The sequence below is a fragment of the Janibacter sp. HTCC2649 genome (assembly GCF_000152705.1).
Classification (GTDB): Bacteria; Actinomycetota; Actinomycetes; order Actinomycetales; family Dermatophilaceae; genus Knoellia.
The window spans coordinates 3228815-3314761 of sequence record NZ_CH672413.1; the positions used below are offsets into that span (position 1 = coordinate 3228815).

Genomic DNA, 85947 nt, shown 5'->3' on the forward strand with positions numbered 1-85947 from the left:
GCACGCGGCGTTCGGCTCCGAGGACGACCCGGGACTGCACGTGTCGACGTCGTTCGACCCGACCGATGACATTGCTGCGCCGTTCCTCAACATCGGTGCGCGTCCTCGCGTCGCTGTGTTGCGCGAGCAGGGCGTCAACTCCCACATCGAGACGGCCTACGCGTTCCACCGCGCCGGGTTCGAGACGCTCGACGTCCACATGACCGACCTCCAGACGGGTCGGGCCTCCCTGTCCGACGTCGTCGGTTTGGTGGCGTGCGGCGGGTTCTCCTATGGCGACACGTTGGGCGCCGGCGAGGGCTGGGCGCGCTCGGTGCTCTTCAACGAAGGGCTCACCGAGGAGTTCTCGACCTTCTTCTCGCGCGGCGACACGTTCGGGCTCGGTATCTGCAACGGCGCCCAGATGTTCGCTGCGCTCGCGGACCTCATCCCCGGCGCCGACGCGTGGCCGCGGTTCACCCGCAACCGGTCCGAGCAGTACGAAGCCCGGCTCTCGCTCGTCGAGGTCCTCGAGTCACCGTCGATCTTCACGTCAGGCATGGCTGGCTCACGCATCCCGATCGCCGTGGCCCACGGTGAGGGCTTCGCGAACTTCTCGACCCGGGGCGACCAGGCCTCAGTCCAGCGGGTGGCCCGGTTCGTCAACAACGATGGTGGCGCCGCGACGGCATACCCGTTCAATCCCAACGGTTCCCCGGACGGGCTCACCTCGGTGACCACGACGGACGGAAGGTTCACCGCGATGATGCCGCACCCCGAGCGGGTCCAGCGCAACGCGCAGATGTCGTGGACCAGCGGTCGCGTCGAAGAGGTCTCCCCGTGGATGCGCATGTTCCGCAACGCCCGCACCTACACCGGCTGATCCGAACTCCCCACCGCCCACCGAATGCGCGCCTAGCCTGTGACACATAGGTTGAGCAGAGATTCCGGACTCGATGCAGGGGGTGCCAGTGCGGGCAATGTCGGAGGCGCGTCTCTCCACCCTGACCACCCGGCTGCTGGCTGGCGCGTCGGTGCTGAGTCTGGTCGGGGTCGGGCTGGTCATGCGGTTCGCGTGGGACTCCGCCGCTGTGGTCTACGGACCGCAGGGGGAGACCTCCACTGGCTCCCCTGCGCTCGAGCAACGGCTCCAGATGGTCCTACAGGATCTCTCCTATCGGCAGGTGGGCATTCCGCTCGTGGTGTCGTCCGCGCTGGCCGCTGCGGCCGTCGCGACCCTGCACAGGCACCCGTCGCCGGCGCAGGTCCGACGGCTTCGGTGGGAGGTCCTGGGCGCCGGCCTCCTCACGCTGGTCGTCGTTGTCCTGTTCGCCCTCGCCAACCTCTATGTCCTTGCTGGCCCCGCCCCGATGAGCGACCAGCCGTTCGGCCCTCCGTCACCATTCGAGTTGACCGCTGGCAACCTGACGGCCCTCGCGGCCTCGCTCCTGATCCTCACCGCCGCGACCCTCTGGTGGCTGCGCCTCGAGCCAGCCGCTGACGGCACAGACGACGCCGCCAATGACGCCACCAATGACGAGCCCGGCGACGACGTGCGCGACGATCGCGAGGTGTCGGTTGAGCAGGAGGCCGTGAGCGTCCCGGCTCCCGTGCAGGCATCACCTGGCTCGTCGGACAGCACGGGTCACGAGGGCGCCAAGGACTACTCGCGAGACTGGTCGCCGGAGGACTTCCGGCGACCGAGCTGACCGCCCGGAAGGATGGGAGCGGGTGCCCGGGTGCGGCCCGGGTCAGGACCGCGCCGCGGCGATGAGGCGGGTGAGCCCGGCACGCAGCTCCTCGAGGTCCCCGATCTCCCAGCCGAGGCGCTTGATGATCGCGGGTGGCACCTGCTCGGCGCGGCTCCTGAGCCGAGTGCCGCTGGGGGTGAGCGAGACGGCCAGCGCGCGCTCGTCGCGAGGATCGCGCCCGCGGGTGATGAGCCCGCTGGACTCGAGGCGCTTGAGGAGCGGTGACAGGGTGCCCGGCTCGAGGCTGACGCGGCGCCCGAGCTCGCTCACCTTGAGGGGCGTCTCCTCCCAGAGAGCGAGCATGACGAGGTACTGCGGGTGGGTCAGCCCCATCGGCTCGAGTAGTGGTTTGTAGAGCGCGATGACGTTGCGGGACGCCACGGACAGGGCGTAGCAAACCTGGCGGTCGAGAGCCAGCAGATCGGTTCCCGCAGACACGGGGCTGGTCTTCGACGTCGTCATGGGGGCGATCCTACGTGGCTTGGCTGATATTGTGAGTGCACAAACTATGAGTGCACAAAGAAAGGTCGCTGATGGGGAAGCCGGAGAACGAGGGACTGTCGCTGGGCTACCGGCTCGGCTACCGCATCCAGATGGCGATGTGGGAGGTCTTCGGTCCGGCGCAGCTCGGAGCGGGTGACGACCCCCAGATGCGACTGGAGCGCCGTCGTCAGGCCAAGGTCGCCGCAGCCCGTGAGGCCAGGGCCGCCCGCGAGGCCGAGGCGGCCTGACGCACGCGAGGAGCGCGCAGTGTCAGGTGGGTGGGGCGGGGGAGTCGGCGGTGTCGCCCGCGGCGGCGCTGAACGGAGCGGCGTTGGCGCCACGTGAGATCACGTCGTTCGGGGGGACCACGCCGGTGGGAAGCGCGAGCCGCGCGGTCGCCCGGCGCATGTCGAACAGCGGCAACGGGTCGCGCGTCGCCGCCAGCACCACGTTGCCGAAACCCTTGCTCTTCAGGACCTGGTGCAACCCGACGTAGGCCGTCTGCGCACCCGGGCCCAACGCGGCCCGGGCACCCGAGGCGACGCGCGCGGCATACCGGAGCCCTGGACGATCGCCAAGGTTCGCGAGGAACAGACCTCCCGGCGCGAGAACTCGCGCAACCTCGCCCAGCCACTCCACGGTGGTGAGTCCGCTGGGGACCTGCCCGTCGACATACGCATCAAGAATGACGAGATCCGCACTGGCAGAGGCCAGTCCGGCAACACCCTCTTCGCCGCGCAACGGCCGCACCCGGATCCGGTGACCACGCGGCAGGGGCAGCTCGCGGCGCACCGACTCGGTCAGGGCGACGTCCGGCTCGAGCACGATCTGTGGTGACCCCGGCCGAGTCGCATGCACCCACCGCGCCAACGTCAGCCCGGCCCCACCGACATGCGTGACGCGCAACGGCGCCGGCCGCGCAAAGACGGCGTCGATGCAGAGCGCGAGGTGCTGGACGTACTCGAAGACGAGCAGTTCGGGGTCGCTGAGCGACACCGCCGACTGGGGGTGCTCACCGATGCGAATCCACGTGACGTCGCCGTCCTGCTCGAACTCCGCCGCGTCGCTCACCCGCAAAGCCAAGCACCCCCTGCGCCGCAACGGCGCAGGGGGTGCTTGAGAGTGCGAACTGGGTGGAGCGTCAGCCCTTGACCTGCACGGGGACCCACGCGGTCGTGCCCGACGGCGCTGCGACGATCTTGATGTAGACCGTGCGCGGCGAGTCATCCGGGAGGATCTTGCCGATGAGCTTGAAGGCCACGTCGGCGACACCGTCACGCGACGGCACACCCTCGACGCGGACCGAGCTGACCTTGGCGGTCGTGGCGGTGCGACCGTCGATCGAGACGAGCACCGAGGTGTTCTTCACCTTCCCGTTGGACGAGAGGTCGACGCCCTCGACGCGGAACGTCGTCGTCTTGCCGTAGTTGATCGCCGTCGGAGCGTTGAGGATGGCGACACCGTGCTGGACCGGGCTCGGCGTGACCGGGCTGTTGGCCTTGAACCAGTCGACGAACGCGTTCTGGTCGACCAGACCCGAGTCGCGGTAGTTCGTGCCCTTGAGGAACGTGCCGAAGTTGTCCGGCGCGACACCCGTGTTGGTGATGAGGAACGACGCCGAGGCGATCGTGTAGACCTTCGCCGGGTCGATCGGAGCACCGCCCACGAAGATTCCCGTGATCCGTGAGCCCTGGGCCCGGGTCGGGTCATAGGTGTAGGTCACGTTCTTCGAGAGCCCCATGGCGAGGAACGGACGGGACACGCCAGCCGGCTGCCACTGCTCCTCGAGGATCTGCTTGAACTGTGCGCCGGTGTAGTCAGCCGTCTTGACGGTGTTGCCGAACGGCAGGACCGTGGCGGCCTGCGCGAAGGTCACGGTGCCGTCGGTGCCGTAGAGCAGGTCGGCGCGGACGCCACCCGGGTTCATGACACCGATGTCGGCGCCCATGTCGCGGCCCGGAGCGTTGACGACGTCGACGTACTGCTGGGCGACGAGGTTGGACAGGGCCGACTCGCGCTTGCGGTCATCGGCACCGTCTCGCAGGATGTCGGCCGTGATCTTGCCGACCGGCTGGGCGGCGATCGGGGCGGCAAACGCGATGGCGTCGTCGATGACCTTGGCCGCCGACTGGTAGGTCGCGTTGGTGAGGCACGCGGGCGACGGGGCGACGGCCGGGACGTTGGCCGCGTTGTAGCCGGTGACCTTCTTGGTCGCCGGGTCGTAGCCGAGCTGGACCTTGCCGACGGCTGCGGCGTAGTTGCCGGTCTGGAGCACCGGACGGGTCGAACCAGCCGCTTCGCCCGGGATCTGCACGTCATAGACATAGGCCTGGTGCGTGTGACCCTGGAGGATCGCGGCGACCTTGGCCGAGGTGTCGTTGACGAGGTGCGCGAAGACCGGAACGGCCAGCTGGTCGGCGAGCGTGCCCGTCGTCGAGGAGTAGGGGCCGCCCTCGTGGTACTCAGCGATGAGGACGTCGGCCTCACCGTTGGCCTCGTTGCCGTCGGTGAGCTCGTTGGCCACGCGGTTGACGCCGTCGACCGGGTCGATGAAGTCGAGGTTCGCGACGCCGGTGCCGGCGACCAGGCTCGGGGTGTCCTTGGTGACGGCACCGATGACGCCGACGCGAACGCCCGCGACGTCGTAGATCTCGTGCGTCTTGAGGGCTGGGGTCTGCGTGCCCTTGATCAGGACGTTGGCACCGAGGTACTCGTAGTCGGCACGGGGCTCGACGCGCTGCGTGAGGTCGTCGTAGCCGGCGTCGAACTCGTGGTTGCCCACGGAGGAGGCATTCATGCCGAGCGCGTTGAGGTAGTCGATCGTCGGCGCATCGTCCTGCACGGCGGACGTGAACGGCGAGGCGCCGATGAGGTCGCCCGCACCGAGGGTGAGGGTGTTGGCCGCGCCGAGCTGCTCACGCTGCGTGAGGATCGTGCAGGCGAAGTTCTTGCCCAACGTGCCCTTGCCATCGGTGTCGATGCGACCGTGGAAGTCGTTGAGGTTGAGGATGTTGATGGCGGTGGTGCCCGCAGGGAGCGGTCCGCCCTTCATGTTGGTCGCTGCCGACGCCGGGGTGCCGGTCATCGCTGCCGAACCAGCCAGAATCAGGCCGGTCGTGGCTGCGGCGAGCTTTCTGCCGTGCTTCATGTGTCCTCCGGGGGAACCATCCACGCCGGGCAGGGTCCCGGCAACTCGACCATGCTGCCCCAAGAACCGAAGCGAGTCACCGCGTCTGCATAACTATTTGTGAAATCGCCATGACGAGCGGTCGGCCCTGAGCACGATCGGCAACAGAACTACGATGACGGGTATGCCGCCCCGTCGCCGAATTCTTGTCGCCGACGGTCGCGCCGCCCTCACCTCGTGGGCCACGGCAGAGCGGGCGGGCGAGGCTGTCGACCGGCCCACGACTGCCCTCGCCGTGCGCTTCACGCTCGAGGAGTTGGGCGTGCGAGCCCCGGGCCGGAGCGTCGAGGTGCGCGTCCCACCCTTCGGTGTCGTGCAGTGCGTCGAGGGGCTCCAGCACCGTCGGGGCACCCCGCCCAACGTCATCGAGACGGACGCGGCCACGTGGCTCGCCCTCGCCGTCGGCCACGAGAGCCTGACCGACGCGGCCGGTGACGGGCGCCTGCGGGTGAGCGGCACGCGAGCCGACCTCACGGCATACCTGCCGCTCTTTCCCGACACCGAAGGCTGAAACCTCATGCGACACGGAATCTCGATCCTGCCCGACCTGCCCTGGCGTGAGGCCGGACCGCGCTGGCAGGCGGCCGAGGAGATGGGCTTCGCGCACGCCTGGGTCTATGACCACCTCGTGTGGGGCGGGCTCCCCGACAGTGCGTGGTTCCCGGCGGTGCCGACGCTGGCGGCTGCCGCGGGCGTGACGTCGACGATCCGGCTGGGGACGTTCGTGACCTCGCCGAACTTCCGCCACCCCTACGTCTTTGCGCGTGACGTCCTGGCGCTCGACGACCTGTCGGGCGGGCGGTTCATTGCGGGGCTCGGGACCGGTGGCGACCTCGACTCGTCGGTGCTGGGGGAGTCGCATGCGCTCAAGGCTCGGGTCGACCGCTTCCATGAGTACGTCCCGTTGCTGGATCGGCTGCTGCGCGAGGACCACGTCGACCACGACGGACAGTGGTATGCCGTCCGCGACGCCCGGACGCTGCCGGGTCCCGTTCGCGATCGCGTGCCTTTCGTGGTGGCTGCCAACGGGCCGCGCTCGCTGCGGCTGGCTGCCGCCCACGGGCAGGGCTGGGTCACGACGGGGGTCAAGGCAGAGACGCTCGACGATTGGTGGACGGGTGTCGCCGGGCTCGCGGAGAAGTTCACCGCGACCGCAGGCTCCGAGGGGATCGACCGCTATCTCCTGCTCGACGCGTCACCGCAGTTCTCGCTGGAATCCGTGGGGGTCTACGAGGAGATGACCGGGCGCGCGGCCGAGCTGGGCTTCACTGACACCATCACGCACTGGCCTCGATCCGACTCCCCGTATGCCGGGTCGCTCGCAACGCTCGAGGCCGTCGCCTCCGGTGTCGTCGCGGCGGCGAACGGCAAGTAGCGTGGAGGCCGTGAGCAGTCAGGTTCGTCGCCCCAACCACCTCCGCATCCTCATCACCGGAGCGGTGGTGGGCTTTGCGATCGGTGGCTTCTTCGGTCTCTACCGCGGTCTCGAGTCCTCGAGCCAGGTGTCGCAGGGTCAGTACGCCACGTCATCGGCTGTCGGCTACATGGGCTTGTTGGGCGCGCTGGTCGTCGGTCTGCTCGCGGCGGGGGTCTCAGTCTTCCTGGAAGCCCTGTCGGAGCGCCGCAACCGCTGACCGCCCGACCATCAGTCGACCCTGGCGAGTGGCCCTGACCGGCGTGTCGTGACCCAGGCGACCACCGGTTGGTAGTTCTCCGGCAGGCAGCACAGGTCCTGCCCGAGCCGGAGTGTGACAGCAGCCTTGACCTGGTCGCGAACCCAATCGGGTTGATGCATGACCTGTTCCCACGTGAAGCGCAACACGAGCCACCCACTCGTGGTGAGTCGGGTGTAGCGCGCACAGTCGCGATCCTGCGCAGACCGCTCTCCGTGGTACTCCATGCTGTCCGCCTCGAGGACGAGCCGAAGGTGGAGGTCGGCCAGATCGACGCGGCCGATCCATCCGGCGGAGTCGTCGATGCGCACTTGGGCCTCCACCCTGAGCCCCGCAACGTCGAGCGCAATCGCACGAAGTACCGACTCGAAGGGCCCGGCGGCCTCAGCGTTGGCTTGGTCGAGAACGCCGAGAACGCGTGGGCGCAGTTGCGGGTCGAGATTCGCGGCGAGCTGACGCAACTCCGAGCGGCGCACCTTGCGGGACCGCAGGGCGGAGTCAGCGATGGCCAGGGCCTCGTCGAAGGGCAGCAGCACCGCGCAGTCGATGACTGTCCTGTGGGGTGACGTCACCCAACCGTCGACGATGTCGTCAACTGAGATGTCGCGCCAGCGCACGTCCCGGCGGGACTGGTCCGGCGCGACCTTGCGACCCCGCGGCACAGCGACCTGCGGCAGTCGCGGTGACCACTTGCGCTGCCAGCCCCAGTGAGCTGCCGCGGAAAGCAGGATGGCGGTGCCCTTGAGCTCATGGGCGGCAGCCTTGGCCTCGATGTCCGTCGGGATGGCGTACCGCCCTCGGCCCACTCGGCAAATCTCGCCGCGCGACACGGCGGCTTCGATCTGGGCGCGCGTGGCAACCCCGAGGAGGGCCTTGCGCGAGCTGATCCCGCCCAAGACCTCCAGCTCGCGCACCAGATCCACCACTTCAGTCTGGGTGAAACGCGAGACTCGGCCGCTGAGTTATCCACACCGACCGCGTGACGATCAGCCGATACCGACACCGTCACGACACGCCGCGGCACACCACTCCTGAACCGGTGGCTGGTAGTCAGCCGGTCGACGAGTAGCGTGCGGATGTGGATCACTCCCAGAAGGCAGCCCTGAACGAACCGCGCCACACCGACCTCGAGCGGCAGTCATGAGTCCCCGGGTGCGAGTGATTCTCGGCGTCGTGCTCATGGTCATCGGCGCCATCTGGGGACTTCAGGGTTTGGGCGTCATCGGCGGTAGCGCCATGTCGGGCGTCACGCTCTGGGCCGTGATCGGACCGCTGGTCGTCGTGGGCGGGCTGACCCTCGCACTGAGCGGTCGCCGCAAACCCTGACCCGAGCCCTCGGTCAGGCGAAGGAGAAGAGGGCGACGGGGGCGGTCGTCGGGTGCTCGGACCCGCTGGCCGGCTCCAGGGTGATCCCGGCACCGGTCGCAATGGTCGCGTCACCCTGCATCGGGATCGTCACGGCGCCACTGCCCCGGATGAGGCCTGCGCTGACCATTCCCTGGCCGGGCACATCGAACCAGAGCTGGTAGGCCTTGCCGAAGGGTGCCTCAGGCATCGCGTCGGCGAGGAAGACGGCCTTCTTGTGCGAGGGACTGCGCACGATCGTGATCTCGGAGGTCCCCATCGGCTGTTCGACGCGCTGTGCATCGCTGGCGCTCAGGACCTGCTCGGTCGCGGTCAGTCGCGGTGCGTCGTCGTTCCAGGGCTGCCACACGGCTCCGCCAACGGCGAAGACGGCTGCGGCGGCGGCGGCCGCCAGCCAGGGCTGCACCCGGAACCGGCGGCGGCGGGCGGCGAGCTCGTCGACAGGAGCCGATGCCGGCGCTGCCGAGACGGTCAGAGGGGCTGAATCGGTCACAGGAGCCGTCTCGAGCGACTCGATCGACTCGGCCGGGACCTGCTCCACCGACGTGATCGGTGAGAGCTGGCGGGTCTGCGAGATGGCCGAGAGGACCGACGCACGCAGAGGAGGAGGGGGAGGAAGTTCGACGTCGATGGCCATGGCGGCTGCGGCTGCCTGCAGCTCGGCCACCTCGGCGCGGCAGTCCTCGCACAGGTCGAGGTGGATCTCGAAGGAGCGTCGCTCCTCGTCGGTCACAGCATTGACGGCATATGCACCTGCCAAAGCGTGGGTGTCTGGATTCATGCCGTCACCTCCAAGGTGTCGCGCAGTCTGATGAGTCCATCTCGGATCCGAGTCTTGGCCGTTCCGAGCGGTATGCCCAGGAGTGCTGCGACTTCGGTGTGAGTGTGTCCGCCGAGGTAGGCCAGCTCAATCGCGCCCCGTTGGGTCTCGGTGAGTGTGGCCAGTGCGCGGCGTACACGCTGCTGGTCGAGCCGAACCTCAACCTCTTCGAGAGTTGAGTCGTGCTCGCGTTCGGTGGTCGTGGTCTCGTAGGTCACTTCGCGGGCCTTGCTGGCTTCGGCCGAGCGAACCCGGTCAACGGCCTTGCGGTGCGCGATGGTGAGCATCCACGAGAGGGGCGATCCCCGTGAGGGGTCGAACCGGGTGCAGTGCCGCCAGATGTCGAGGAAGGCCTCTTGTGTGACCTCTTCGCTCTGTGCCCGGTCGCGAACGACCCGGACGACCAGACCGTGAACCCTGGCGGCGGTGGCGTCGTAGAGCTGAGCGAACGCTGCCTCGTCACCGCGAGCGGAGCGAGTCAGCAGAGCGCCGAGATCCGGTCCCATGGCAGCAGCCGGCGAAGGTGTGTTACCTGATCCGACTGCTGCCATGACGACCATGATTGCCTACTTCGTCTCTTGTTCGTTCATCGAGCCTGTTGTGGGCATCGATCACATGGCCGGGAGGAGCACCTTGTCGACGATGTAGACGGTGGCGTTCGCGGTCTGGACGTTGCCGCAGATGACGCTGGCGTCACCGACCTTGAAGTCCTCGCCACTGCCCGAAACGGTGATGGTGCCGCCGCCGAGGGTCTTGTGCTCACCGGCGATCTTGTCGGGAGCAATCTTGCCCTCGATGACGTGGTTCGTCAGGACCTTGGTAAGCAGACCCTTGGGGTCGGCCATCGCGGCGTCCATCGTGGCCTTGGGAAGGGCAGCGAAGGCGCTGTCGATCGGGGCGAAGACGGTGAGTGCCGGAGCGGTGTTGAGGGTGTCGACGAGGCCGGCTTCCCCAACTGCGGTCACGAGGGTCTTGAGGAGCGGGTTGGCGCTCGCGGCGGTGGCGACCGGAGCGGTCATCATGCCGTCGAACGAACCGGCGCCCGTGGTCGGGACCTGGGCGCAGCCGGCGCCGAAGGGCTTGGCCGACATGTCGTCAGCCGAGGCCGAGGGCGACTCGGAGGGGGCGGGTGCCGAGGTGGTCGACGACGAGGTCGTCGAGCCCGTGTCCGTGTCATCGGAGCTGCCACAGGCCGCGAGGCCGAGGGGCAGTGACAATGCGAGGGCGAGGGCGGCGGTGCGGTGGGTGAGCTTCATGGTCGTCTCCTTGAGGCGGGTTGGCTTACATCTCTTATTCGCCACTGCCACAGACCCGGATTGGTGCTCCCCAAACTTTTTTCCAACTTTCTACCGCCGGGTATGCCGGCCACTCACCTCCCACACAGAAGTGCGTCCGCACGAATGGCCAGGTGCTGGGCCATCCGTGCGGACGCAAGGGTCTGCTGCGGGTTCCGGACTACTCGACGTTGACGGGGATGGTCTGCCAGCCGGTGGCACCGCGGGGGAACGGTGAGGCCCGCTTCTCCGTCTGGACGGCGCCGGTGAGGTCGGTCGCGCGGACCGTCAGCTCGTGTCGGCCGGCGGTGGCATCCCACTCGAAGAACCACTGGCGCCAGTAGTCGACGTTGGCGTCCGGTCCGAGGGTGGCCTTCTGCCAGGGGCCGTCGTCGACGCGGATCTCGACCTTCTCGATGCCGCGGCCCTGGGCCCAGGCCACGCCACCGATGACGTTCTTGCCGGCCTTGAGGGTGGAGAGCCCGCGAGGGGTGTCGATGCGGGACTGCGTGAGAATCCGTCCGTCGGTCGCCCACTCGCGCTCGGTCCAGTAGGCCTTCTTGGCGGCATACGTCGTGGCAGTGAGGCTCTTGAGCCACTTCGTTGATCCGACGAAGCCGTAGAGGCCGGGCGTGACGAGCCGCACGGGGTAGCCGTGGCGGCGGGGGAGGGGCTCGCCGTTCATCCCGATCGCGAGCAGGGCTTCGCGGTCATCGGTGAGCGCCTGCACGGGCGTGGAGATGGTCATGCCGTCGACGGACGTGCTGAGGATCTGGTCGGCGCCAGAGCGAACTCCCGCCCGCTCCAACAGTTCTCGCACGGGGACCCCGAGCCAGCGAGCGCCACCGATGTAGCCACCGCCGACCTCGTTGCTGACGCAGCACATCGTGATGTCCTTCTCGATGAGGTCCATCTTGAGCAGGTCGGCGTAGGTCAGCTTGAAGGGCTTGTCGACCTCGCCGTCGATGGTCAGCTCCCAGGAGTCGGCGTCGACGCGGGGGATGACCAGGGCGGTGTCGATCCGGTAGAAGTCGGCATTGGGGGTGCGGAACGCCGTGAGGCCCTTGACCTTGCTTTCGATCCCCTGCACGAGCGGAGGCAACGGTTTTGCGGGGGCGGGGAGGGCGATGTTGGAGGGGGCGATCGCGTCGCTCGTGAGCTTCTGGCCGAAGGCGCCCACGGCAGCGGCGCCGACGGTCACGCCACCAGCACCGAGCAGGAAGGCGCGGCGGCCGGCCGGGCTCGCCTCTCCGGTCGCACGGGCGTTGTGGTCGGTGGGGCTCTCGACCTCTCCCGCGCCCCCAGCGCGCGGGATGAGGCGAAGCAGGAGGACGAGCAGGCCAACCCCGACGAGGCCGGTCACCAGACCCGGGATGACGTCGGTCGGTCCCGCGGTCGACCGCAGGATCGCGGCGGCCGCGGCCAGCGCAGCGAGCACGACGATCATGAGACGACCCACGGTGGGGTGGCGTCGGGAGATCAGTCCTGCCACGGCGGCGAAGATCAGCGTGACGATGGCGACGCTGCCGATGAGGACGGGCTTGTCATTGGTCCCCATCGTCCTGACGGCCCATTCCTTGACCGGCGTGGGCGTGGCGTCGATGACCTGCGAGCCCACGGCAAGAACCGGTGAGGACTCGGGGGAGACAAGGGCCGCGACGAGGTGACCAGCAGCGGCACCACCAAGGGCGGCCAGAAGGCCGCTCACGGCATACGGCCAACGAGGTGCGGTCGGTCCTTCAGATGCGTCCATGGCAAGCCATTCGGTGCGAGGGCCGCCACGGATTGGAGCGGCGCGCCAGCGTCCCGCGAACCCGTGGGACACTTGGAGTGTGGCACGCGGAGACGGACGACTGACCCACGACCTGATGCCCGGCGAGAAGGGCCCCCAGGACGCTTGTGGCGTCTTCGGTGTCTGGGCTCCCGGCGAAGATGTCGCGAAGCTGACCTACTACGGGCTCTATGCGCTGCAGCACCGCGGCCAGGAGTCTGCGGGCATCGCGACGAGCAACGGCCGACGCCTCCTCGTCTACAAGGACATGGGCCTGGTCTCGCAGGTCTTCGACGAGCGATCCCTCGGGTCCCTCACCGGTCACCTCGCGATCGGTCACTGCCGCTACTCGACCACGGGTGCCTCGATCTGGGAGAACGCCCAGCCGACGCTCGGCGGTCACGACGGCGGCACGGTCGCCCTGGCCCACAACGGCAACCTCATCAACTCCGCCGAGCTGCGCGACATGGTCGACGCCGCCAACGGTGACGAGGCCCATCGTGGCGAGCTTGGGCGAGGCAACACGACCGATACCGCGCTGGTCACCGCCCTGCTGACCGCCGACGAGGACCGCACGCTCGAGGAGTCTGCCCTCGAGGTCCTGCCCAAGCTGCGCGGCGCCTTCTGTTTCGTCTTCATGAACGAACACACCCTGTATGCCGCCCGCGACCCCCAGGGGATCCGTCCCCTCGTCCTGGGTCGCCTGGAGCGTGGCTGGGTGGTGGCCTCCGAGACGGCAGCGCTCGACATCGTCGGTGCGTCCTTCATCCGTGAGGTCGAGCCGGGAGAGCTCATCGCCATCGACGAGGACGGCCTGCGCTCGCAGAAGTTCGCCGAGCCCGACCGCAAGGGCTGCGTCTTCGAGTACGTCTACCTCGCTCGCCCCGACACGACGATCAACGGTCGGGTCGTGCACGAGGCTCGCGTCGAGATGGGTCGCACGCTGGCGCGTGAGCACCCCGTCGACGCCGACCTCGTCATGCCCACGCCCGAGTCGGGCACACCTGCGGCCATCGGTTATGCCCAGGAGTCGGGCATCCCCTACGGCCAGGGCCTCGTCAAGAACGCCTACGTCGGACGCACGTTCATCGCGCCGTCGCAGACCATTCGTCAGCTCGGCATCCGGCTCAAGCTCAACCCGCTGCGTGAGGTCATCAAGGGCAAGCGACTGATCGTGGTCGACGACTCGATCGTGCGCGGCAACACCCAGCGCGCCCTCGTGCGGATGCTGCGCGAGGCCGGTGCGGCCGAGGTCCACGTGCGCATCTCGTCGCCGCCGGTGCGCTGGCCCTGCTTCTACGGCATCGACTTCGCGACCCGGGCCGAGCTCATCGCGACCGGCATCGGGGTCGAGGAGGTCTGTCGTTCCATCGGCGCTGACTCCCTCGGCTACATCTCCGAGGACGGCATGATCGCGGCGACCGACCAGCCGCGCGAGATCCTCTGCTCGGCCTGCTTCACCGGGACCTATCCGCTGGAGATGCCGTCCAGTGAGCGCGGCGGCAAGGGCCTGCTCGAGCTCGAGTTCCCCGTCGAGGTTGGTGAGAGCGACGCCTCCGACGTGGGCACGCTCGACGTCGATCGGGTCTCGGTCACCGCCGCTGGTGGTGCCGCCGAGGCCGTCCGTCGCCCGTGATGGTCCGGGCAATAGGCTCTCGGGCGTGAGCGATATGGGCAGTCAGGGCGAACAGATCACCTATGCCGGGGCCGGTGTCGATGTCGAGGCCGGTGACAAGGCCGTCGAGCTGATGAAGGCCGACGTGCGTCGCGCGACCCGACCCGAGGTGCTCGGCGGGCTGGGTGGGTTCGCGGGCATGTTCGACGCCTCTGCCATCGCCCGCATGGACCGCCCGGTCCTCGCCACGTCGACCGACGGTGTGGGGACCAAGGTCGCCATCGCGCAGGCCCTCGACATCCACGACACCATCGGCTTCGACCTCGTCGGCATGGTCGTCGACGACATCGTCGTCTGTGGCGCCGAGCCCCTCTTCATGACCGACTACATCGCGACCGGCAAGGTCGTGCCCGAGCGGATCGCTGCGATCGTCGGCGGCATCGCCCGGGCCTGCGAGCAGGCCGGGGTGGCGCTCATCGGTGGCGAGACGGCCGAGCACCCGGGACTGCTGGAGCCCGACGAGTACGACGTGGCCGGAGCCGCCACCGGCGTGGTGGAGTATGCCGCCGTACTCGGCCCCCAGCGGGTTCGCACCGGAGACGTCGTGCTGGGTCTGGCCAGCTCGGGTCTGCACTCCAACGGCTACTCGCTCGTGCGCAAGGTTGTCGCGCACGCCGGGTGGGCGCTCGATCGTCACGTCGACGAGTTCGGCCGCACCCTGGGTGAGGAGCTGCTCGAGCCGACCCGCGTCTACTCGCGCGATCTGCTCGACCTCATCGCCACCGACGGCCTCGACCTGCATGCCCTCTCGCACGTCACCGGCGGCGGCCTCGCGGCCAACCTCGCCCGCGTCCTGCCCGACGACGTGTTCGCCCGCATCGACCGCGGCACGTGGACGCCGCCCGCGGTGTTCTCCACGATCCAGCAGCTGGGTCGGGTGCCGCAGGCCGACATCGAGCGCACCCTCAACATGGGTGTCGGATTCGTGGCCATGCTGCCTGCAGACCAGGCCGAGCTGGCCGTGGCCACCCTGGCCACGAGCGGCATCGTCGCCTGGCCGATGGGCGAGGTGACGGCGCTCGAGGACGCTCACATCGAGGACGGCGTCGAGGTCGTGCGAGGTGCCAAGGGCGTCGACGGCGGCTCCGTGCAGGTCGTCGGTAGTCACCCCGGGACGACGCCGAAGGCACGTCCGTCCAGCGGACCTCCCAGCGGGGTCATGGCGATGCGTGACCACGTCGATCTCGAGGCCGCGAACGAACCGGTCCGCGGCGACTGAGTCCCCGAGGCGGTCAGATCACGGTGATCTGGGGGGCGAACATCTCCATGGCGCCCAGGGCCTGCTCGTGCTTCTCGACGCTCGAGCCCGCGCACGCCTGAGCGATGACGCGCACGCTCGCACCGGCATCGCCCGCAGGGATCGCGGTGGCAATGACGCAGCAGTCGGTGGCCACCCCCGCGAGGGCGATCCGCGCCTGGTCGCCAACAACGGACCGCAACTGCGCACCCCACTTGCCGAAGGTCCCCTGCGTGACCACATGGTCGGCGAGGTCAGCGAGCTCGGGCACCACGGCATACAGAGGGTTCTCGTCGGGGACGAGCGCGAACTGCCAGTCGTCGTAGTAGTCCGCCCACGATCCGCCGAGGCCCGGGTCTGCGACGAACCGGGTGACCACGACACGACCGGCGTATGCCGCCGCGAGACGCGCGATGCGCGGCACCGTCTCTGCCCACATGGGCGAACCCCACGCGCTGGTCTTCGGGTCGGCGAAGATCACCTGCGGGTCGATGATGACGAGCCACTCGTCCTCCAGCGGCTCGACGGACTCGACGGCCGCTCGGGTCATGCCCCGCTCTCCTGGCGCTGCACCGTGCCACGTCGCGCGACGTAGGTGACCGCGAACGACAGGACGAGGGCCAGCAGCACGCCGAGGTTGGCGTAGGCGAACGTCCCCTCCCAGTAGGACCCAGCGGGATCGTCGACAAACGTGCCGAGGCCGAACGGGTGCAGCAGGAAGCCCTGCCAGTTGTTCCAGGCGGCGTCGTCGGCGTAGTTGTTGACGACCAGACCCCAGCCGAGCACCGACGTGACGACCATCGTCCCGATCGACACCCAGTCGAAGGCGCCGTAGCGGCCGGTGGAGTCGAACAGGGCGTCGTCGTCGTAGTCACGCTTGCGCAGCGCGATGTCGGCGATCATGATCCCCGCCCACGAGGCCAGAGGCACTCCGAGGGTGATGAGGAACGACTGGAACGGGTTGATGAAGTTCTCGGCGACGAAGACGACGTAGAACGTGCCGAGGGTGAGGATGACTCCATCGACGAGCGCCGCCATCGGCCGCGGGATGCGCACCCCGAGGGAGAGCAGGGTGAGGCCGGATGAGTAGATGCCGAGGACGGCCCCGGAGACGAGCGAGAGGATCGCCGCGATGAGGAAGGGCACGAGCACCCACGTCGGGAGCAGCGTGGCCAGCGTCCCGATGGGGTCGGCGCCGATGCCCTCGAGGACCTTCTTGTCAGAGCCCGCGAGGGCGAGGCCGTAGCAGACGAGGAGGGCCGGGGCGAGGGCTCCGCCCAGGGTGTTCCAGCCGACGATCGCGGTGCCGCTGGCGTCACGGCGCTGGTAGCGCGACCAGTCGGCGGCGATGTTGATCCACCCGAGACCGAAACCGGTCATGACCATGACGAGGGCCCCCACCATGGCGCCGATGCTTCCGGACGGCAGGGCCGACACGGCCGACCAGTCGAGGTGGTTGAACGTCATGACGACGTAGAGGACGGTGATGATGCCGGTGATCCAGGTCAGGACCGACTGCATGCGCATGATGATGTGATAGCCGGCGACGGCCGCGGCCACGATCATGGCGGCCACGACGACTGCGGCGACGATCTTGGTCCCGGTGCCGCCGCCCCAGCCGAGGCGCTCGAAGATCGTCGCGGTCGCGAGGACGGCGAGGATCGCGAGGAAGGTCTCCCAGCCGATCGAGGTGAGCCACGAGATCACGCCGGGGACCTTCTGGCCCTTGACGCCGAACGCGGCGCGCGACAGCACCATGGTGGGGGCCGATCCGCGTTTGCCGGCGATCGCGATGATGCCGCAGAGAGCGAACGACACCACGACGCCGATGATCGTCACGACGACGGCCTGCCAGAACGAGATGCCGAAACCGAGGACGAAGGCCGCGTAGGAGACACCGAACACCGACACGTTGGCGGCGAACCACGGCCAGAAGAGATCTCGGGGCGCGGCGGTGCGTTCCGCCTCGTCGATGATCTCGATGCCGGTGGTCTCGACGCCGAGGCGCTTGGCAGCGTCGGCTGTGCGCACGTCAGTCATGCCCGTGAGCATGTCAGATCTCAGGCGGCAGAAGACGTATGCCGCACGAGGACGTGCGAAAGAGGGTCGAGCGTGAGGTCAGGCGTCAACGACGCCCGTTGACCCACTTGTCGTAGTCGTCGTCCTCGTCGGTCTCCGGCTCGGCGACCCGAGTCGAAGGCAGCGTCGAAGAACTACCGTGGAGTTCTCGCTCAAGCGAGCTCAGGTCAGTGTCGGGGCTGTAGTACTTCAGCTCCCGTGCCACCTTGGTCTGCTTGGCTTTTGCTCGGCCGCGCCCCATGGCGAGACCCCCTTGTGCGTCTGCCGGGCGACATACCCAAAAGGGACGGCCCTCAGAGGGTCATCCCAAGTCGAGCTGTGGTCCCGGGAATCGTGTGTATGTCGTGGGGACAACGCTACATCAGCCCAGAGTGTTTCCGCTCCAGGGGTCGACTTGCTGAGACGGTGTCGCAACTTCCCTGCGTATGCCGGGTGCTCACCTCGGGAGGTGAGCACCCGGCATACGCCGTGCTGGGGGTGAAAAGCCTCAGTGCTGGGGGAGCCAGATCGTCGACGAACCGGCAGCCATGCGCTTTTCCGCGATGTGGTCGGCCGCAGCGGCGGGGCTCTCGCCACGCTCATCGGCGGTGCGCAGGACCTCGAGGGTGTGCTCGAAGATCGCCGTGGCACCGACCTTGGCGCGCGCGAAGTCGAAGCCGAGGAGCTCGTCGCTCACCTGGATGACTCCGCCGGCGTTGACGAGGAAGTCGGGGCAGTAGGTGATGCCGCGCGAGACGAGTCGGTCGGCGGTGCCGCCTTCACCCTCGCTGACGAGCTGGTTGTTGGCGCCACCGCAGACGATGCGCGCCTTGAGGACGTCGACGGTGTCGTCGTCGAGCGCGCCACCGAGGGCGCAGGGGGCGTAGACGTCGAGGTCGTCGCGCACGAGGGCGGCGACGTCGCCGAGGACCTCGATGGAGGGGTGGGTGGCCTGGAGGGCGGTGACCGCGGCGGTGTTGACGTCCGTGACGACGACCTGGGCGCCGTCCTCGATGAGGTGTCCGGCGAGGATGCGTCCGACCTTGCCGACGCCGGCGATGCCGACGCGACGGCCGCGCAGGGTGGCTTCGCCCCACACGTGCTGGGCGGCGGCGCGCATGCCCTGGAAGACACCGAAGGCGGTGAGGACCGACGAGTCGCCGGCGCCGCCGTTCTCGGGGGAGCGGCCGGTCGCGAAGCGCGTCGTCTGCGCCACGAGGTCCATGTCCTGCACGTAGGTGCCCACGTCGCACGCGGTGACATAGCGGCCACCGAGGCTCTCGACGAACCGGCCGTAGGCGCGCAGCAGCTCGGGGGTCTTGAGGGTCGCCGGGTCGCCGATGATGACGGCCTTGCCGCCACCGTGCGGGATGCCTGCGACGGCGTTCTTGTAGGACATGCCGCGCGAGAGCCGGAGGACGTCGGCGAGGGCCTCGTCATCACTGGCGTACGGGTAGAACCGCGTGCCGCCGAGCGCCGGGCCGAGGGCGGTGTTGTGGATCGCGATGATCGCGCGCAGGCCGGACTTCGGGTCGGAGCAGTGGACGACCTGCTCGTGCTCGGCGAGCGAGAGTGTGGGCGCAGCGGGCGAGCCTGCGGGCGCGGTGGTCATGGGCGACGCGGTCACGGTGGTGACTCCTTTGTCAGTGCTGGGCCGCGTGATGGTGCGGCGTGTGACGTGCGTGGGTCTCACGCAGGTCCAAGCCTAGGCCCGCCAGCCGCCGGTGGTGACCCGGCTCAGCCCTCGATCCCGGTGGCTTCGTGGGCCGCCCCGACCGGTTTGGACTCCGGCGATCCGCGCTCGCGCAGGTAGATCGCGAGAACGACCATGCTCGCGACGGCGAGGAACTCGGACTGCCAGTTCTGGAACGTGCGGCTCCAGAAGTCGGGCGCGGCGAGGTAGGTCCCGAAGGTCAGAGGCGCTTTGAGGTTGCGGATCTGCTCGGCGTTGTAGGCCGCGTGGCCGGCGATGAACTGAGCCGACCAGGAGCCGACGAAGATCGCTCCCATGACGAGCCCCAGCGAGTGGGAGTAGAGGCCTCGTCGCCAGCCGTCGAGCTTCGCCCACGCCGGCGAGTCGGGTTGGGCGAACTGTCCCACCTTCTGCTCCTCGTCGCTCTCACGTCCGATCTTGTCGAGCGGTTTGGACTCGGGAGATCCCTTCTGGACGAACCAGACCGTGAGGGTGATGAAGAGAAGGAACTGGAGGTACTCGGACTGCCAGTTCTCTGCGAGGTCGACGGCGAAGTCCGACGACGCGAGATATTCACCCATGCCGATCGTCTGGAGTCCGTGGTCGTGGGCGTCACCGTTGACGCCAGCGAGCCCCGAGATCGCCTGCCCGAGGAGGGCCAGCAGCAGAAGGGCGCCGAAGACGAGGGGGAGCCCGTGTTCACGCAGTCGCCTCATCGCCCGGTCACCCCCATGGCAAAGCACCATGCGAGCCCCGCGGCGATGAAGACGAGCCATCCGATGAAGGACCAACGCACGACGGTCACCGCCCTTCGACGGAGCAGTCGTAGGGGAGGTCCTTGCCGCGCGGTGTGCAGCCGGCGGCAGTGACGAGCCACCCGCCGTCGAAACGGGCGAGGAACATCGTCTGGTCGTCCCACTGGACGATCGCGTCGCGTCCATAGACCTGGGCGCGAGGCTCTGGGCCACCCGCTCTCAACGTCTCCATCCCGAGGTCGGCCATCGCGGTGGCGCACTCCTCGTCGTCGGAGGCGATCGACTCGAGGGTCGCGGGTGCCAGGAAGTCGCACGCCTTGCCCGGCTGCATGCTCGCCGCCGAGATGAACTGCTCGCTCGCAGCGCTCACAGCGCCGGTCTCGGCAGCGCCCCGACCGGCACACCCTGTCGCCGGGACGAGCGCCAGAAGAACGGCACTCGCCGAGGTGAGCCACGGCATACGACGTCGTTTGTGCAGGTCAGGAGGCATATATCCACTATGGCACCGGCATGGGAGAGGATGGCGTCATGCGCATCGGCTACAAGGCTTCGGCCGAACAGTTCGCTCCCGCCGAGCTCGCGGCCTACGCCGTGCTTGCCGAGGAGCTGGGGCTGGACTCGGTGACGATCTCTGACCACTTCCAGCCCTGGCGGCTCGAAGGCGGCCACGCCCCGAACTCCATCGCGTGGCTGTCGTGGGTCGCCGCGCGCACCGAGCGGGTCATGCTCGGCACGTCGGTCATGACGCCGACCTACCGCTACAACCCGGCCGTCGTCGCGCAGACCTTTGCGACCCTCGGCTGCCTCGCGCCGGGTCGGATCATGCTCGGAGTCGGCACGGGTGAGGCGCTCAACGAGGTCGCCGTCGGCTCGGTGCCCGAAAGTGGCTGGCCCGAGTTCAAGGAGCGCTACGCGCGGCTGCGAGAGTCGGTCCGGCTCATGCGGGCGCTGTGGACGCAGGAGTCGGTGACGTTCGAGGGCGAGTACTACCGCACCGAGGACGCGCGCATCTTCGACCGGCCCGACGTGCCGATCCCCGTCTACATCGCTGCCGGTGGCCCGCTTGTTGCCCGGTATGCCGGCCGGTCCGGTGACGGTTTCATCTGCACCTCCGGCAAGGGACGCGAGCTCTACGCCGACAAGCTGCTGCCCGCCGTGGCCGAGGGACTGGACAAGGGCGGACGGTCGGCCGGGGACGTGGATCGGATGATCGAGATCAAGCTGTCCTGGGACCCTGACGCCGACCAAGCGCTCGAGAACACCCGATTCTGGGCGCCCTTGTCGCTGACGGCCGAGCAGAAGCACTCGATCCACAGCCCCGCCGAGATGGAGAAGGCCGCCGACGAGCTACCCATCGAGCAGGTGGCGCAGCGCTGGATCGTCGCGTCGAAGCCGGAAGACGTGGTCGCTGCGGTCAAGGAGTACACCGACCTCGGCTTCGACCACCTCGTCTTCCACGGTCCCGGGCACGACCAGAAGCGCTTCCTCAAGACCTTCACCGAGCAGGTCGTGCCCGGTCTGCGTGAGCTCGTGCCCGCTGACCTGACCGCTGCCTCGACGGACGCCAAGGACAACTCCTGATGGACGCCACCGCGATCTCCTCGACCGACCTCGACGTCGCCTCGCTCGTCCTGCGTCTTGCGCTGGGACCGATGCTCGTCCTCCACGGGCTCAACAAGGTCCAGGGCGGTCTCGACGGGACGGCCGGCTGGTTCGAGTCGCTCGGCCTCAAGCCCGGCTGGCTGCACGCCCGTCTCGCCGCGTACACCGAGATCGGCGCCGGCATCATCGTCACGCTCGGCCTGCTCAACGGTCTGGGAGCGATGGCGTTCGTCGGGCTCATGACGGTGGCCGCCCTCACGGACCACCGCGGCAAGGGCTACTTCATCTTCAAGGGTGGTGCCGAGTACGTCGTGCTGGTCGGCATCGTCGCGGTCGCGCTCGCGGTCGTGGGTCCCGGTCGCTGGTCGCTCGACAACGCGTTCGGCCTCGACCTCGCTGGCCTCGGCTGGGGCCTCATTGCCCTCGTGGGCGGCGTGCTGGCTGCTGGTGGACTGCTCGCGACCTTCTATCGCCCGAACGCGACCGGCGCGACCAAGGCGGACGCGTGACCACGACTGACGTCACCGTCGCGGTTGACGGCGCCATCGGGCGGATCACCTTCACCGCACCGGATCGGCTCAACTCGCTCGACGCGGAGATGCTCGAGACGGTCACCAACGAGGTCGCCCGGCTCGACGCCGACCCGGCCGTGCGCGTCATCGTCCTGTCCGGTGAGGGGCGTGCCTTCTCGGCCGGCGCCAACATCGTGGCCTACGAGAAGGTCGGCGACCTCGACGCCACATTGTTCGGTCTCGGCCCCGCCGCGCGCGCGATCCTCGAAACGCGCACTCCCGTCATCTCGCTCGTGCCCGCTGTGGCTGCCGGGGCGGGCCTGTCACTCGCTCTCGCGGCCGACTATGTGCTCGTCGCAGACGATGCCAAGCTTCTCCTCGCCTTCGGTGGACTGGGCCTCATGCCGGACGGTGGGGCGACGTCGCTCGTCGTGGCCAACATCGGCCGCGCCCGGGCCCTGCGCCTCGCCCTGACCGGCGAGAAGATCAGCGGTGCGACAGCAGCGGAGTGGGGCCTTGTCTCGGAATCCGTTGCCGCAGAGGCGTTCTCGGCACGAGCCGACGAACTCATCGCGCACTTGGCCTCGCTGGCGCCCGACGGCACCGCCCTCACCACGGCCGCCATCACGGACGCAGCCCTTGACCTCGACGCCACGCTCGACCGTGAGGAGCGCGGCCAGCACGCCCTGCTCCGCACCGACGACTTCGCCGAGGGCCTCGCCGCCTTCCGCGAGAAGCGTCGCCCGGCGTTCGGTCGGTGACGGGAGCGGTGGGCGAGGGCAAGGGGTCAGGCGAGCGCACGGCATACCCAGCATCTGACTGGACCGCCGATGGCCTGCTGGCCCTCAAGGGCGACCTGACCATCTCCGTCGTGATCCCGGCCAAGAACGAAGAGGCGACCGTCGGTGACGTCGCGGCGCGCATCCTCACGGACGTCGGTCATCTGGTCGACGAGGTCATCGTCATCGACTCCGACTCGACCGATGCGACCGTTGACGCAGCGCGGGCTGCGGGGGCAAAAGTGTTCTCTGCCATGGAGATTCGGCCCGAATTGGGTGCGGTGCCCGGCAAGGGTGAGGCACTGTGGAAGTCGCAGTTCGTCACTCGCGGCGACCTCGTGGTCTTCGTCGATGCGGACCTCGTCGACTGGGGTACGCATTTCGTCACCGGGCTTCTGGGGCCGCTGCTCACGCGCGACGACATCCACCTCGTCAAGGCCGTCTATGACCGGCCGATGCTCGATGACTCCGGCAACGAGGAGGAGCAGGGCGGGCGCGTCACGGAACTCGTCGCGCGACCGTGGCTGGGCCTGCACCGTCCCGAACTCGCCGGCATCGTCCAGCCGCTGTCGGGGGAGTGGGCGATCCGGCGGTCGAGCTTTGCCGGCTACTCGGTCCCTGTGGGTTATGGCGTGGAGATCGCGGCGGTCCTCGACACGGCCGATCGCTTCGGGGTCGAGGCCATCGCGCAGGTCGACCTGGGGCTGCGCACCCACCGCCACCACCGTCATGACACGCTCGGACTCATGGCAGTCCAGGTCCTCGCAGCCGCTGATCGTCGTCGGGTTGCTGCTGCCGTTGGTGACGTGACGGTGCGCGAGACCGTGGACCTGACGCAGTACACGCGAGGGACCGCCGGCTTGGAACCGCACGTCACTGCCGTGGCGATCGGTGAGCGGCCTCCGGCGCAGTCCTTGGGTATGCCGGCCCACGCAGAGCGTGGGACCCGCGCGGAGTCCCGATGACCGAGTTGCGTTTCCGCCTGGGTCGTGGCGAGTTCGACGCGCGCTCGCGCCTGGTCATGGCGATCGTCAACCGCACGCCCGACTCGTTCTACGACAAGGGGTCGACGTGGCGCGAGGACGCGGCCTTCGACCGCGTGCGCGAGGTCGTGGCCCAGGGCGCCGACATCGTCGACATCGGCGGGATCAAGGCGGCGCCCGGCGTCGAGATCGGTGCGGACGAGGAGAAGGGGCGAGTCGTCGACTTCGTCGCTGCTGTGCGCGCCGAGCACCCCGACCTGCTCATCAGCGTTGACACGTGGCGGGCGTCGGTCGGTCGCGCGGTCCTGGAGGCGGGTGCCGACATCCTCAACGACGCGTGGGGTGGTGCGGATCCCGAGTTGGTCGAGGTGGCTGCGGAGTTCGATGCCGCCGTCGTGTGCACCCACACGGGTGGGGTGACGCCGAGGACGCGTCCGCACCGGATCGAGTACGACGACGTCGTCGAGTCCGTCGTGGAATCGCTTGTCGCACAGGCAGATCGAGCAGTCTCAGTAGGAGTTGCGCGCGAGCGGATCGTCATCGACCCGGCTCATGACTTCGGCAAGAACTCGTGGCACTCGCTCGAGGTGACGCGACGGCTCGACGAGCTCGTGGCCCTCGACTGGCCGCTGCTCGTGTCGCTGTCCAACAAGGACTTCGTGGGGGAGGCGCTCGACCTGCCCGTGGGGGAGCGGCTCACGGGGACGTTGGCCGCGACAGCGATCTCGGCGTGGCACGGCGCGCACATCTATCGGGTGCACGAGGTCGTCGAGACCCGGCAGGTGCTCGACATGGTGTCGGTCATCTCGGGTGACCTCCCGCCGGCCCGGACTGCTCGGGGGCTCGCGTGATCACCGACATCGTCGTCGTACCAGGGGCGCCGCTGTTGCTGCCGGAGTACCAAGGTCGGGTGGCGGCCGTGCCTGACCTGCTCGAATCCTGCGTCTCGGTCGTTCGCGAGGCGGTCGCGTCGGCGCACCACGTCGTCGTCGTGCACGCCACCGATCGCGAACCGCGCAGCACGAAGCCTCCGGTGGGTCTGCGCGTGGCCGATCATCTGCTCGCCGCGACCCACGAGAACTTCGATGTCGAGCACGTCGCCGTGGCGTGGGACGCGACTCTGGAGGACTGCCTGGCCATCGGTCGTCGACTCGAACCTGCACCTGAGACAACACTTCTCGTGGTTGCCGACGGATCAGCCCGCCGCACGGAGAAGGCGCCGGGCCACCTTGATGAGCGCGCGGCTGCCGTTGACGACGCCATCGTCAGTGCGATCCGTGACAGCGGCAACGGGGGCCTCGACCGCCTGCTCGACCTCGACGCTGAGCTCTGCGCCGACCTGCTCGTCGCGGGCCGCGTACCCCTGCAGGTCCTCGCTGCTGCCGTTACGTCTGCGGATGCGGCTGCTCTAGCGACCACATCCGCAGACGCAAGAGCTGCAGCGGGAGGTGAGCGGACGGCATACCGGGTCGACCAGTTGGACGTGAGCGATCCGTTCGGCGTGCTCTACGTCGTCGCGCACCTCGTGGCCATCGCCTGAGTCTGGGGCTACTCGCAGGCCACGCCGTCGTTGTCCCGATCAAGAGCAGAGCGGTATCCGGGTTCGCCGCGCCGCAGCGGAGCCACACCTGCGGCCCGGGCCGCAGCACAGTTCGCGTAGTACGCGGACGAATCCTCGACCGGCGGAGGTGCCACGAACGGCACGGCCCTCGTGGCGGGTGCCTTGGTGATCGTGACTGTGGGGGCAGGGGCTGGCGTCGCGGTGATCGTGACGGTCGGCGCAGGCGCTGGAGTCGCGGTGACCGTCACTGTCGTTGTTGGGCCCGGCCTCACCGAGATGGAGGTGGAGACGCTGGGTCGACTTGTAGGTGTGGCGGCGAGGCCGTTGGTGTCCGTGCCATTCGCTCCGCCGACGCCGACCGCGGTTCCGATCAGAAGCGCCCCGACGGTCACGGCGCCCGCTCTTGCGTAGGAAACAGACGCCTTCTTCTGGAGGACACCCGGAGGCTTCGTGACCAGAGCGGCCGTGAGAATGGCCGTCGCAGTGGATCGATGTGACGCGGTCTCCGTGCTGACCCAGAAGGTCCACCCAGGAGGTGCTGGCGGCCACGATGCATCCGGCGTCCACCCTTTGGGTGGCACCCACCCGTCCGGAGGATTGGGCCATCCGGGCGGTGGGTTGAATCTCTGCGTCATGGTCCGCTCCTCGCGTCTGCGTGGAGGTCACGGTAGGCACCCCATCGATCGAGCGTGGAGAAATGACAGATCTCGCAGGGGATGCGTTCCTTCTGCACGCACGCGGTTGGTCGTCCCGAGATGCGATGACTGTCTGTCGAAATCGGGCTGGTTCGTTCGGCACACAGGGTGAAAGGCTGAATTCCACCTCACCCCAGGAGTCACGATGTCGTTCCAGGCCTACCTCGACGCCGCCGAGAAGAAGACCGGCCACACCCCTCAGCAGCTCGTGGACCAGGCCCACGCCCGCGGCTTCGGACCGGCGACCAAGGCGGGTGACATCCTCGCCTGGCTGGCCGAGGACCACGGACTGGGACGAGGCCACGGCATGGCCCTCGTCCACGTCATCAAGAACGGTCCAGGCATCGGCGACAAGCACGTGGGCTCGACGGGCGTGCACCGGGACGAGTCCGACACGCTTCGTCTGGACGGCATCGCCGACCGTTGGTCAGAGGAGGCGGTGGTCCACTGGGCGGCAGCAGGACTCGGCCAAGGGCTGAAACTCTAGGGTGGTCGAATGACCGGCCTCCCCGACACCGCCACCGACGATCGACCCAATGTCGTTCTCATCTGTGTCGACGAGTGGCGTGGGGACGCGCTGTCCAGCGCCGGACACCCGCACGTGCAGACCCCGCACCTTGACGAGCTCGCGGCCCGCGGCACGAGGTTCGATCGCGCCTACTCGGCCACTCCGACGTGTGTGCCGGCCCGCGTCGCGCTCTTCACGGGGCAGTCCCAGGAGGCCCACGGTCGGGTCGGCTACGTCGAAGGGGTGCCGTTCGAGCAGGCCCACCCGGTGACGTTGCCGGGTGAGTTCCGCAAGGCCGGCTACCAGACCCAGGCAATCGGCAAGATGCACGTCTTCCCCGAGCGGTCGCGGGTCGGCTTCGACGACGTCGTGCTCCACGACGGGTTCCTCCACCACGCCCGACGCGGACACCGCCGCCAGTTCGAGTTCTTCGACGACTACGTCCCGTGGCTGCGCCGACAGCCCGGACTCGACGCCGACGCCGACTACTTCGACCATGGCGTCAACTGCAACTCCATCGTCGCCCGTCCATGGGACAAGCCCGAGTCGGCGCACCCGACGCACTGGCTCGGCACCCAGGCCGTCAACTGGCTGCCCCGGCGCGACCCGACGGTGCCGTTCTTCCTCTACCTGTCGTTCCACCGGCCGCACCCTCCCTACGACCCGCCGCAGTGGGCCTTCGACCAGTACCTGGCCCTTCCGCCCTACGAGCGCGAGCTCGGTGACTGGGAGGACGAATGGGACGAGTTCCGCGAGGACGGGAACCACCAGGCGTCGATCGGCGACCTGCCCGACGCGATGGTGCACCGTGCACGGGCCGGCTACTACGGCCTCATGGCCCAGATCGACCTCCAGGTCAACCGCTTCATCGAGTCCCTGGGCGAGCTCGGGCTCCTTGAGAACACTGTCGTCGCCTTCACCAGTGACCACGGCGAGATGATGGGCGACCACCGCATGTTCAAGAAGGCGGTGCCCTACGAGGGGTCGGCCCGGGTGCCGTTCATCATCGCCGACGCCCCGGCCAGACAGGGTGACGGCGTCGAGGGTGGCACGGCTCGCGATGCCGTCGTGTCCCACGTCGTCGAGCTGCGTGACCTCATGCCCACGCTGCTGGAGCTCGCGGGCATCCCCGTGCCGGAGGGAGTGGATGGCGTCTCGCTGACCGACCACATCCGTCGTCCCGTCGATGCGTCGGCTCCGGAGGCGCCCCGCGAGTGGCTGCACGGCGAGCACGTCTACTGGGGCCAGTCGCTGCAGTGGGTCACCGACGGCCGGATGAAATATGTGTGGGGCTCCGCCAAGGGGGTCGAGCAGCTCTTCGACCTCATCGAGGACCCGGGTGAGCTGCACAACCTGGCCGCCGACCCGGCGCATCATCAGAACCGCGACCTCTGGCGCGGCCGACTCGTCGAGGCCCTCACGGGGCGTGAGGAGGGCTTCGTCGCCGATGGCCAGCTCGTCACCGGCCGACCGGTCACGGCGATCCTGGAACACACCCTGCAGCGGATCGGCTGATCTGCACACAACCTTCACAGGTTGCGCTCCCGCCACCCCTGCCCGTGGGCCTAGCGTCCAAGCATGATCAGAGTCAGTGGGCTGACGAAGGTGTATGCCGGGGTGCGGGCGGTCGATGACCTCACCTTTGACGTGGAGTCCGGGAAGGTGACCGGCTTCCTCGGGCCGAACGGCGCAGGCAAGTCGACGACGATGCGGATGATCCTGGGGTTGGATCGGCCGACCGCAGGAACCTCGTGCGTGAACGGGCAGCGCTACACCGACTTCCCGGCGCCGCTGCGCGAGGTGGGCGCCCTGCTCGACGCCGGCGCGATGCACCCGGGGCGAACGGGTCGCGGCCACCTGCGGATCGGGGCTCGCAGCAATGGAATTCCCCTTTCTCGTGTCGACGAGGTCATCGAGCAGGTGGGACTCGAGAAGGCGGCGACCCGTCGGGTCAAGGGCTACTCGCTCGGCATGCGGCAACGCCTCGGGATCGCCGCGGCGCTGCTCGGCGACCCGCCCGTGCTCCTCTTCGACGAGCCGGTCAACGGGCTCGACCTCGACGGGGTGCGGTGGATCCGGGCGCTGTTCCGGGGTTTCGCCGACGAGGGCCGCACCGTCCTGGTGTCGAGCCACCTCATGAGCGAGATGCAGCTCATCGCCGACCGGGTCGTCGTCATCGGCCGTGGTCGTCTCATCGCTGACACCGACATCGCAGGCATGCTCGGCGGGGTGAGCGGCCCTCGCGTGCGGGTGCGGACTCCGCGCCCGGACGAGCTGGCCCGTGCATTCGGCGCGGACGTTGGCGTGGCCAAGCCGGTCGAGGGAGAGCTGGAGGTGAGTGGCCTCAGCGCCAGCGAGGTCGGGGATCTCGCGCACGCACACGGCATACCCCTTCATCACCTCGCAGAGGTGGAGCAGTCCCTCGAGGACGCCTACCTCTCGCTCACTGAGGGCGAGGTCGAGCACGTCGGCCACCTCGGCAACGCCCACGCCGCACTCACGGACGGAGCCCCGCGATGAGCGCCACGGTCCTGGCGCGCGCCAGCCGCGCAGAGTGGAGTCGGATCTGGAGTGTCCGCTCGAGCTGGGCCTTTGCGGGCCTCATCGGTCTGGCCGTCGTGGGGCTCGGAGTGCTCGCCGGGATCGATGCGTCCGACAGTCCGGGTCCGGGTGCAGGGGAGTCGGCGTGGGACGTCGCGGCGTTCACGGCGATGTTCGCGTTGTTCGGCACGGTGGCCTGGGCCGTGGTGACGGGCACGGCCGACCACGGCACGGGAGCGATCGTGCCGACGCTGCAATGGACGCCTCGCCGCGGCATCCTCCTTGCGGCGCGCGCCGGCGTCATCGCGTTGACGACGACGGTGACCGGCTTGGTGCTCGTCATCGTCGCCAGCACCGCAGTGTGGGTGCTCGCGCCGGACTTCGGGCTGCCCCTGGACGAGGGGCTGCACAGGGTGGGCGACCTCGTGGTGGTGATCGGTTGTGGTGCCCTGCTCGGCATCGGTCTGGGGCTGGCCACGCGAAGCACCGCTGCCGCACTCGTGCTCGCCATCGCGCTTCTGCTCGTGCTGCCCCTGATCGTCGGCGGCCTGCCGTTCGACTGGGCCCCAACGGTCTCGTCGCGGCTCCCGGGGTCGGGCGCGCTGTTCCTCATCTTTGGCAATGGCCCGCCCGGCGACCTGACACCGACGTCCGCACGGCTGACGCTCTTGGCATGGGCCGTGGCCGCGGTGGCGGCCGGAGGGTGGCGGCTCCTACGCAGCGACGCGGGTCACTGACGCCGAACCTCCACTGAGCAGGCTCCTTGCCGGACATACTTCGGTGCATGCCCAGCGATCGCCTCACCCGAGCCCAGACCGCGGGGTATGCCGCGGGGAGCGTCGGGACGGGCGGGTTCGGCACCCTGCCCGGCCTTGTCCTCGCCTACTACCTCACCGACACGTTGGGCGTCGCGGCGGCGTTGGCGGCTGTCGTCGTGCTCGTTCCGAAGGTCTGGGACGTCCTCATCGACCCGGCGATCGGAGCGCGCAGTGACCGGGAGGTGTCGGCCCATGGGTCACGCCACCGGCTCATGCTCGTCGGGGCGGTGACGTTGCCGGTCGGGTTCATCGCGATGTTTGCCGTCCCGTCAGGTGTGTCGAGTGGGGTGGCCGCAGTGTGGGTCGTGGCCGCATTCGTGCTCGCGACAACCTCATTCAGTCTTTTCCAGGTGCCCTACATCGCGGCGCCGGCGGATCTCACGAGTGACTACACCGAGCGCACCCGCATGATGGCGTGGCGCGTGGGCGTGCTGGCCCTGGCGATCCTGGCCTTCGGCGCGGGGGCGCCGGGGATCCGGGATGCCCTGGGTGGTGGCCGCTCGGGCTATCTCGTCATGGCGGTCATCTCGGCGACCGTCCTGTCGGCGGGCATGCTCGCCACCGTCGCCAGCCTGCGCGGACACGAGAGCCGTGTCGGTGGCGCGGCCGAATCCTCCTCTCTGCGTGCGGGACTGGACGCCATCCGGCAGTTGCCAAGGTTCCGGGCGCTGCTCGTGGTCTTCGTCCTTCAAGCGCTGGCCACCGGGATCGTGCTCGCCGCCGCGCAGTACGTCGCGACCTATCTGCTTGGCTCCCAATCGCTGGTGAGCGTGCTCTTTGCAGCCGTCGTCGCGCCAGCCCTGGTCGTCATGCCGCTGTGGAAACGGTACGCGGCAGCGCACGGCAAGCGGGCGGCATACCTGGCGTCGTCCTGGCTCTTCGTTCTGTCCTGTGTCGCCCAGGTTCCGGCGCTCATGCTCGAGTGGACCTGGCTCTCGGTCCCTGCCCTGGCGGTCGGCGGTGTCGCGTATGCCGGGATGCAGCTCTTCCCGTTGGCGATGCTTCCGGACGTGATCGAGGAAGCGGGACGTTCTCGTGGTGGTGCGATGAGTGGAGTCTGGACGGCATCCGAGACGGCGGGGCTGGCGCTCGGGCCGGGCATCGTGCTGCTCATGCTGGCCGTGGGTGGGTTCGTGTCGAGCTCGGGCGATCCGGTGGCGCAGCCGGGTGGCGCTGAAGTGGCGATGGGGCTGGCCTTCACGGTTGTCCCCGCCGTGCTGGCGCTCGTGTCGATCGTGGCATTGCGCAGGTATGTCGAACCGGAGGTGGCGCTTGATGGGCAGTGATGGTGTGGACGCTGAAGAGGTGTTGGGACGCTTGCGGGCCTATCGCGAGCACGATGCCCCGACCCATGGTGGGCGAGTGCTTTCCTACGTCTACGACCACGGCCGCCCGGAGCTCGATGAGGTTGCGGCACAGGCGATGCGGCTCCTCCAGCCGGTCAACGGTCTGGACCCGACGACCTTCCCGTCGGTGGCGCTCATGGAGTCCGACCTCGTGGAGTTCGGGCGCGCAATGCTGCACGGACCGACGGCGACAGGGTCAGTGACATCGGGCGGCACCGAGAGCTGCCTGCTCGCGGTCAAGGCCGCACGTGACCTGTGGGTGGCGCGCGGTGGGATGGGTCGACCGCGGCTGGTCGTGTCCGCCTCGACGCATGCGGCGTTCCACAAGGCCGCGCACTACTTCGGGCTGGACGTCACGGTGATCCCGGTCGACGTGACCACTGGTCGGGCGCCGGCAGCTGCACTCATCGAGACCCTCAGCGCGGATGTGGCGCTCGTCGTGGTCTCGGCGCCGTCCTATCCGCACGGGGTCATCGACGCTGTCGCCGAGGTGGCGGGGGCTGCGGCCGACCGGGGTATCGCGTGTCATGTCGATGCCTGCGTCGGTGGCTGGGTGCTGCCGTTCTGGGAGGACGCCGGTGGAGAACCGCTGCCGCAGTGGGACTTTCGCGTTCGTGGCGTGAGCAGCATCAGCGCCGACATCCACAAGTACGGCTACGTGCCCAAGGGTGCGTCGCTCCTGCTCTTCGCCGACGGCGAGCTCGACCTCGCACGCTACTTCGCCATCACCGACTGGCTCGGCTATCCCGTCGTCAACCCGACGATGCTCGGCACTCGCTCCGCGACGTCGCTGGCCGCCGCCTGGGCTGTCGTCCAGACCCTTGGAGCGGATGGGTATGCCGCCCTCACCCGCCGCGTCGTCGCCGCCACCTCCGCTGTGGCCGGGGCGGTCGACGGGATCGCCGGACTGCGACTGATGGGGGAGCGGCAGGGGCCGCTCATCGCTGTGGCGACGGACGACTCCGTGGCGGCCGATCAACGCGTCGACCCTCTGCTCTGGACTGCTGCCGTGACCCAGCGTGGTTTCGTCCTGCAGGGACAGCCCGCGATGACCCAGTCCGACGGGACTCGGATACCCCACACGGCCCACCTCACGATCACGCCGGTGACCGAGGGGCTCTTGGGTGAGCTCGTGCCTGCCCTCGTCGATGCCGCGGACGAGGTCAGGGGACAAGCGCTGCCGAGCCCGGAAGCCCTGTCTCACACCGGCATACCCGATCCGGTTGCTTTGGCGGACGGTGCCAGAGCGGGAGGCGATTTGGACCTTACGACGGTGCTGTCCCTCATCGAGAACCTACCGCGCGAGGACTCGGCGAAGCTGCTGTCGGCCTTCCTCCAGCGCTTCACCGCGCCACGCTGATTGGGTCAGATCGTGCCGAGGACCTCGTTGAGGGCCTCGGTCGAGCTGGGGTGGGTCCAGATCGAGTCCCGCAGCTCGGCGGCGGTCACGTCGTGACGCATCGCCAGCGCGACGAGGTTGATGATCTCCTGGCTGTCGACGCAGAAGACGGTGGCGCCGAGGATGAGGTCGGACTCGGCGTCCACGACGATTTTGATGAGGCCACGGGTCTCCCCGACGATCCGTGCCCGTGGCATGGCAGCGATGGTGTCGATGTTCTTCTGGGCGACCTTCACGGTGTGCCCGGCGTCGCGAGCTTCGCTCTCGCTCAGTCCAACCCGCGCGAGCGGAGGAGTGATGAAGGTCGTCGCCGGGACGGCCACTCGGTCTGTGGTGCGGCGCGCTCCCTGCCCGACCAACTGGTCCTTGACGATCCGGTTGTCGTCCAGTGAGACGTATGTGAATTGGGGTCCGCCGTTGACGTCACCGACGGCCCACACGCCCTCGACCGAGGTCCGCAGCTGGGCGTCGACCAGGACCGCACCACGGTCGGTGGTCTCGATCCCGGCGGCCTCGAGTCCGAGGTCGTCGGTCGCGGGCCGTCGCCCGACCGCCACGAGGACGCGGTCTGCCTCGATGGTTCGGTCACCGTCGAGGTGCACGACAGATCCTGCGGCCGTGTCATCAACATGGTCCACCGTTGCCCCGAAGATGAAGGAGATGCCGTCGGCCTCGAGGACCTGCCTCACCGCATCGGCGACATCGTCGTCCTCACGGGGGAGCAGTCGGTCGGCGGAGTCGACGACGGTCACCTCCGCACCGAAGGTCCGGTAGGCGCCAGCGAGCTCGAGGCCGATCGCGCCCGCACCGATGACGACCAGCCGTCGGGGGAGGTCGGTCTCGTCGATGAGCTCGGTCGAGGTGACGACCCGCGGACCGTCGAGGCCGGGGATCGGCGGGACCACCGGGACGGAGCCGGTGTTGATGATGATCCGGTCGCTCGTCGCGCGGACCCGTTCGTTGCTGGCACTGACCTCGATCTCGTGAGGTCCGACGAACCGCGCCCGACCGGTGAGGACCGTCGCGGACTCGTGCGAGTCGACCATCGAGAAGTTCTTGCCGCGCAGGAGGCTCGTGAGGGCGTTCTTGCGCTCGACGGCATTGAGATAGCGGACGTCGGCGTCAGCGACAAGTGAGGGGTGGTTGGCCGACTCGACCAGGGCCTTCGTCGGCACGCAGCCGATGTTGATGCACGTCCCCCCGAACATCCGGTCCGACTGCTCGACCATGAGCACCCGGTCACCACGGCTGGCGAGGAACGCGGCGAGCGTCTTGCCGCCCTTGCCCCAGCCAATGATGATCGCGTCGAACGTCGTCGCCTGAGTCATGCCGCTGACCCTAGGCGCCCCTGTCCCCGCAGGCTGGAACGGGCCGCTCTCGAAGGTGACGATTCGCTCTTTCGGGAGCGGACGGCATACGCAAGACTGAAAGGACTCTCAGCGAAAGGGCAACCCCATGCAGAGCGTCATGGTCGACTTCATCATCAGTCTCGACGGGTATGCGTCGGCCGAAGGGTGGCCGGGGCTGTGGGGGGTGGACAGCCCGGAGTACCTCGCGTGGCTCGGCTCCCAGACCGGTGACCCGTACACCTATCTCATGGGCGCGACGACCTACCGCCTCATGTCGGGCTTTGCCGAACAGGTCGGTGACGACCCGGGGTTCGCGCACATGACGGCGACGCCGAAGGTCGTCTTCTCGTCCTCCCTCGAGGAGCCGCTGCCCTGGGCGAACTCCGAGCTCGTGACCACCGACGCCGTGGAGTGGGTGCGTGCGGCCAAGGAGACCGCCGACCGTCCGATGCACACGCTCGGCAGTCTTTCGGTATGCCGTTCGCTCATCTCTGCGGGACTGGTGGACCGTTTCCGGGTGGTCATCTTCCCGTTCATCACGGGGGCGACGGGTCGGGAGCGGATCTTTGACGACTACCCGGACCTCGGGCTGGAGCTGGTCGAGCACCAGACGTTCGCGCCGGGGCTGCAGCTGCTCGAGTACGTCCCCACGATCCTGGATGGCCCACCGGCCGGCGGCATCATGGGGGCTGATTCGCCTGAGTTGCAGCAGGATTCGTGATGAATGGCCCTCCAGCTGGCGCCAAGTACTTCAACAAACTGGCCGTGCAGGTGGCCGGCCGGCGGTTCGTGCCGGTGTGGGCAGTGGTGCGGCACCGAGGTCGCAAGAGCGGCAAGGAGTACTCCACTCCCGTGGCGGTGCTGACGACACCGGACGCGTTCATCATCGGGCTGCCGTGGGGCAAGGGCACCGACTGGGTGCGCAACCTGCGAGCGGCCGGTGGCGGGACGGTGCACTGGCAGGGGCGTGACGAGGCGGTCACGGACCCGGTCTTCGTGGGGGCTGAGGTGGCTCTCGCGGCTGCTCCGGCCGTGCTGCGTCCGGCCCTCAAACGCCTCCCCGGAGACGGTGCTTTTCTCCAGCTGACGCGCTCGCACTGAGCTGTCACCGGCCGGGCGTAGCGTGACGCTCGACAGGTGGCCGAGGTGGCCGCCGCAGCACGTCACGCGAGGAGATCCGGCATGTCCGTGAACGACCAGGTGGCCACGGCCGAGGCGGCCCCGGTGGAGCGCAGCCCATGGCCCGCGCTGTGGGCGATGGTGCTCGGCTTCTTCATGATTCTGGTCGACACGACGATCGTGTCGGTGGCGACGCCGGCGATCATGGAGGGCCTCGATACCGACGTCAACGGCGTGGTCTGGGTGACGAGCGCCTACCTCTTGGCGTATGCCGTGCCCCTGCTCATCACCGGGCGACTCGGTGACCGCTTCGGGCCCAAGAACCTCTATCTCATCGGGCTCGCCGTCTTCACCCTCGCTTCGTTGTGGTGCGGTCTGACCGACTCGATCGGCGGCCTCGTGGCGGCCCGCATCGTCCAGGGCCTCGGCGCCTCGATGCTCACGCCGCAGACGATGGCCGTCATCACGCGGACCTTCCCGGCTGCCTCCCGTGGGAGCGCCATGGCGCTGTGGGGAGCCACGGCTGGCGTCGCGATTCTCGTCGGCCCGGTCCTCGGTGGCGTGCTCACCGACGGCCCCGGCTGGGAGTGGATCTTCTTCATCAACGTCCCCGTCGGCATCGTGGGGCTCGTGTTGGCCTGGCGTCTCGTGCCCTCCCTCGAGACCCACTCGCACAGTTTCGACTGGCTCGGCGTGGCCCTGTCCGCCGTCGGTATGTTCCTGCTCGTGTTCGGCGTGCAGGAGGGGGAGACCTACGACTGGGGGACCATCAGCGGCGTGATCTCGGTGCCGCTGCTCATCGGCGCCGGCCTCATCATGCTCGCCGCCTTCCTGTGGTGGCAGCGCCGCAACACCAGTGAGCCGCTCCTGCCCCTCGGACTGTTCGTCGACCGTAACTTCTCGCTCGCCAACGTAGCCATCACGACCATCGGATTCGCCTTCACCGCAATGGGTTTCCCGCTCATGCTCTTTGCCCAGGTCGTGCTCGGCTTCAGTCCGACCCGAGCGGCCCTCCTGCTCGTGCCGATGGCGATCGTCTCCATCGCGCTGGCTCCGGTGGTCGGCAAACTCACCGACCGCATGCACCCGCGCCAGCTCGTCGGCTTCGGCATCACCACCTCATCGGTGAGCCTGTTCTGGCTGAGCCGCGTCATGTCGCCAGACATCGCGACGTGGCAGCTGCTCCTGCCGATGACCCTCATGGGTGTGGGCAGCGCGTGCATGTGGGCGCCCCTTGGTGCGACGGCCACACGCAACCTTCCTCTCCGGTCCGCCGGCGCCGGGGCCGGCGTCTACAACACGACGCGTCAGGTCGGCGCCGTCTTCGGCAGCGCGGCGATCGCGGCACTCATGGAGAACCGCTTGGCCGCCCACCTGCCGGGTATGCCGGCCGGTGGCGGGCTCGAGGCAGCGGGAACGAAGCTGCCCCCGCAGCTCGCCGACGGGTTCGCGCAGGCCATGTCCCAGGCGGTGGTGCTCCCGGCAGCAGTCCTGCTGATCGGCGTGGTCGCTGCAGTTCTCCTCGAGCGCCCGAGCCACCAGGGCTGAGTGGCTGGTCAGATGGTGCTGGAGACGCCTCGACTGCTGCTCAGGCCCTGGCAGGCAGGTGAGGGCGTCATCCAGCGTGAACTGTGGACCGAGCGTGACCCCCGCGTGCCACCTCACCGGCGCATCGACGCGAACGGTAGCCCCACGGTCTTCGAACTCGAGGAATCGATCCGCACCACCGACATCTGGTCGACCGGGTTGCTGGCCGTCGAGCGAAAGGAGGACGGTGACGTCATCGGCTACTGCGGACTCACCGACAGTGGCCGTGCAGGTGCGGGGGAGCCGGAGCTGGCGTTCGAACTACTGCGCCGATCCTGGGGGCAGGGTTATGCAACGGAGGCGTCCCGCGCGGTCCTGGAGTCGGCGGCGGCGGCCGGTCACGAACGCCTTTGGGCAACGGTCTGGGACTGGAACACGGCATCTCGTCGAGTACTCGCCAAGCTCGGGTTCACCGAGACCACCCGAACCGAGGTCGACCCGGTTCACGGGACGACCCTCTTCACCACCCTGCTGCTGTCCGACGACCCGACCGCTGCAGCTCAGGGCCAGTAGGTGCCCTTGATGACGAAGTAGGTTCCGCGGATGACGCCCGCGAGCTTGGACTTCTGCCGGGCGAACTTGAAGGCCGAGAGTTCCTCGGGCGGGTCCATGCCCTCGGACAGCTTGAAGCCGACCGCCCTCTTGTCCCCCTCCTCGAGTCCGTAGAGCACGTTGACCGCGAGCCCCGACTCGTATAAGACGTACGCCCAGCGCACGCGCTCCACCTCGACCACCGTTGCCTCCAGAGGCGGCGAGGCGAAGACGATGTCGCGCTCCTCGCGCAGGATCCGCGAGACCCAGTCGACGACCTCGCCGGCCTCGCTCGCTGGTTCCACCGTGAAGGTGTGGTCGTACTTGTTCTTGAAGTAGCGGGCCTCGTTCGCTCGGAGCCCGGCGAGTGCCTCGGCAACGGGCGAGCTCTCGAGCCCCTGCGTGGACACGTCCTTGAAATTGACGACCTGACCCATGGTTCCTCCACGATGGCTGTGCCGGACGGGGCCAACCTACGTGTCGTGCGCGACGGCGGGCACTGGACCGGACCGGACGGCATACGACGAAGACTCTTGACTGGGCGTTGTCCCACGTCGACAAAGGATGCCGTCGGCTCTGCGAGGTTGCTGAGATCACACAGCCTCCTCTCAGTCGCACCGACCCACAATCGCCAGATGATCCACATCGACCCGGTCGCATCCGGCGCCGCACGAAGGAAGACCCACGTGTGGCCTGCGACGCCGGTTTGGTCTGCGACGACCGCGTCCCGGGGGTGGTGGATCGTGCTGCTGCTCTGGTGGGCTGGTTGGTTCCTCGCCCAACACCATCAGGGGGGCGCTTCCTGGCACTTCTTCTCTGACGGGGCGAGGGTTCTGTCAGACCTCGACGACGGGAGGCACGCCGGGCTGCATGTGTACGCCGAACACCCGGTGCTGCAGATCGGACCTGTGGCGCTCGGCACTGCGTGGGTGCTGGCCACCTTGTCCGACAGCAACGGTGTCTTGGCCGCTCAGGTCCTCGGCGCCGCTCTCGGTGGCGTGATCGTGCTCCTCGTACGTCACATGGCGCATCAACTCCAGGCGTCGCACCCAAGTGCCCAGCGACTCAACGTGGATCGCCAGCTCCTCCTGGCAGCGGCGTGCTTCGTCCCGGTCTGGTCCTACGTTGCCGTCAGCTCCACGCACCTCGACGACGTCCTTGCCCTGACGATGGGAATGGCAGCCCTGGCCTTGGTTGTGTCCCGGCACCCGGTGGGGGCGGGGTTCGCTGTGGCTTTGGCCGTGGACTCCAAGCCATGGGCACTGCCGTTGGCCGCAGTGCTCCTCGCGCTTCCGTCGCTCCGGGATCGAACGATGGCCCTGTGCGTCGTGGCCCTGGGTGTGGCGGCGGTGTGGCTCCCGTTCTTCATCGCCGACCCGCAGACGATTCGCGCGATGCACTTCACCATCGCCAACAGCCCACTGTCGGGGCTGCGCGCTTTGGACGTGATGTCGCCACGCACGCCAGCCTGGGATCGGCCACTGCAGACGGTGTTGGGGGCGGGCCTTGCCATCGCCGCTGTCCTGCGAGGCCGCACCACGGGTGTGCTCTTGGTGGTGATGGCCAGCCGGTTGGCGCTCGACCCAAGCACCAACCATTACTACACGGCGGGCCTGGCTGTGGGGGCGCTGCTCTGGGACGTGACCGGGTCACGTCGACGCTGGCCATGGTGGAGCCTGACGGTGCTCCTCGTCCTGCACGGCGCCCGGTGGGTGCCCGCCCTCAATCCTGTGCACGGTCTCGCGCTCATCGCTTTCGCGCTAGCTGCAGCGGTATTCGTTGCTGTCGGGAAGTTCTGACCCTGAGGCCAAAAGTCCGCTCACGATCCCTTCAGGAGGTCGATGACACGCCAGTACCCTGGCTGATCCTCTTCGCGGCGGCTGATGCCTTTTTGCTCTCGAGCGCGGGTCACATGCGCAGGCCGAGATGGGCGAGGACTGCGGAGACCCGCCGGTTGACCTGGTGCTCGTCCGGCCGGGCGACCTTGTCGAAGACGCGCTGCAAGGCGACGGCGGCATGGGCCGGGAGGTTGCGTTTCATGTAGGTCTCCGATGGTCGCGGCTGCTGAGTCCCGCCGGGGGTGCCTCCAGTGCATCGCGCGCGGGCAAGATTCCGGGGTCCGTGGAAACGCGTACCTTCCGTCCGACTCCCGACTCCGTGCCGGGTCCCGTGACAGGTGTGGGGGAGGACCGGGTTCGGTTCTCCCCCACACCTTTTGCCATGCAGCGGGTGGCCTCTACTTGCCGTTGCGGCTCAGCTGAACCTTTCCGCTCGCCTCTGCGACGGTGCACTCCACGAGACCGCAGGCGAACGCCACCGAGAAGTTCGCCGCCTTGCCTCCCGAGAACAGACCGTTGTCCGAGAAGACGAACGCGTCCCAGTTGTGGGTGGCGCCGTCACACTCGAGCGGATTCACGAAGAAGGATCCGTTGATCTTCAGGCGTCCCACCGTCTGGGTGAGCATGCCCTCGATGTCGGACCCGTAGCCGTCAGCGTTGGTGCAGCTGTAGGTGCCGGAGATCCGCGCGGTGCCGTCCTTGTAGGCGACGCCCTTGGGGTTCACCGTGAGTGCAGCCGTGGGAGCCGGCGGCAGGACCCCGAAGGTGATCGACAGGTTTCCACCAGCCGTGGAGCTGTCGTTGAATGCTGCGATGTAATACGTGGTCCCGGGCTCGCCGCGCACCCCGGCCTGGCCCGGTCCGCAGGCGACGAGGTTCCCGTCAGCGGGATTCCCCTCGGTGACGAAGACGCCGGCCGAGTAGTTGGAGCCGGAGACGTCGGCGAGGAAGCCGCTGCCGTCGGCGTCGGTGTAGGTGAACCACACGCTGGCGCCGGTCGCGGGCGCTCCGCAGTTGACGTTGAGAGCGGCATCGACGGCGTCGGTGGTCGCTTGGGTGGTGTCTTGGTCGATGGTCGTCGGAAGGGCACTGATGACGGTCGCGCCAGCGGCCGTGTCATTTGATGGCGCGGCCGCGTGAGCGACCGTCGCGCTGAGAGGCAGGATCAAAGCGGCTACGGCTAGCGCAGCGGCAGAGCGAAACGACATTGTATGGCTCTCCTCCTGTGAGTGAGGGGAGCCCCTGCACCCCTCTGTTTTTGACAGTAGGACTCCGGGGTCGCGCCCGAGGAGCAATCGCAAAAGCCGTCGGTGCCGGCAGGAAACGACGAAACCGCAGGTGCGCCTCGCGGCATACCTGCGGTTTCGTGGTGTTTGTGGTGGCCAGGGACGGGGTCGAACCGTCGACCTTCCGATTTTCAGTCGGACGCTCGTACCAACTGAGCTACCTGGCCGCAAACAGAGCGCCAGGTCGCCCTGGCGCGACCGCAACTATAACTCATGGGAGGGGGCGCCCTAAAACCGTCGAACCGGTCAGCGAACCCCCGCCATCATCTTGGTGATCCACTTGCTGCCAACCGCCATGAGCACGCCCACGGCGATCGATGCGATGCCGAGGAAGAGGAAGTACGGCCGCTCGTTCGAGGTGTCGTAGAAACCCGCGAGCGAGCCCGCGCCCGCCGAACCCACGGCGACCGACAGGAAGAACAGCGCGATCATCTGCGTGTGGAACGCCGCCGGGGCCAGCTTGGTCGACAGCGACTGACCCACGGGGGACATGAGCAGTTCGGCCAGGGTGAAGAAGAAGAGGATGAGGACGAGCCAGAGCAGGGGAGTGCTGTTGGCGCCACCACCGGCGTAGGGGAGGAACAGCAGGAACGCGACGCCCATGAAGATCGTCCCAGCAGCGAACTTGAGCGGCGACGTCGGCTGGCGCGAACCCAGCCGAGTCCACAGGGCCGCGAAGACGCCGGCAAAGATGATGATGAAGACCGGGTTGATCGATGTCGCCCAGCTCGGCGGCATCTCCCAGCCGAAGAGCGACCGGTTGAGGCGCTCGTCGGCATAGACCGCCACGACGGTGAACTGCTGCTGGAACAGCGACCAGAAGACGGCGCTCGCGATGAACATCGGGATGAACGAGATGACCCGCTTGCGTTCGTCCCCGGTGACCTTCGGGCTCGTGAGCATGATCGCGAACAGGGCGATCGACGCCACGAGGGTGATGGCGACGACGATGTCGGACAGACGCTCCGCCTGGATGAACCCGGCCACGGCCAGCACCGCGATGAGCGCAACGACCACCGCAGCGATCACGGCATACCGGATCCGACCGGCACGGTCGAGCGGGTTGGAGACGACGTGACCCGCGTTGCCGATGGTGGAGCGGCGCAGGCCGAGGTACTGCACGAGTCCCAACGCCATGCCGACCGCGGCGAGGCCGAAGCCCCAGTGGAAGCCCTTCATGTCCCAGATGAGACCGGTGAGCAGCGGGCCGACGAGCGCGCCGAGGTTGACGCCCATGTAGTAGATCGAGAACGCGGCGTCGCGGCGCTCGTCGCCCTTCTCGTACATGTCGCCGAGGACCGAGCTCGTCGTCGTCTTGAGTGAACCGGAGCCGATGGCGATGCAGACGAGGCCGATGCCGACGCCGGCGATGTTGGGCAGGACGGCCAGCGCGATGTGGCCGATCATGATCGTCACCGCAGCGACGGTCAGGGTGCGTTCGGCGCCGAGAACCCGGTCCGCGACCCACGCGCCCAGCACGGCCGACAGATAGACCAGGCCGCCATAGGCGCCGACGATCGAGGTCGCCGCCTCCTGCGAGAGACCGAGCCCACCATCGGTCGCCGCGTAGTACAGGTAGTAGACGAGGATGCCCTGCATCCCGTAGAAGCTGAACCGCTCCCACATCTCGATGCCGGCGAGGTTGGCCAACCCGAGAGGGTGGCCGAAGAAGCGCCGGTCGGTGCTCGTCTCGGGCTGTTCGGGCTTGTCGTCAAGTGCGGTTCCGTGCGAAGTCACGTATTCCATCAATGCACACGCGACGCGGATTTGCCCAACCGGCAGAGCCGTGTCATGACCAGCCCAAACGGCGTATGCCGCCCGCCCGCGGAATGCGCGCCCGTCACCTGGGCGTTGGCCCGGGCATGCGAGCCATCACCTACAGCAAGTACGGCACCCCCGACACCCTCACCCTCACCGATGTCCCCGACCCCAAGGTCGGGCCGGGCGAGGTCCTCATCCGGGTGCGCAGCGCCTCGGTCAACCCGGTCGACTGGAAGGTCCTCGCGGGCTACCTCGACGGCCTCATGCAGGTGGACTTCCCGGCGATCCCGGGTTGGGACGTCTCGGGAGTCGTCGAGGCCATCGGCCCGGACACCCCGGAGTACGCCGTCGGTGACGAGGTCATCGCCTATGCCCGCAAGGACTGGGTCCAGCAGGGCACCTTCGCCGAGCTCGTCTCCGCTCCCGTGCGCACGGTCGCGCGCAAGCCGGCCGCCCTGGACTGGAACGAAGCCGCAGGGCTCCCGCTCGCCGGCCTCACGGCATACCAGCTCCTCCACCGCCTCGACACCACGAAGGGCGACACGGTCCTCGTCCACGCGGCCGCAGGCGGCGTCGGCATCCTTGCCGTCCAGATCGCCACGGCGCTGGGAGCGCGCGTCATCGGCACCGCGTCCGAGGGCAACCACGAGTTCCTGCGCGAGCTGGGGGCCGAGCCGGTCACCTACGGCGACGGGCTGGCCGAGCGCGTCCGAGAGTTGGCGCCCGAGGGCGTTGACGTCGTCGTGGACTTCGTCGGGGGAGTGCTCGAGACGACTCAGGCCGTGCTGAAGGACGGCGGGCGCCACGGCTCCATCGCCGACGCCACGGTCGCCGAGGCCGGTGGCATCTCGGCGTGGGTGCGACCCGACTCCGCCGACCTCCAGGCGCTCGCGGACCTCGCCGACGCGGGCAAGCTCACCGTTCCCGTGGCGGAGGTCTTCGCGCTCGAGAACGCCGCCAAGGCCTACGAGCTGAGCCAGGGCGGACACGTGCGCGGCAAGATCGCCATCGAGGTCAGCCGCTGAGGCTGCGCCTCCCGGACAGGCGAAGAGCCCCACACCGTGTGGTGTGGGGCTCTTCGCTGTGCTGTCGCACTGTGACTCTTCACACTGTGCGACCCCGACGGGACTCGAACCCGCGACCTCCGCCGTGACAGGGCGGCGCGCTAACCAACTGCGCTACGGGGCCTTGTTTGGAGCAAGACCTTTACTGCTTTTCCTACTTCACTGCGTATCCCCAACGGGATTCGAACCCGTGCTGCCGCCGTGAAAGGGCGGAGTCCTGGGCCGCTAGACGATGGGGACCCGTCGAGACGACAGACCCCACGTCGCGCAGCGCGCAGCGCTCGAGATCCGTCGTGGACTCGGAAAGCATAAGGGACGTTTGCGCTGCATCCAAAACGAGGTCCGTCGGGCTGCTGCCGACCATCCCGTATGCCGTTCGCTCACCTCACGCACGTGCCTCCCGGAGCGCTGCCCGGACGAGGTCGATGGCTGCGGAGTCGCTCAGTCCGGCCCGGGCCACGCTGAGGGCGTAGGCCGCCGCGCTGCGGTGCAGGGCCGTGTCCGTGGCGTGGCCGCCGGGGGCGACGGTGGTGCCCGCGCGTCGGCCGGTGGTGACGAGACCTTCGGCCTCGAGCTCCTTGTAGGCGCGGGCGACGGTGTTGACGGCGATGCCGAGGTCGGCGGCGAGGGCGCGGACGGTGGGGAGTCGGTCGCCCTCGGCAAGCGCGCCGCGCGCGATGAGTCCGGCGAGCTGCGCGCGGACCTGCTCGAACGGCGGCTCGTGCGCCGTGACATCAACGGTGATGACGAGTTCGCTCATGGGGTCGTCCCTGCCTGCACCGTGTCGCCGTGACGCGTGTCCACACTGCTGCGACCCAGTGAGGCCAAGGTTTCACGAGAGCTGATGGATCCGCCCAGCGCGAAGAGCGCCGCGAGGATGAGTGCGACCGCCGGGACGTAGAGCCCGAAAGCCAGCCACTGGTAGGGATCCCACGGGGAGCGCGGGGCGAACTCGGAGGCAATGCGAAGCTTCTGCGTCGCCTCGTTCATCCTCGAGGCGATGTAGAAGAGGAAGATGGCGCCGCTCAGCGACATGGCGAAGGTCGTTGCACGCAGGACCCGTGATGCGTCACGGACCCTCAGGACGGTGTCCGTGGGTTCGTCCGTGCGCGGGCGGTCCTCGATCTGACGAAGTGCCCACCACGTGAGGATGAGCAGGAAGGCGGCCGCCACGAGGAAGGGTCCGCCGCCCGACCAGCCCGGGTAGTCCGAGGCCGCGCCTGACGCGCCAGCGTGGGTGCGCACCAGGGTCGTGCCAGTGGCGGTCAGTCCACCGAACACCACCGCAGCCAGGGCGATGGTCGACGCGACGATCGCAGCGAGGCGTTGCCGGGGGACGCGGGCCACGAAGAGGCGTCTCGGCGCGAGCGTCGCCTGCCGCACCGCACCGGGGCTGGGAGTCCTGCTCATGCTGGAGCCCAGTCCGGTGACGGCCAGCACGACGACCGACTGCCCGAGCAGTGCCATCGGTGCCTGGTACGGCATGGGGAGATTGCCGGAGACGTTCAGGGGGAGGGTGACCACGACTCCGATCCACGACGCCTTCGCCGCCCGCCCGCCCCACACCGGCGAGCTGTAGGGCATGGCCAGGACGATCAGTGCAGCCACCGTGACGTGCATCGTCAGGTACCACAGCGTGACGAAGAGCTCTGCCTGCATGGGATCCCCTATGTCTCAATGAATTAAGTCATTGAGACATAACTCCTCGGGTCGTGTCAAGGGTGTGCTGCAGGGCGCGCGCCCTGTCGCGCACCCTGCAGCACACCACTCGTGGCTCGGGTCAGGACGCTGGGGCGGTCTCCGTGTGGATCTCGCCGCTGCCTCCGGGTACCGATGGTGCGACGTCTCGGGCCACCGTGCCGTCGGCGTAGGTCACGTCGTAGGTGATCGTGACGTCCGGACCGCCCTCACCGGAACCACCGACCGAGTTCGCGAAGGCCTTGCCCGGCCACCACGCGGCATACGTGCCGTCCTTGATCGAGACGACCACGTCGTGACCGTCGGCGTGCAGCGTGAGCCCCGCGACGTCGGGCCCGACTTCTCCCTCGGTGAATGCCGCTGGCTCGCCTCCGCCGAACTGCGAGACACCACCCTGGGTGAACTGTCGCCCGGTCGGTGCGGGCAGCCCGCCGCCACCCGTTGCCATCACCTGGAGGTCGGAGACGTCCTTCGACCCAGCGGGCAGCTCGGCGAGGCAGTAGACCGAGGCGACGAGACGGTCCGGCGTCCGCTTCGAGAGCAGCATCGACACGAAGTCCCCGCGTCGTTCGGCGAGCTGGACGGAGAGGTCCTTCGTCGCCATGGAGCCGTCTCCGATGGAGGAGCCCTGCTTGTCGAGACAGGCCTCCCGGAGGGCCGCGGACTCGGCCGCGGTGACGGTGTCGGGCCGTGCGGTCCACGACGCGTACGACGGTGCGGCGTTGAGCGTCGGAAGGACGACCGCGCCAGTGACGGCAGCGGCGGCCAACGCTCCGAGCGCTGCCCATCGACGGACGTGGCGGCGGCGGGCAAGGGATGCCAACGGGGTCACGGATGGGCCGGTGACGCCCGGTGTGCCGAGGATCGATTCGAGGGTTACCTCCCGGCGAGTGGTCTCGCCAGTGACGTCGAATCCCGCGTCGAGAGAACGCAGTTCAGCATCGGTGTGCGGGTCGAGGACGTGGATGTTCACGAGTTCTCCTTGAGGAGCGCGGGTGCGGGCCGTGCCGGCACCGGGGTGTCAGTGGGGTCGAGGTGCCGGCGCAGTGCGCGTCGCGCTCGAGAGAGCCGGAGCCGGTAGGCCGCGGCAGTCGTGCCGAGGACTCGCGCCGCCGCAGGAGAGGGCAGGTCCTCCCAGATGGCGAGGGCGAGCACCTCCTGCTCGGCATCGGTGAGTCGTTGCCAAGCGGTCGCGAGATCGACCCGGCGGGCGATGTGGTCGGTGTCCAGATGCGCATGGCTCGGTCCGGCGTCTCCGATGCGCACAGCGAGGGCTCCCTGCCGCCCTGCTGCCCGAGCCGAGTTGAGGAGGCAGTTGCGCGCCACGGCATACAGCCACGGCAGAGCCTCACCCACGCGGGTCGGGACGTCGTCGAGTCGGCGCCAGGCCACCAGAAACGCCTCTGCCACAACGTCTTCGGCGCTGGCAGGGCTGCTTCGTCGGGCCACGAACCGCAACACGTGGTCGTAGTGGTCGGCGTAGAGGGCACGGAACCGCTGCTCTCTCGCTGCTGGAGTGTCCATGTCCCGTCTATGTCCGGATGACCGGTGGTTGTGTCAGACGGGGTTGGCCCAGGCGTGCAGGGTCTCGGCGTCCCAGGTCGTGATGATGCGGTCCCACGGCACGCCGAGCTGCTCGGCGCGCTCGCAGCCATAGGCCTTCATGTCGAGCTGCCCCGGTGCGTGAGCATCGGAGTCGATCGAGAACAGGCAGCCGATCTCGAGGGCGAGCTCGATGAGCTCGTCGGGCGGGTCGCACCGCTCGGGGCGACTGTTGATCTCGACCGCGGTGTTGCCCTCGAGGCAGGCTTCGAAGACGGCGCGAGCATCGAAGTCCGACTCCGGCCGAGTCCCGCGGGACCCCTCGACGAGCCGCCCGGTGCAGTGCCCCAGCACGTTGACCCGCGGGTTCAGGACGGCGTTGACCATCCGCTTGGTCATCGGGTCGGAGTTCATCTTGAGCTTGCTGTGCACCGATGCCGTGACGAAGTCGAGCTTGCCGAGCATCGCGTCGGTCTGGTCGAGCGAACCGTCGTCGAGGATGTCGACCTCGATCCCCTTGAAGAGCCGGAACGCCTGTCCCACACCGCGATTGATCGCGTCGACGATGGCGATCTGCTTCGTCAGCCGCTCGGCGGTGAGCCCGTTGGCGACGCGCAGCTGCGGGGAGTGGTCGGTGAGGACCATCCACTCGTGACCGAGCTCGATGCCGGTGAGCACCATCTCGTCGATGGGCGAACCGCCGTCCGACCAGTCGGAGTGGAGGTGGCAGTCGCCGCGCAACGCGGCATACAGGTCCGCACCTCCGCTCACGAGCGGACCGCCGCTCTGCGTCTGCAACGACGCAAGGTATGCCGGCAGCTCACCCTGCGCTGCCTCCTCGACGACCGCTGAGGTGGACTTTCCGATACCGGGGATCTCCTGGAGGGTGCCGGCCTCGACGTGCTGGTCGAGCTCGTCGTCGCCGATCTCCTTGAGTGCCTTGACGGCATTGCGGAAGGCCTCGACCCGATAGGTCCCGGCCCGCGTGCGCTCGAGGAGGAAGGCGATGCGTCGCAACGCCTCGGTGGGTTCGACCGGGGCCTCGAGCGGGGTGAGCAGCGCAACCATGCACCCATCATTGCCGAGGGGGAGTGTCGGTGGTGGCGGGCAGGATGCAGGCATGACCTTCGCAGAGCTCCACGAGAGCGACCTCTTCGTCATGCCCAACGCCTTCGACGCCGGCTCGGCCAAGCGGCTCGAGGAGGCGGGCTTCCCCGCGCTCGCGACGACGAGCCACGGCCACGCAGCGACCCTGGGCAAGTCCGACCTCGAGGTGACCCGTGACGAGCTCGTCGCGCACGTCGCCCTGCTCACGAGCGTCATCACGGTGCCGCTCAACATCGACTCGGCCGACTGCTTCCCGCGTGAAGAGGGTGGAGTTGCCCGGACCGTCGAGCTCCTCGCCCAGGCGGGGGCGAGCGGGTTGTCGATCGAGGACTACGACCCCACGAGGTCGGCGATCGTGCCGTTCGATGAGGCCGTCGAGCGGGTGGCGACGGTCGTCCGGACCGCCCACCAGCACGGCATCGTCGTGACCGCTCGCTGCGAGAGCGTCCTCTATGGCCTGGGGGAGGATCACCTGGCGCGCCTCGCGGCCTACCGGGACGCAGGGGCTGACGTGCTCTTCGCGCCCCTCGTCAATGACGAGGACGGCATCGCGGCGATCGTCGCCCTGGGCCGCCCGGTCAACGTGCTCGCCGCCGGAGATCACCCGACCGTCGAGCGGCTGCGTGAACTCGGAGTCCGGCGCGTCTCGACCGGTGGCGCCCTGGCTGGCATCGCCTACGACGCGGCCGTCGCTGCCGCCAAGGCCCTCGCCTGAGGCCACGCTTTCCAGGCCCGAAGTCGGTCCGGTGCGGCTAACGTCGGCGGCATGGTGGATCCAGGGCCGGGACGTACTCGTCAGAGCGCCATCTATCGACGCGGCACTCTGGGGCAGCCACCGCGCGTTCCGACCGACCCCGACGAGCTCGAGGCACGCGCCCGCAAGGAGATGAGCGCCCAGGCGTGGGCCTACGTCAGCGGTGGGGCTGGTGCGGGCGCGACGGTTCGGGCCAACCGTGCCGCCTTCGACCGCTGGCAGATCGTGCCGCGCATGCTTCACGGCAACACCACCCGCGACCTGCGCACCGAGATCCTCGGCACGCCCCTCGCGGCTCCCGTGATGCTCGCGCCCGTCGGGGCCGCCGAGCTCGTGGCCCCGGACTCCGACCTCGACATCGCCCGTGGTGCAGCGGCGGCTGGCACGCCCTACATCTTCTCGACCCAGGGCTGCTCACCCATGGAGGAGACGGCGAAGGCGATGGGCGACGTGCCGTGGTGGTACCAGCTCTACTGGTCCGTCGACGAGGGCCTGGTCGACTCCCTCATCGGACGCGCGGAGTCCGCCGGCGCCAGGGCGCTCGTCGTCACCCTCGACACGACGATGCTCGGCTGGCGCACCCAGGACCTCGACCTCGGGTCGCTGCCCTTCAGCCAGGGCATCGGCATCGCGCAGTACACCTCCGACCCGCGCTTCATGGAGATCGTGCGGGAGCGTGTGGCCGCTGCCGATGACGCGCCCTCGCCGCTCGCCGGGACCAAGGGGGCGGAGAAGCTCATCGCTGCGGCCAGCGGCGCCAGGACCTTGCTCAACCAGTCGCGACGACACCCCGGCGGCACCCGCGACAACCTGCGTTCGGCGTTGCCGCGTGCCGCCGTGGAGACCTTCCTCGACATCTACTCGAACCCGGGGTTGTCGTGGGCCCACATCGAAACTCTGCGCGAGCGGACGCGAATCCCGGTGTTGCTCAAGGGGATCCTGCACCCCGACGACGCTCAGCGCGCCGTGGATCTGGGCATCGACGGGATCATCGTGTCGAACCACGGCGGGCGTCAGGTCGACCGATCGATCGCCTCACTCGATGCCCTCGTCGGCATCCGCGAACGCATCGGGCGCGACCCTGTGGTTCTCCTCGACTCAGGAGTCCGCACCGGCGCTGACGTCATGATCGCCCTGGCACTCGGGGCCGATGCCGCGCTCATCGGCCGACCGCACATCTACGGCCTGGCCCTCGACGGAGCCGACGGAGTGCGCGACGTCATCGACAACCTCATCGCAGAACTCGACCTGACCATGGGCCTCACCGGCGCGGCGACCATCGCCGACATCACCCGCGAGGCCTTCCTCACCACCACCCCCTGATCCTGACCCAGACCCAGCGCAACACGTCGGGGGGTTTGGGATGGGGTGGGTCAGGTGGTGGGGCTCAGGTCGGTGAGGGCCGTCAGCAGGCGGTCGATGTCGTTGCTGTCGGTGTAGGGCGCGAGTCCGACCCGGACCCCGCCGTCGTCGCCCAGCCCCAGGTGCCGTGAAGCCTCGATCGCATAGAAGTGCCCGGCCGGCGCGTTGACGCCGCTCTCGGCGAGAGCCCGGCGCACCTCCTGGGGTGACCTCCCCTCCACCGTGAAAAGAAGGGTCGGCGTGCGCTTGCGAGCATTCGAGAAAAGCCGCACACCCGGCATACCCAGCAGTCCGGCTTCGAGCCGGTCGAGGAGTCGGTGCTCGTGCTCCTGCAGCGCGTCGAAGCTCGCGAGGATGCGTTCGCGACGCGTCCCCGTGGCGGACGGGTCCAGACCGGCGAGCACGTCGACTGCGGCCGTGACGCCGGCCAACAGCTCATAGGGGAGGGTCCCGAGCTCGAACCGCTCGGGCACTGCATCACTCGACGGCAACAGCTTGTCCATCTTCAGTGTCTCGAGCAGCGCCGGCGAGGCGGCCACGACACCGAGGTGCGGGCCGAGGAACTTGTAGGGCGAGCAGGTCCAGAAGTCCACGCCCAGCGCGTCGAGGTCGACCGAGGCGTGCGCCGTCGCGTGCACCCCGTCGACCCAGTGGAGCGCGCCGACCTCGTGGACGGCTCGGGCGATCTTGCACACCGGCGGCTTGGTTCCGATGAGGTTGGATGCGGCACTGGTCGCCACGAGACGCGTGCGATCGGTCAGGAGTGACGTCACGGCTTCGGAGTGCAGCTCACCCGTGTCGGGCTCGAAGTCCGCCCACTTCACCACTGCACCCACCGACTCCGCGGCCTGGACCCACGGGCGGATGTTGGAGTCGTGGTCGAGGCGCGTGACGATGACTTCGTCGCCGGGCTCCCAGGTGCGGGCCAGGGCCCGCGACAGGTCATAGGTCAGGGCCGTCGCACTGCGCCCGAACACGACACCACGCGGGTCCGCCCCGAGCAGATCAGCCATCGCGGCGCGCGCCGCCACCACGACGCCCTCGGCTCGTCGCTCGCTCGCCGTGACCTCGCCACGGTTGGAGATCGCGGACACCAACGTGTCGCGCACGGCCTCGGCGACAGGGGTCGGCGTCTGGGATCCGCCGGGCCCGTCGAAGTGGGCCGCGCCCTCGAGCAGGGCGGGGAAGAGTGAACGGACCGCTGCGACGTCGTAGGTCATGACGTCAACGTACAGAGCGTCGCGACGATCAGGCGCAGGCCGGGGCCTTCGCGACCGTGGCGGCGGCCGCGGCATAGGCGGGCACGCTCTTCTGCGCGTAGTTCACTGCCCTGACCCACATCGTGAAGTAGGCGCCCTCATCGGTGTGGGCCTTCTTGTCCATCATGCGCAAGTGGGCGGACCACTCGTCCTGGACCCTGGTGCCTGTGGTCCGGACGGCGCCGAGGGCCTTGAGTCGCGTGGCGCAGGCGGTGATCGCGGCATCCTTCGGCGCGGTCTTGGCCGCGTTGCTGCAGGCAGCACCCGTCGCCATGAACGTCTTGGTCGTGGCCGCCATGGCCTTCTCGTCCGCGAGGCCGAACGCCTTCGACGCGGCATACTGCGCCTTCGTCTGGGCGAGGGTGTATTGGCCCGCCTTCTTCTCGAGGTAGGCGTCGGTGTGCGCCTTCCAGTGCGTGGCGGAGTTCTTGGCTGCGGCGGCGATGCCCTCGGCAGCGCTGACCTGGGCGACACAGGCTGCCTTCGCCTCGGCCACCGCTGCGGCCGGGTCGGGTGCGCTCGGCGACGGCGAGGCCGACGTGGTGGACGACGGCGTGGAGGCCGAGGTCGGCGACGCAGTAGTGCTCACGCTCGCCGAGGTGGTCGGGCCAGCAGTGGCCGAGCCCGGGTCGTCCTTGAGGATCGAGCCCATCGCCAAGGTGCCACCACCGGCGACGAGGACGACGCCTGCGACCACGACGGCGGTCACCAGACTGGCGTTTGTTCCTGAGTGTCTCCCCACCTGCCTCATGGTTCCAGCCGTTCGTTCGGCGGGAAGGTGAATGGCCCATTTGGTGTCCGTGATCTCGCAAATAGTCCGTTTGGGGCACGTCACACCCCCCTATGGCCTTGTATGTGGCCATGACAACCTCCACCGACAGTTCAGTGGAGGGGCGTTCGCCACGCCCATGGGCCTCGGCCATGCGTCAGGTCCAGTGGCGTTGGCACGCCGTCGTCTCCGCCGGATGGGCCCTCGCCCTGGCGATCTCGCCCCTCGTGAAGGCGTCCGGCGTCGGGCACGACGTGGCTCTGGCCGCCCACCTGATCGGTCTGGTCCTTGCCTTCGGCGCCGTCATGCTCGTGGACTGGCACGGGCTCGTCTGGCTGTCGGGACTGCGCACCTTCCGCGACTCGTTGCGCATCGGCGAGGCCGCGCATCCCCTCGTGTGGATGGGGTTGCTCCTCATCGTCGTCTCGGGGGCGTTCCTCGGCCCGGACCTCGGCGAACCCGTCGCGTGGATCAAGCAGCTGGCCGTCCTGGCCCTGGTCAACAACGGGGTGGCCGTGCGCCGCCTGGGCGCTCGGCTCAGCCTGCTCAAGCCGCGGATCTATCGGATTGCCGACCTACCTCGCCATCACCGGATCGCCATGATCGTCACCCTCGTCGTCTCGCAGGTGGGGTGGTGGACGGCGGGGGTCGTTGGCTTCCTCGCGACCCTCAGTCGCCGCTGACCCAGGAGTAGCGCCGCACCGTCCCACCATCGAGGACGGTGAGCCCCGTGTCATCGATGCGCAGGGTGCGCAGCGGGTCCCGACTGACCACCTTGCCGGTATGCCGTCCGCTCACCTCGAGCGTCGGCCTCCCGTCTCCGAACGGCCACCACCACACGCCCGAGCGCGTCGAGGTGGTCCTCGTCGTGGCTTGGGCGACCGTCGTGGGTGTGGTCCCGGCGCCTGCCGCGGGGCAGGGGCCCGGGATGGAGGCGCTCGTCGTGCGGTCGAGGGTCTGGAACGTTGTGCGCACGCACTGCCCGCCCGAGGCGGTGCTCAGGGTGAGGGCGCCGTCGCGACCGACCGAGGCGGTGGCGGCGGGCCGCAGCACCACCCGGCTCGTTGTGGGGTCGACGAGCAGGAGCGTGCCATCGGCGGCGGTGAGGACCCCGACGGTCGGCAGGTTGCCGTCCGTGCCGACCGTCGGCCTCGACGTGCCGGTTGCCGTGGGCTGAGGGGTCTGCCACGACTCCTTGCCGTTGTTGTCCACCCCGAAGAGCCGGCAGGCGACCGGTGTCCCGCCGCAGGCCTGCACGACCGTCACTGACGGCGCCGCGGCGACGAGGGCGATCTGGTGGGCCGGAGGTCCTTGCCACGTCCAGCGGGAGCGCCCGTCGAGTCCGGCTCCGTCGAGGGTCGATCCGTGCAGGACGACCAGTCGACTCGCGCCGATGGCTGGGGTGCCGTCGGACACCGAGCCGAGCGTGATCCGCGTGCCACTGACGAGGTCGATGGCGACGGTCTTGTCGCTCCCCACGAGGGCGCGACCACCGAGCACGTCGCCGCGCACCGCCGTGGTCTCCCACTCGCCGTCGAGTCCCTGGGTCCCCGGTGTCGTGAGCCAGCCGACCACGACGGCGAGGGCGACCACGAAAGCCGCGAGGACGGCATACGCGATCGGTCGACGTGAGGCGACGCGCACGACGGCCCGGGTCACCAGGACTGGTGCAGTGGGCGGCCCTCGGCGAAGCCGGCGGTGCTCTGGATGCCGACGGTGGCGCGCTCGTGGTACTCACCGAGGGTGCGCGCCCCCGCGTAGGTGCAGCTGCTGCGCAGACCGGCGATGATCTCGTCGATGACGTCCTCGACCGAGGGGCGGGCCGGGTCGATGAACATGCGGGCCGAGCTGATGCCCTCCTCGAACATCGCCTTGCGGGCGCGTTCGTAGGCCGTGTCGGTCGCGGTCCGGTTGCGGACGGCGCGCGAGGACGCCATGCCGAAGGACTCCTTGAACTGGCGGCCCTTCTCGTCACTGAAGAGATCGCCGGGGGACTCGAGTGTGCCCGCGAACCACGAGCCGATCATGACGTTGGACGCTCCGGCGGCGAGGGCGAGCGCGACGTCGCGAGGGTGACGGACGCCGCCGTCGGCCCAGACGTGCTTGCCGAGTTCCCCTGCAGCAGTGGCGCATTCGAGCACGGCGGAGAACTGTGGGCGGCCCACGGCGGTCATCATGCGGGTGGTGCACATGGCGCCGGGACCGACACCGACCTTGACGATGTCGGCGCCAGCCTCGATGAGGGCGCGGGTTCCGGCGGCGCTGACGACGTTGCCGGCCACGATCGGGACCTGCGGGTCGAGGTCGCGCACGGCCCTGAGGGCGTCGAGCATCTTCTGCTGGTGTCCGTGGGCGGTGTCGATGACGAGGACGTCCGCGCCGGCTTCGAGGAGCTGCGAAGCCTTGGCGGCGACGTCACCGTTGATGCCGACGGCCGCCCCGATGCGCAGCGCACCGTTGGCGTCGACAGCGGGGGAGTAGAGGTTGGCGCGCAGGGCCCCGAGCCGGGTGAGGACGCCGACGAGGGTGCCGTCGGCGGCGACGACGGGTGCGAGTCGACGCCGGCTCTCGTTGAGGGTGTCGAAGGCCCGGACCACGTCGACGTCGTCGCGCACGGTGACGAGCTCGCGGGACATGACGTCGCGCACCTGGACGAAGCGGTCGACCCCACCGAGGTCCTTCTCGGTGACGACGCCGATCGGCAAGCCGGCTTCGGTGACGACCGCGGCGCCGTGGGCGCGCTTGCCGATGAGGACCTGAGCCTCGCCGACGGTCGTGTGCGGGTCGAGGGTGATGGCGGTGTCGAAGACGAGGTGGCGCTGTTTGGTCCAGCCGATGACCTCGCTCACCACGTCGCGCGGGATGTCCTGCGGGATGATCGTCAACGCTCCGCGGCGGGCGGTGGTCTCGGCCATGCGCCGGCCGGCGATCGCGGTCATGTTGGCGACGACGAGCGGGATGGTCGTGCCCGTGCCGTCGTCGGAGCTCAGGTCGACGTCGAGGCGGCTCGTGACATCCGACTGGTTCGGCACCATGAACACGTCGTCGTAGGTGAGGTCGAACTGGGGCTGGAGGTCGTTGAGGAAATGCACGTGACCACTGTAGAAGGCGGCGTGTAGCAGGATCGGACCTGTGAGTCTCCTAGCCCCGTCCCCCGCCGATGCGCAGCGTCGCGTCGGCCTGCGCCGCATGCGCGTGCTTGCCCTCGCTCTGCTCGTGCTCGCCGCGATCGTGTATGCCGTGACGTTGCGTCACGAGACCGGCTGGCTGGGGTACGTGAACTCGGGGGCCGAGGCGGCCATGGTCGGTGCGCTGGCGGACTGGTTCGCGGTGACTGCGCTCTTCCGGCACCCGCTGGGTCTGCCCGTGCCCCACACGGCGATCATCCCGAAGCGCAAGAACGAGATCGGGCGCAACCTCCAGGACTTCGTCACCGAGAACTTCCTCACTGAGCAGATCGCTCGTGAGCGCCTCACCGCGGCCCGGGTCGGGGAGCGGCTGGGGTTGTGGCTCGCCGAGGCCCCGCACCGGCAGCGGGTGATGGCCGAGGTCGTGCGAGCGACGCGCGCTGGTCTGGGTCGCATGTCCGATGACGACGTGCGCGAGGTCATCGAGAAGTTCCTGCTCCCGCGACTGGCGACCGAGCCGATCAGCCCCATTGCCGGGTCGTTGCTCGAAGGTGTGATCGGTGAGAAGACCCACCACGGGTTGGTCGATCTCGGGCTGGAGCAGCTCCACGACTGGCTCAAGGACAACCCGGGGACGTTCCAGGCCGTCATCGGGGAGCGCGCGCCCTGGTGGTCGCCGCCGTGGGTGGACGACAAGGTCATCGGCTGGAGCTATCAGCAGGTGCTCACGTGGCTGCACGACATCCGGATCACTCCCAACCATCCGGCACGCCTGGCGCTCGACGACCTGCTGGCGCGGTTGGCCCAGGACCTGCAGACCGACGAGCAGGTCATGGAGCAGGCCGAGTCACTCAAGGTTCGGCTGCTGTCACACCCGCAGGTGCCCGAGACGGCGGTCGGGTTGTGGAACTCGCTCAAGGGCGCCCTGGAGGTGGCCATGGACGACTCGCAGTCCTACCTCCACGTGCGCGGCGACGAGCTCCTCGAGCACCTGGGGCAGCACCTGGTCGAGGACGAGGAATGGCGTTCGCGGCTCGAGGGGCACCTCGGCGAGGCCGTGTCGTTCTTCGTGAACACCTACGGGTCCGAGCTCGCCGAGGTCATCTCCGTGACGGTCGAGCAGTGGGACGGGCGCGAGGCCTCGGAGCGGATCGAGCTCCACGTCGGCCGCGACCTGCAGTTCATCCGGATCAACGGCACGATCGTCGGCGCTCTCGCCGGCATCGTCATCCACGCGCTCAGCACCACCCTCACCTGATCACCTGATCACCTGATCACCTGATCGGCTGGACAGGCTCGGACTTCCGTGGTGTCCGGTTGGGGCTGCGGCTTGCGTCGTCCTTTGGGACAGCGCCCTCCTACCGTTGGTCGATCCACCTCGGTACCTCGCGATACGCAGGCACGTCTGGAATGAAGTCCGGGCCGACGGTGGACCATTGGGGTGCCACCTCGCCGGGAGTGAGGGCCTCATGGGTGTGCCACCACCAACGGGGGCCCTCTGGCGTGTGCACCGGCACCCGGTGCCCGGCCAGCCGCCGCTCCCCGCCCCGAGCCTGCGCGGCAATTTCTCCAAGATCCCAGTCCTCCGGCTGCATCACCATCCCGCCATCGCGGACCGACACCACAAGGGAGAGCCTTCCCGCGGCCAGGACCGCGCGAACAACCGACAGCTTGAGGGCCGTCGGGTCGTTCTGGGCCCGGCTCAGAGTCATGCGAGGGACCCCCATCGACTCGGCGAAGAGTCGCATCGACACCCCCGAGGCCTGAACGACCTCTCGGATGGTCGCTGCCAGGGAAGCGCCGGTCCGGTCGACGAGCTCGGCTGCGATGCATGCCTTGATGCCGTCCGGGACCACGGCCAGCCCGTACGCCGTGGACTCCAGTCCGGCGAGCACGGCGCTGAGGCGCAGGTCGCCGGGACGCGACTCAAGGCGGGCGATGAACGCGGCAGACAGGCCGCGGTGATCGGCATACACGCGTTGGCTCTCTCGCCGCCGAAGGCGGTCTCGGCGCAGGGCGCACCCGATCATGTCGTCGCTCGTCAGGTCCCCTCGCGAGGACTCGTCGAGCAGTTCGCGTGCTTCCTGCTGCGCGCGTCGATACCCCTTCATGGCCACCCCAGCATCGTTCGTTCCGTCAGGCTTGCATGGGGTACCGACAAGCTGGGCGAAGCGAGGTGTCCCAACGCACGGCGCAAGCCGCAGTGGCGGGGATGGGGTCAGGTGTCCCAAAGGACGACGCAAGCCGCAGTGCCGGGGGTGGGGTCAGGTGTCCCAAAGGACGACGCAAGCCGCAGCCCCCACGGGGGACCGAGACAAGCCGGAGTTCAGGCGGATTGGCGTGGTGGGCGGGGGAAGAACATCGAGGTGCGCTGCATGTACTCGGAGTAGCCGGGCCGCTTGGACATCTCGGACTCCAGCAGCCGCGCTCCCGTCGCGAAGGCGAGGAAGTAGGTCATGATCACCGGCGAGAACACCGTCAGCACCGCCGGCCAGACCTCGGCTGAAATGACCCACAGCCCCCACCAGACGGCGGCGTCGCCGAAGTAGTTCGGGTGCCGCGTCCACGCCCACAGACCGCGGTCCATGATCTTGCCCTTGTTGGCCGGGTCCGACTTGAACCGCGCCAGCTGGGCGTCGCCGATCGCCTCGAAGCCCACGCCGACGACGAACAACGCCACTCCGAGCGCCGCCACCCAGCCGAGCGGCTTCGCACCTGCAGCCGCCGCGACCTGCAGCGGCAGGGAAACGACCCAGGCAGCAAGCCCCTGGACCACGAAAACCCTGCGGACGGCATACCCGAAACGCTTTTCGGGCGGCGCCGCGGAGAGCAGCTTCTCGTAGCGCGGGTCCTCATCGGCGCCCAGCGCCCGGCGCCGGATGTGCCAGGCCAGGCGCACCCCCCACACCGTCACGAGCACCGCGAGGAGCAGCGACCGAGCTCCCGGGCTGAAGAACGTGCAGACCCACGCGATGACGACGAAGACGAGACCCCACGCGATGTCGACGACGCTCACCTTCCCGAGCCGCCGGGCGATGAGCGCCGTGACGCCCATGACGACGGCAGCAGCGACGAGGCAACTGAGGGTGACGAGCAGGAAGCGATGCATCAACGCACCGTGTCATGCGCGACGGGCGCTCCGCCGGACCGACGCGACAGGATCTGGTCGACACCCATGCGGCCATCACGGAACGCCTGGCCACTCCCGACGAGGTACAGCCGCCAGATGCGGGCGACCTCCTCGCCGACGAGCTCGACGACGGCCGCCCAGTTCTTCTCGAACGTCTCGCTCCACGCGTCGATGGTCCACACGTAGTGCTCGCGCATCGCATGGACGTCGCGGACCTCCAGCCCACCCGCCTCGATCAGCTCGACCGTCTCGCCGACGGGTCGCATGTGCATGTCGGGCGCGATGAACGACTCGATGAACGGCCCGCCGCCGGGGTGGCGTCCGCGCCGGGACATCTGCTGGATGAGGACGTAGCCTCCCGGCTTCACCGCTTCGCGAAGAACAGCGGCGTATGCCGGGTAGTTGCCCTGTCCGACGTGCTCACCCATCTCGATCGACGCCACGGCGTCGTAGGGACCGTCGGACACCTCGCGGTAGTCCTGCAGCCGGATCTCGACCCGGTCCTGAAGCCCGCGCTCGCGGACCCGGGCGTCGATGAACGCCTTCTGCTCCTTGGCGATGGTCACTCCGGTGACCTGCGCGCCGTAGTGCTCGGCGGCATACAGGGACAACGATCCCCAACCACAGCCGACGTCGAGGAACCGCGAACCCTCGTGGAGCCCGATCTTGCGGCAGATGAGGTCGAGCTTGGCGGACTGCGCCGACTCGAGCGACTGCTGCGTCCGGTTCGGGTCTCCACTCCACCACCCCGACGAATAGGCCATGTGCGGGTCCAGGAGGAGCTCGTAGAACGCGTTGGAGAGGTCGTAGTGGTGGCTGATCGCCGACCGGTCACGACCGAGGGAATGGAGCCGACCGCGCAGACGGGCCTGGCTCGAGGGCGCCTCGGGGCGACCACCGAGTGCCCCCACCTCACGGGCGAGAGCGATGAGGCGCGGGGCGGTGCGGGCGAGGGTGCCAGCGCTGAGGCCGCTCACTCCCCGCTCGGCGAGGGTGGCCCGAGCCAGGTCCAGCGCCTCGCCGACGTCACCCTGGACGTCGATCTCACCGGTCACATAGGCCTGGGACACACCGAGCTCACCCGGCGACCACAACAGCCGCCGCAGCGCCTGCGGTGAGCGCAGAACGAGGACCGGCCCCTCCTCCGGTCCCGCTCGTGAGCCGTCCCATGCCCGCAGCCCCACGGGAAGCGGCCCACGCAGGAGGGGGACCAGTGCGTCGGCGATCCGGGGGGCGAGGTCAGGGGATGAAGTGCTCACGATCAGCATTCGGAGGAGCCTCCCGCGCGGATTGGGTGCTCGGGAGCAAAGATGAACCCAATCCAATCCCACCCAACGCGACGAATGGACAGCATGACCTCGACAGACGCTGCCCCACGCACTGCTGTCGTCGGCTCCGGAGTGTCCGGGCTGACGGCCGCGCACGTGCTCTCGCAGCACCACCGCGTCACCCTGTTCGAAGCCGACAACCGGCTGGGCGGGCACGCCCACACCCATACCCTCGAGACCTCCGACGGGGAGGGTGGCGTTCGTGTCGACACCGGCTTCATCGTCCACAACGACCGCACGTACCCCCACCTGCAGCGGCTGTTCGGTGAGCTCGACATCCCCGTGCGCGACACCGAGATGTCGATGTCGATCCTCGACCCGGCGAGTGGCCTCCAGTACGCCGGCGGGCGCGGCATCACCGGGTTCCTCGCGCGCCCCCGTCAACTGCTGTCGCGCGACTTCCTCACCATGTTGCGCTCGGTGCGCCGTTTCCACAGGGAGGCGACCGCCTACCTCGCAGCGACCGACGACGAGGACCAGACGACCTACGGCGAGTTCATCGCCGCGCGCAGCTTCCCGTCGAGCTTTGTCGAGCTGTATGCCGTGCCGCTCGTCTCGTGCGTGTGGTCCAGTGGGCGCGGCGACGCCATGGACTACCCGGCGCGCTATCTCTTCCAGTTCCTCGAGCACCACGGAATGCTCAGCATCACCGGGTCGCCGCAGTGGCGCACCGTCGTGGGCGGCTCGGCCACCTACGTCGAGGCGCTCGCCGCGCGACTGACCGATGTGCGCCGCGGGCAGGGTGTCCTCGGGATCGAGCGCGACGACGACGGAGTCACCATCACGACTCGCGCCGGAGACGAGCGCTTCGACAGCGTCGTCATCGCCACCCACGCCGACGACGCCCTGCACCTCCTGGCCGACGCAACCCCCATCGAGAAGGAGGTCTTGGGCGCCTTCCGCTACTCGCGCAACGAGACCGTCCTGCACCGGGACGAGTCGCTCCTGCCGTCCGCCTCGTGGGCCCGCGCCTCCTGGAACTACCGTGTCGCTCGTCCGGGCCACGACGAGGGCACGACCGGGCCGGTCGTCACCTATGACATGACCCGACTGCAGGGCCTGCCGTCCGGTGACCCCCTCTACGTCACCCTCAACGCGACCGCCCTCATCGACCCGGCCAAGGTCATCGCGGTCATGGACTACGCCCACCCGATCCACGACCTGGACGCGGTGCGCGCCCAGCGTCGGCGGGATGAGATCACGACCTCGCGCACGGCCTTTGCCGGCGCGCACTGGGGCTGGGGTTTCCACGAGGACGGCTGTCGCTCCGGTGTCGAGGCGGCCGAATCGCTGGGGGTGCAGTGGACATGACCGCTGGCTCCACAGATGTTGGTGTCATGACTGATGTTGGTGTCATGACGGATGCTGTTGCCGTGGCGCTTGATCTCCCCACCCTGCCGGCACTCGTCGTCGGTCGGGTCCACCACACCCGGCACACGCCGCTGCGTCATACCTTCACCCACCGGCACTACCAGTGGCTCATTGACCTTGACGAGCCGCTGACCCTCCCGGCCTGGCTGCGTCCGGTCGCCTCCTTCCGCGCCGAAGACCACCTGGCCGGGTCGGAGTCGCACGCCGACCTCAAGGCGAACGTGCTCCGCTGTCTGGAGCGCGGCGGCATACCCAGTGACGGTGTGACGCGCGTGGTCGCCCTGACGAACGCCCGTGTCCTGGGGCACGTCTTCGACCCGATGACGGCGTACTGGTGCCTCACGGAATCCGGCGTCCTGCGCGGGGTCGTCGTCGAGGTGCACAACACCTACGGCGGACGGCATGCGTATGCCGTTGCGCCCGATCCCAGCGGCGCAGCCTCCGTGGACAAGGACTTCTACGTCTCACCGTTCAACGACACGTCGGGGGAGTACGCGATCCGGTTCCACCTCGACGCCGACAGGGTGTCCGTCGGCATCAGGCTGCACCGCGAGGGCAAGCTCATCCTCACCGCCGTGGTCGAGGGCGACCTCGTCCCGGCGACGCCGCGCTCCGTGCTGGCCACTGTCGCCCGCCACCCCCTCATGCCCCAGCGCGTGACTGCCCTCATTCGGATGCACGGCATCCGCCTGTGGGCCCGCCGTCTGCCCGTCCAAACCCGTCCCCCTGCCTCCGAAGAGAGTGTCCGATGACTTCCGAAGTCCTCCCGTCCTTCGAAATCCCCACTGCCAAGACGCTGTTCACGCGCGGAGCCGTGGCTCGCACCCTGATCCACAAGATCGTTGCCGGTGTCCCGGTGCGGCTGCGCTACCCCGACGGTTCGCAGGTCGGAGGTGGCGTTGAAGACGGCCCGACACTGGACATCGTCCGCCCCGCATCGATGTATCGGCGGATCGAGCAGCACCCGAAGATCGGTCTGGGCGAGGCCTACATGGCCGGCGACTGGCACGCCGCCCCCGGCACCGACCTGGCTCAGGCACTGCTGCCGTTCGCGGCCAAGATGGGGCAGCTCCTGCCCAAGCCCCTGTTGGCGCTGCGACGCATCGCTGACCGCGCCCTGCCCGCCGGCACCCGCAACACGCTGACCGGCAGCCGCGCCAACATCGAGGCGCACTACGACCTGTCCAACGACCTCTTTGCCGCGTTCCTCGACCCGACGATGTCCTACTCGTCGGCCCTGTTCGACCACACCAAGCCGCTCGCCGGCCAGGACCTCGTCGAGGCCCAGCACCGCAAGATCGACGCCATGCTCGACTCGACGGCGGTGGGCCCGGGCTCGCGTGTCCTCGAGATCGGCACGGGCTGGGGCGAGCTGGCGCTGCGCGCAGCGGCCCGCGGTGCCGATGTCCTGTCGATCACCCTCTCGCACGAGCAGCGGGCGCTGGCCCAGGAACGCATCGCCGCCGCCGGCCTCAGCGACCGCGTCGAGGTGCGGCTCCAGGACTACCGCGAGGTGTCGGGCGAGTTCGACGCCATCGTCTCGGTCGAGATGATCGAGGCCGTCGGCGAGGAGTACTGGCCGACCTACTTCGGTGCGATCGACAGCCTCCTGGCACCTGGTGGCACTGCCGCGGTCCAGGCCATCCTCATGGATCACGACCGCTTCCTCGCGACCCGCAACTCCTACGGCTGGATCCAGAAGTACATCTTCCCCGGTGGCATCATCCCCTCGCTGGACGCGATCTCGGAGGTGACTGGACGGCATACCGGACTGAAGGTTCGCGACGTGCGCGCGTTCGGTGGCGACTACGCAGAAACGTTGCGGCGCTGGCGTTTCCAGTTCCTTGAGGCGTGGCCGACCATCGAGGGCGGCGCCTTCGACGAGACGTTCAAGCGGATGTGGGAGTTCTATCTCGCCTACTGCGAGGCCGGGTTCGCGTCCGGCTACCTCGACGTGGCCCAGGTGACCCTGCGCCGCGACTGATCCACGACTCTGCGGCGGACTTTGCCCTCCGCAGACGGGCTCTCCATGAAGTGGGCCGACAGTGTTCGGCATCAGTTCACCCTGCGCTGGTGATCTCTCGAAAGTTCGGTGTGCGTTTCCCCTGCGTTCGTCGTAGGTGACCCGTCACGTCTCCCTCGCGCTCGTAACTTCCCTCGAGGCAGGGGGCGCGAGCAACTACGGGAGACACACATCATGAATCGCAGCACGGCGGTCCGAGCGCGCGGACTCACCAAGAAGTTCGGTGACGTCGTTGCCCTCGACGCCCTCGATCTCGACGTCGAACCGGGACAGATTCATGGGCTCGTCGGACCCAACGGAGCGGGCAAGACCACCCTGCTGGGGCTCCTCCTCGGGCTGGCGGTCGCCGACTCCGGAAGCCTCGAGGTTCTGGGGACTCCGGTCGGCCCGGTGCTGTCGACCCCCGATGGTGTCGCCGGGTTCGTCGACGGGCCGGGCCTCTACCCGTCGCTGACGGCACGCCAGAACCTGTCGTCCGTCGTGAGCCTGCGGGGCCAGCGCCATCGCGGCGACGACGTCGACGAGGCCCTGGTCAGGGTCGGGCTCGACGACGTCGCCGACGACGCGGTCCGTGGCTTCTCCCTGGGGATGCGTCAGCGCCTGGGGCTCGCCGCGGCGCTGCTCAGCGAGCCCCGGCTGCTCATCCTCGACGAGCCGGCCAACGGCCTCGACCCCGCCGGCAAGCGCCAGGTGCACCGCGTCCTCACCGACTTCGCCGAGGCCGGTGCGACGGTGATCCTGTCGAGCCACCGGATGGACGACCTCGCAGCCCTGTGCACCGACGTCACGCTGCTGTCGACCGGCCGCATGGTGTTCTCGGGCGCTCCGCAGAAGCTCGCCGTCGAGGGCGGCCTGCTCGACTACCGGATCCTCACGCCGGACGGCGACGGGGCTCGACGGGTCGCTGAGGCCACCCCCGGCGTGCGGATCGTCCACACCCGCGACACCCTCGGGCTCGCCGACACCTCGGGGCTGGTCGTGCGCGGCCACGAGTCCGCGGTGGATGCGCTCGTCGTGGGCCTCGTGGGGGCAGGCATCGCGATCCGTGAGCTGGCACCGACCATCCCGCCGCTCGAGGCTGCCTTCCTCGCGCTCACGGGGGCCGACACGCAGAGCTACTTCCCGGAGCGCCTCGGCCAGCCCGACCCTCTCGAAGCCGCACCCGTCAAGGAGCTCGTCCGATGACCACCACGCTCGAACGTCCCGACACTGCGGGGGAGTCGGCCCCGGCAACATCGGCCGCCGCAGCCGCCGCCGCGTCGGCGGCCCGGACCGGGCTGTCCGCCGTCTATCGCTTCGAGCTGCTCAAGCTCCTCGCCCAGTGGCGGCTTCGGGCCGTCTTCCTCGCCTGCCTCCTCGTGCCCGCCCTCTACACCGCCGTCGTGAGCGGCCAGACGTCGCTGCCGGCCGACTCGGTCTATGGCCGCTGGATGAACCAGTCGGGGTGGGCGGGATCGCTGGTGATCCTCGTCTTCATGGGCACGCTCGTCCTGCCCCTGCTCACGAGCGTTGTGTCTGGCGACATCTTCGCCGTGGAGGACCGACTCGGGACGTGGCGCCACCTGCTCGTCACGGTCCGCTCAGCGCGGCTGATCTTCGCGGCGAAGGCGCTCGCTGCCCTCACCGTGACCCTCGCGCTCTTCGTGCCGCTCGTGACCTCGTCCCTCGTCGGCGGGCTGCTCGTCGTCGGCAGCCACCCCGTGCCCGGTCTCGACGGACACCTCATCGGCTCGGGCGAGCTGTCCGGTCTCGTCCTGCTCTCGTGGCTCACCGTCATCCCGCCGACGCTGGCGTTCTCCGCGATCGGCCTGCTCGGCTCGGTCTCGTTCGGTCGTTCACCCCTCGGGCTGCTCATGCCCGTCGTGTTCGCCGTCGTCCTCGACCTCGTCCACCTCATGCCCGCTCCGGTCGCCCTCCGGGCGGCGACGCCGACCAGCCCTTTCACGGCATACAGAGGGTTGTTCACGGAACCGGCCCAGAGCGGAATGCTCGTCATCGGTCTGGTGGTGAGCGTGGCCTGGGCCGCGCTGGCGACCTGGCTCGCCTACCGGACGTTCGTCCGCCGCGACTTCACCGACCTCGCCAACGACGGGTCGGCTCGTCGCTTCGTGCTCACGGGTCTGCTGCCGCTCGTCGGGCTGTTCGTCGCCGCTGCGGCCGCCGTGTCGACGGTGACCGGTGTGACCGGCAGCGGCGTCAACCGCCCCAAGCTCGAGGCGTCCCTGGCCACCTCCTTCTCGCACCTCTACGTGCTCCAGAACACCGAGCTCAAGCGGTCTGCCCTGACTGCGGAGCAGCTCAGGTCGACCGCCGAGTGCGACAAGGGCGGCGACCGGGTCGAGGACACCGGCCCCGGAAACGACTGGCGTTGCGTCGTGACGTGGACGGTGCCCGGTGCCAGCGGGACGGCCAACGCGATCTACCAGCTCGATGTCCTGCCGGACGGCCGCTACCTGGCCGACGGCGACGGACCAAAGGAAGTCAACGGCTACTTCCTCGTCCGCACCCAGACGGGGGATGCACCCAACCCCCTGTGGCAGTTCGACGGTCTCGTCGACCTGCTCGAGAAGTAAGCGCTCCACGGCACCACCTGCAACCACAACTCAACAACAACTCAACACACAACTGAAAGGTTTCCCATGCGCGTCACACGCAACCGGGTGGAGAAGGTGGCCGGCCGCCACGTCTCCCGACACCTCATGGCCATCACCGCCGGCTACCTCGCCCTCGTCGTCACGGGAGGGATCGCCTACGGCTCGACCAACGGCTTCGGCGAGAACCTCGTCGGCACCGAGTACGCGGACGGACAGCAGATCTCCTCGAACCAGCTGATCAAGCCGATCGGTCAGCGGCTGCTCACCGAGTACGGCAAGTTCATGGGCTCGACCATCAGCCCGGACGGCCGGTACCTTGCCGCGACGGCGAACGACCGCTCGATCTCCCTGCAGATCTTCGACCTCAGCACCAACAAGCTGATCTTCCGGGCGGGCACCGCCGCTGGCGCGAACCTGCGTCCCGCGGACAACACCGTCGGCCAGGAGGGACCCACCTATTCGCCCGACGGCCGCTTCCTCTTCATGCCGAACGCCACGGGCATCACCCGCTTCCCGGTCAACGCTGACGGCACCCTGTCGGCCGGGACGAAGATCGCCATCCCCACCCTGGCCAACCCCAGTCGGCAGGCCCTCACCGCCGGCCTGACCTTCTCGCCCGACGGCAAGACCCTGTATGCCGCCGTCAACGGTCAGAACTCGGTCGTCGCCATCGATCCGGTCGCCGGAACGATCACCCAGACGTGGAACGTCGGGATCGCGCCCCGCCAGCTGACGTTCGTCGGCGCCAAGCTCTACGTCTCCGACGAGGGCGGCCGTCTGGCCAAGGACGGTGAGACGACGATCGAGTCGTACGGAACCAACGTCCCGGCCAACCCGGTTCTCGGGAACTCGACCAACGGCATACTCAGCGTCATCGACACGACGAGCGCTGGTGCGCCGGTCGCGTCCCTCGAGGTGGGGCTCCACCCGACCGCGATGCACGTTGCGGGCACGATCCTCTACGTCGCGAACACGAACGACGACACCATCTCCGTCGTCGACACGAAGACCGACAAGGTCGTCCAGACCATTGCCACCCAGCCCTGGGCCAGCTCGAAGGTGGGCTACGAGCCGACCGGCATGACGGTCAAGAACGGTCGACTCCTCGTCACCCTCGGTCGTGCGAACGCGGTCGCGGTCTACAAGCTGGGCGCGAGCGCGCTCGACCCGGTCAGCTATGTCGGGCTCCTTCCGACCGACTACTACCCCGAGGACGTCTTCTCTGTGGGTGATGACCTCGTCGTCGCCAACCGCCGCGGCAACGACGCCCGCGGCCCCGAGATCACCTACAACGAGGGCTATGGCACGACCCCCGCCACCGGGCACGGCACGCACTCGACGACGGCCTCGCTGACCCGTTTCACGTTGCCGAGCGACGCCACGATCCGGGAGACCTACACGCCGCAGGTCTTCACCCAGAACGGGTGGGGCGGAGCCGATTCCGACGTGAAGCACGCCAAGGACAAGGGTGGGAAGGCGAAGCCCGTCGCGGTGCCCAAGCGCATCGGCGACCCGTCGACGATCAAGCACGTCTTCCTCCTCGTGAAGGAGAACCGGACCTACGACCAGGTCCACGGCGACATGCCCGAGGGCAACGGCGACCCGACCTTGGCCCAGTTCGGTGAGCAGGTCACGCCGAACATCCACGCGTTGTCCCGCCAGTTCGGTCTCTACGACAACACCTACGATGTCGGCACCAACTCCGCCGAGGGTCACAACTGGCTCATGCAGGGCGACAACCCGGAGTACACCGAGTCGAGCGCCGGCGAGTACACGCGGTCCTACGACACCGAGAACGACGTCCTGGGCCACCAGCGCTCCGGCTTCCTCTGGACCGCGGTGCAGGCGGCGGGCAACACCGCTCGCAACTTCGGCGAGTTCTCCTTCTTCGAGAACAAGCCGGCCGGGGCGACCTGGCAGAAGTACTACTGCGCCACCAAGAGCGTGGAGAACGGCGGCGACCCCGCCCAGCTCACCGACCCCGCGATCCGGGTCAACCAGGTCTCACCGATCCCGTCGCTCAACGACATCTCGAACCACGACTCGCCGATGTTCGACTCGAACATTCCTGACCTGTACCGCTACCAGATCTGGAAGCAGGAGTTCGAGAAGCAGGGTCCGGCCAACTTCCAGATGATGTGGCTCTCGAGCGACCACACCGGTGGCGCTCCCGACCCGCGCGCCCAGGTCGCCGACGGTGACCTCGCGGTCGGCAAGATCGTCGACACGATCTCGCACAGCAAGTACTGGAAGGACTCGGCGATCTTCGTCGTAGAGGACGACAGCCAGAACGGTCCCGACCACGTCGATGGTCACCGTGCGCCGATCCAGGTCATCAGCCCGTATGCCGTCCACGGCAAGACGGTCTCGACGTACTACTCGCAGATCAACATGGTTCGCACGATCGAGCAGATCCTCGGCGCCGAGCCGTTGAACCAGAAGGTCGCTGCGGCCACGCCGATGTTCAAGGCATTCTCGGCGAAGCCGGACCTCACGCCATTCACCGCCGTGCCGAACCGGATTCCCCTCACGGAGAACGTCAAGACCGCGCCGGAGTGTGGCCTCGATGAGGTCGCCAACGCCCCCGCTGCACCGACCGTGGCGGCCGCGCAGGTGTCCACTGCGGCCGAGTGGGACAAGTGGGCTCAGCAGCAGCACTTCAGCGGCAAGACCCCGCGTGCGGACTTCTCGCACCCGGAGCAGATGAACCGCTACACGTGGTACCAGACGCACAACTGGGACCTGCCCTACCCGGGCGACTCGAAGATCTACCCGCCGTCGCAGGTCCCCGGTGGGGCACTGCCCGGAGCCGAGAACGAGTGATCCTCGGGTGACTCTCGCATGACGGCAGCGGCCCACCGGACACTCCGGTGGGCCGCTGCTGATTGCTCAGAGACGTCCGGCGTCAGCCGGCCCAGTCGGGGTCGGCGGCGGTGAGCCGACCGGGCTCGACGGTTCCCGGCTCGGGTCGGCTTCCTTCGTCCTTGCCGGCAAGGGCTGCCGTGACGGCCTCCTCGAACGTCTTGGCTCCGCCCTCGGGCGCACCGATGGTGGTGTCGACATCGTTCTCGTGGCACACGACCTCGTGAACGAGGCTGCCCACCAACGGCTTTGCGATGCCCGAAGGGACGGGGGTGACGAGGCCGACCCAGTGGCTCGCGAGCCAAGGGGTGAGGACAGGCACGGTGATGATGGCACGGTCACGCAGCCCGGCCGCCTTGGCGAACCGGTGGATCATGTCGCGGTAGGTGAGGACATCAGGCCCGCCGATGTCGAAGGTGCGGTTGGGCTCGCCCTCGATCTCGGCCGCACCGACGAGGTAGTGCAGCACGTCAGAGATCGCGATGGGCTGGATCCGGTTGTTGACCCACTTGGGCGTGATCATCGCCGGGAGGTTGTGGGTGAGGTGGCGCAGCATCTCGAACGACGCCGACCCCGAGCCGACGATGATCGCGGCCTGCAGGACGACGGTCGGGACGCCGGAGGCCATGAGGAGGTCGCCGACCTCGACCCGGGAGGCCAGGTGGCTCGAGAGCTTCTCGGCGGCCGGGTGCAGCCCGGAGAGATAGACGATGCGTTGGACCCCGGCGCCCTGGGCGGCGAGTCCGAAGGTGCGCGCCATCTCGCGGTCGCGCTCCTCGAAGTTGTCACCACCGTCCATGGAGTGCAGGAGGTAGTAGGCGACGTCGATGTCGGCCAGAGCCGTGTCGAGGTCGGAGCGCGAGGTGGCGTCGCCCTCGATGATGTCGACCTCGTCGTGCCAGGCGCGGCTGGCGAGGCGGTCGGCCGAGCGCGTCAGGACGCGGACCTCGTGGCCGGCAGCGAGAAGGGCGGGCACGAGGCGCGAGCCGATGTAGCCGGTCGCCCCCGTGACGAGGACGCGAATGTGCTGGTCAGGAGTCATCTGTGGCATCGTCTCACTGTCATGCGACATGCACTCACGGAACTGCAGCGGTTCTTCCGCGCGGCGCTCGTCGTGCCCGTGACTCGCGACCATACAGAGTCCGACCGGGCCTTCAAGCGGCGGCGCCTGATTGCCGTGGTCACGCTCGTCGTCGGGCTCGTGCTCAACGCCTGGGCGTTGCGCATCCCGCCCGGCGACGGCCTCTTCTACATCGCGACGTTCGCCCTGGCGGCTGTCTGGGCGGGTGGCGCGTTCCTGTCCGGCCCACTCCATCTCGGGCGGGCGCACACCCGCAGTGGAAGCGAGCGCAGCCGGTCGGTCGTGCAGTCGCTCGTGCTGGGGCTCCTTCTCCTCGCGCTGTTCCTCGTCGGGGCGCTGGTGGTTGCGCGCATTCCCGTGCTGCGCGAGCCGGTGGACGGGCTGCTCGACCACGCCCGCTTCGGCTCGCTCCCCGTCGTGGCCGTCATCACCGCCGTGAACGGGGTGGCCGAGGAGCTCTTCTACCGGGGCGCGCTCTTTGCTGCGGTCGGTCGTCGGCACGCCGTTCTCGTCACGACGATCGTGTATGCCGTCGTCTGTGCTGCCGCTGGCGTCCCGCTGCTCGTGCTGGCGGCGGTGCTCGTGGGAATCGTCGTGGGTCTGCAGCGCCGAGTGACGGGTGGCATCCTCGGCCCGATCGTCACCCACCTCACCTGGTCGCTCGGCATGCTCTTTCTCCTGCCGCACGTCCTCGCCGCTGCTGCCTGAGCGACTTCGTGCCCCGCACGGACCATCGTCGCGGGGCTCCTCATGTCCGTGCGGGGCACGATGTCGGGTGTCGGGACAAAGTGGCGCGCTCGGTCGTTGGGGAGGGCATGAGCACCCTCACCTGCCCCAAGTGCGCATCTGAGATGCGGAACTACGAACGCAACCAGGTCCACGTCGACCAGTGCACCGGCTGCGGTGGCCTCTTCCTCGACCGCGGCGAGCTCGAGGCCCTCGTCAACGCCGAGAACGCCTGGCACCAGCCGCAAGCCGTCCCTCCCCAGCCCGCGCCGCAGGCGCAGCCGGCAGCGGCACCGCAGCAGCCGGCATACCCGCAACATCAGCAGGCCTACGGTCAGCCGGCCGCGCAGGCCTATGGGCAGGCGCCGCGCTACTCGTCCTCGCCGGGCAAGGGCCAGTACGGCTACGGCCACCCGCGACGCAAGAAGTCATTCCTCTCCGAGCTCTTCGACTGACCCGACCCTCCCCGACTCACAGGCCCCCGTTGACATCTGGTCAGCGGGGGTTTGTCGTGCCATATTTCAGTCATGACCGCTGGGGTAGGGGTGGGGGACGACGTCGCGCAGGTCGCGACGCCCGAGCGGGAACGCGCGCCGGGGTGGCACGCGCGATTCCTCATCGCGTTCGGCGGCGCCGTGGTGGTCGTCTCGCTCCTCTTGCTGGGGTCATTGTGGACGGATGGTCTGCGCGCTTCGACGTTCGAGGAACTGCGTGGCGACATCCGCAACGGTGCGGTGCAGGAGTGGTACGTCGCGGACTCCCTGAGCAAGGGCTTCCTCGATGCGAAGGAGGCGCACCAAACGCCGGTCGAGGCCACCGAGGTCACGGACGACGGCATGTTCACGTCGACCGACCCAGCGGGCGAAGCCTCGGGCGGCATCCTCGTCTGGCGAACCTTCGGGGGTCACGGATGGCAGGTCGCGAACGCGGACGCCGGCTTCGGCTCGTTCGACGGACACAAGGCGGACGCGACAGAAGAGACGAGTAAGCTCGTTCGCCAGCTGCGCGACGCGGGTGTGTCGATGCGGCCCTTCGACTGGGGCGACAACACGACACTTCAGAACCTCGCTGGGTTTGGTGCCCTCATCGTCTTCGCGGGCCTGCTCTTCGGTGCCGCTCCGCGTGTGGGAACGCGGTGGTTCTGGTTCTGGCTGTTCCTCAATGGTCCGCTGGCGATCGGCTTCATCGCGTATGCCGTGATGGAGCTCATCGGGTTCCGTCGCCGCCCTGACCCGCCCCTGACAAAGCGGCTCACGGGGATCACCGGCCTGGTCGGCGCGTGGGTGCTGAGCGTCGTGCTGGCCCTCAGCGCCGCCTTCTTGCGCTCCCGCGGTCTGCAGCTCCCGCTCTGAGGGCTAGAGCGCCCGACGGGCCGTCACGGCTGCCAGGGCCGTCGTGATGGGGACCGCAGCGATCAGGCCCAGGGTGGCCACGACGCTGCGGACGATCTCCTGGGCGATGACCTGGGTGGTGACGACGTTGCTGATCGAGGTGTTGTTCGCGGCGATCAGGATGAGCAGCGGAAGGGACGAACCGGCATACGCCAAAATGATCGTGTTGATCACCGAGGCGATGTGCGCCCGACCGACGCGGGTGCCGGCGCGATAGAGCTCGCGCACGCCGTAGCCGGGGTTGGCTCGCGCGAGCTCAGTGATGGTGGCTGCCTGGGTGACCGTGACGTCGTCGAGGACGCCGAGCGTTCCGATGACGATGCCCGCGAGCAGCAGGCCCTGCATGTTCACGCTCTGGCTCGTGGCCAGGAACGTCGAGGAGTCGTCGGTGAGGCCGGTGAGGTGCATGCCTTCGACCCAGGCGGCCGCGAGGAGCCCGGTCAGGCACAGGCTGGCCAGGGTCCCGAGGACTGCGACCGAGGTCAGCAGGCTCACCCCATGAGTGAGATAGAGGACGGTGAGCATGATGGCTGCGGAACCGACGATGGCCACGAGGAGTGGTGACTCGCCGGCAAGGATCGCGGGGACGACGAAGAACAGCAGCAGCGCAAAGGTCACGGCCAGGCCGATCAGGGCAGCGAATCCGCGCCATCGACCGAAGGCAACAACGGCCAGCACGAAGGCGATCGCCAACAGCCAGAGACCCTTGCTGCGCTGGTGATCGACGATGTCGTAGCGCTCTCCCTCCGGAGCAGAGGTCTTGACGAGAACGACCTCGTCACCTTCCGCGATGAGTGGAGCTCCTGGCCCGTTGGGAAGCTCGACGGTGAGCCTGCGCTCGCGGTCGGGGCCGTCCGTGAGCTGCACCAGGGCGGTGCCGCAGCCGTTCACAACCGTCGTCGGCCCGGTGGGGCCCGACTCCTCGCCAGCTGGCGAGGGTGGGCACTCCTTCTTGGTGAGGCCGGTCACCACGGCGAGGGACTGGTCGGCCCGCCCGGACTGGTCGACGGTCTTGCTGGCGGGGGGCCACAGCCAGATCAGCGCAAGAAGGGTGATCAGCCCGGCAGGCACGATGACGGCAAGAGCGACGTTCCGCATCCGCTGCGTATCGCGCGCGTCGTGCCGTGAATGGTGGTGGTGGCCCATGACTCGTGCATCCTTTGCGACAGCCTCGCGGCGATGGGTCAGGACGAGTGCGCCGACTGGTTTCAGGGGTTCGGGAGATGAGTGGGCCCCGTGGGACTCGAACCCACAACCTACGGAGTCCGGCTCCGGGCCGCTCTGAGGGTAGCGTCCGCTCTCCTGCGTGCTCCGGATAGTGTCCACCGGTCGTGGTTGTTCTTGGGTGTTCCAAGGTTCATGAGTGCCCTCATGTGTCCCCTGTTGGGCAGGGAGAGCCACCGACCCTGTAGCGGAGCAAAGACGGTCGGAGGGAGTGCGGGTCAAGCCGTGATGCCCGCCTGGTCCTGGCCCCGTTGTCCGGGAGGACATGCCCCGGTGTTCTGGAGAAGCTGCGGCTTGATGCGTGCTCGTGGAGGCCGGACGGTGTAGCGCAGGGTCGGCGGCTTGGAGGTGAGGGGACGTCTCGAACTGATTCGGGTTGTCCCCTTTGGCATGCCCCGGTGGTGGCCGGGGGAGCGGTGGGGGTGCGCGTGGGCCGGAGCGAAGCGGGAGGCCCGAGCGCGGGGGTCCCTGCCGTGACCCGGCCACGGGCCGGGGCGCGCGCCGAAGGCGCGCCTTGAGTCAGTAGAGAAAGTTCTCACACAGTTGTCCAACGCTGGGCGTCCCCATGTGGCGCAGTGCGTACCTTAAAGACTTGGCAAGGAGGTTCCCGAGATGTCGACTGTGTGGCGGGTCACGTGCGACGGTATGCGCACCGGTGACCGCAGGGGGAGCCGGATTGAGCAGGGGGTAGGTATGGGGTTCTTTCGTCGGATCATCGTCCTTGTCGTGGCGATGAGCGCGATGCTAGGTGTAACAGCGGTCAGCGCCACCGCGTCTAGTCGTGACAGGTCCCTTGAGTTGATTCAAGAGGAGACGGGCAAGTCAGCCAATGCGGTTGGCGCTGGCCTCACAGCGCCCAGCGGCCATACGTTCACGGCGAGCAAGGCAAGGGACGGGTCGTCACGACGCACCTGGGTCCAGCCCGAAGGTGAGGGATTCCGACTTCTGGCAGAACTGCGCGAGGGTGATTCGGAAGTCACTTTCCGAGACATCACTCCCAAGGGCCTGTCCATCATCGAGAACGCTGCTGGACGATTTGAGGTAGTCGCGGACGACACGTCGGAGACGGTCTCAGAGATCCAAGCCCCTTGGGCCGTGGACGCGACAGGGCGTCAGTTGTCTACTTGGTTCGAGGCGGCTGGACGTGACGGCCTACGGCAGAAGGTTGACACCAAGGGTGCTCAATATCCCATTGTGGTGGACCCTTGGGTTTCAGTGGGCTGGTACTACACGCATCCAGTGGTCTTCGTCGAGATGAGCTGGAGCGAGACGTGGGCACTCAAGAATCAGATTCTCACTGACTACAGCATGGCCCCAGGCTTGCTATGTGGCTACGTCCCGACGGTTACCGGGCGAATCGCGTGCGCTGGCGTTTGGCTACTCATCCGGGCTGATGTGCGCAAGACTGTTGATGCAGCGATAGCGGCAAAGAAGTGCTACAAGGTTCGGATGCCCGTTGGCGGAGGGCTCGTCGGATACGACAGTTATTACAAGACCTGCAGATCCTGAGGAGTGATCATGCGCATCAAGTGGCGAGAAGAAGCATTCGTGCTCATCGTGATTGTCAGCATGTTGGTTTACCTGCCGGTCCTTCTCGATGACGTCGCTCCCAGCAGCACGGCCATCAGTTGGTTCATAGTTGGCTGGATTGCTGTCCGTGCATCTGCACTTGTGGTTCGGAGTCGACACCGTCGCGAACCGAGGACTCGCCTCTAGGCGCTCGAAACCACGCTTAGCGGTAGGTCCTCCCACAGATGTTGAGTGGGAGGACCTACCGCTACCGTCCGCGCTCGGCCCCGTAGTCGCCACTGCAACGAGGCACGCACTTTGGCAACGAGAGCCTGAGGTGACGTCCGAGCAACAGGAAGTCGTCGACCGGGTGATTTTGGAGGCGTCCGAGGCCTTCGTGAGCAGTGGGGGCGGTGGGGGCGGTGGGGCTGAGCGACCATGAAGTCGTTCGTCACCGGTTGTTCGAGGAGTGCATGCGGACCTCGCCGGAGAACGAAGAACTCCTCCGCTGCGCCCTTGAGAGGTGGGGGTCAACCGGAGGCACACCGACCCTGTTGACGAAGGTTCGCGACCAGCACCGAAGCGGCTGGCGACAAGCGGGCGGATGAAATTGCTGAAGGAATCTTGGCAGGTCCCGAGGACCTAACGGGCCTGCAAGTCCGACCTGACGGATGTGGTCTACGAGCCTCTGAATGCTGAGGACCCCTGTTGCGCAACCAAGTCGGCTGGAGAACTAGTCGTGCTCTCTATCCAGCGGCTGATGCGTCAACGCAAGGGAACCCCAAGGAATCGCCTTGTTCTAGCGTTCAACAAGGGCGGCAAGGGCATCGACTCGATCGAGGATGAGTCGGCGTCGTTGGGCTGCACCCTCCGGGTCGCGATGGCCAGCGGTGGCGGTCAACTGCTCGCTGTGCTTGCGGTAGACATTCGCAGGCCGAGAGTGGAACCAGCCTGCTGTAAGGCTGCTCGCTGCTGCTGGGCGTCGGGTCGGCAAGCGTCTGCGGTACCGGCCTGAGGACGTGCGGGCGTGGGTTGCTGGCCTGTCGACGGAGGTCGCAGCATGAAGCCGCTCGGGCTCGGGGAGTTCGGAGAGGTGTTCTAGAGGTGTTCTACGCGTCGAGGGCTGACGGGTGGCAGGCGATGGTCTACTACCGGGCGTTCTCGGGGGAGAAGCGCCGGGTCAAGGCATCCGGCAAGACCAAGGCCGAGGCTCGTCGCCGCGTGATGAAGGCTCTTGAGCGTGCGCTGAAGGTCGGCAGTGACGGCGAGTTCACTGCTCGATCGACCTTCGGTGATGGGGCTGAGGCGTGGCTGTCCATGATCGAAGGGCTCGTGGCTCGTGGGACTCGTTCTCCCTCGACGGCTCGACCTGTATCGGCATGCCGTAGAGCGGCACGTCATCAAAGGCGTGGGAGAGCTGCGACTCGGTGAGGTCACCACGGCGCGTCTGGACCGCTTCCTTCAGGGCGTGCTGGCCGACAAGGGATACGCCACGGCGAAACTGTGCCGGACGGTGCTCTCTGGGATCTGTGGGTACCTCGTGCGACAGGATGCGTTGCCCTCCAACCCTGTTCGTGACGTGACGCCGTTGGAGGCGGACAGGGATCGCACCGCCCGAGCGCTGTCCCTGAAGCAGGTTCGTGAGTGGCTGGCGATCTTGGACGCTAACCCAGAGGCGGTGCGCAATGACCTGCCGGAGTTGGCGCGGTTCATGCTCGCAACGGGTCTCCGGCTCGGGGAGGGGTTGGGTGTGCGCTGGTCCGACATCGACATGAAGCGGGGCGTCGTCAACATCGAACGGACGGTGATCCGGATCAAGGGGAAGGGGCTCAAGGCATCGAGACTCAAGTCCCGCACGTCCTATCGCGTGCTCGTCATGCCGGACTGGTGCGTGGTCATGCTGAGGGATCGCAGGGTGCGGCTGGGTGCCTTCGACGGGCCGGTGTTCCCGGACGCCAAGGGCGGTTATCGCGACCGGAACAACGTAGGCCGTGCCTTCCGGGAGGTCCGCAAGGGGACCGAGTTCGCGTGGGTCAAGACGCACACGTATCGGAAGACGGTCGCCACTGTGCTCGACGGATCGAGCTCGTCTGCTCGGCTGATTGCCGATCAACTCGGGCACTCCCGGATCTCGATGACGCAGGACGTCTACATGGGCCGCCGTGCCGTGGATGCGGCCGTGGCTGACGCACTGGGAGCCCTGGACCCGGACAACAAGGCAGAGGCCGAGCAGGACCACCCGGAGCCTGACGAGAACGGGCAGGCAGCAACATGAGTGCCCTCATGAGTGCCCCGGCGGGCTCGTGGCTCGTCGCCCTTGCCGGGTTTGTGCTCAGATCGGTGGGCCCCGTGGTGTCCTGTCTCAACACATCGGCGACACATGTCTCAAGACATAGGCGACAGATGTCTCAAGACATCGGCAACAGTGCTGCTCGGCTGGATCCTCGGTCATGTCGAAAGCGCGTCTGGTCATCACGGCTCTGTTTGTCGAAGGTCTGAAGCCAGCGGAGGTGTCGCGCCGCTACGGGGTGCACCGGGCGTGGGTGTACAAGCTGAAAGCCCGCTACGAGGCCGAGGGGGAGGCTGCGTTCGAGCCCCGGTCGCGACGACCCACAACCTCGCCGCGGGCCACACCTGAGGGCACGGTGGACCTGGTGCTGCGGCTGCGTGAGGACCTGACCGGTAAGGGTCTGGACGGTGGCGCGGACACCATCGTGTGGCACCTGCTTCATGGCCACGGTGTGACCCTGTCCAGGGCGACGGTGCACCGGATCCTGACCCGCGCCGGCAAAGTCACTGCGGAACCGGGCAAGCGGCCCAAGTCGTCCTTCATCCGGTTCGAGGCCGAGCAACCCAACGAGACCTGGCAGTCGGACTTCACCCACTACCGCCTGTCCACCGGCGCTGATGTCGAGGTCATCACCTGGCTCGATGACCACTCCCGCTACGCCCTGCACGTCTCAGCCCACACCCGGACCACCGCCAAGATCGTCCTGGCCACCTTCCGGGCCGCCACTGCTGAACAGGGCTGTCCCGCAGGCACCCTCACCGACAACGGCATGGTCTATACCGTCCGCTTCGCCACCGGCCCGGGCGGACGCACCGCCCTGGAACACGAGCTGCGGACCCTGAACATCGTGCAGAAGAACTCACGCCCCAACCACCCCACCACCTGCGGCAAGGTCGAACGCTTCCAACAAACGATGAAGAACTGGCTGCGCGCCCAACCCGACCAACCCGCGACCGTGGCCGAGCTCAACACCCTGCTCGCAGCCTTCGTCACCGAATACAACACCCGCCGCCCACACCGCTCCCTGCCCCACCGATCCACCCCCGCAACCGCGTACAACGCCCGCCCCAAAGCCACCCCCACAACCGACCGCACCGACGACACCCACGACCGCGTCCGCACCGACAAAATCAACAAGAACGGCGTCGTCACCCTGCGCTACCAAGGCACACTCCACAAGATCGGCGTCGGCCGAACCCACGCCCGAACCCGCGTCTTCCTCCTCGTCCAAGACCTCAACGTCCGCATCGTCGACGCCGCCACCGGCGAACTCCTGCGAGAACTCACCCTCGACCCACACCGCACCTACCACGGCACCGGCCGCCCACCCGGCCCCACCAAAAGCAGCAGCCGGACCCACAAGTTGTAGGTCCGGCTGTCGCCGATGTCTTGCGACATCACAGGTGGGCCCCGTGGGACTCGAACCCACAACCTACGGATTAAAAGTCCGCAGCTCTAACCATTGAGCTAGAGGCCCGCGCGGGGTGAACCCACACGACCGCAGACGATACCGGGCGGCACTGGGCTCGGCGCGCGGCAACCGGGGTCGTCAGCCCAGCAGCTCGATCGTGGCGGGGTCCTCGGCGCCGTCGAAGTACTTGTCGAGGACGCTGGCGAAGAGCCCGCGGTCGGGCGCAGCTTCGGCAGCCCGCACAAACAGGGTCATGGAAGAGCGCAGCTTCACGGCATCGATCCCACCGAACACGGCGACCGGATCTGACCCGGGCAGCTCCAGCAGCACCGAGCAGCACTCCCGCAACCGCTGTCCGAGAACGGGATCCGCGAGATAGGAACGTGCCTCCGCAAGTCCCGACGCGGCATACCGGACTGCCAGGTCACTCCGACCCAGCCCGGCGAGCTGCGGGAAGACGAACCACATCCAGTGGCTCGTCTTGCGCCCACGCCTCAGCTCGGCGAGCGCCGCGGCATACGTTCCGCCGGCGTCCTGCGCTTCGACGAACCGTTCTAGTTCCACGGCACCCAGCCGGGCAGGTCCGCGGACGCCGACGACGTGAACTCCGCCGCCCGCTTCTCCTTGAACGCGGCCACGCCCTCCTTGCCGTCACCCACGCTCGTGACCCACATCGCGAGTGAGTCGACGCGGTGCGCCTCGAGCGGATGGGGCTGAGCAGCGTTGCGCCACATCATCTGTCGCGTCAGGGCCGTGCCCACGCGCGACCTCCCGACGACAAAACGACGTGCCATCTCGTATGCCGTGTCCAGCAACGCTTCCGGCTCCACCACCGCGCGAACCAGGCCACCGTCCAGGGCCTCGGCGGGGGAGAGGATGTCGGCGGCATACGTCCACTCGAGGGCGCGAGAGACGCCCACGAGGCGCGGCAGGAACCACGACGAGCAGGCCTCGGGCACGATCCCGATCTTCCCGAAGACGAACCCGATCCGGGCAGCGGTCGACGCGAGCCGCACATCCATCGGCAGCGTCATCGTCGCGCCGATGCCCACGGCCGGCCCGTTGATCGCTGCGATGACCGGCTTGGTGCAGTCAAAGATCGCCAGGGCGACGCGACCACCGGTGTCCCGCACGCCATCCGCGATGGCGGGGTCATCGAGCCGCTCGGTCATGTCCTCCAACGTCGGCGTGAATGACTCGTCCAGTCCGAACACGTTGCCCTCGCGCGACAGGTCCATGCCCGCGCAGAACGCCCGCCCCGACCCGGTCACGACCACTGCGGCCACGGAGTCGTCGCCGTTGACCCGGCGGAACGCGTGCTCGAGCTCGCGCGCCATCGTCACAGTGAACGCGTTGAGGGCCTCGGGTCGGTTGAGGGTCAGCGTGAGGATGCCGTCGTCCGACACCTCCCAGAGCAGGGTCTCGTAGGCCTCAGGGACGGAAGTCTCAGTCATGCACCTCAACCTACGGTGCACGATGGGGGCATGACAGAGAGCGGCCGCAACGTCCCCCGCCGCCCGGTCCACTTCGGCCCGGACGCCATCGAGGCGCACGGCGCGGGCCTGCCCGGCCCCGCCGAAATCGTTGAGATCGCCCACCAGACCGCGGCGGTCCTCGTCGGCACCGGCCGCGCCGTCCACGACCCGACCGTGACGGGCAGACTGGTCGCCCTCGTGGACGAGCTCGGCCTCTCGACCGTCGCCGACCTCTGGGCCGCCCGCCCGGCTCGCAGTCTGCCCGGAACCCTGTGGCGCCTCTACGCCTTGCGCGAGTGGGTGCGCCGCCAGCCGATCGAGGCAAGCCGTGAGTATGCCGCGGGCATGCGTTTCACGGATGTGGCCCACGCCGTGGCCGGGGTGGCTGAACCGCCCGGCCCCGACGAGGTCAGGGCTCTCGCCGACGAGATCCTCACGGGCGTCTTCTCCGGTGACCTAGCCGTCGCCCTGGAGCGGGCAGCCGCCTTCTCGGCCGTCATTGCAGCAGGGCGCGCGGAGCTGGCCCACGACCGCGACGCCACCGACCCGGCGAGTGCCGGCGCCCTCACCACGACCGCCGCGGCCATGCAGCGCACCGGCAACGACCTCATCGCCAGCGCCGCACTGTGGCGAGCCGGTGAACTCGACTGAGCCACGCGGCATACCCGACGTCGCAAGGACGGGAACACATTGGGGCGGCTGCAGCGTTAGGCTTGTTTGGTGGTGCCGGATCGCGGCAGCCCCGGGTCCCAATTTCAGCCGCTACGAGCGGCCTCGCGCCGTGAGGTGCTCCCGGTCCGGCACCACACCTCTTCACCCCCTCTCGTCCGCGAAACCGCAGGTCAAACACCCGGTGAACCGCCGATGACACGTGGATGGCCAACAGGCCTTAGCCTTGTCAGCGACACCTGTACCTCGAGCCGTTCGGAGCGACTCTCGTGGGCTTCAGCCTCACCCCCAAGGACGACGGGTTCTATGAACTCTTCTCCCTTTCTGCCAAACACCTCATTGACGGCGCCGCAGAGCTCACCGCCATCCTCGGCGCGCAGACGCAGGAAGAACGCGAGACCATTGCGGCCCGCATGAGTGAGGTGGAGACGTCGGCTGACGAGGCCACCCACGCTCTCCTCAGCAAGGTCAACTCGTCGTTCATCACGCCCTTCGACCGTGAAGACATCCACGGCCTGGCGAGCGCCCTCGACGACTGCGTCGACCACATGGATGCCGCTGCCGACCTCGTGGCCCTCTATCGGATCGACGACCTTCCCAAGGGCGTCAGCAAGCAGGTCGAGATCCTCTCGCGCATGGCCGAGCTGACCGTCGAAGCGATGCCCAAGCTGCGTTCGATGAAGGACCTCAGCGCCTACTGGATCGAGATCAACCGTCTCGAGAACTCGGCCGACAAGGCCTACCGCCGCATGCTGGCCAAGCTCTTCAACGCCGACGGTGCAGACGCCATCACGGTGATGAAGCACAAGGAGGTCATCGACGAGCTCGAGGCCGCTGCCGACGCGTTCGAGACGGTGGCCCACAAGGTCGAGGGCATCGCCGTCAAGGAGTCCTGACCACTGTGGACAGCTGGATCCCGGTGGCCCTCGTCGTCGCACTGGCGATGGGCTTCAACTACACCAACGGTTTTCACGACGCGGCCAACGCCATCGCCACGTCCGTGTCGACCCGTGCCCTGACGCCGCGCATCGCGTTGGGAATGGCCGCTGTTGCCAACCTTTTTGGCGCGTTCCTCGGCACCAAGGTTGCCAAGACTGTGGGCAGCGGCATCATCGACGCCCCTGCGGGCAAGGTCGGTCTGACGATCTGTGCGGCCGGGCTCGTCGGCGCCATCGCCTGGAACCTGTTGACGTGGTGGTTCGGCCTGCCGTCGTCCTCGTCCCACGCGCTGATCGGTGGACTCGGCGGTGCGGCGATCGCGGCGTCGACGACCGTGCACTGGACCAAGGTCTTCGAGAAGGTCATCATCCCGATGATCGCCTCGCCGGTGATCGGGCTCGTGGTCGGTTTCCTCGTCATGACGGCCATCCTGTGGCTGTTTCGAGGAGGCAACCCGGGCAAGGTGAACCGCGGCTTCCGCTATGCGCAGACCGTGTCGGCGGCTGCGATGGCGTTCGGTCACGGCATGCAGGACGCGGCCAAGACGGCCGGTGTCGTCGTGCTCGCCCTGACCGTGGGTGGTTTCCATGCCACCGGTGACGACCAGATCCCGCTGTGGGTGCTCGTCGCGAGCGCCTTGGTCATCTCGGCCGGCACGTACGCCGGTGGGTGGCGGATCATGCGCACCCTCGGCCGCCGCATCATCCACCTCGACCCGCCCCAGGGTTTCGCGGCGGAGACGACGGCTGCGGCGGTTCTGTTCGTCGCCACGGCCACGGGCGCCCCGATCTCGACGACGCACGCCATCACGTCGGCAATCATGGGCGTCGGCTCGACGAAGTCCATCAAGGCGGTCCGCTGGGGCGTGGCCAAGAACATCGTCGGCGCGTGGGTCTTCACCTTTCCCGGCGCCGGGATCGTGGCCGCCGCGACCTACCTGGTCCTCAAGCTCATCACCAGCTGACCCACCCCACCCACCCCGACCTCGCCCGGGCCCGCGGCGACAGGACCACTTCTTGTCGGGGCGTCCACCTCTGGGTGGCTGTCTCACCAAGAGGTGGACGTCTCGTGCCAGCCCATCGGCCGCTCTCCGCCCAAAGCCCCGGGAGAAGCAGAAAACGCCGTGCCCACCTGCCACGGCGGCTCAGCCGAAGCGGCCGGAGATGTAGTCCTCGGTGGCCTTCTCGGTCGGGTTGCTGAAGATCTTCTGGGTGTCGTCGACCTCGACCAGGCGCCCCGGCTGACCGGTCGCCTTGAGGTTGAAGAACGCCGTCTGGTCGGACACGCGCGCTGCCTGCTGCATGTTGTGCGTGACGATGACGACGGTGTACTGGCTCTTGAGCTCGTTGATCAGGTCCTCGATGGCCAGGGTCGAGATCGGGTCGAGCGCGGAGCACGGCTCGTCCATGAGGAGCACCTGCGGGTCGACCGCGATGGCGCGGGCAATGCAGAGCCGCTGCTGCTGGCCACCGGACAACCCGGCGCCGGGCTTGTCGAGGCGGTCCTTGACCTCGTTCCAGAGGTTGGCGCCCTTGAGCGAGCGCTCGACGACCTCGTCGAGGGCCTTCTTGTTCTTGAGGCCGTTGAGCTTGAGGCCCGCGGCGACGTTGTCCCGGATCGACATCGTCGGGAAGGGGTTGGGCCGCTGGAACACCATGCCGACGGTGCGGCGCACGGCCACCGGGTCCATCGACGAGGCGTAGAGGTCCTGGTCGTCCAGCGTGACCTTGCCGTCGACGCGACCGCCGGGGATCACCTCGTGCATGCGGTTGAGCGTGCGGAGCACGGTCGACTTGCCGCAGCCGGACGGGCCGATGAAGGCCGTCACGGAGCGGGGCTCGACGGTGAGGGAGACCCCTTCGACGGCCTTGAAGTCGCCGTAGTAGATGTCGAGGTCCTTGACGTCAATGCGCTTGGCCATGAGTTTCGTTTCTCTCTGGGTTCAGAAATTCAGGGGGGTATGCCGTGTGTGCGGCGTGGTCAGTTCCGCACCTTGCTGAACCGGCCGACAAAGCGGCCGAGAATGTTCAGCAGGAAGATGATGAGGATGAGGGTGAGGGCAGCGCCCCAGACGCGGTCGAGGCCCGCAGGCAGGGCCTGGTCACGGTCCTGGTTGATCATCGTCGGCAGGGTGCCCATGAGGCCGTGGAAGAGGTCCGTGGCGATGACCTTGGTGTACGGCGCCAGGATGAGCAAGGGGGCGGTTTCACCCATGACCCGGGCGAGGCCCAGGAGTACGCCGGTGATGATGCCCGAGAAGGCCGTCGGGATGACGATCTTCATGATGGTCTTCCACTTGGGCACACCCAGGGCGTAGGACGCTTCTCGCAGCTCGTTGGGGACGAGCTTGAGCATCTCCTCGGTGGAACGCACGACCGTGGGAATCATCAGCATGGTGAGTGCGAAGCAGACGGCGATCGGGAGGCGCTGGAAGCCGAACGTGGTCACCCACAAGGCGTAGATGAAGAGGGCGGCCACGATCGAGGGGATGCCGGTGAGGATGTCGACCATGAAGGAGACGGCCTTGGCGAGCCGGCCGCGGCCGTACTCGACGAGGTAGATGGCCGTGAGCACGCCGATCGGCACCGAGATGAGCGCCGTGACGAGGCCTTGGATGAGCGTGCCCTGAATGGCGTGAACCGCGCCTCCACCAGGCCGTCGGCCGGTCTGGCCGGCCTGGGACACGGTCCACCAGTCCAGGTCGAGCAGCATCTTGCCGCCGTTGATGATCGTGGAGCCGAGGATCCAGACGAGGGGCACGAGGGCGAGGAGGAACGCGCCCCACATGAGTGCCCGAGCCAGCTGGTCCCGGAAGGCACGCCCACTGGACTTGCCACCGAAGTCGTCAGGTGCCGGGGTCGCGCGCAGGGTGGACTCTTCGCCGATGCTGAGGGTGCTCATTCGCTGAAGGCCTTCCGGCGCTCGATGACGACCCGGGCGGCCGCGTTGACGATGAAGGTGAGGATGAACAGGACGAGACCGGCGGCGATGAAGGCCCCGGTCTTCTGCGGTGAGTCGAACTCACCTGCGCCGAGGGCGATCTTCGACGCGAAGGTCGAGCCGCCGTTGAAGATCGAGAAGGAGAAGGGATCGCTCGAGCTCACCACCGAGAGCAGTGTGGTGACGGCGAGCGTTTCACCCAGGGCGCGACCGAGGCCGAGCATGGCGGCCGAGATGATGCCGGGCTTGCCGAAAGGGATCACGGCGGTGCGGATCATTTCCCATTTCGTGGCACCGAGGGCCAGCGCGGCCTCCTTGTGGGCCGTCGGCACCTGGTTGAAGACCTCGCGCGAGATGGCTGTGACGATCGGCAGGATCATGATCGCGAGGATGATGCCGGCGAAGGCGAGGGTGCTCTTGGCGCTGATCCCCTCCTTGAAGAACGGGATCCAGCCGAGGGCCCCGGACAGGAAGTCGGCGACCGGCTGGAAGTACTGGCCGGCGACCTTCAGGCCCCAGAAGCCGTAGACGATCGAGGGCACGGCGGCGAGCAGGTCGACGAGGGCCGCGGCTGGCTTGCTCAGCCAGCTGGGGGCGTACTGCGTGATGAACAGCGCGACGGCCACACCGAGCGGAACCGCGATGAGCATCGCGATCACAGCGGTGACGATGGTGCCCCAGAGCAGGTCGAGGATGCCGAAGCGAGGGTTGTCACCGCTCGGCACCCACTCCCGGGAGGTGAGGAAGTTCGCGTTGTTGGCGAGCAGGGCAGGGATCGCCTGAATGAGCAGGAAGACAGCCACGAGGGTGACCAGGGCGATCACCAGGATGCCCGACCCGGTGGCGAGCCCACCGAAGATGCGGTCACCGAGCCGTCCGGTACCTGCCTGGTCCGCCGAGAGCGGCGGCCGACCGTCGCCGTCGGGGAGCTCGTCGATCGCACTGTGACCGGTGATCGATGACACGAGGTCGGGTCCTCTCAAGATCTGTGGAAGGGGTGAAGGGGCGGGGCCGGACTGGCCCCGCCCCCTCAGTTGGCCAGACGCATCAGCGTCCGGCGGGTGACGATCAGGAGATCGCGTCGATTGCTGCTTCGACCTTGGTCTGGACCTCGGTGGGGAGCGGTGCGTAGCCGATCTCCTCGATGGCCTTCTGCGCGTCCTCGGAGGCGAAGTACTTGAGGAACGCCTTGATGTTCTTCTGCTTCGCCGCATCCTTGCCCTTGGAGCAGACGATCTCGTAGGTCACGAGGTTGATCGGGTAGGCCCCGGCTTCCTTCGTCGCGTAGTCGAGCTTGAGGGCCAAGTCGTTGCCCGTGCCCGTCTGCTTCGCGGTGGCGACGGCCTTGCCGACCGACTCGCTGGTGAGCTCGACGGCGCCGGCGCCGTTGTCGATCTGCGCGACACCGAGCTGGTTGTCCTTGGCGTAGCTGAGCTCGACGTAGGTGACGCCACCGTCGGTGCTCTTGACACCCTCGGCGACACCGGAGGACTTCTCCTTGCCCTCGCCCTTGCCGGTCCACTTCTTGGCCGGCTCGCCCGCCCAGTTGGCCGGGGACGCAGCCTTGAGGTACTTGGTGAAGTTCTCGGTGGTGCCCGACTCGTCGGAGCGGAAGAACGGCTTGATCGCCGTGGCGGGGAGGGTGACGCCCGGGTTGATCGCGGCGATCTTCGCGTCGTTCCAGGTCGTGATGACGCCGGAGAAGATGTCGCCGGCGACGGCGGGGGTCAGGATGAGCTTGTCGACTCCCTTGACGTTGAAGGCGATGGCAATGGGGCCGGTCACCATGGGGATGTTCCACGCGGGCGAACCACAGGCAGCGGCGGCGTCGTCGGCTTCGACCTTGCCGTCCTTGGGCTCGGTCTTGAGGGCCGAGTCGGAGCCGGCGAAGTCAACCTGTCCACCGATGAACTGCTTGATGCCCGCACCGGAACCGGTGGGGTTGTAGTTGATCGTGGCGCCCGTGCACTGTTCACCGAACTTGGCGGTGACCTCCTCGAAGGCGTTCTTCTGTGCGGACGAGCCCTCGGCGTTGAGGGTGCCGTCGAAGCAGTCCCCGGCAGCCGCGGAAGCCGTCGTGTCACTGGACGACGCCGGGTCGCCCGTGGAGTCGGAGCCGCAACCGGCCAGGGTGATCGAACCGACGAGGGCGAGGGACGCCATCGCGCCGAGACGCTGAATCTTCACTGTGTGTACCTCTCACAAGGAATGAACGGGAGCCGGGCAGCCACGACTCTCGGGACCCGACAATGCGAAGGTAGGGATGGCTGGTGACGCGGCGGCCCGTCGCGGGTGAACGAGGCGTGAACGCTGTTCGGCCATTGCCTTTCGCGCAGTTCAAGTGAGAGTCAGTCACTGCCCCACC

86 protein-coding genes and 4 tRNA genes (1 of these 90 running past the window's edge) are annotated in these 85947 nt (G+C 68.3%); 46 read left to right on the top strand and 44 right to left on the bottom strand.

Going from position 1 to position 85947, the window contains the following annotated elements; genetic code table 11:
- On the top strand, window positions 1-862 hold the end of the coding sequence (gene purL, locus JNB_RS15420; protein WP_040885019.1) for a phosphoribosylformylglycinamidine synthase. 3041 nt of this gene lie to the left of the window's left edge; 862 of the gene's 3903 nt are visible here — the last part of the coding sequence; its start codon lies beyond the left edge, outside the window; the stop codon is at window positions 860-862.
- 97 nt (window positions 863-959) lie between these two features.
- Window positions 960-1688, top strand: a complete 729-nt coding sequence (locus tag JNB_RS15425) for a hypothetical protein (protein WP_009777440.1) — start codon at window positions 960-962, stop codon at window positions 1686-1688.
- A 42-nt stretch (window positions 1689-1730) separates the two neighbouring features.
- Here JNB_RS15425 and JNB_RS15430 read toward each other — a convergent pair whose 3' ends face one another.
- Window positions 1731-2192 (bottom strand): MarR family winged helix-turn-helix transcriptional regulator, encoded by a 462-nt coding sequence (locus tag JNB_RS15430; RefSeq protein ID WP_009777441.1) that lies wholly within the window; start codon window positions 2190-2192, stop codon window positions 1731-1733.
- A 71-nt stretch (window positions 2193-2263) separates the two neighbouring features.
- Between JNB_RS15430 and JNB_RS15435 the strand changes: the two genes are divergently transcribed.
- Window positions 2264-2461, top strand: coding sequence for a hypothetical protein (locus JNB_RS15435; protein ID WP_009777442.1), 198 nt, complete (start codon window positions 2264-2266; stop codon window positions 2459-2461).
- Between the two features lie 22 nt (window positions 2462-2483).
- On the opposite strand, the gene JNB_RS15440 is transcribed toward JNB_RS15435, so the two are convergent.
- Both JNB_RS15440 and JNB_RS15445 read right to left on the bottom strand, forming a co-directional pair.
- Window positions 2484-3284 (bottom strand): spermidine synthase, encoded by an 801-nt coding sequence (locus JNB_RS15440; RefSeq protein ID WP_009777443.1) that lies wholly within the window; start codon window positions 3282-3284, stop codon window positions 2484-2486.
- Between the two features lie 70 nt (window positions 3285-3354).
- Window positions 3355-5361 carry a bifunctional UDP-sugar hydrolase/5'-nucleotidase gene (locus JNB_RS15445; protein WP_009777444.1) on the bottom strand — a complete coding sequence of 669 codons (2007 nt, stop codon included), beginning with the start codon at window positions 5359-5361 and terminating at the stop codon, window positions 3355-3357.
- A 163-nt stretch (window positions 5362-5524) separates the two neighbouring features.
- Here JNB_RS15445 and JNB_RS15450 point away from each other — a divergent pair, with 163 nt between their 5' ends.
- The 3 genes from JNB_RS15450 to JNB_RS15460 are packed head-to-tail and all read left to right on the top strand — an operon-like array spanning window position 5525 to window position 7034.
- Window positions 5525-5911, top strand: coding sequence for a sterol carrier family protein (locus tag JNB_RS15450; protein ID WP_009777445.1), 387 nt, complete (start codon window positions 5525-5527; stop codon window positions 5909-5911).
- Window positions 5912-5917: 6 nt separating this feature from the next.
- A complete protein-coding gene (locus JNB_RS15455; protein ID WP_009777446.1) occupies window positions 5918-6775 on the top strand; it encodes an LLM class flavin-dependent oxidoreductase in 858 nt (285 codons plus the stop codon).
- 10 nt (window positions 6776-6785) lie between these two features.
- Window positions 6786-7034, top strand: a complete 249-nt coding sequence (locus tag JNB_RS15460) for a hypothetical protein (protein ID WP_085942717.1) — start codon at window positions 6786-6788, stop codon at window positions 7032-7034.
- Between the two features lie 11 nt (window positions 7035-7045).
- Here JNB_RS15460 and JNB_RS15465 read toward each other — a convergent pair whose 3' ends face one another.
- The gene (locus JNB_RS15465) at window positions 7046-7996 is read right to left on the bottom strand and encodes a DUF559 domain-containing protein (RefSeq protein WP_009777448.1); all 951 of its coding nucleotides are present in this window, start codon (window positions 7994-7996) and stop codon (window positions 7046-7048) included.
- 217 nt (window positions 7997-8213) lie between these two features.
- On the opposite strand from JNB_RS15465, the gene JNB_RS15470 reads away from it, so the two are divergent.
- Window positions 8214-8399, top strand: a complete 186-nt coding sequence (locus JNB_RS15470; RefSeq protein WP_040883889.1) for a hypothetical protein — start codon at window positions 8214-8216, stop codon at window positions 8397-8399.
- Between the two features lie 13 nt (window positions 8400-8412).
- Here JNB_RS15470 and JNB_RS15475 read toward each other — a convergent pair whose 3' ends face one another.
- The 4 genes from JNB_RS15475 to JNB_RS15490 all read right to left on the bottom strand — a co-directional run bounded on the left by JNB_RS15475 (window position 8413) and on the right by JNB_RS15490 (window position 12285).
- Complete coding sequence (locus JNB_RS15475; protein ID WP_040883891.1) at window positions 8413-9219, bottom strand: anti-sigma factor; 807 nt, start codon at window positions 9217-9219, stop codon at window positions 8413-8415.
- Window positions 9216-9818, bottom strand: coding sequence for an ECF RNA polymerase sigma factor SigK (sigK, locus tag JNB_RS15480; RefSeq protein ID WP_040883893.1), 603 nt, complete (start codon window positions 9816-9818; stop codon window positions 9216-9218). The genes JNB_RS15475 and sigK overlap by 4 nt, the downstream gene beginning before the upstream one ends.
- A 51-nt stretch (window positions 9819-9869) precedes the next feature.
- The gene (locus JNB_RS15485; RefSeq protein WP_009777452.1) at window positions 9870-10514 is read right to left on the bottom strand and encodes a fasciclin domain-containing protein; all 645 of its coding nucleotides are present in this window, start codon (window positions 10512-10514) and stop codon (window positions 9870-9872) included.
- Between the two features lie 199 nt (window positions 10515-10713).
- Window positions 10714-12285, bottom strand: a complete 1572-nt coding sequence (locus tag JNB_RS15490) for a molybdopterin-dependent oxidoreductase (RefSeq protein WP_009777453.1) — start codon at window positions 12283-12285, stop codon at window positions 10714-10716.
- A gap of 79 nt (window positions 12286-12364) precedes the next feature.
- Between JNB_RS15490 and purF the strand changes: the two genes are divergently transcribed.
- Window positions 12365-13939 carry an amidophosphoribosyltransferase gene (gene purF / locus JNB_RS15495; protein WP_009777454.1) on the top strand — a complete coding sequence of 525 codons (1575 nt, stop codon included), beginning with the start codon at window positions 12365-12367 and terminating at the stop codon, window positions 13937-13939.
- 34 nt (window positions 13940-13973) lie between these two features.
- On the top strand, window positions 13974-15197 hold the full coding sequence (purM, locus tag JNB_RS15500) for a phosphoribosylformylglycinamidine cyclo-ligase (protein WP_009777455.1): 1224 nt from the start codon (window positions 13974-13976) through the stop codon (window positions 15195-15197).
- Window positions 15198-15210: 13 nt separating this feature from the next.
- Here purM and JNB_RS15505 read toward each other — a convergent pair whose 3' ends face one another.
- From JNB_RS15505 to JNB_RS15530, 6 genes are all read right to left on the bottom strand, one after another.
- Complete coding sequence (locus tag JNB_RS15505; RefSeq protein ID WP_009777456.1) at window positions 15211-15765, bottom strand: cysteine hydrolase family protein; 555 nt, start codon at window positions 15763-15765, stop codon at window positions 15211-15213.
- Window positions 15762-17255, bottom strand: a complete 1494-nt coding sequence (locus JNB_RS15510) for a cytosine permease (protein ID WP_040885025.1) — start codon at window positions 17253-17255, stop codon at window positions 15762-15764. The genes JNB_RS15505 and JNB_RS15510 overlap by 4 nt, the downstream gene beginning before the upstream one ends.
- An 85-nt stretch (window positions 17256-17340) precedes the next feature.
- Window positions 17341-17535 (bottom strand): DUF3073 domain-containing protein, encoded by a 195-nt coding sequence (locus JNB_RS15515; protein ID WP_009777458.1) that lies wholly within the window; start codon window positions 17533-17535, stop codon window positions 17341-17343.
- Window positions 17536-17781: 246 nt separating this feature from the next.
- Window positions 17782-18900 (bottom strand): Glu/Leu/Phe/Val dehydrogenase, encoded by a 1119-nt coding sequence (locus JNB_RS15520; protein WP_202795234.1) that lies wholly within the window; start codon window positions 18898-18900, stop codon window positions 17782-17784.
- 110 nt (window positions 18901-19010) lie between these two features.
- Window positions 19011-19682: a DUF6766 family protein gene (locus JNB_RS15525; RefSeq protein WP_009777461.1), complete on the bottom strand. Its 672-nt coding sequence runs from the start codon at window positions 19680-19682 to the stop codon at window positions 19011-19013.
- 85 nt (window positions 19683-19767) lie between these two features.
- On the bottom strand, window positions 19768-20211 hold the full coding sequence (locus tag JNB_RS15530; protein WP_148232459.1) for a hypothetical protein: 444 nt from the start codon (window positions 20209-20211) through the stop codon (window positions 19768-19770).
- Window positions 20212-20249: 38 nt separating this feature from the next.
- Here JNB_RS15530 and fgd point away from each other — a divergent pair, with 38 nt between their 5' ends.
- From fgd to JNB_RS15560, 6 genes are read left to right on the top strand one after another with little or no spacing between them, the layout of a single operon-like run.
- Window positions 20250-21302: a glucose-6-phosphate dehydrogenase (coenzyme-F420) gene (gene fgd / locus JNB_RS15535; protein WP_237700674.1), complete on the top strand. Its 1053-nt coding sequence runs from the start codon at window positions 20250-20252 to the stop codon at window positions 21300-21302.
- Complete coding sequence (locus JNB_RS15540) at window positions 21302-21832, top strand: DoxX family protein (protein ID WP_009777465.1); 531 nt, start codon at window positions 21302-21304, stop codon at window positions 21830-21832. Before fgd ends, JNB_RS15540 begins: the two co-directional genes overlap by 1 nt.
- Window positions 21829-22596, top strand: coding sequence for an enoyl-CoA hydratase/isomerase family protein (locus tag JNB_RS15545; RefSeq protein ID WP_009777466.1), 768 nt, complete (start codon window positions 21829-21831; stop codon window positions 22594-22596). The genes JNB_RS15540 and JNB_RS15545 overlap by 4 nt, the downstream gene beginning before the upstream one ends.
- Window positions 22593-23579, top strand: a complete 987-nt coding sequence (locus tag JNB_RS15550) for a glucosyl-3-phosphoglycerate synthase (protein ID WP_009777467.1) — start codon at window positions 22593-22595, stop codon at window positions 23577-23579. Before JNB_RS15545 ends, JNB_RS15550 begins: the two co-directional genes overlap by 4 nt.
- Complete coding sequence (folP, locus tag JNB_RS15555; RefSeq protein WP_009777468.1) at window positions 23576-24448, top strand: dihydropteroate synthase; 873 nt, start codon at window positions 23576-23578, stop codon at window positions 24446-24448. Before JNB_RS15550 ends, folP begins: the two co-directional genes overlap by 4 nt.
- Complete coding sequence (locus JNB_RS15560; protein WP_009777469.1) at window positions 24445-25137, top strand: hypothetical protein; 693 nt, start codon at window positions 24445-24447, stop codon at window positions 25135-25137. The genes folP and JNB_RS15560 overlap by 4 nt, the downstream gene beginning before the upstream one ends.
- A gap of 8 nt (window positions 25138-25145) precedes the next feature.
- Here the strand turns inward: JNB_RS15560 and JNB_RS22005 are convergent, their stop codons facing one another.
- Window positions 25146-25793 (bottom strand): excalibur calcium-binding domain-containing protein, encoded by a 648-nt coding sequence (locus tag JNB_RS22005; protein WP_083784508.1) that lies wholly within the window; start codon window positions 25791-25793, stop codon window positions 25146-25148.
- A 205-nt stretch (window positions 25794-25998) separates the two neighbouring features.
- Here JNB_RS22005 and JNB_RS15570 point away from each other — a divergent pair, with 205 nt between their 5' ends.
- The 6 genes from JNB_RS15570 to JNB_RS15595 all read left to right on the top strand — a co-directional run bounded on the left by JNB_RS15570 (window position 25999) and on the right by JNB_RS15595 (window position 32426).
- On the top strand, window positions 25999-26340 hold the full coding sequence (locus JNB_RS15570) for a DUF4287 domain-containing protein (protein ID WP_009777471.1): 342 nt from the start codon (window positions 25999-26001) through the stop codon (window positions 26338-26340).
- A 9-nt stretch (window positions 26341-26349) separates the two neighbouring features.
- Window positions 26350-27876 (top strand): arylsulfatase, encoded by a 1527-nt coding sequence (locus JNB_RS15575; protein ID WP_009777472.1) that lies wholly within the window; start codon window positions 26350-26352, stop codon window positions 27874-27876.
- Between the two features lie 63 nt (window positions 27877-27939).
- On the top strand, window positions 27940-28881 hold the full coding sequence (locus JNB_RS15580) for an ABC transporter ATP-binding protein (protein ID WP_009777473.1): 942 nt from the start codon (window positions 27940-27942) through the stop codon (window positions 28879-28881).
- Window positions 28878-29639: an ABC transporter permease gene (locus JNB_RS15585; protein WP_009777474.1), complete on the top strand. Its 762-nt coding sequence runs from the start codon at window positions 28878-28880 to the stop codon at window positions 29637-29639. The genes JNB_RS15580 and JNB_RS15585 overlap by 4 nt, the downstream gene beginning before the upstream one ends.
- Before the next feature lie 47 nt (window positions 29640-29686).
- Window positions 29687-31006: an MFS transporter gene (locus JNB_RS15590; RefSeq protein WP_009777475.1), complete on the top strand. Its 1320-nt coding sequence runs from the start codon at window positions 29687-29689 to the stop codon at window positions 31004-31006.
- A 19-nt stretch (window positions 31007-31025) separates the two neighbouring features.
- Entirely contained in the window at window positions 31026-32426 is a 1401-nt protein-coding gene (locus JNB_RS15595; protein ID WP_237700675.1) for an aminotransferase class V-fold PLP-dependent enzyme, read from the top strand.
- 5 nt (window positions 32427-32431) lie between these two features.
- Here JNB_RS15595 and JNB_RS15600 read toward each other — a convergent pair whose 3' ends face one another.
- The gene (locus tag JNB_RS15600) at window positions 32432-33793 is read right to left on the bottom strand and encodes an NAD(P)/FAD-dependent oxidoreductase (protein WP_009777477.1); all 1362 of its coding nucleotides are present in this window, start codon (window positions 33791-33793) and stop codon (window positions 32432-32434) included.
- A 127-nt stretch (window positions 33794-33920) separates the two neighbouring features.
- Here JNB_RS15600 and JNB_RS15605 point away from each other — a divergent pair, with 127 nt between their 5' ends.
- From JNB_RS15605 to JNB_RS15620, 4 genes are all read left to right on the top strand, one after another.
- Entirely contained in the window at window positions 33921-34535 is a 615-nt protein-coding gene (locus tag JNB_RS15605) for a dihydrofolate reductase family protein (RefSeq protein ID WP_009777478.1), read from the top strand.
- Complete coding sequence (locus tag JNB_RS15610; protein WP_009777479.1) at window positions 34535-34915, top strand: nitroreductase family deazaflavin-dependent oxidoreductase; 381 nt, start codon at window positions 34535-34537, stop codon at window positions 34913-34915. The genes JNB_RS15605 and JNB_RS15610 overlap by 1 nt, the downstream gene beginning before the upstream one ends.
- Before the next feature lie 81 nt (window positions 34916-34996).
- A complete protein-coding gene (locus JNB_RS15615) occupies window positions 34997-36481 on the top strand; it encodes a DHA2 family efflux MFS transporter permease subunit (RefSeq protein WP_009777480.1) in 1485 nt (494 codons plus the stop codon).
- A 12-nt stretch (window positions 36482-36493) separates the two neighbouring features.
- Window positions 36494-37033 (top strand): GNAT family N-acetyltransferase, encoded by a 540-nt coding sequence (locus tag JNB_RS15620; protein WP_040885045.1) that lies wholly within the window; start codon window positions 36494-36496, stop codon window positions 37031-37033.
- Here the strand turns inward: JNB_RS15620 and JNB_RS15625 are convergent.
- Window positions 37021-37488: a hypothetical protein gene (locus JNB_RS15625; RefSeq protein WP_009777482.1), complete on the bottom strand. Its 468-nt coding sequence runs from the start codon at window positions 37486-37488 to the stop codon at window positions 37021-37023. The two genes, JNB_RS15620 and JNB_RS15625, sit on opposite strands and share 13 nt — an antisense overlap.
- Window positions 37489-37686: 198 nt before the next feature.
- On the opposite strand from JNB_RS15625, the gene JNB_RS15630 reads away from it, so the two are divergent.
- The gene (locus JNB_RS15630) at window positions 37687-38850 is read left to right on the top strand and encodes a hypothetical protein (RefSeq protein WP_009777483.1); all 1164 of its coding nucleotides are present in this window, start codon (window positions 37687-37689) and stop codon (window positions 38848-38850) included.
- Between the two features lie 109 nt (window positions 38851-38959).
- Here JNB_RS15630 and JNB_RS22180 read toward each other — a convergent pair whose 3' ends face one another.
- The 4 genes from JNB_RS22180 to JNB_RS15645 all read right to left on the bottom strand — a co-directional run bounded on the left by JNB_RS22180 (window position 38960) and on the right by JNB_RS15645 (window position 41921).
- A complete protein-coding gene (locus JNB_RS22180; RefSeq protein ID WP_009777484.1) occupies window positions 38960-39091 on the bottom strand; it encodes a hypothetical protein in 132 nt (43 codons plus the stop codon).
- 196 nt (window positions 39092-39287) lie between these two features.
- Window positions 39288-40097 (bottom strand): DUF6299 family protein, encoded by an 810-nt coding sequence (locus tag JNB_RS15635; protein WP_148232460.1) that lies wholly within the window; start codon window positions 40095-40097, stop codon window positions 39288-39290.
- 168 nt (window positions 40098-40265) lie between these two features.
- Window positions 40266-40342 (bottom strand) — tRNA-Phe (locus JNB_RS15640).
- A gap of 79 nt (window positions 40343-40421) precedes the next feature.
- Window positions 40422-41921, bottom strand: a complete 1500-nt coding sequence (locus JNB_RS15645) for a peptide MFS transporter (RefSeq protein WP_009777486.1) — start codon at window positions 41919-41921, stop codon at window positions 40422-40424.
- A 116-nt stretch (window positions 41922-42037) separates the two neighbouring features.
- Here JNB_RS15645 and JNB_RS15650 point away from each other — a divergent pair, with 116 nt between their 5' ends.
- Complete coding sequence (locus JNB_RS15650) at window positions 42038-42961, top strand: NADP-dependent oxidoreductase (RefSeq protein WP_040885050.1); 924 nt, start codon at window positions 42038-42040, stop codon at window positions 42959-42961.
- 89 nt (window positions 42962-43050) lie between these two features.
- Here the strand turns inward: JNB_RS15650 and JNB_RS15655 are convergent.
- The 7 genes from JNB_RS15655 to JNB_RS15685 form a co-directional block, all read right to left on the bottom strand.
- Window positions 43051-43124 (bottom strand) — tRNA-Asp (locus JNB_RS15655).
- Between the two features lie 43 nt (window positions 43125-43167).
- Window positions 43168-43240 (bottom strand) — tRNA-Glu (locus JNB_RS15660).
- Between the two features lie 145 nt (window positions 43241-43385).
- Window positions 43386-43760, bottom strand: a complete 375-nt coding sequence (locus JNB_RS15665) for a GntR family transcriptional regulator (protein ID WP_009777489.1) — start codon at window positions 43758-43760, stop codon at window positions 43386-43388.
- Window positions 43757-44659 (bottom strand): hypothetical protein, encoded by a 903-nt coding sequence (locus JNB_RS15670; RefSeq protein WP_009777490.1) that lies wholly within the window; start codon window positions 44657-44659, stop codon window positions 43757-43759. The genes JNB_RS15665 and JNB_RS15670 overlap by 4 nt, the downstream gene beginning before the upstream one ends.
- A 121-nt stretch (window positions 44660-44780) precedes the next feature.
- Window positions 44781-45671: a hypothetical protein gene (locus tag JNB_RS15675; RefSeq protein WP_009777491.1), complete on the bottom strand. Its 891-nt coding sequence runs from the start codon at window positions 45669-45671 to the stop codon at window positions 44781-44783.
- Window positions 45668-46222, bottom strand: a complete 555-nt coding sequence (locus JNB_RS15680; RefSeq protein ID WP_009777492.1) for an RNA polymerase sigma factor — start codon at window positions 46220-46222, stop codon at window positions 45668-45670. Before JNB_RS15680 ends, JNB_RS15675 begins: the two co-directional genes overlap by 4 nt.
- A 33-nt stretch (window positions 46223-46255) precedes the next feature.
- The gene (locus JNB_RS15685) at window positions 46256-47308 is read right to left on the bottom strand and encodes a PHP domain-containing protein (RefSeq protein WP_009777493.1); all 1053 of its coding nucleotides are present in this window, start codon (window positions 47306-47308) and stop codon (window positions 46256-46258) included.
- 52 nt (window positions 47309-47360) lie between these two features.
- Here JNB_RS15685 and JNB_RS15690 point away from each other — a divergent pair, with 52 nt between their 5' ends.
- The gene (locus tag JNB_RS15690) at window positions 47361-48062 is read left to right on the top strand and encodes an isocitrate lyase/phosphoenolpyruvate mutase family protein (protein ID WP_009777494.1); all 702 of its coding nucleotides are present in this window, start codon (window positions 47361-47363) and stop codon (window positions 48060-48062) included.
- A gap of 51 nt (window positions 48063-48113) precedes the next feature.
- A complete protein-coding gene (locus tag JNB_RS15695) occupies window positions 48114-49424 on the top strand; it encodes a lactate 2-monooxygenase (protein WP_009777495.1) in 1311 nt (436 codons plus the stop codon).
- 50 nt (window positions 49425-49474) lie between these two features.
- Here JNB_RS15695 and JNB_RS15700 read toward each other — a convergent pair whose 3' ends face one another.
- Together JNB_RS15700 and JNB_RS21585 are read right to left on the bottom strand one after the other, a co-directional pair.
- Window positions 49475-50683 (bottom strand): cysteine desulfurase-like protein, encoded by a 1209-nt coding sequence (locus JNB_RS15700; RefSeq protein WP_009777496.1) that lies wholly within the window; start codon window positions 50681-50683, stop codon window positions 49475-49477.
- Between the two features lie 28 nt (window positions 50684-50711).
- On the bottom strand, window positions 50712-51431 hold the full coding sequence (locus JNB_RS21585) for a hypothetical protein (RefSeq protein ID WP_009777497.1): 720 nt from the start codon (window positions 51429-51431) through the stop codon (window positions 50712-50714).
- Between the two features lie 152 nt (window positions 51432-51583).
- Here JNB_RS21585 and JNB_RS15710 point away from each other — a divergent pair, with 152 nt between their 5' ends.
- Window positions 51584-52174: a hypothetical protein gene (locus tag JNB_RS15710; protein WP_148232463.1), complete on the top strand. Its 591-nt coding sequence runs from the start codon at window positions 51584-51586 to the stop codon at window positions 52172-52174.
- On the opposite strand, the gene JNB_RS15715 is transcribed toward JNB_RS15710, so the two are convergent.
- Together JNB_RS15715 and JNB_RS15720 are read right to left on the bottom strand one after the other, a co-directional pair.
- Entirely contained in the window at window positions 52161-53150 is a 990-nt protein-coding gene (locus tag JNB_RS15715; RefSeq protein ID WP_009777499.1) for a hypothetical protein, read from the bottom strand. The two genes, JNB_RS15710 and JNB_RS15715, sit on opposite strands and share 14 nt — an antisense overlap.
- Window positions 53147-54583 carry a GuaB1 family IMP dehydrogenase-related protein gene (locus tag JNB_RS15720; protein WP_009777500.1) on the bottom strand — a complete coding sequence of 479 codons (1437 nt, stop codon included), beginning with the start codon at window positions 54581-54583 and terminating at the stop codon, window positions 53147-53149. Before JNB_RS15720 ends, JNB_RS15715 begins: the two co-directional genes overlap by 4 nt.
- A 40-nt stretch (window positions 54584-54623) precedes the next feature.
- On the opposite strand from JNB_RS15720, the gene JNB_RS15725 reads away from it, so the two are divergent.
- The gene (locus JNB_RS15725) at window positions 54624-55877 is read left to right on the top strand and encodes a DUF445 domain-containing protein (protein WP_040883897.1); all 1254 of its coding nucleotides are present in this window, start codon (window positions 54624-54626) and stop codon (window positions 55875-55877) included.
- 100 nt (window positions 55878-55977) lie between these two features.
- Here the strand turns inward: JNB_RS15725 and JNB_RS15730 are convergent, their stop codons facing one another.
- The 3 genes from JNB_RS15730 to JNB_RS15740 all read right to left on the bottom strand — a co-directional run bounded on the left by JNB_RS15730 (window position 55978) and on the right by JNB_RS15740 (window position 59017).
- A complete protein-coding gene (locus JNB_RS15730) occupies window positions 55978-56736 on the bottom strand; it encodes a transcriptional regulator (protein ID WP_009777502.1) in 759 nt (252 codons plus the stop codon).
- A 209-nt stretch (window positions 56737-56945) separates the two neighbouring features.
- A complete protein-coding gene (locus tag JNB_RS15735; protein WP_009777503.1) occupies window positions 56946-57728 on the bottom strand; it encodes a DUF1295 domain-containing protein in 783 nt (260 codons plus the stop codon).
- Window positions 57728-59017 (bottom strand): cyclopropane-fatty-acyl-phospholipid synthase family protein, encoded by a 1290-nt coding sequence (locus tag JNB_RS15740; protein ID WP_009777504.1) that lies wholly within the window; start codon window positions 59015-59017, stop codon window positions 57728-57730. The genes JNB_RS15735 and JNB_RS15740 overlap by 1 nt, the downstream gene beginning before the upstream one ends.
- Before the next feature lie 84 nt (window positions 59018-59101).
- Between JNB_RS15740 and JNB_RS15745 the strand changes: the two genes are divergently transcribed.
- From JNB_RS15745 to JNB_RS15770, 6 genes are all read left to right on the top strand, one after another.
- Complete coding sequence (locus JNB_RS15745) at window positions 59102-60388, top strand: NAD(P)/FAD-dependent oxidoreductase (protein WP_040885052.1); 1287 nt, start codon at window positions 59102-59104, stop codon at window positions 60386-60388.
- A 26-nt stretch (window positions 60389-60414) separates the two neighbouring features.
- The gene (locus tag JNB_RS21170; protein ID WP_237700677.1) at window positions 60415-61200 is read left to right on the top strand and encodes a DUF1365 domain-containing protein; all 786 of its coding nucleotides are present in this window, start codon (window positions 60415-60417) and stop codon (window positions 61198-61200) included.
- Window positions 61197-62432: a cyclopropane-fatty-acyl-phospholipid synthase family protein gene (locus JNB_RS21175; protein ID WP_009777507.1), complete on the top strand. Its 1236-nt coding sequence runs from the start codon at window positions 61197-61199 to the stop codon at window positions 62430-62432. Before JNB_RS21170 ends, JNB_RS21175 begins: the two co-directional genes overlap by 4 nt.
- Before the next feature lie 213 nt (window positions 62433-62645).
- Window positions 62646-63656 carry an ABC transporter ATP-binding protein gene (locus tag JNB_RS15760; RefSeq protein ID WP_009777508.1) on the top strand — a complete coding sequence of 337 codons (1011 nt, stop codon included), beginning with the start codon at window positions 62646-62648 and terminating at the stop codon, window positions 63654-63656.
- Window positions 63653-65044, top strand: coding sequence for an ABC transporter permease (locus JNB_RS15765; RefSeq protein ID WP_009777509.1), 1392 nt, complete (start codon window positions 63653-63655; stop codon window positions 65042-65044). The genes JNB_RS15760 and JNB_RS15765 overlap by 4 nt, the downstream gene beginning before the upstream one ends.
- A 66-nt stretch (window positions 65045-65110) precedes the next feature.
- Window positions 65111-67888, top strand: coding sequence for a bifunctional YncE family protein/alkaline phosphatase family protein (locus JNB_RS15770; RefSeq protein WP_009777510.1), 2778 nt, complete (start codon window positions 65111-65113; stop codon window positions 67886-67888).
- Window positions 67889-67970: 82 nt separating this feature from the next.
- Here the strand turns inward: JNB_RS15770 and JNB_RS15775 are convergent, their stop codons facing one another.
- Window positions 67971-68969: an NAD(P)H-binding protein gene (locus tag JNB_RS15775; RefSeq protein ID WP_040883900.1), complete on the bottom strand. Its 999-nt coding sequence runs from the start codon at window positions 68967-68969 to the stop codon at window positions 67971-67973.
- A gap of 21 nt (window positions 68970-68990) precedes the next feature.
- On the opposite strand from JNB_RS15775, the gene JNB_RS15780 reads away from it, so the two are divergent.
- The 3 genes from JNB_RS15780 (at window position 68991) to JNB_RS15790 (ending at window position 71086) form a co-directional block, all read left to right on the top strand.
- On the top strand, window positions 68991-69716 hold the full coding sequence (locus JNB_RS15780) for a CPBP family intramembrane glutamic endopeptidase (protein WP_009777512.1): 726 nt from the start codon (window positions 68991-68993) through the stop codon (window positions 69714-69716).
- Window positions 69717-69823: 107 nt separating this feature from the next.
- The gene (locus JNB_RS15785; protein WP_009777513.1) at window positions 69824-70189 is read left to right on the top strand and encodes a zf-TFIIB domain-containing protein; all 366 of its coding nucleotides are present in this window, start codon (window positions 69824-69826) and stop codon (window positions 70187-70189) included.
- A 72-nt stretch (window positions 70190-70261) separates the two neighbouring features.
- Window positions 70262-71086 carry a hypothetical protein gene (locus JNB_RS15790; RefSeq protein WP_148232465.1) on the top strand — a complete coding sequence of 275 codons (825 nt, stop codon included), beginning with the start codon at window positions 70262-70264 and terminating at the stop codon, window positions 71084-71086.
- A 3-nt stretch (window positions 71087-71089) separates the two neighbouring features.
- Here the strand turns inward: JNB_RS15790 and JNB_RS15795 are convergent, their stop codons facing one another.
- Window positions 71090-72223, bottom strand: coding sequence for a YibE/F family protein (locus JNB_RS15795; protein ID WP_009777515.1), 1134 nt, complete (start codon window positions 72221-72223; stop codon window positions 71090-71092).
- Between the two features lie 819 nt (window positions 72224-73042).
- Between JNB_RS15795 and JNB_RS15800 the strand changes: the two genes are divergently transcribed.
- The 3 genes from JNB_RS15800 to JNB_RS15810 all read left to right on the top strand — a co-directional run bounded on the left by JNB_RS15800 (window position 73043) and on the right by JNB_RS15810 (window position 77517).
- Window positions 73043-73858 (top strand): hypothetical protein, encoded by an 816-nt coding sequence (locus JNB_RS15800; RefSeq protein ID WP_148232467.1) that lies wholly within the window; start codon window positions 73043-73045, stop codon window positions 73856-73858.
- A 1468-nt stretch (window positions 73859-75326) separates the two neighbouring features.
- Complete coding sequence (xerC, locus tag JNB_RS15805; RefSeq protein WP_148232468.1) at window positions 75327-76133, top strand: tyrosine recombinase XerC; 807 nt, start codon at window positions 75327-75329, stop codon at window positions 76131-76133.
- Between the two features lie 175 nt (window positions 76134-76308).
- Window positions 76309-77517, top strand: coding sequence for an IS481 family transposase (locus JNB_RS15810; protein WP_009777519.1), 1209 nt, complete (start codon window positions 76309-76311; stop codon window positions 77515-77517).
- Between the two features lie 35 nt (window positions 77518-77552).
- Here JNB_RS15810 and JNB_RS15815 read toward each other — a convergent pair.
- The 3 genes from JNB_RS15815 to JNB_RS15825 all read right to left on the bottom strand — a co-directional run bounded on the left by JNB_RS15815 (window position 77553) and on the right by JNB_RS15825 (window position 79013).
- Window positions 77553-77625 (bottom strand) — tRNA-Lys (locus JNB_RS15815).
- Between the two features lie 72 nt (window positions 77626-77697).
- Window positions 77698-78123: a DUF1810 domain-containing protein gene (locus JNB_RS15820; RefSeq protein WP_009777520.1), complete on the bottom strand. Its 426-nt coding sequence runs from the start codon at window positions 78121-78123 to the stop codon at window positions 77698-77700.
- Complete coding sequence (locus JNB_RS15825) at window positions 78114-79013, bottom strand: crotonase/enoyl-CoA hydratase family protein (protein ID WP_009777521.1); 900 nt, start codon at window positions 79011-79013, stop codon at window positions 78114-78116. Before JNB_RS15825 ends, JNB_RS15820 begins: the two co-directional genes overlap by 10 nt.
- A 30-nt stretch (window positions 79014-79043) precedes the next feature.
- On the opposite strand from JNB_RS15825, the gene JNB_RS15830 reads away from it, so the two are divergent.
- The 3 genes from JNB_RS15830 to JNB_RS15840 all read left to right on the top strand — a co-directional run bounded on the left by JNB_RS15830 (window position 79044) and on the right by JNB_RS15840 (window position 81606).
- Window positions 79044-79685, top strand: a complete 642-nt coding sequence (locus JNB_RS15830) for a hypothetical protein (protein WP_009777522.1) — start codon at window positions 79044-79046, stop codon at window positions 79683-79685.
- Between the two features lie 287 nt (window positions 79686-79972).
- Window positions 79973-80599 carry a DUF47 domain-containing protein gene (locus JNB_RS15835; protein WP_009777523.1) on the top strand — a complete coding sequence of 209 codons (627 nt, stop codon included), beginning with the start codon at window positions 79973-79975 and terminating at the stop codon, window positions 80597-80599.
- A gap of 5 nt (window positions 80600-80604) precedes the next feature.
- Window positions 80605-81606: an inorganic phosphate transporter gene (locus tag JNB_RS15840; protein ID WP_009777524.1), complete on the top strand. Its 1002-nt coding sequence runs from the start codon at window positions 80605-80607 to the stop codon at window positions 81604-81606.
- Between the two features lie 180 nt (window positions 81607-81786).
- On the opposite strand, the gene pstB is transcribed toward JNB_RS15840, so the two are convergent.
- The 4 genes from pstB to pstS all read right to left on the bottom strand — a co-directional run bounded on the left by pstB (window position 81787) and on the right by pstS (window position 85769).
- Window positions 81787-82563, bottom strand: a complete 777-nt coding sequence (pstB, locus tag JNB_RS15845) for a phosphate ABC transporter ATP-binding protein PstB (protein ID WP_009777525.1) — start codon at window positions 82561-82563, stop codon at window positions 81787-81789.
- Between the two features lie 59 nt (window positions 82564-82622).
- The gene (gene pstA / locus JNB_RS15850; RefSeq protein ID WP_009777527.1) at window positions 82623-83543 is read right to left on the bottom strand and encodes a phosphate ABC transporter permease PstA; all 921 of its coding nucleotides are present in this window, start codon (window positions 83541-83543) and stop codon (window positions 82623-82625) included.
- A complete protein-coding gene (gene pstC, locus JNB_RS15855) occupies window positions 83540-84547 on the bottom strand; it encodes a phosphate ABC transporter permease subunit PstC (RefSeq protein ID WP_009777528.1) in 1008 nt (335 codons plus the stop codon). The genes pstA and pstC overlap by 4 nt, the downstream gene beginning before the upstream one ends.
- Window positions 84548-84650: 103 nt before the next feature.
- Window positions 84651-85769, bottom strand: a complete 1119-nt coding sequence (pstS, locus tag JNB_RS15860) for a phosphate ABC transporter substrate-binding protein PstS (protein WP_009777529.1) — start codon at window positions 85767-85769, stop codon at window positions 84651-84653.
- Between the last annotated feature and the right edge of the window lie 178 nt (window positions 85770-85947).

Coding starts and splice junctions, on each gene's coding strand:
- JNB_RS15580 (WP_009777473.1), top strand. CDS start 27,940: ATGATCAGAGTCAGTGGGCTGACGAAGGTGTATGCCGGGGTGCGGGCG.
- JNB_RS15745 (WP_040885052.1), top strand. CDS start 59,102: ATGACCTCGACAGACGCTGCCCCACGCACTGCTGTCGTCGGCTCCGGA.
- purM (WP_009777455.1), top strand. CDS start 13,974: ATGGGCAGTCAGGGCGAACAGATCACCTATGCCGGGGCCGGTGTCGAT.
- JNB_RS15585 (WP_009777474.1), top strand. CDS start 28,878: ATGAGCGCCACGGTCCTGGCGCGCGCCAGCCGCGCAGAGTGGAGTCGG.
- JNB_RS15665 (WP_009777489.1), bottom strand. CDS start 43,760: ATGAGCGAACTCGTCATCACCGTTGATGTCACGGCGCACGAGCCGCCG.
- JNB_RS15795 (WP_009777515.1), bottom strand. CDS start 72,223: ATGCGGAACGTCGCTCTTGCCGTCATCGTGCCTGCCGGGCTGATCACC.
- JNB_RS15685 (WP_009777493.1), bottom strand. CDS start 47,308: ATGGTTGCGCTGCTCACCCCGCTCGAGGCCCCGGTCGAACCCACCGAG.
- JNB_RS15450 (WP_009777445.1), top strand. CDS start 5,525: ATGCCGCCCCGTCGCCGAATTCTTGTCGCCGACGGTCGCGCCGCCCTC.
- JNB_RS15635 (WP_148232460.1), bottom strand. CDS start 40,097: ATGTCGTTTCGCTCTGCCGCTGCGCTAGCCGTAGCCGCTTTGATCCTG.
- JNB_RS15525 (WP_009777461.1), bottom strand. CDS start 19,682: ATGAGGCGACTGCGTGAACACGGGCTCCCCCTCGTCTTCGGCGCCCTT.
- JNB_RS15435 (WP_009777442.1), top strand. CDS start 2,264: ATGGGGAAGCCGGAGAACGAGGGACTGTCGCTGGGCTACCGGCTCGGC.
- JNB_RS15825 (WP_009777521.1), bottom strand. CDS start 79,013: ATGACTGAGACTTCCGTCCCTGAGGCCTACGAGACCCTGCTCTGGGAG.
- JNB_RS15605 (WP_009777478.1), top strand. CDS start 33,921: ATGCAGAGCGTCATGGTCGACTTCATCATCAGTCTCGACGGGTATGCG.
- JNB_RS22005 (WP_083784508.1), bottom strand. CDS start 25,793: ATGACGCAGAGATTCAACCCACCGCCCGGATGGCCCAATCCTCCGGAC.
- JNB_RS15470 (WP_040883889.1), top strand. CDS start 8,214: ATGAGTCCCCGGGTGCGAGTGATTCTCGGCGTCGTGCTCATGGTCATC.
- JNB_RS15475 (WP_040883891.1), bottom strand. CDS start 9,219: ATGAATCCAGACACCCACGCTTTGGCAGGTGCATATGCCGTCAATGCT.
- JNB_RS15510 (WP_040885025.1), bottom strand. CDS start 17,255: ATGACTGACGTGCGCACAGCCGACGCTGCCAAGCGCCTCGGCGTCGAG.
- JNB_RS15445 (WP_009777444.1), bottom strand. CDS start 5,361: ATGAAGCACGGCAGAAAGCTCGCCGCAGCCACGACCGGCCTGATTCTG.
- JNB_RS15620 (WP_040885045.1), top strand. CDS start 36,494: ATGGTGCTGGAGACGCCTCGACTGCTGCTCAGGCCCTGGCAGGCAGGT.
- JNB_RS15490 (WP_009777453.1), bottom strand. CDS start 12,285: ATGGACGCATCTGAAGGACCGACCGCACCTCGTTGGCCGTATGCCGTG.
- JNB_RS15590 (WP_009777475.1), top strand. CDS start 29,687: ATGCCCAGCGATCGCCTCACCCGAGCCCAGACCGCGGGGTATGCCGCG.
- JNB_RS15485 (WP_009777452.1), bottom strand. CDS start 10,514: ATGAAGCTCACCCACCGCACCGCCGCCCTCGCCCTCGCATTGTCACTG.
- sigK (WP_040883893.1), bottom strand. CDS start 9,818: ATGGTCGTCATGGCAGCAGTCGGATCAGGTAACACACCTTCGCCGGCT.
- JNB_RS15610 (WP_009777479.1), top strand. CDS start 34,535: ATGAATGGCCCTCCAGCTGGCGCCAAGTACTTCAACAAACTGGCCGTG.
- JNB_RS15530 (WP_148232459.1), bottom strand. CDS start 20,211: ATGCCTCCTGACCTGCACAAACGACGTCGTATGCCGTGGCTCACCTCG.
- JNB_RS15680 (WP_009777492.1), bottom strand. CDS start 46,222: ATGGACACTCCAGCAGCGAGAGAGCAGCGGTTCCGTGCCCTCTACGCC.
- JNB_RS15830 (WP_009777522.1), top strand. CDS start 79,044: ATGACAGAGAGCGGCCGCAACGTCCCCCGCCGCCCGGTCCACTTCGGC.
- JNB_RS15540 (WP_009777465.1), top strand. CDS start 21,302: ATGGACGCCACCGCGATCTCCTCGACCGACCTCGACGTCGCCTCGCTC.
- JNB_RS15425 (WP_009777440.1), top strand. CDS start 960: ATGTCGGAGGCGCGTCTCTCCACCCTGACCACCCGGCTGCTGGCTGGC.
- JNB_RS15455 (WP_009777446.1), top strand. CDS start 5,918: ATGCGACACGGAATCTCGATCCTGCCCGACCTGCCCTGGCGTGAGGCC.
- JNB_RS15625 (WP_009777482.1), bottom strand. CDS start 37,488: ATGGGTCAGGTCGTCAATTTCAAGGACGTGTCCACGCAGGGGCTCGAG.
- JNB_RS15650 (WP_040885050.1), top strand. CDS start 42,038: ATGCGAGCCATCACCTACAGCAAGTACGGCACCCCCGACACCCTCACC.
- JNB_RS15700 (WP_009777496.1), bottom strand. CDS start 50,683: ATGACCTACGACGTCGCAGCGGTCCGTTCACTCTTCCCCGCCCTGCTC.
- JNB_RS15775 (WP_040883900.1), bottom strand. CDS start 68,969: ATGACTCCTGACCAGCACATTCGCGTCCTCGTCACGGGGGCGACCGGC.
- JNB_RS15575 (WP_009777472.1), top strand. CDS start 26,350: ATGACCGGCCTCCCCGACACCGCCACCGACGATCGACCCAATGTCGTT.
- JNB_RS21170 (WP_237700677.1), top strand. CDS start 60,415: ATGACTGATGTTGGTGTCATGACGGATGCTGTTGCCGTGGCGCTTGAT.
- JNB_RS15765 (WP_009777509.1), top strand. CDS start 63,653: ATGACCACCACGCTCGAACGTCCCGACACTGCGGGGGAGTCGGCCCCG.
- JNB_RS15760 (WP_009777508.1), top strand. CDS start 62,646: ATGAATCGCAGCACGGCGGTCCGAGCGCGCGGACTCACCAAGAAGTTC.
- JNB_RS15770 (WP_009777510.1), top strand. CDS start 65,111: ATGCGCGTCACACGCAACCGGGTGGAGAAGGTGGCCGGCCGCCACGTC.
- JNB_RS15780 (WP_009777512.1), top strand. CDS start 68,991: ATGCGACATGCACTCACGGAACTGCAGCGGTTCTTCCGCGCGGCGCTC.
- JNB_RS21175 (WP_009777507.1), top strand. CDS start 61,197: ATGACTTCCGAAGTCCTCCCGTCCTTCGAAATCCCCACTGCCAAGACG.
- JNB_RS15570 (WP_009777471.1), top strand. CDS start 25,999: ATGTCGTTCCAGGCCTACCTCGACGCCGCCGAGAAGAAGACCGGCCAC.
- JNB_RS15630 (WP_009777483.1), top strand. CDS start 37,687: ATGATCCACATCGACCCGGTCGCATCCGGCGCCGCACGAAGGAAGACC.
- pstA (WP_009777527.1), bottom strand. CDS start 83,543: ATGAGCACCCTCAGCATCGGCGAAGAGTCCACCCTGCGCGCGACCCCG.
- JNB_RS15670 (WP_009777490.1), bottom strand. CDS start 44,659: ATGCAGGCAGAGCTCTTCGTCACGCTGTGGTACCTGACGATGCACGTC.
- JNB_RS15645 (WP_009777486.1), bottom strand. CDS start 41,921: ATGGAATACGTGACTTCGCACGGAACCGCACTTGACGACAAGCCCGAA.
- JNB_RS15695 (WP_009777495.1), top strand. CDS start 48,114: ATGGTGGATCCAGGGCCGGGACGTACTCGTCAGAGCGCCATCTATCGA.
- JNB_RS15710 (WP_148232463.1), top strand. CDS start 51,584: ATGACAACCTCCACCGACAGTTCAGTGGAGGGGCGTTCGCCACGCCCA.
- folP (WP_009777468.1), top strand. CDS start 23,576: ATGACCGAGTTGCGTTTCCGCCTGGGTCGTGGCGAGTTCGACGCGCGC.
- JNB_RS22180 (WP_009777484.1), bottom strand. CDS start 39,091: ATGAAACGCAACCTCCCGGCCCATGCCGCCGTCGCCTTGCAGCGCGTC.
- JNB_RS15430 (WP_009777441.1), bottom strand. CDS start 2,192: ATGACGACGTCGAAGACCAGCCCCGTGTCTGCGGGAACCGATCTGCTG.
- JNB_RS15515 (WP_009777458.1), bottom strand. CDS start 17,535: ATGGGGCGCGGCCGAGCAAAAGCCAAGCAGACCAAGGTGGCACGGGAG.
- JNB_RS15785 (WP_009777513.1), top strand. CDS start 69,824: ATGAGCACCCTCACCTGCCCCAAGTGCGCATCTGAGATGCGGAACTAC.
- JNB_RS15690 (WP_009777494.1), top strand. CDS start 47,361: ATGACCTTCGCAGAGCTCCACGAGAGCGACCTCTTCGTCATGCCCAAC.
- JNB_RS15740 (WP_009777504.1), bottom strand. CDS start 59,017: ATGCTGATCGTGAGCACTTCATCCCCTGACCTCGCCCCCCGGATCGCC.
- JNB_RS15600 (WP_009777477.1), bottom strand. CDS start 33,793: ATGACTCAGGCGACGACGTTCGACGCGATCATCATTGGCTGGGGCAAG.
- pstB (WP_009777525.1), bottom strand. CDS start 82,563: ATGGCCAAGCGCATTGACGTCAAGGACCTCGACATCTACTACGGCGAC.
- JNB_RS15790 (WP_148232465.1), top strand. CDS start 70,262: ATGACCGCTGGGGTAGGGGTGGGGGACGACGTCGCGCAGGTCGCGACG.
- JNB_RS15615 (WP_009777480.1), top strand. CDS start 34,997: ATGTCCGTGAACGACCAGGTGGCCACGGCCGAGGCGGCCCCGGTGGAG.
- JNB_RS15800 (WP_148232467.1), top strand. CDS start 73,043: ATGGGGTTCTTTCGTCGGATCATCGTCCTTGTCGTGGCGATGAGCGCG.
- fgd (WP_237700674.1), top strand. CDS start 20,250: ATGCGCATCGGCTACAAGGCTTCGGCCGAACAGTTCGCTCCCGCCGAG.
- JNB_RS15505 (WP_009777456.1), bottom strand. CDS start 15,765: ATGACCCGAGCGGCCGTCGAGTCCGTCGAGCCGCTGGAGGACGAGTGG.
- JNB_RS15810 (WP_009777519.1), top strand. CDS start 76,309: ATGTCGAAAGCGCGTCTGGTCATCACGGCTCTGTTTGTCGAAGGTCTG.
- JNB_RS15735 (WP_009777503.1), bottom strand. CDS start 57,728: ATGCATCGCTTCCTGCTCGTCACCCTCAGTTGCCTCGTCGCTGCTGCC.